A 114,840-nucleotide genomic window follows, 5' to 3' on the forward strand; every position below is an offset into this window, starting at 1 on the left:
TGGGCAGGCAGTGGTTTCCCCTGTGGGATCCGGACGTTCGTCAGGCCTGATCGCCATCGGTTTGTGTGTGCGCTGACGCGGCGGGTAGTTGCACCGTGACGCGGAGCCCGCCGGCGGGGCGGGGGGTGAGGGTGAGGGTTCCGTCGTGTGCTTGGGTGATGCTTTTGACGATTGCCAGGCCGAGGCCGACGCCTGCGTGGCCGGCGTGTAGGCGTTCGGTGCCGCGCTGGAATGGCTCGGTGAGTGTCGAGACCAGTTGTGAGGTGAGCTTTTCGCCGGTGTTCTCGACAGTGAGCACAACAGTGTTGGGGCGGACGCCGGCATTCACCCATACGATGCCCTGTTCAGGCAGGTTGTGGCCGATCGCGTTGTGCAGAAGGTTCGTGGTCATCTGCAGCAGGAGCGCCTCTGAGCCGATGGTGGTGCTCTTGTCGCCGGAGGTTTCGATGGTGACGCCATTCTTTTCTGCCAAGGGGAGGAGCGTTTCAGTGGCTTCCTCCGCCAGGAGGGACAGGTCGACGTGTTCCCTGGTGAATGACCGATGGTTGGCGCGGCTGAGCAGGAGCAATGCTTCAGTGAGGTCGATTGCTCGGGTGTTGACCACGCGGAGGCGCTCGACAAGCTCGCAGGTGTCGCGGTTCGGATCGTCGCGGGCCACGTCGAGAAGCGCCTGCGTGACCGCCAGCGGGGTGCGCAGTTCGTGAGAGGCATTGGCCGCGAATCGCTGCTGTTCGGCGACGTGGGCCTCGAGCTGCGCGAGCATGATGTCGAAGGAGTCGGCGAGTTCGCGGAACTCATCTCGGCGGCCCGGTAGGCGGATCCGGTGGGAGAGCGATCCGTTCGCCACCCTGCGTGTGGCGTCGGTGATGCGAATCAGCGAGGTGAGCATCCGGCCGGCCAGAATCCACCCGCCCACGAGACCGAACACCAGCAGGAACGCCAGCACTAGGATTCCCGCCGGGACGAAGACGACTGGGCCAAAATTGCTTGGGTCGAAGACGCGTAGGAAGTCGGACAGATCGGGGACGTTGAGGCTGCTCGACCTTCCTCGCAGAAGGAACACCCACACGGCGGCGAGCAGCAAGGCGCCCGCGATCACGAGGAACCCGGCGTAGCTGAGGGTGAGCTTGAGGCGGACGCTCAACCCTCGACGCCTATCCACGCTCCGCTCCCCGGTCATCGGGGTCCGGTCCTGTGTCGATGCGATATCCGACCCCGGCCACGGTGGCGATCAGCCAGGGCTCGCCGAGGCGTTTGCGCAGGGCCGAGACCGTGATGCGCACGGCGTTGGTGAACGGGTCTGCGTTCTCATCCCACGCTCGCTCCAGCAACTCTTCTGCGCTGACGACACCGCCTTCGGCAGCGGCGAGGACTTCGAGCACAGCGAACTGCTTCCTGGTGAGCGGGATATAGCGGCCCTCGCGGTAGACCTCGCGGCGGAACGGATCCACACGCAGGCCTGCGATCTCTCGCACAGGTGGCCTGTTGTGGGCGCGCCTGCGGTCGAGTGCTCTGAGCCTGAGCACGAGTTCTCGGAGTTCGAAGGGCTTGGTGAGGTAGTCGTCGGCGCCGAGCTCGAACCCGGTGGCCTTGTCGTCGAGCCGGTCGGCAGCGGTCAGCATGAGGATCGGCATGCCGCCGCCGGAGGCGACGATGTGTTTGGCGATCTCGTCACCGGTAGGTCCGGGGATGTCCCGGTCGAGGACGGCGATGTCGTAAGCGTTGATGCTCAGCAGCTCCAGAGCGGTATCACCGTCACCGGCGATGTCGGCCGCAATCGCTTCCAGGCGCAGCCCATCACGGATGGCCTCTGCCATGTAGGGCTCGTCTTCGACGACTATCACACGCATAGTCTGATGCTACGGGCCGGTGCCATATCGTCGGCATATCGAAAATGGGATCCCGGCTGTTCGCCGTACTTGCGGCGGTGCTCGCCGTCTTCGGCTGCGGGCAGCTGAGCGCGGGGGCGGGCCGGTCGAGGTGCTCGCCGAAGCACTCGACCTGCCTGCGGCGGTGTCGCCGACGAAGCCACAGCCAACCGGATCGGGTTGCTCGTTCAGGCCTGCGACGCGACCAAGGCCCTGGTGGCGAACGCGGTGGCCGGTCGAACCGATCCGCCGGTGCCCCTGACCCGCCGAATAACGCCGGACGGCACGCTCGTTGAGGTCGGCCTCACAGAAGTGCCTTTCGGAATCGGCCCCCACGCATACCCTGGCCGTGAGCACGCGCTCGCGGCCGGCCTGGTCGAAGCGAGGACCCGTTGAACACCGTTTTCCACGCATTGCACCACGCGGACCGGCCGTTGCTGCTGCCCAACGCCTGGGACTTCGCGTCGGCCGCGGCGCTGGCCGCTGCCGGGTTCGCCGCTATCGGCACAACCAGCCTCGGTGTGGCCGCGGCCAACGGCCTGCCCGACGCTGCGGGATTGGCCGCGACGAAACCGTCGCGCTGGCGCGGAGGTTGGTCCGGTTGCCGTGTCCGGTGACCGTCGACATCGAGACGGGCTTCAGCGCCGACCCGCGGGATGTAGCTGACCTGGTATCCGAGTTGGCCGACCTCGGGGTCGCCGGGATCAACCTGCGGACACCTACTGGCTGGGGGTCGACGCCTCGGTGCCCGCGACGCTGGACCGCGCGCGACGGTACGTGGACGCGGGCGCCGACGGGATCTTTGTGCCGGGCCTGGCCAGGGAGGAGGACATCGCCGCCGTGACCGCCGCCGTGCCGGTGCCGGTCAACGTGCTGCACCTGCCCGCCCTCGGCCTCGACCGGTTGGCGGAGTTGGGAGTGCGGCGGGTCAGCACCGGCTCCCTGCTCTTCCGCGCAGCCCTGAACGCCGCGGTCACCACGGCAGTCGCGGTCCGGGAAGGCGAGCCGCTGCCCGCCGGCATCCCCGGCTACGCGGAGGTCGACGCGCTCAGTCGCCAGATCGATTCCAGGTGATCGCCTGCGCACACAGAACGAGGAAGTCCAATCGGCAAGTCAGGACCGGGCCCGGCCGTATCCGCGAGCGGGTCATCGTTCCCGAGCCCGCCCGCCTTCCCGGTGGTCGCGTACCTCGGTCCGTAACGCGTCGATCCACGGCGCCTCCGCGAACTCCAGCACCAGATTCCTCATCCGCTCATACCGGGTGCGCACCCTCTCCACCCGCCCCGGCTCAACGGCGCCCGGTGCGGCGAGCGCCGCCGCACCCGCCAGTGCCGTCTCCAGCTGATCACGCAGATGCGCGTGGAGCGCGGCGAAGGAGTCCGCGAGCCGCGCCAGCTGGTCGAAGTCCTGTACGTCGCCGAGCGCTTCGAGGTCCTGGACCAGGCAACGGTCCATCAGCTCGACCATCCCCCACAGCATCTGCAGCTCCTCCGTAGCGGGGTCGCCGCGCACGATCGCCCGGTAGCCCTCCTGTAGCCGGCCCCGCTGATCGCGAGCCATGCCTTGGTAGACGGCAGCCGTGTAGACCGGCTCGTTCCCCGGCGCGAGGTGTAGGGGCCGGCTACGGAAGCGGGTGAGGTTGGCGGTCCTGGTGTGGGTGCCAGTGCTGGTCTCCTGGCTGAGGATCTGCCAGCCGTCAGGTCCGCGCCACAGCATATTGGCCACCTCGAACAGGCCGGCCTGGTGCTCGCTTTCGTACTCGCCGGGCCCGAACCAGTCGGTGGCTCCCCTGCCGCTCCGGAACATCCGGGCGGGAGCCAGGTTGGACCTGGCCCCGGGGGATTGGTAGTGCCAGGCCGTGAACCGGTTACGGTCCCCTTCGACCGTCACGGCGAGGGCGCAGCCGTTCATCGTCGCGGTGAAGACGAAGTCGGGGCTGAACTCGCCGTCCTGGCGGTCGCGTCGGACGGAAGTGTGTCCTACGGACTGCTCGGGGTTCGCGGTGCCGCCCCGGAGATACGGGATATAGGACGCCTCCAGGTAGGTGCCGTCCTGGCGTGGGCCGGGGAGCGCGGCGGAGCCGTTGAGAGCGGCGAACGGCTCGTCATCACCGTAGTGGTGAACATACTGTTCAACGGCCGGCGTCAGGACGTAGCGGGAGAGGCCGGTGGTGTCCCGGCCGTCCTCGACCAGGACGAACCAGTGCCGCTCCAGTGCGGGGTCGTTCATGGCGCGTAGCACACCGTCACACTCGTGCGGGGAGAGGCCGGGGGCGTAGAGTCGCAGCCCTCGCAGGAAGTCCAGTGACAGCACATGCCGTTGGAGGAACGCACGGGGGTCGTGGGTCAGCGCCGACTCGGGACGTCCGGAGCCGGGCCGGGCGGGAGCGGCCATGGCCTGCCCGGTGAGGAGTGTGCTCACCCCCGCGTTACCGACCGTGGGTTGGAGTGCCTGCACAACCTCGTGGCTCAGCGGACCGGCGGGGGCGGTGCGGGGAAGCCGGGCGGGCGTTGTCCGATGCGGGGAAAGCGCTTCCGACGAAGAATTCCTGCGCCTCGTCCCCGGGTTGTTTTCGGACGCCCGCACAGAATCGTTTTTGGTCATGTGACCTCACTTTCCTCGTTGTCCAGATGTAGGTTTCCCTGGCCGGTTACCGCTGAATCAGTGGAACGTGACCCACCTTACGGAAACGTTTCCTGAATTCGATCTAGAGGTGTCTTTAAACGCTCGACAGAACGTTCCCGGCCACCTCACCGGATTCCCCCGATCGAGTGAATGACAGACGTCAGGGTTGCCGACCGCCGGAGCGATGTCAGTACCGTTGAATACTGCGAACGATCGAGAGTGCGCCGCCTATCTCACGTCATGCACAGTGGATGGGCGCACGACAGGGGAGGGGAGTTCCCGCATGGCGATCAAAGAAAGCAAGTTAGTGGGGAATGTGAAACCACATTCCATCACCCTTGGGCCGGACGGCTACCTATGGGTCACGACTCACGACAAGTCGCTGATCCAGGTCAACCCAGAAGATCCGGATACCACACAGCTCCAGGTGACGAACGACATTCGTCAGCTGTCCGCCGGTATCATCCCGGATCCCAGTAATCGGGTAGACAAAAAGAAAGTGGTGTGGTTCGCCTCTCCCGCCCACGAGCAGGACTACGACCCGATCGTCGAGTATCAAGTCGACATCGGTAAACAGCGCAAGATCAACGAGTACAAGCTTGGAGACCAGGCCAGGGCTCAGACCATCACGTGGGTCATGTTCGAAGTGCCGGGTTCAAACCCCAAGAAATACGAGTACTACATCATGTTCGCCGAACCGGTGGACACCAAGGTGGGTTACGTCAAACCAGACGAGCTGAAGCCGCGCTTCTACACCTTCCCCGACCCGAAGCAGAACCCCGTCTACGACACCTGGCTCTGGTCGGTGGCGGTCACGGTCCCAAAGGACAACCAGAAGCTCGAAAACTGCACCTACTGGGCCACCGGCCAGGTGAGCACGACGGGCAACTACGTGCGGAAGACCAACGGTCTGTACAAGTACACCCCGGGTGTGGACAAGGAACCGCAGCACATCGCGCTCCCGGCGGGCGCGAACCAGAAGCCTGTCCATGTCATCTGCGGCACCGACTCCGACGGTTCCCCGTGCATCTGGGTCAGCACGACGAACCCCAATCAGATCTGCAAGCGGAAGGTCACCGGAGATCCGGCCTGGATCCAGAGCGACACGCTCCCAGGGGAACCCCGCCAGCTGATGTTCGCCACCGACGGCAATATCTGGGTGGCCGCCAGTACCGCCATCTACCGTTTCAAGACGGACAACAACATCAGCCAGGTGCCGAGCGCACCCCTGCCGCAAGGCAGCGAGGCCATGGGGATCTGCCTGGATTCGAAAAGGAACGCGGTCTGGTACACCAACCCCAGTGGCAAGTCCATTGGGAAGTACGACATCCCCAAGGATCCAGGCAAGACCCAGTACGTGGCCCAGCTCGTGCATACCGCGACCCCCGGGCAGACCACCGGACAACCTCTCCTCGTGCAGTACATCAACAACGGGATCCCGATTCCCGGAATTCCGCTCACCTGCCGCCTGGTGGCCGAAGGCACGACATTCACCGATGGAAGCCAGGAGTGTCTGCTGACCACGGATTCCCTCGGCAGGGCCGTCGTCCCTCCCTTGCGGACCGGCACCGCCGCAGAAGAGGTACGGGTCGAGGTCGGTTATGCCGACACCGAACCGCCCACCACGGTGACCTTCCGCGTCGAGCATGACGGGGACGAAGAAACCGAAAAGTCCTGAACACCTCCGCCGGAGAGGAGAAACCAGGAATGTCACCGACAGCGCAAACCGATCACTATCCCCTGGTGGGGTCGGCCAAGCCCGTCATGGTCGTCTACAACCCGCATGACAAGAACATCTGGTTCCTCACCCAGGACGCCAAGTTCGGGAAGTTCGTGCCGAGTTCCCACGAGAGCGTGGTCTTCCCACCGGACGAAGGCGGCAAGACCGCGCAGACCCTGGTCTCCTGGGAACGGGCCACCTGGACCTATGCACAGGATTCAAAGGGTGGTCGGGTGGTCTCCTGCTCGGCGACCGGGCACTACGACAATCGCGGCAAGAGTTCGGCGGCGAACTGCCCGGCCATGGCGATCGGGAAGAACTTCAAGGGCGACGCGGAGATCATCGTCGCGACCCTCTCCGGCAAGAACGCGCTGACCTTAATCGACGCGCAGGGGAACGTATCGACATCCAACGCCTACCCCACGCCCCTGCAGGGAATCGCCATCGGGCGACAGAACCCCCAGGAGTACTGGGTGAGTTCTCCCGGCGCCAGGAGCGTGGTCGAGTTCGACGCCTCGACCGGCGAGTTCTCCAAGAGCCCGGTCAACCTCAACGCGGAACCCGGACATCTCGCCATCACCGAATCCCGGACGGAACGCGCGCTCTGGGTGGCGACCACCGGCAAGAAGGTCATCAAACGCCGCCTCGATGGTGACCCCACCCTCCAGGAGGTGGACACCCCCGCCGTACCCGACCGCCTCTTCGCACTGGCCGACGGCTCCCTGTGGTTCACCATGCCCGACATCGACACCGTGGGCTATGTCCTCCCCGGGCAGACGACCGTCGCAGGATCCATCCCGACCGGCAAGGGCAGCAAGCCATCGGGGATCGCGGTGGACGCGGACTCCCAGCTGTGGGTCGGGCTCAAGGGCACCGGCGAGATGTTCCGCGTCTCGAAGTTCCGGTTGACGCCGTTGTCCGGGCAGGGGCAGGAGACAAAGGTCGGCGCCTGGTTCCCCGACCGGCTGAAGGTCAAGGCGACCAAGCTGGACGGCACTCCGGTCAAGGGCGCGGGCATCACCTTCGCCGTAACCGGCGACCAGGCCCGGTTCGAGGGGAACAAGCCAACAGACCCTCGCACCACCGACGGGGAGGGCATCGCGGAGAGCGCCAGGCTTCAGGCGAAGAAGGTCGGCCCCGTCAGCGTCTCGGCCACCTGGCCGGACAAGGGCGTCTCCACCCCCTTCGAGAACATCACGGTCAAGGATGAGGTGGGGCCCGCGGACCGGGTGGCCTACCAGTCGGGGGCCGGCCAGAAGGCAGAAGCCGGCCAGGAGTTCACCGACCCGCTCGTCGTCGTCGTGCAGGACAAGAACGGCGCACCCGTCCCGGATATCAAGGTCACCTTCCGGATCCTGGACGACATGGCCTCGTTCAAGGACTCCGGCGCCACCGCCGAGGTCCTCAGCGTCAAGGACGGCACCGCCACCTCGCCGGCCCTTATCGCCGGCTCCGACCCCGGCAGGTTCAAGGTCGAAGCCTGGGCCGAAGACACCTTCGCGGGTGTGGTGTTCCGCGAATACGTGACCGGCTGACGACCGTCAACCATCGGCACTCCCCACTGGAGAATCGGCCCATGCGGCAACAAGCCCCCGGGTTACGCACCGAGTTCGAGTTCGAACTGCCCCATGGATACATCGACGACGGTGGCACCGTGCACCGGCACGGCAGCATGCGTCTGGCCACCGCGCGGGACGAGCTGTCGCCGTTGATCGACCAGAGGGTCCGCGAGAACCCGGCATACCTGGGGGTCGTGCTGCTCAGCCTGGTGATCACCAGGCTGGGTGGTCTGACCGACATCCACGCCGAGGTGGTGGAGCGGCTCTTCGCCGCTGATCTCGCCTATCTCCAGGACTTCTACCGCCAGATCAACGGACTGGGCGACGACCGGCAGACGGTCGCCTGCCCGTCCTGCGGCACGCACTTCGCCCTCCCGGGCCCGGTGGCCGGCGGCCGCCTGGGGGAAACCTGACGCACCCCGCGCACCGCCTGCGGGAGGAAGCCGCCTATATCGCCTATCACTTCCACTGGGCGCGGGCGGACACCCTCTCCCTCCCGCACCGTGAGCGGCGCGCGTGGGTGCGGGAAATCGTCCGTATCAACGCCTTACAGGCGGACCCCGGAGGAACCCGATGAGCGATCGCCCATGGTTCCGCCGCCCGTTCCACCGCCGCGCCCGGCCGCCTGCCGATCACCGGCCACCGCCCGAGCGGACGGCGCCCGAGCGGACGGCGCCCGAGCGGACGGCGCCCGAGCCCCGGACGCCCATGCCCGCGCCACTGCGGCCGAGTGCCCCGACAGGCACCCGACTGGCCTGTGTACGCGGCGAGTTGGCGGCCTGGCGACCCGCTCCCGCCATGGCCCTGCCGGGGCGGTTGCTGCCACGGGCCGTACCACTCGGCGGCCGCCGGTCGGCCCTCGGTATGCCCCTCCACGCCAACCCGGGTGGCCGCACCGATCCCCGTTGAACAGGCCCCCCGAGGACAACGGAGGCGTTCATGCCGGACCAGCCGTTCGCCGTCAGCTCCCTGTTCCAGCTGTCCATCGGTGATCACACTCTCGGCTCCTTCACCTCCTGCGACGGGCTCGGCTGCGTCATGGAGGTCGAGGAGAGAGTCGAAGGCGGGACGAACGGCCGGGTCTGGCACCTCCCGACCCGAATGCGCTACTCGAACGTGGTGCTGGGCAGGCCGCTCACCCGGCAGACGGCGCTGGTGTGGCTCTGGCTGCAGAAGCAGATCGACGAACCTGCGCCGCTGCCCGGGCAGTTGCTCGCACTGGGCCCGGACCGCAAGCCACTGGTGCGATGGCTGCTCGACGGGGTGATCCCGGTGCGCTGGAACGGCCCCGGCTTCGACACCGAGCAGTCCCGGCCCGCCCGCGAAACCCTGGAGATAGCCCACAACGGCTTTGTGGCAGTCACCGTCTGAGCCGAAAATCCACCGGCCCGATCACCGTGCACCCGACCGAGAGGAACCCATGCCCGTCCTGCCCGTGGGAGGCGCCCCCGTACGGGCCGCGCTGGTGATCTACGACCCCCCGACGGGCCCCGGGAACACCCCGGGGCCCGAACGCGGGCGGGTGAAACTCCACTTCAACCCCGAGCGGCTCACCGTCACCAAGCAGGCCCACTGGAACCGCAGCAGGGCACCCTCCAATGGAACGGCAGCTCGCCCACAGTTCGTCGGCGCCCTGCCCCGCACCATGAACCTCGAGGTGTTCCTGGACTCCCCGGGGCGTGGCAGCGGGGTCCAGGACCAGGTGGAGCGCCTGCTGAGCTGCTGTGCCCCCACCGCCCAGAGCACGGCGGCGAAACCGGCTTCCGCACCCTGGGTCCGGCTGGACTGGGGCCGGTCCCAGACCACGGCGTTCCTCGCCCTGGTGACCCAGGTCAATGCCACCTATACGCGCTTCGCCGCGAACGGGACGCCGCTGCGCGCCGAATGCACCCTGACCCTGGAGGAGGTCGGCGGCTCCCCGGCCCGGCAGAACCCCAGCTCCGGCTCGGACGCACCGGTCGGCACGCACCGCATGGCCCCCGGCGACACCCTGCCGGGCCTGGCCTGGCGCGCCTACGGGGACGCCACCCGGTGGCGCGCCATCGCCCGCGCCAACTCCATCGACGACCCGGCGCGCGTGCCCCCGGGAACGGTGCTGGTCGTTCCCGTGGTGGAGGAGTACGGGGGCGATGCCCGATGACCGAGCCGGCCTACGCGGCAGAGCCGGTGCTCACCTTCGGTGGCAGCTCCCTCCGGGAGGCATGGGCCGAACAACTGGTGGCCGCCACCGTGGAATCCGCGACCAATCTGCCGTCCACCGCATATCTGCGCTTTCGAGATCAGAAGCATGAGCTGCTGAAGGCCGCGCGCATCACTCCCGGCACCGAGGTGACCGTATCGGTCGCCGCCGCACACCGCCGGACCCAGGTGCGGATCTTCCATGGTGAAGTGACCGCGCTGGAGACGACGTTGGACAGCGAGGGCCGCTTCACAGTCGTGCGGGCCACCGACCGGGGGCACCGGCTGATGCGCGGGAGCCGGGTGGCCGCGTATGTGGGGAAGACCGTGGAGGAGATCACATCCGAGGTCGCCGCCCGGCATCGGCTGAGCACCGGAACCATGGAAGCGGAGAAGACCCCCATCGCGCATCAGTCACAACCAGGCCTTACCGACTGGGAGCTGTTGGCCCACCTCGCCGAGCAGCGCGGCCTGCACCTGGCGGTGGAGGACCGTGAACTGACCATGCGCCGCCTCCCGCCCGCCGCACAGGCGCCATCGCCTTCGGCGGGCGCCGACCGGAGTCCGTTCGTCCTGCAGTACGGCGTGAACCTGCTGGCGCTCCGCGCGTCCGTCTCCTCCACCGGACAGGTCAAGGAGGTGGAGGTGCGAGGCTGGGACCCGAGCACCAAGGCTCCGGTCGTGGCGAAGGCCTCGGCGGCCGACAGCTCCCGGTTCCAACTGGGGACCACACCCGGCCGTCTCGCCTCCGCGTTCGGTGCCTCACCCGAGCTTCTGGTCTCCGGCCGCCCCTGCACCACCTCCCAACAGGTGGACGCCGCGGCGCGGGCGGTCGCCGAGGAAACCGCCTCGTCCATGGCCGAGTTGGAGGCGACCGTCTCCGGAACACCCTTTCTACGGGCCGGACTGCCCGTCACCATCAGCGGTATCGGCGAACCGTTCGCGGGGCGTTACACGATCACGGCCTGTCGTCAGACCTTCGACTTCGACGGCGAGCACGGCTATGTCACACAGCTACGGGTGGGGGCACCGGCCCCTCCGGTCGTGTCCGACCCGCCGCCGCTGCGCGGGCTGGGAGTGGCCGTCGGCATCGTCACCGACACCAGGGAACCCGGGCAGGGCCAGCGAGGCGCGGTGCGCCTGCAACTGCCCTGGCTCTCCCAGCGGTATGTCACCGACTGGGTGCGCACGGTGCAGTGGGGCGGCGCGGGCGGTGGCGGGGTGCTCGCCCCGGAGGTGGGCGATGAGGTGCTGGTGGGCTTCGAGCACGGGCGGCTGGACCGCCCGTACGTCCTGGGCGGTCTCTACAACGGCAAGGACGCGCCCACCGACCACGGCCTGCCGCTGATCGACGCCACCACCGGCCGGGCGAACCGGTGGTCGGTGTCCTCGCGCGACGGCGACCGGCTGGAACTCCTCAGCGCCGCCCAGGGCCCCCAGGGCGTACGGCTGAAATCCGGTGACGGCAGGCTTACCGCGCATCTGAACCGCAAGGACACCCTTCTCTCCCTCGATGCCGGAGATCCCGACAAGGAGGTGAGCGTGGTGCTGGACGGGCGCAAGGGCACCATCACCGTCGACGCCGGACCCAGCGGCACGGTGGTGTTGAAGGCGGGCACCGTGCGGATCGAGGGAACCGGCGAGCACAGCAGCATCACGCTCAAGGCCACCACCGTCACCGTCGAGAGCGACAAGAAGCTCACCCTCAAGGGCGGCTCAACGGAGATCACCGGGAACCCGGTCGATATCAACTGATCCTGACACGCCAGCTGTTCGGAGGGTGATCATGACAGGCAGCAGCAGCGTCCCGTCCGATGTCGTCGGTGTGGGCTGGACGTTCCCCTGCCACCTCACCACCGGTGGAGAGGTGGCCCTGGCATCCGGGGCCGAGGATGTCGAACAGTCCATCGCCATCATCCTCGGCACCGCTCCCGGAGAGCGGCCCATGCGGCCGGAGTTCGGTTGCGACATCCACCGGCTGGTATTCGCCCCGCTCGACGCCACGACCGAGGCCCAGGCCGATCTCGCGGTGCGGCAGGCGCTGGAGCGCTGGGAGCCCCGCATCGAACTCGACCGGCTGCTCTTCAGCACCGACACGGAGCGGAACGGGGTGCTCCAGATCGATATCCGCTACCGCCTGCGCACGACCAATGAGCCGCGCAATCTCGTCTACCCCTTCTACACGCTGCCACCGGCCGATTGAGCAACGCGGCACGCCGAGAGGACCACTATGCAGGAGCTGCCCGTCCCGGACCTGGACGACCTCCGCTTCCAGCCCATGGTGGACACCGCCAAACGGGCCCTGCCGCAACGGGCCCCCCGGTGGACCGACCATAACGTCTCCGACCCCGGCATCACCCTGCTGGAGGCGTGCGCGGAGCGGGTGGACATGCTGCTCTACCGGGTCGCGCGAATGACCGGGGAGCAGCGGAACCGGCTGCTCTGTCTGATGGGGATCCAGCCCATGCCCGCGAGCCCGTGCCGGGTTCTGGTGCGGATCTCGCCGGTGGAAACGCCCTATGACCTGCCTGCGGGAACCGAACTGACCGCTGAACACAACCCACCCATCGTCCTGTTGACGGCCATGGATGTCACCTCGTTGTCGGGCGAACCGATAACGGTCGAGGCCATTGAACGACCCGGGCAGGTCACCGAGGTGTTCACCTCCAACGGCACTCCGGGGCAGCGCTTCCCTCTTCCACGCCGCCCCCTGAGTCCTCCGTCGGTCACCGTCGCGGGCGTTCGCTGGACATCCGTGGCCACCTTCGCCGAAGCGGATCAGGACTCTCACTCCTACTGGTGGGACGAGAGCGGCGGCGACGTCGTGTTCGGCCCGCTCGTCCCCTTCGCCGCGGGGGCGCGACAGCTGGGCGCCGTTCCACCGGACGGACAGCCAATCGAGATCGCATACCCGGCGTACCGGGGCGTATCCCAAGCCCTGCCCGCCGGCACCTACCTGGCGGGGGCGGGCAAAGCGGTACCGACGGTGGATCACACGCTTGCCACCGGATGGGACCAGGAGGACTGGCGGCAGGCACTGGAACGTGCGGCGCTGGACCTGTCCCCGCTGCGGCGGGCCGTGACCGTACCGGACTACGAACGGATCCTCTCCGAGCATGCCACCACCATCGCCAGGTGCCGGGTCACCACCACCGTCCGTCCATCGAGCACCCAGGCCCCGGCGGCGCTTCTGCCGCCGGCCCGTCCCGACCGGGTGGCCGCATGCGCGGTAGCGGTGCGGGAACCCGCTTTCGCGGTGCACTACTTCCCCAATGGCAAGGGGGGCGTGGACCACCAGCGGGTTTCCTTCCCGGACGGCGATCAGGAGGCTCCGACGGACCAGGACAAGCCACCTGCGTTCGCCGCCAAGCGCGTGGACGCCGTACTCCAGCTCGCCACAGAGCCTGATACCAGGCTGTGGTTCTCCGGTGGATCATGCGGCTGGGACGACTCGCGTAAGCAACCCATCGGCGACGCATTCCCGGGCATCCCCCAAGAGTTCGGCAACGGTGTCGACGATGTCGCCGCACAGCCTGTCCCTGAAGTCCCCAACACCTATGAGCTCTTCTTCTTCAAGGGCGACGTCGTCTACCACCGCCGCTACCGCTACGAGAGCAACAAACTGGTGCCAACGGGCAGCAGGGGTGTGCGGTCACGGATCGCCGAGTCCTTCCCCGGGCTGTCACCACTCTGCCAGCGACAGCCGGATGCGGTGGTGACCGTCAAGGACGTCTTCTACTTCCTCAAGGACACCCGTAGTGAACCGGCGCTATGGCGCCCCGAAGGCGCCCCGCTGCGCGTACTCGTCGTTCCGCCGTTGTCCGCCGATCCCGGAACGCCGCTGGAAGAGGAGGACTTGAAGCTTCCGGCGACAGTCGCGGCGGAGGCGGACCGGGTCCTGTCGGAGGTGCGCCTCCTCGGCGAGCGGCTGCGCCTCGGACCGCCCGACTACCAGCCGTTCAAGGCCCTGGCCACCGTGCGCCCATGGACCTCGCAGGGGAAACAGCAGACGACCGAAGCCGCCGAGCGGCGCCTCTACCGTTACTTCCACCCCACCCAGGGCGGACCCGATGGAGAGGGCTGGCCGTGGGGCCGCCGAGTGCACGCCAGCGAGGTCTTCACCGCGTTGGAAGCGGTGCCGGAGGTACGCGCCATCGTCAAAGCCACCGTCACCGACGCCTCCGACCAGGAACAGCCCGTCATCGAGGTCCCGGACAGCGGCTTGGTCCGGTTGCTGAAGGCCGTCGTCACCGTGACCGAGGACTGAGGGGCGAACGGGAGAAGCCATGGCTCCGCACCCATTGAAACTGCCCGCACTGCTCGCCGCCGACCAGGTGCTCGACGCCTTCGCCGCCGGCGTCGGCGAGGCGCTCGCCCCCGCCGAGGACAAGCTGGAGCACCTGGCCGGGGTCCTCGACCCCTGGCTCGCCCCGCCCGCGCTCCTGGACTGGCTGGTCCTCATCACCCGCGCCCGGGTGGAACCCGGTTGGGACGAACGGCAGTTGCGTACCGCCATCGCCCTCGCGCCCTGGCTGGAGGCCCACCGTGGCACCCCGGCCGCACTCCTGCGGGAAGCCAGGGAGATCCACCAGTGGGACCTCGCCATCGATGAGTCCGGCGGCGGCGTCCACCGCGATGGCGATCCGTTCCCACCCATCAGCCCGACGCTGACCGTCACCATGACCGCCCGCGAGGGCGAGGACCTGCGCAGCCTGGAACTCCAGCTCGCCCGGCTGGTGCTGTCCCACTGTCCCGCACATCTGCCGTTCAAGTCCGAGGTCAAGCAGGCCGGTTGAGCCCGGTCGGCCACCACCGCCTGTCCACCACCGAGCAGACGAGAGGCCCGTCCCCATGACGCCGCCGAACCCCGGATACGACGGCCGCAACCGCGACGACATCACGGCCGCCGCCATCGCGGCCGTGCGCCGCGCCCTGCCCGGTTGGGCCGCCGAGGACCGCACCGATCCGGGTCACGCGCTGATCGAAACCTGCGCCGACATGGTGGAGGCCCTACGCGACCGGCTCAACCGGGCGGCGGACCGGCACCGCCTGGAGCTACTGCGCATGTTGGGGATCCGGCCCCATCCCGCGACACCCGCCAGGACCGAGGTGAGCTTCCAACTCGCGGCACCCGCCCCCGAACCGGTCCCCGTCCCGGCGGGGGTGGAGGTCTCCACCTTTCCGGTCCAAGAGGGCGTGCCACCGGTCATTTTCAGTACGACGGCGGACGCCCTGGTGAACCCGTGTGTACTCATCGCCGCCGGGACGTTCGCCCAGACCCGGGCATTGGGCGGGGTGGTGGAGGGCAGGCTGACAACGTTCGAGCGTCCTGGTGAGGATGTTGTCGCGGCAGGGGGCTACTCGTTCTCGGAACCGCCGTACCACCTGAACCTTCCCAGTACCGGGGACTTTCCCCTGGTGACGGGTGAGCCGATGCCTGGGCCAAGGGACTCGGCCTCCGCCGGTACCCACACCCTCGCCGTGCTCTCGGTGCCTGTTCCCGGCACACAGGTCACCTTCGAGGTCGGTTGCCCGGATCTCCCGGTGCCCTTGCCGGAACTGGGACAAGGGTGGGAAGCATGGCAGGGATCACGCTGGGTGCCCTGCCGGACGGCCGCACTGGCCGGCAACGGACACCAGACCGTACGGATCACCCTGGTGATCCCGGCCACGCACTCCCCCACCAGACTGCTGCTCCACCCCTCCGAGGCCGGACAGCGCTCCCCGCGGCAACTGCGCGACGTGGGGCTGATCCGATACCAGCAGCCGGTGAAGTCCCTGCTCCTCCTTCCGGTGCTGACGGTCGCGGTGCCCGCCGTACAGGCCCATCTGATCCAGAACGAGGAGCTGGGCACCGCGTTGGGCACCCCGGGCGAGCGTCTGCGCTTCTCCAGTCCGCCGCTGGTCAACGCGGCGGACACCCTGACCGTGGAGGCCGCCATGGGCGGGACGACCCACCGGTGGGCATATGTCCCATCACTGGCCAACTCGGGCCCGAGGGACCGGCACTTCACCCTCGACCCCCGCACCGGCGAGGCCGTGTTCGGGCCGGTCGCCAGCACCGCCAAGGGACTTCGGCAGTATGGCGCGCCACTGACCGCGGGTGCCCTGATCCGGGCGCCCCGGTATCTGACAGGTGGCGGCGCCCGGGGCAACGTCCCCGCCCGTACGGTCACCGTGCTCCGCGCTCCGCTCCCCTACATCTCGGCCGTCACCAACCCGGAGCCCGCCACCGGGGGCACCGAGGCCGAGAGCCCCGAGGCATACGCGGCACGACTACCGCTCGGATCCGCCGTACCGGAGCGGGCCGTTGTTCCGCGTGACTACGAGGAGCTGGCTCTGGCCGCCTCAGCCGGTATGGCACGCATCCATTACGTCCGCGCCATCAATGACGATGCGTTGGATCCGGCGTGGAACTACCGGCTGTCCAAGCCGGCAACTACCAAGGTCCGATTCACCATCCCATCGAGTATGTCCGTCGTGCCCAAGGACACCCGGATCAGCACTGCCAACGGCGAAGTGGTCTTCACTACCACGGAACAAGCCACACGTGGCGCGGCCCGCAAAGCCGGGTTGGCATCCCTGCGCCTCGATCCCTCGGTGACCGGAGGCTGCGATCCGCTCATGGCCGAGAAACTCACGGAGGATGCGGTGAGCGGCCCATTCCGGGAGGGCGGGGGACTTGTGCTGGCTCTCTTACACATCCCCGAAGGCGTGGGGCTCGCTCCACTCACCTTGTGGGTGAGTCCGGACCGTCACCCCGAAGGCACCGAGCGGATGGCCCTGTCCGTCTTCCTGCCCCGCAGCGGCACACCGTGGTGGGATCTCAATGCCCCGGCAGCATATGAGTGTTCACCCGCCGAGCCCACCGGCGGCCGGTTCCCCCTCCGCCTGGACCGCTCGCCACGGTGGCGGCCGAAGACCGACATACCCGCCGCATCGGCCGCGGACGCGGTTCCGAACTGGGGCAGGAACCCGGTACCGAAGCTGCGCGGCGCCTGGCTCGCACTCCAGATCCGCGACCCGGCGGGGAGCGACACCACGAAGTACACGGTCTATCTGGACGAAGGTTCCACCCAAGAGGTCAAGGCAGAGCAGTTCGTGGCCCGGAAGCCGGAGCCGGTGTTCTCGAAAGGAGTCCCCGGACAGTCGTTCCCACTGATGGAAGGGAAACTGTGCGCCGATCTCCCTGACGTCCAAGTCGCCGGGCAACGGTGGGTCCGCAAGGATTCCTTCACCGAATCCCATAAGAACGACCCACACTACGTGGTCAACGCGATGACCGGGGTGCTGTACTTCGGGCCCGAGGTGAAGGACGGCTCTGGCAATAGCGTGCAGCGCGGGAAGGTACCCCCCGACCATGCGCGGATCGACGTCGGCTCGTACCACAGCACACTTGGCGCCAAAGGCAACGGCGTGCCGGAGGGCGACATCTGCCGGCTGCTCCCGCCGGTCGCCGGCGTGTCCGTGTGGAACACCGAGGCATCCTCGGGCGGCGAGGACGGCTACACCGACACCAGCGGCGGCACCCTTCAGACCGGCGTCCAACTGCTGGTGATCCCCTTTGTCACCGCCGACGAACGTGGTTGGTTCCCCTACCACATGCTCACGCCGAGCCAGGACGCCTACGACACGGTACGACGCGCCCTCCAGGCTCGGCAGCCGGCTGGAGTTCCCGTCTGGCTTCAGCCTCCGGCCTACCTGGGCATCCGCTTCGAGGCGCATGTGCTGCCCCACGACTACCAGACCCAGACGGAACGTTCGGCGTTGGCCGCCGCCGCAGAGCGGGCGCTCTACGCATGGTTCAACCCGGTCAACGGCGGCCCTGAGGGTAACGGCTGGCCGCCGGGGAGGCCGGTGTACGTCGGGGACGCGCACCGCGTTCTGGAGCGGGTACCGGGTGTCGCACGGGTCGGATCCGCGGTGCTGTTTACGACCGACAAGCCTGCCACCGGCGAGGGTTCGGCAGCCGGACCCGTCGCCATCTGCGGGGAGGGCCAGACCGTTTATTCCATGGAGCACCGCGTCACCGTCGCCGAGACACCGTGGTCGGCCTGAGCCGGAGGAGGGCACTTATGGGCAACGCAGGAAACCGCATTCTCGCCATCGATTGGGCGGACGCCCTGGTGACGGCGGATCTGCCCGCCGAGGGCATCCCGCGGAACATCCACTCCGAACCGGTCAAGACCAACCCACGGGCGGTGGCGGTGGGTCATGGCGGCCGGCCGGCCTATGTTCCCACCTTCGGGTCCGGGCGGCTCTACGTCATCAGCGGTGACACCCATGACTTCGAGGCGGGCAACGGCCCTTGCGCGGTGGTGGCCGGACTGGACCAGGACAAGGTCTGTGTGGCGTCCTGGGCCGACAACGAGGTCCGTGTCTATGGTCCAAACGGTGGCACACCCGCCAAAGTCCCGGTAGGAACAGGTCCGTTCGCGCTGGCCGCCGCTCCCCGGGCGGCAAGGGTCTGTGTGGCATGCGAGTCCGATCCCGCGGCGCCCCTGTCGGTCCTCGACCTGCGTGCGCAGCGAACAGCACAGGTCACGCACCCGGCCCGGGTCCGCGCACTGGCCGCCTTCCCCGACCCCGACAAGCCGATCGCCTATGCCGCATGCCGCGGCGAGCGTCCAACGGACGCCGGCGTACTGCTGGTGATCGACATGACCGCGGCGCACATCGTCGATCAGCCCGAGGTGGGCGCCGATCCGCTGGCCGTGCTGGTCGCGCCGAAGGGTGACCGGCTCTGCGTGCTCAACCATGGCGCGGCCACGCTCTCGATCGCGAAACTACTGGCGAACGGACGCCCTGGCCCGTTCTCGACGGTCCCAACCGCCACCCGGCCCTCGGCCGCGGCCTTTTCGCCGGACGGCACCCTTCTCTACGTCCTCAGCAGGACCACCGGCCTGCTCAGTGCTGTATATCTGGACGAGGTCACCGGCGAGCTCATCGGCCGACGAACCGACATCCCCGTGGGTGCCGTACCGGCGGCCGTAGTGTTCGGCCCCGAGGGAACGCACGCGCACATCACCGACCAGGGCACTGGGCAACTCGTCTCCGTACGTGTCTCCCCAACCAGTACCGGAAAGATCAGTACTGGCGCGTCCTCCAAACCGCTCTCGATCGCCGTCACACGGTCAGGAGACGAGAGTTGGGCCTTCACCACCGATCAGGCGGCCAAACGCATCGCCGTGTCCGACCTCAAGCAGGCGACGGACTCCGGTGCCATCCCGGTTGATGACATCCCCTGGGACATCGCCATCGGTACTGGAGGCCCAGGGCCCGCGTTCGCCTGTGTGACCTGCCCGACTTCGGACAAACTCCTCACGCTCCGCCCCCAACAGGATCAACAGCTCTGGACCCCGGGCAAGGTCGATGTCAAACCGATCTCACTGGCCAAGGGCGCCGAACCGCGCGGTCTCGCCATCACCCCGGACGGGCACTATGCACTCACCGCGAATCACGGTACCCGGTCCGTCTCACTCATCGACCTGCAAGGAGGCGGGTCCTACACCATCGAAAAGGGGAAGGTGAACTGCTCCAAGCCGTGCCACGCGGCAGTCGTCGGCGGGGACGACAGTGGCAAGGGCGCCATGTTGTACATCACGGACGACGAGGATGGCGGACTCGACGAGGCAAAAGGGAAGATCTCCATCCTCCGCAACACCAACACCGGCTGGGAGCACCAGGGGGCAATCACCACCGAACAAGGGAAGTTGACCGGTCCGCAAGGAATCGCCCTGCATCCGGATGGAAAACGTCTTTACATCGCCAACTACAACAGCGGCCTGAGGCGGCCGGACAGGATCTCCGTCCTGGAAGGCAAGGAAACCACCTGGCGATACCTGGGCGGCATCTCGGGCAGTGATTACCCGCATGGACTTGCCGTATCGCCAGACGGCAAGACTCTGTACGTAGCCAACACAACGTTGGGAAAGGTCGCCCAGTACTCCCTGGGAGATGGTGCGGCCGCCACCTTCAAGTTCTGGCTCACCATCACCGACTCTAATTACATCCCCGCCTCGCTCGCCCTCGCCAAGGACGGTAAGTACCTCTATGCGACGGACCACGACCGTGGCGACCTCTATGGAATCCAAGTGCCCCAGACCAGCGAAGCTTCCATGCAAAAAGTGACCAATGCCCCAACGCTTACAGAAATTCGCGGCGTCACCTGCCAGGGAAACCAAACTCTCCACATCGTCAACGGCGACAAGGCCGATCACAAGCTGACAACCATCGCCCTCAAAAGCGATGACCGGCTCCGCGCCGAATCAATCTCCCCATCAGTACCCCTATCGGACGCACCATTCTCGATCGCATCACGCCACAGCGGGCCCCTCTACGTGACCAATCGCCAAGCCGGAACCGTCACGGTGCGTGGATCCGACATCAAGACCGCCACCTTTACACACACCACCGACTCCAAACCGTGGGATGTGCACTGCACCCCGGACGGCCGGTACGCATGCGTCACCGACGGTTCGACGAATGCTCCGGCGGTGCACTGTCTGACCGTTCCTGACCTGACCGTCACCACATTGGCCACCGAGGCCGACGCCGACCCGACGGGGGTCGCATGCAGCCCGGACGGCCTTCGGGTCTATGCGGCCCAACGCGGTAAGGGATCCATCTCCCTACTCCGCCGGGTACCCGCGCCCCCAACAGACCTGTTGGCCACATCCGACAACGAAACGCCCAGGGCGATCGCCGTCCACACCTCCGACAGCCACGCATACCGCACGCGAAAGCAGGAGTTGTGCACGACCGACCTGTCGAAGCTCGTGGATGGGCCGTCCCTCTCCCTTACCAGCACGGGCGAGGCGAATGGAGTGGCCGTCCACTCAACCGGCCGGCACGCCTATGTTCTCGTCAAGGAACCGAGTGGCTCGCTCATCCAAGTCGTAAGCCTCGCCATCCCGGGGACACCCACGAAGGAGCCGACAACGGTCGCACTCCCGGGAGGAGTTCCCAGCGGTATCGCTCTGCACCCATACGCCCCTTACGGATATGTGGTGGGTGACAACCGACTGTGGATGCTCTCCACCGTCACACCCGCAACACCCGTGGTGTCATTCAGCGTTCAGACAGGGATCCCCGGCACCCAGGCCCTCGCACTCCGCCCGGGAAATCCGGCCCATCTCTATCTCCTCGCGGCCGACGGCGGGCAAGACGCCGCCCTGCACGTGCTGGAACTACCTGTCGTGTCCGCCGCTCCGTTGGAACGCGTCGAAGCGAAGCTCTCACTCCGCGGAAAGCCCTGGGCGCTCGCCGTACACCCCTTGGGTGGTCACGCCTTCGTCAGTACCCAGGACCAAGGGGTGCACCTCATCGACCTGACCAACCCCGCCCGCCCACAACCGGCGGGCACCGTCACCGCTCCGGCCGGAGCGGTGTGCTTCCGGCCGGGCAACACGGGTGCTCTGCACGCCTCGTTGAACAAGATATACGCACTCGGGCTGGGCTTCCCGGCCTGGATCTCCCAGTCCTGGGCGAGCGGCCTCAACGCTCCGGAGCGGCTCGCCGTGTCGCCTGACGGCGCTCTGCTCCATGTGACAAGCAGCGGTAGTGGAGCGGTCCAGATGCTCGACACCGCCACCGGGCAGCTTCGCCTCACACTCCCGCTGGGCACCGGACTGGGCGGATCGGCCCCGCATCCCGACCCGTCGAATCCGCACCTGTATGTCGCGGACACCAAGGGTTCCGCACTGGTCGTGGCTGATACCTCGGCCCACACGCCGATCGATCGGCAGGGTGCCGGTATCGACGTACGGCAGATCGTCCTCGCACCCTCATCCGGTAGTGCGGATTAAGGGGGAAATCGTGATCCATCTCGTCGATCTCGCGCTAGGGGAATTGATACACCAAGCACTGCCCCAGTATGAAGTCGACTTCGGACCGCCAAAGCGCGACAAACCCCTCGGCCAAACGGCCGGAACGGAGGCCATCGGCATCTACCTGTACGACGTCCGAGAAAGCCTCGATCGCCGACAGGCGGGCACGATCTACCACACGGTGCCCAATGAGCACCCGAAGAAGCAGAAGAAGGTCGAGTATCACGATCCACCACGCTTCGCCCAACTGTCCTATCTCATAACCGCTTGGGCCCCTGACCCCCTGGTCTCGCACAGCATGCTGGGCGAAGTCCTGATCCTCCTGTCCAAGCGCAATGAGCTCTCCCTCCTGCCCATCGGGCCGTCCGTCACCGAGTTGTCCGCTCATCTCGACATCAGCCGACCGCCCATTGATGAAAGGGTCCTCGCGGAGCTGTGGAACGTGACCGGGCTTGGTCTCGTTCCCGCTCTCAATATCACCGTGATCCTTCCGCTTCCCTCATTCGTTGTCGCACCCTACGAACACTGGGTGAAGGAAGAACTGATCGTGGACGACAGCCATGTGGAGTTCCCCAACCAGAACCCACCTCCACACTGGAAGAAGTGGCCTCCCAAGTCCGCCGATCAGCCCGACTGCACCTGGCCCCACAATGTGGATGAGACCGAGGTGACGGCGTGACCACCTCAGCGGTCACCCGGTCCGAGCCCGCGGCAGACGCACTGCTGGCGCGGATCGACCTGCTCCGGGCCCGGGTGCAACGGGCGGTCATCGCCCGCGCCGAAGGCGATCCCCAGCCGCCCGACGACCCCTTCCGCGGTCTGTACATCTCGGACGCTCATGCTCCACATCTGCTGCGCGGCACTCCAGGCCCACTACCGCCCGACGCATCCGAGAAATACGCGGCCTCGGTGCTCGAAATCTCCGAGCGGGAGGCGGAGGCCGCCGGTGCCACCATCCCGCTACGTCAACTGGCAAGCCGGTTCGGCCTCTCACCGCTGGAGGCGGAACTGCTGCTGGTGGCAATCGCCCCGGATCTCGACGCGCGGTTCGAGCGCTGTTATGGCTACCTCAACGACGATGTGACCCGGCGCAGAGCCACCATAGGCTTGGCCTTGCAGTTGTGCGGCATCCCGGCCCACAGTGCGCATGGACGCATGACCCTGGGAGCGACCGGGCGGCTGCGCACCACCGGTCTGCTGGAGGTCAGGGACGAGGAGCGACCCTATGCCGGACGGGAGTTACACGTTCCCGACCGGGTGGTCGACCATCTGCTCGGTGATGACACACTGCCTCCAGACCTGCGCTCCACCCTCGGTGTGCTCCCTTCTCCCGACCCCTCGACGGACAGCCGGGCGGCAGCCGCCGGCTCCCGGCTCGCCGGCCTCCTCGACGGTGGTCCGCCCGTATACCTCTGCGGCTGCACCGGGAGCACCGCCGAAGCCATCACCCGTATCGCGCTGAACGGCGCCGAACGCCCGCTACTGTCCCTGGACTTGCTGACCGCCGACCGGGCCACGCAGCCGGACCGGCTGTTACGCGCGGCCATGCTGGAGACGCGGCTGCGGGCCGGCAACCTGCTCGTCACCTCCGTCGATGCGCTGGCCGACCACTCCCCTGACATGGCGGATCTGCTCACCCCGCTGACCGAACTGCCGCACACCGTCGTACTGGCCGGGGTGCGGCCATGGAACGCGTGTTGGTCGAGGACGATTCGTCCACTCCAGGTGCGCCCTGACGGACGCACAGTGCCCGGCCGGACGGCATCGGCCCACGCCCATCCCGGTTCCGGTGCGCTCGACCGGCTGGCCCGGAGGATTCGCCCGGACGTCGGCTGGACGGACCTGGTGCTTCCGGAGCGCCCCAGCACCCTGCTGCATGACCTGACGCTCCGTGCGCGGCACCGCGAACGCGTGCTCCTGGACTGGAAACTGTGGCCGGGCGGTGGGCGCGGGCTGAGTGTCAGCGCCCTGTTCAGCGGCCCCTCCGGCACCGGAAAGACCCTCGCCGCGGAGGTCGTCGCCGGTGAACTCGGGCTCGAGCTATGTGTCATCGACCTGTCCATGGTCATCGACAAATACATCGGGGAGACGGAGAAACACCTCGAACGCCTCTTCACCGAGGCCGAACACGCCGAAGTCGTCCTGCTCTTCGACGAGGCCGATGCCGTATTCGGCAAACGCGCCCAGACCACCGACTCCCACGACCGCTATGCGAACATCGAGACCGCCTACCTCCTCCAGCGTCTGGAGTCCTTCAACGGAATCGCCCTGCTGACCACCAATCTGCAGAGCAACATCGATACGGCCTTTCTCCGCCGCCTCGATCTGGTGGTGCCCTTTCCCCGCCCCGAGGCCGCACAGCGGCGCATTCTATGGGAGAGCTGCCTTGGACCAGCCCTCCCCCGCGCCGCCGATCTGGACCTGGACCGGCTGGCCGAGGTGTACGACCTGACCGGCGGTGCCATCCGTCGCTGTGCGCTGACCGCCGCCTACCGATCCGCCGAAACCGGTCGCCCGGTCACGACACCCGACCTGCTGGCAGCGGTGCGGGACGAACACCTCAAGCTCGGCCAGTATTTCGACGAGACTCGGTTCGCCGGCGCGCGACGCTGATCGGTCAATGGAGCTGAGTGCATTCCCGTGCCTTATTCCCCCTCGGATACGGCTTGCACCGGGCGCATGCTCACGTAGTTCAGAAGGGCCTGGCCTTTGAACTCGGTTGACGGGTCGAAAGAACCATCCGGATTACTCGCATGTACCGTCGGCGTGAAGATCAGGTCAAGCGGTCCGCCGTCGAGAACGACCAGGGTTCCATGTTTTGTACGCGCGTGCTTCGACCGGTGCCCTGGGGTGAGCCTCAACACGACCGTGCCGGAACCAAAAATCGTGGTTGTTTCGGTGCTGTAAGAGACGGGCGTAATAACCAGCTTCTCGATATCGTCGGGCACGCATGCGGTATGACCCTCCACCTGGAAGAGGGCAGAGCCCTGGAAGACGATGACGATCGGCAGCGGCATGACGAGCAGCCCTCCAGGCCCTGGCACCGGCTTCGTCGCGGTCATCTCCGGCACCAACGTCGCGATGTCCCCGGTCTTGAGGACCTGTCGCAGCATCGCCGCCCCCTTCGCCATGAGAACCGTCAAAGGGTGAGGTCGCCTTCGGCATGCTGGCGCATTTCCACCGGTGTGCCCGACAGGCCGAGTTCTTCGAGGATCGCGTCCTTCAGCGGCCGCGGATCATCCGGCAGGTCATAGCCTCCCTCAAAGGCGGGCAGCTTCAGATATTTCGTCTGCCAGCTTTCGAAGTCCCCTATCAGCTCAACCTTTCCGACCTTACCGTCGAGTCGGCCACGCAGAGCGGACAGAATCCGATGCGAGGCGAGCTGGGCGTCGTCGCCCGTAACCAGGACCATATGTGCGCCCGCTTTACGGCCGTCGTCGAGGTAGCAGGTCACTGTCATGCAACTGGTGACGGCGCCATACCTGATCCCCGCTCCCACAGGGGCGACCTCAACCCGGCCTTCCGGAATGGAGATTGGGGCTCGAGCGCCAGGTTCCCGCTCCCGCCGTTCGGCGATCTGACTCAACTGCCGCTGGTCAAGCGGCCGCGTGCCCGGAGCGGCGGAGCGGCTTCTGGGTTGCTCGGACGATGGCGCTTGCGCGCGAGGCTTGCGGGCGTGTGGCATGGTCGAGTGTCCTGCCTTCCCGGATGTGTATGAGGTGCATGGCCCGACCGTGACCGGTCGCCCTTGGGCACTCCGCCCGGTTCGGACGTTCAGGTCTGTTTGCCGGGGGGGCCGGCGATCTGGGTGATCGTGAAGTACACAAACTCCGCGGGACGCACCGGCGCGACACCGATATCACAGACCACCTTCCCCGCCCTCATCGTGTCCACGGTGTTGTTCGTCTCGTCACACACCACATAGAACGCCTCATCCGGCGTACGACCCACCAACGCACCCTGACGCCACTGATCCACCAAAAACACCCCCACCGCATGCCGCAACGACGCCCACAACCGCCCATCATTCGGCTCAAACACCGCCCACGACGACGACCGCCGAATCGAATCCGCCAAAAACGACACCAACCGCCGCACACTCACATACTTCCAATCCTCACTCCCCGACCGCGTCCGCGCACCCCACACCAACAAACCACGATCCGGAAACACCCGAAGACAATTCACCCCCTTCACATTCAACTCCCCATTCAAACCATCCGTCAGAACCACCGGCACCGACAACACACCCCGCACATCCTGATTCGCCGGAGCCTTAAACACACCCCGCTCCCCATCCGTACGCGCCCACACCCCCGCCACATGCCCACACGGCGGCACCACCCGCTCACCACCACCCACACCCGACACCCGAACCCACGGGTAATACAACACAGCGAAACTCGCGGCCTCCACATCCGGAGAGGGAAGGGTTTCGCCCACGAACTTCCCCGCCTCGTCCGGCTGGAGACCGGGGAGCGGGTCCAGGATGGCCAGCCTGTTCCTCGTGGTGGTGCAGTGCGTCAGGACCTCGCCCATCAGGACCTTGCCGGTGGCCTGGACCGGCACCGGTTCCGATCCGTTCTCGGGGACATCCACGGTCATGTCCCATAGGCTCGGTACCGCGACCATCGAGACGTCGGGAACGCCCAGCAGCCCGGCGATGCCCTGCCTGGTCTCCTCGTTCCCCTTGAGGGCGGGGGCCTCGACCTTCTTGGCCGGATCGGTGAAACCCACGATGTAGCAGGACGCCCCTCCGTTGGCGAAGAAGCCATAGACGGCTTCTGCCAGGGTGAAACACCTGTCCAGGGTGTGCACCGTCTTCTTGTCACCGGCCGCCCTGGCCTCCGTCAGTTCCTTGCTTAACCCCTCGATGGTGTAGCGGGCCGCGAACTCGGGCCAGCTGCGGATGAGTTGCGGAATCCTTCGCTCATCATCGGTGAACGGCTTGAAGCTGCTGTCCGGGGGGACCTTTGTGGATGTCTTGGTGTAGCCGAGGAAGGCCGCGGTGGATGTACTCACCCCGACGATGGTGCGGACGCCACTGTCCTTCGTCGTCACATAGACGCCTGGCGGGTTCGTCGACATGCCTGCTCCTTCACTTCGGGATGAGACCGGAATCCCTATTCGATGGTGATGTCCTCGTAGGTGATGGTCACTTGCTCCGTCGCGGTGGTGGCGTTCGCGGCGCCCAAGGCCGGACCCTCCCAACGCGAGGCCCAGGCGTTGGCGAGGTGGATGCGCCGGACGGTCTGCTTCTTCGCGTCCTTCAGGGCGATGGTGATGTTCTGCCGCGCGCTGTCCAGATCGGCGTTCACCAGCGTCGCCTTGATCCAGTCGGTGAACGCCGTGCTCTTGTCCATGCCCCGGGTGATGGTGATCTCGCCGGCCTTACGGGCTCCTGGCTGCTTGCGCACCAACAGCTCGCCGGTCGCGGTCACTTGCCGGGTCTCGACCACCTCCTGTTCCAGGGAGAGGCCCGATACCTCCTGCACGGTCTCGACCTGGAACTTGCCGAGCTCAATGGCGAAGGCGCTGCTGCTGAAGGTGTCACCGGTCAACATGCCTGCTTCTCCTTCTCATTCGGGATGGGTACTCAGGTCTGTTTGCCGGGGGGTCCGGCGATCTGGGTGATCGTGAAGTACACAAACTCCGCGGGACGCACCGGCGCAACACCGATATCACAGACCACCTTCCCCGCCCTCATCGTCTCCACAGTGTTGTTCGTCCCGTCACACACCACATAGAACGCCTCATCCGGACTACGCCCCACCAACGCACCCTGACGCCACTGATCCACCAAAAACACCCCCACCGCATGCCGCAACGACGCCCACAACCGCCCATCATTCGGCTCAAACACCGCCCACGACGACGACCGCCGAATCGAATCCGCCAAAAACGACACCAACCGCCGCACACTCACATACTTCCAATCCTCACTCCCCGACCGCGTCCGCGCACCCCACACCAACAAACCACGATCCGGAAACACCCGAAGACAATTCACCCCCTTCACATTCAACTCCCCATTCAAACCATCCGTCAGAACCACCGGCACCGACAACACACCCCGCACATCCTGATTCGCCGGAGCCTTAAACACACCCCGCTCCCCATCCGTACGCGCCCACACCCCCGCCACATGCCCACACGGCGGCACCACCCGCTCACCACCACCCACACCCGACACCCGAACCCACGGGTAGTAGATCGCCGTAAAGCCTGCGCCATCCGACTCTGGGGACCCCAACGCCGTCAGGAATTCACCGAGTTCGCTGGGCTTCTTTTCCCCGGGCGGCTCAACGATCGCCAGACGGTTACGCATGTCGGTGCAGTGCTTCACGACATTCTGGATGATCTCCGCGCCGGCCGACACGGCCGGTCCGCCGGTCCACAGGTCGGGCACCGCCACCATGTTCACATCGGGCACGGTCGTCAACCCGGCCAAACCGGTGCGCTTCTTGAGGTCGCCGTTCACCTCACCCTTGAGATCGCTATCCGGGTCGAGCGGAACGATGTAGCACTCGGTCCCGCCGTTCGCGAAGAAACCATAGACGGCCTCGGCGAGTACGTATTTCTTTGCGTCCGCCAGATATTGCTTGAGGTCGCGAAGCTCATAATAACGGTCGGCTACCGGCCACCAGAGATTACCAGCCCCTTCCCAGGCCGCATATTCGGTAGGCGCTGCCTTACTGACCTTCCCTTGGATATCCTTGGCGAACTCCTGCTCTTCCTTGCTCACTTCCCCGCTTGCCGCAATGCGCTTCTTCACGTCATAGAAAGAGTAGTACTCGTCTGCGGTGATGGTCCCACTCGAAGTTACTTTCTCCTTGAAAGGCGTTTCCGCCGCGTCAAAGGCCTCGAAGAACGGCTTGATCCTCGCGAGCTCCGATTCAACCTGCGTCTGCGTGAGCCCCGAACGAAAATGGAATGAATCCACAAACTCATTCCAGCTCCGCACCTTCACAGGTTCCTGTGCACAAGGCTGCCTGACCGAATACCCAAGAAAAGCCGGAGTAGAAGTACCCACACCCGTGATGGCCCTGACCCCACTCGGGAGTTCTTTCACATAGACACCGGGGGCAAGATTCGCTGGGGACATATGAGGCCCTCCCTGCTCCAGCCGCTGGATCCATCACCCGGATGGCGTACCCCCACGCTGCCACTCGTCCCGCCTGAAGGTTAAGACGACTCCATAAACCACCCGTACGCGTGAGAAAAATTCCGCACAGATGAACAAGGTGGGCTCATGCATACGTCACCGAGAACCTCAACCGACATCGCCCGACCCGGCCGTTTACACCCGCTCAGTCTTCCCAGGGCCAGTGGGCGTTCCGGCCGCTCTCCAGCAGCGGCACCATGCGGAACGCCGCGTCGGTGAGCCCGCCGAAGGTGTGCCGGTTGGCGGACCCGGACGGGCCGTGGCCGGGCCGGTAGCCGGCGAGGTTCCAGGTGTAGACCGGGATGTCGGCCGGGACCTGCTCGGTCGGGTCACCCGCGTAGTGGTGGGATGCCTGCTCGTCCGTGACGATCAGGACCCGGTCGTGCCCGCGGTAGTGCCGACGCACCGCCTCGGTCGTGTCGGTACCCCCCAGGCTTCCGAATCGCTCCAGCACCTTCAGCACCGACTCGCCCCTGCGATACGCCACGGGGGCGCTGGTGGTGCCGAACTCGACGAGGTCGGCGTCGGCGGCGCGCATCGCCACGGCGGTGCCGAAAACGGCGGCGGCGTCCGCGCGGTTGAGCTGGGAGCGGTCGGACAGCGGCGACCACATGGAGCCGGAGCGGTCGACCAGGATCAGGGTCCGGCCGGGGAGTGCGGGCACGTTCGCCAGCGAGTGGCCCAGGGCCTGCTCCAGCGGGTAGGCCCAGCGCAGCGACGGGGCGTGCCGGTACGCGGCCAGGTACCGGAAGGGAAACTGCCGGGACCGCGCGACCTCCGCCGGGTCGGCGATCCGGGCGGCAACCTGCAGGGCCACCTCGTCGGAAACGCCGGCCTCGTCGAAGTTCCGCAGGTTACGGACCAGGGCCATGGTGCCCATGGAGGGAATGACGGCCTCCCAGGCCACCGCGTCCATCGGGCCCTGCAGCCACCCCGCCAGCGCCTCCCAGGTCATGCCCGCCGCCGCCAGTCGCTCGGCGCCACCAGGCCCGGTGATCAAGGCGCGCCGTTCCATGACGGGCATGGCCATCAGCGCGTGGTGCGCGGTGAGGATCCGGTCCGTGGTGGGCGGGGTGGCGGTGTCCGGGTTGTGGCGGCGGTCCAGGGCGTACTGGAACAGCTCGCCCTGCCACGGCTTGTCCGGGTCGGGCGTGGGGTGGACGAGGTTGAGTACGTCACCGAAGCGGTAACCCTTGGAAGCGGTGTCGTACTTCAGGAGGTTGCGACCGGTGTACAGGTGCCGCACGGCATCGGCGATGCCACGCTTGACCGGCTTGGGCACGTTCCGCCCGTGGACGGAGGTCCAGTAGGCAAGCATCTCGCCGGGCTCGTCGGCGCGGCGCAGCACCGATGCGACCACCTGACGGTTCGCCGGGCCATCGGTGGCACCGGCCTCCAGCCGGGCCTTGACGTATTCGGCGGCACCGATGAGGGAGGCAGTGCGCATCCCGCCCGCACCCCGCAGCCACCCCAGCAGGCCCGCGGTCCAGGCCGCGTCCTCGACGGCGAGCTTGCGTACGAGCGCGGTGAACCGGTCGTCGCGCGTGGTGCCGTTCTCGTGGAAGGTCTGCTGGGAGACGAAGTTGGCGACCGCGAGCAGGAACAGTTCCGAACGGCCGTCGCGCACATACCCCTTGCCACCGAGGTGGGTGCGGGTGGACCCGTTCGCGGTCACGGGCGAGGTCGGGCGGGCCGACTGGGGTGCGCGGGTGTTGAAGCGTGCCATGTGAATTCCCCCGAATTCATCCGGGGAAGCACGGCGGAGGGCGTCCGAGATCAGGAGTCGGCGACGGTACAAGACAGCTGCTCTTCCTGACCGAGCTACACCAGCCCGAAGCTGGGACGGGATTTGAACCCGCGACCGGCTGTTCCGAGAAGTAACCGTCACCTGCGCACCGGACGCCCCGGTGCCGCGCCTCCCGAGTTCAAAGTGGCCACGGCGTGGGTTTTGAACACAACGAAGTAGCCGTGGCCCACGCACCGGGAGGTGCGTGAAGCTTACCGTCCAGAGGTCGAGGCGGCGGAACCGACAAGGTGCTCTGCCAACTGAGCTACACCGGCCTGTGTGCCGGTGGCGGGACTCGAACCCGCGACCGCCCGATTATGAGTCGAAGTAGGTCCTGCCTTCGCACCTGGACGAGAATCACTGTAGGAGGGTGAAGAGGCAGCGCGCCAAGGGTTTTTCGCACACCGGGTGCTCTGCCCTGCCGGAGCGCCGGCACCAAACGGCTGACCGGCCCCGGCAGCGGAGTTGGCGTGGCGAGCAGCCTCCCTGGCACCGGCGGCCGGTGCCAGGGAGCGGAGGACGCCTCGTCCCTTTGCCGATCACCGCAATGTGCCGGGTGTGTCCGGGCCGTGGACCCCGGGGTACCGGGCTCCGCACCTCGGGCACCGGCACCAGGGGGATTCACGCGGTTTCCCACACCTGGGGCACTCGTCCTTCACACGCATGGCTCGTCCCTTCGGAACCGTCCGGCCGTCCGGCCGTCCCGGCCGTCCGGTTGAACCACCCGCCGGCGTAGTCGACTTGGGCACCCCCGAAGCCGGGGATCCGGCGCGGTCGGCGGGGTCAGGGGGTTGCGGCCACCGTTCGGCAGGAGTCGACGAAACGGATCAGCTCCTCCATCTTGGCCGAGCGGGTGTCCACGGCACGGTTGAGGACCTTCAGCAGGTGCTCGTATGCGTCGGTGTGGTCGTAGCGCGCGGTGTCGGCGATCTTGAGTGCCCAGCGCCAGTAGCCGCGCATGGTCCCGGCCAGCGGCATGCGGAAGGTGGCGATCACCTCGCGTACCGGCTCGACCACGCGGTCGCCGTACCGGCGCAGGTAGCTCTCGACGGTGTCCGCCATGAAGGCGAAGTGCCGTGCTTCGTCGCGGCTGAGCCGGCCGAGGACGTCGACCAGGACCGGGTCGGCCACGGCGTCGCGCAGTTGCTGGTAGTAGATCTGTGTCGCCTTCTCCTGGACCAGCGTGTAGGCGAAGTACTGCACCGCGTGGTCGTAGGGCAGGGTGAAGTCCTTGCGCCCTTCCTCTGCCAGCTCCCCGCGCAGCGCCTCCGGGGCGGCCAGGCCGGAGGCCACCTGGTACGTGGCCAGGGCCCGGGCGTGGGTGTCCTCCTCGGCGGCCCAGCGCACCGTGAAGTGGTAGAGCTCCCGGTTGTGCAGGTAGGTCGGGGCGTCCACGTCGTCGGTGACCGGGAACAGGCGGTGGTACATGGCGAAGTAGCCCGGCAGGTGGTCCTCGACGAGGGTGACGAACCGGACGGCGGAGCGCTGGCCCTCGGTGAGGCGGCCCGCGTCGGCGCGGTCCCAGCCGCCGATGGACTCCACGTCCCAGCGCCTGGTCACGGGGGTGGCACGCATAAAGGTGCCGACGGTCCGTGCCACCTCGTCGGGTTCCAGCATGGGGCCGGTGGCCGTGGTGGCGGTCGGCCGGCTCATGGCGGTCACCTGCCCTTCCGGCATACCAGGGCGTAGTGCTTGGTGGTGTAGCCCCAGCCCGCGTTGGCCACCTCGAGGTAGCGCATCAGCTTCTCGGACATGCCGGGACGGATGGCATCGATCCGCCCGGCGTTGCTCCGCACATTGCCGATCCAGTCCTCGATGGTGCGGTGGTAGTCGGCCGTCAGGTCGGTGACGGAGTCGATGGAGAATCCGGCGTCTTCCGCCCCGCGCACCAGCTCCGACAGGGGGCGCATGTCGCCCCAGCCGAAGATGGACTCGCGGACGAACCGGGTGCCCTCGCGCAGATCGAACTCCCGGCGGGCGGCCTGGTTGCGGAAGCAGCTTTCCGATACGTACAACCTGCCGCCGCGGCGCAGCAGTTGACGGGCCCGGCCCAGCACCCGGTCCAGGTCGGGCATGTGGACGATGGAGCCGAGCATGGTGACCGCGTCGTATCCCCCGTCGTCCAGCACCACGTTCTCGAAGTGGCCCTGGACGGTGGACACCCGGTCGGCGACGCCGAGTTCGGCGGCTCGGGCGGCGATGTAGTCGTGCTGGTTGCCGGCCGGGCTGATGCCCGTGGTCAGGCAGCCATGGGCGTGGGCGAAGCGCAGCACCACCGAGCCCCAGCCACAGCCCACATCGAGCACCCTGCCGCCGCCGGTGACGCCGAGCAGTTCGGCGACGAAGGAGAGCTTGTTGAGCTGTGCGGTCTCCAGGGTGTCGGTGGGCGAGTGGTAGCGGCCGGAACTGTATTTGCGCAGCGGGTCGAGGAAGAGTCCGAATATCTCCGGTTCGAGGTCGTAGTGGTCGTTGGTGTCGGCCGTGCCGGTCGTGTCGGCCGTGCCGGGCGAATCGGTGGTCGGCGCGGTCATCGGCGGCCCTCCGCCCCGAGGGTCTTGTCCACGACGGTGACGACCTCGGCGATGGTGGAGACGGCGAAGACGTCCTCGTCCTCCAGCTCTATGTCGTACCGCTGTTCTATCTTGGCGATGATGCGCAACACCTTGACCGAGTCGGCGCCCTCCAGGGTGCGCAGGTCGGTGTCGGGGCCGAACTCCTCCACCGGTCGGCCCAGTTGTCCGGCCACGATGTCGGTGACGGCGGTCAGGAGCTCTTCGCGGATCTCGGGCATGGCTGGATCATCCTTCGGTGCGGTGGCGGTGGAGTCTGGCGGTGAGGTCGGCGGCCTGCTGCTCATCGAGGCGCAGATGCCGGCGGGCCTGGTCCATGGGGACGCAGCGGTAGCTGGCGGAGGCCGAGGCGTGTGGTTCCCCGTCCGGGCCGAGGACTTCGGAGACGACATGGACGAGGTCGCCGTCGGCCGTGCCGTCCCGCAGCCGGGCGACGCAGTCATAACTGCCGTCCACGGACAGCGGGGTGAGGTAGCGGATGCGCATGGCGACGGTGAACGCCGGGGTGCCCAGGCGCAGGACGACGAGGTTGCCCATGATCTCGTCGCACACGGTGGAGATCAGTCCGCCGTGCACCACGCCGGGGTAGGACTCATGGGCCCGGCCCAGACTGATGCGAGTGCGCAGGCCGCCCTCGTGCTCGGTGAAGCGCAGCCGCAGACCGGTGGGGTTGTGCGGGGAGCAGCCGAAGCACCGGTAGTCGGGCTGCCGGGACCAGGGCACCTCGAGGTAGTCCTGGTCGTCGAGGGGGCCGGGGGTCGGTGACGTCATGCCAGCGCACCGGCCAGGGCCCGCCGGATGCGGGAGCCGCTGCCGAGGTCGAGGCCGGTCATGGTGGCGAAGACGCCGCGCACCTTGGCGTGCAGGGCATCCAACTCCCCCTCGGCCGCCACCTTTTCCAGGAAGAAGTCGAAGCCGGTGTCGATGGTCTCGTGGCCGCCCTCGACCAGGCTGTCCTTGAACAGGCTGACCGGGTGCTTGATCTTCGCCTCCGAGGTGTAGACGTAGAGGGTCTCCAGCACGGAGGGCAGCTCCCCGGGAAGCCGCTCGATGCGGGCCTTGGTGTAGTGGATGAACTCCCGGGCGTGGCCGGCCTCGTCACGACTGGCCCGCCGCAGGATGTCCTGGAGCACCGGCTCCTGGACCCAGTCGGCGACCTTCCGATAGATGTGATTGACCGTCAACTCGGAGATGATGTTGGTGGCGAGGGTGGCCGACGGTGTGCTCCCCGGTGCGTAGGGAGCGCGCATGGCGTCCACCGGCCGCTGGTCGACGTCCTCGCCGATGGCTCGCAGCCAGGACTTGAAGGCATAGTGGTGCTGGAGTTCCTGGTAGCCCCAGATCGCGGCGAAGGCGGAGAAGTCGTAGTCGTCCGCGAACTCGTTGAAGAACCCATGGGTGGCCGCGATGGAGTTGCACTCCCCCATCACGGCGCTCTTGGCCAGGGTGATGTACTCCGGCCGCACCAGGTCGTGGTCGACGGCGTCGAAGTCGATGTCGCCCAGTTTCCAGTGGTTGCGTTCATAGTGGGTGAACACGTCAAAGCTGTGCATGCCGTTCTCCTGTGCTGGATGGGATGCCAGGGCGTTAGGCCAGGGCGTGTCTTAGGCCAGGGCTTGGGCCGTGGCCTGCTTCGCGGCCAGACGCTGGAACTTGCCGCTGGTGGTCCGGGGCAGGGTTCTGGGCGGGACGAGGTGGACGACGACCGCGTCGAGCCCCAGCCCGGCGCTGATCCGTTCCCGGAGCCGGCGTTGGAGACCGAGCCTGGCCGCCTCGTCGGTCAGGTCGCTCTCGGCGGTCAGCGCCATGCATTCGGTGCGGTCGGCGGTGCGGTCGGCATAGGCCACGCAGCGCTGCTTGTAGACGCCCGGCACGGTGCGCGCGAGGTCCTCCACGTCCTGCGGGTAGTAGTTGTCCCCCCGGACGATGATCATCTCCTTGGCCCGTCCGGTGATGTAGAGCTCGCCGTCCAGGAGGAAACCCAGGTCTCCGGTGCGCAGCCAGCCATCGGCCGTGAAGGGCTGTACGACGTCGTCGGTGGCGAGGTAGCCGCGGGTCACCGAGGCGCCCTGGATGAGGATCTCGCCCACCTGGCCGTCCGGCAGTGGTCCGTCGGCGCCGACCCGCACCCGCATGCCCCGGACCGGAGCACCGACGCCGGCCACGGAGCGGGCCCCGGGGGCGTCCCGGGCCACCGGGACGGCGCGGCCTTCGTCGGCCAGGCGGTCGCGGTCGACGGAGTGCCAGCGCGGTGGGCGGCCCAACGGGGGGAAGGTCACGGCCAGGGTCGCCTCGGCCATGCCGTAGACGGTGACCATCGCCTCCGCGCGGAACCCGGCGGGGCCGAAGCGTTCGAGGAAGGCGTCGACGTTGTCGCGCCGGATGGTCTCGGCGCCGTTGAACGCGATGCGCCACCGGCTCAGGTCCAGTCCGGCCGCCTCCCGGTCGGTGAACGCGGCGGTGAGGTAGGTGTAGCCGAAGTCCGGGGCGGCGCTGATGGTGGCGCCCCGCCCGGCGAACTCGCGCAGCCACCGGTCGGGGCGTTTGACGAACGAGGCCGGGGACCACACCGTGGCCGGGATGCCCGCGAACAGGGCGCTGAGCGTGGCGAACAGGCCCATGTCGTGGAAGAGCGGCAGCCACATGCCGAGGCTGTCCTCGGTGCCGAGGCCGATGCCGACGCTGATCGCCTCCAGGCAGGCCAGGATGTTCTCGTGGCTGAGCACCACGCCCTTGGGGGCGGCCGTGCTGCCGGAGGTGAACTGGATGATCACCGGGGTGTCCGGGGTGACCTCGGCCGGATCCCGGTCCACGGCCGCGGGTGGTTCCGCGTCACTGGATAACTGCCGGACCCCGGGCAGCGCATCGGCCAGCACACCGGAGAAGGCCTCGAACCCCGGGGAGAGCACCAGGTGCCGCATCCCGGCGACCGCGCCGACCCGGCGCAGTCTGGCCAGGTAGGCGTCGATGTCCTTGGGGCCGGTCGGTACCGGCAGCGGGCACACGGCGCAGCCGAGCCGGGCGGCGGCGAACAGGGCCACCAGAAAGCCGGGTTCGTTGGGACATAACATGCCGATCCGGTCACCGGCCCGTACCCCCGCGTGGGTCAGGGCGGCACCGGCCCGGACGGAGGCGTCCACGAGCTGGGCGAGGGTGATGGTACGACGCTCGGAGGGGAACTCGACGGGAATTCCGGGGCGTTCGGCGGCTACGGCATCCAGGGTCTGGTGCAGAGTTTTGGCGAACATTGCCTTCCACATCACTGGTCGTGATCACTGGTCGTGCGACGTCATGGGTCGGGTGGGGGATCGGGGTGGCACGGAGCCCTTCGGCGGCCCTCAGCGTGGTCGCAGCACGGCACCCGGATCGCGGTGCGCCGCGGTCCATTCGGTCACCGTCAGGGCGGGCGGCCGGTCGGCCCGTAGGGCGACCGACAGGGTCCGGGCCATGGGGGTACCTCCCATGCCCTTCAGGCCATGGGGGACGACGATGGTGTGCACCAGCAGTCCGGTGGGCCGGCCGCGCCAGGAGGCGTCGGCCCAGCCGGTCCCCGGGCGGGCGCCGAACGTCACCGTCCGCAGGTCCGCGGCGAGCCCCCGCCCCAGGGCCTTGGCCACGCTCTCCTTCGCGGTCCACAGGGAGCGCAGTGGCGCCGGCCCCAGGTCCGGGCGCGCCTCGTACGGGGCACAGAACCGGTGTGCCACCGAACGGAACTCGCTCTCCGGGTGGTCCTCGGTGTCGATCCCGCAGTCGGCGTGGTGGACGACCACGGCGAGGGTGCCACGGTCGTGGCTGACGCCGAACCGCGGCCGGCCGGCCGGGGAGTCGAGCCGGGTACGGCCGGACGGCTCGCGGACCAGCGGAACCCGGCCGGGAGGCAGGCCCAGTGCCCGGCCGAGCACCGCGCGCAGCAGGGTACGGGCCAGCGCGGCGGACAGCCGCCGCCCCGGGCCCGGGTAGGCGTGCAGTTGGTCGTGGTCCGGACCGGTCAGTCCGGGGATCTCCTCGGCGGAGTGCCATGGCAGTTGGGATCTGGGCAGGACATGGATCTGCGGTTCCTCCACGGCGGTCAAGGTCAGGCGCCGTCCGGTGCGGAGGCGAAGCGGACGGGCAGCGAACGCAGCCCGCGGAACTGGATGCTGTCGGCCCGCCAGGTGTGCGGTGCCTCCTCGTCCAGGCGCAGGTCCGGGCAGTGCTTCAGCAGCGCCTCGAGGGCCAGTGCGCCTTCCATGCGGGCCAGGGCGGCGCCGATGCAGTAGTGCACCCCGGCGCCGAAGGCCACATGCCCGGTGTCCTTGCGGCCGATGTCGAAGCGGTCGGGATCCGGGAACTTCTCCGGATCCCGGTTGGCCGCTCCCCGGACGAGATAGACGATGTCGCCCTGCCGGATGGTGACGCCATGCAGCCCGATGTCCTCGGTCGCCCTGCGGTGCGTGAGCTGCACCGGCCCGTCGTAGCGCAGTGTTTCGTCGATGGCGCCGGGGATCAGGGTGGGGTCGGCGAGCAGGCGCTTCCACTGTTCCCGGTGGCCGAGCAGGGCGAGCAGCCCGTTGCCGATCATGTCCATGGTGGTCACATACGAGGCGGCGAGGACCAGCACCAGGTTGGCCACCACCTGTTCCTCGGGGTAGGGGCTGCCGTCGATCTCGGCGTGCACCAGCCGTCCGATGAGGTCGTCCGTCGGTTCGGCGCGGCGCCGGGCAATGGCCTCGGTGAAGTAACCCGCCATCTCATCGATGCCCGCGGCCGCGGCGCCCGCGGTGCCGTCCAGGTCGAGGCTGCCCCCGATGAACACCTTCATCGCGTCGGCCCAGCCCTTGAGCAGATCGGCGTCGCTGCGCGGGATGCCGTAGAGGTCGGCCAGCACATAGGCGGGCAGCGGGTAGGCGAGGTCGGCGATGAGGTCGAGCCGGCCGCTGCCGAGGTGCGGGCGCAGCAGCATGCCGACGATGTCGTCGATGTGCTCGCGCATGGCGGCCACGGCGCGCGGGGTGAAGCCCTTGCTCATCAGGCGGCGTAACTGGGTGTGGAACGGCGGGTCGTTCATCCACATCCAGTTGACGGCGATGCGCAGCAGTGGGTCGGCCTGTCGCCGGGCCTCTTCGGATACCCGGCCGGAGACCATGTCGTCCAGCCGCTCGGAGGAGTAGCGCCGGTGGTCGCGGAGGGCGCCGTAGACATCGTCATGCCGGGTGATCACCCAGCCGTTGAGCTTGTCGTCCCAGTGGACGGGGTGCTGCTCGCGCAGGCGTAAGTAGGTGGGGTAGGGGTCTTGGAGCACCTGTGGGGAAAGCAGGTCCAAGCCGCCGGGCGGGGGTTGGCCGTGTTGGTTCGTGGAGGTTCCTGGCATGCGCTGACCCGTATCTCTGTCGCTGAGGCTGATCCGTGCATCGGGGATCGGCGTGCTGAATTCGGTGCGCCGGCCGGTGAGTCGACCGGCCCGGGCGGGGGGTGACGAGGTCCCGTGGTCCGGTTGCCGCTACGCCGCGGGAAAGCAGCCGGTGACTTCGGTGACCATGACTTCGGTGCCGTCCGCGTTCCGTACCGAGGCGGCGGCACGAACCGTCCGTGCGGCGGTGTCGTCCACCTCCGTCACGCGCAGCGTGGACTCGATGGTGTCTCCGGCGTACACGGGCTGGAGGAAGACCATGGAGACGGACCGGAAGTGGAAGTCCGCGTCCCCGCGCAGCAGCGGGACGGTGGAGGCGGTCAGCAGCCCCTGGGCCATCTGCCGGCCGGCCAGGCCGAGGGTGTGGTGTACGCCTCGGTCACCGGTCAGGGCGGCGCAGCGGGCGATATCGGCAGCGGTCACCGTGGTGGTGGCGGTGAGCGTGCCGTCGGGGGCGATCCGGTCGAGGAGCGCCGCGTCCGCCGCCGGGCGGCCGGGGCCGGCCGGGGTCTCGTCACCGGCCTCGGGGGGCGCCGAAGCGGCCTGGCCGTCTTGGCCCTTGAGGATGATGCCCTTGCTGTGGCCGCTGAGGACCACATCCTGGCGGTCGGTGCGGATCCGGGAGTCGAAGGCGATGCGGTGGAAACCCTCGTCCTCGGTGAGTGCGACGATCTCGAGCTCGGCGGTCAGCCGCTCGGTCGTCTCCACCGGCCGGGTGTGGGACCAGGTCATCTTGCGTGCGATGTAGTCGAGATCGCCGCCGATCTTGGTCAGCGGGGCCACCACCAGCAGGTCGGGGAGGCGGGCCGGCTTCCCCTCGGGGGCGACCCGGCCGCTGAGCGCGCCATAGGAGTCCAGCTCGCTCGCGGTGTAGGCCCGGGACCACCGCAGCACCTTGCCCGTGTGCAGTTCCCCGTACGCCGTGGTCAAGGACATCGTGAAGCCCTCAAATCCGCTGAAGAATTGGGATGGTTAAGAGGTGCTTGTGCCGTTACCAACTACCTACTGAACGGTAAAGCACCGGCCGTTCAGATGCAACCACTCTCCGCCAACCTAGGGCCACGGCTTGGCAGTTGACCAGGCAGCACCGGGACGAACGGCCGTCGGGAAACGCGGCCGGCCGTGCACCCGGCTCCGCCCCGCCACGCCACGCCGGATAGGGGTTCCTCCAGCACCGGTTGCCGTATTAGCGTGGGAAAACGGGCGCGAGACGCGGGCCCGAGGAGACCGTGCCCAACGGAAAGATGTGACCGTGCCCAACGGGAAACTGCTCGCCGTCAGCGACCTGCACGTCGCCTACCAGGAGAACCGTGACCGCACCGAAACGCTGCGCCCGGAGTCGGACGACGACTGGCTGATCGTCGCGGGCGATGTCGCCGAACAGTTCGCGGACATCGAGTGGGCACTGCGGCTGCTCGGCGAGCGGTTCGCCAAGGTGATCTGGGCGCCCGGCAATCACGAGCTGTGGACCCACCCCAAGGACCCCTGCGACCTGCGGGGCGAGAAGCGCTACCGGCAACTGGTGGAGCTCTGCCGCGAACTGGGCATCGCCACCCCCGAGGACCCCTACCCGGTGTGGCGGGGCGAGGGCGGCCCGGTGGCGGTGGCGCCGCTGTTCACGCTCTACGACTACTCGTTCCGGGCGCCCGGCGCGGCCACCAAGGAGGAGTCCCTGCGGCTGGCCCATGAGGCGGGCGTGGTCTGCACGGACGAGCACTTCCTGCACCCCGAGCCCTACCCCGGGCGGGACGACTGGTGCCGGGCCCGGGTGGCGTACACCGAGCGGCGGCTGGCCGCCGTAGACCCGGCGCTCCGCACCGTGCTGATCAACCACTGGCCACTGGTGCGCGAGCCCACCCTGATCCTGCGCTACCCGGAGTTCGCGCAGTGGTGCGGCACCGAGCTGACGGCGGACTGGCATATACGCTTCCGGGCCGCCGCCGCGGTCTACGGTCATCTGCACATCCCCCGGGTGACCTGGCACGACGGAGTGCGGTTCGAGGAGGTCTCGCTCGGTTACCCGCGCGAGTGGAAGCCCCGGCCCCCGCGCAAGCTGCTGCGGCAGATCCTTCCGGAGCCGACCGCCGGGGAGGGCACGGCCCGGTGATCGAGGAGCTGTTGCCCGTCGAGACCGCCGCCGAGGAGGCCTTCGCCGACGCCGCGCAGGATGTGACGAGCGTGCTCTTCCCGGCGGAGGCCGCCGCCGTGGCGCGCGCGGTGCCGCCCCGGCAGCGCGAATTCGCCACCGTACGGGTGTGCGCGCGCAAGGCACTCGGGCGGCTGGGCTTCGGCCCGGTACCGCTGCTGCCCGGCCGGCGCGGCGCCCCGCGGTGGCCGGACGGGGTGGTCGGCAGCATGACCCACTGCACCGGCTACCGGGCGGCCGTGGTGGCCCGGGCGGCGGACGCGGCCTCGCTCGGCATAGACGCCGAGCCCAACGGCCCGCTGCCGGAGGGGGTTCTCGAGGCGATCTCGCTGGCGAGCGAGCGCGCCCGGGTGGCCGAACTCGCCGTGCGGCGGCCCGAGGTGTGCTGGGACCGGCTGCTGTTCAGCGCCAAGGAGAGCGTGTTCAAGACCTGGTATCCGCTGACCGGCCGGGAGCTGGACTTCAGCGAGGCGGAACTGACCGTGGACCCGGTCGCCCGCACCTTCTCGGCCCGGCTGCTGGTGCCCGGCCCGGTCGTCGGCGGCCACCGGCTGGACGGCTTCGCGGGCCGCTGGCTGGTCGGCAACGGCCTGGTCGTCACGGCGATCGCGCTGCCCGCCGCGGCCGCCGCGGCGAGCGCGGAACCGGTCGCGCGCAGCGGATCCCGCAACACGGCGGACGCGAGCGTGGCGCCCGCCGACCGAGTCGGGGGCGCCACGCAAGGGGACGGTTCCGCTTGTGGCGGGCGTCCCGGCTGTGGACGCGAGGTCCGTGCGTCAGCCGTTGACGCAGGTGTTGCCACTCGCCGCGTTCAGCAGGGCGACGATGTCGATGGAGTTGCCACAGAGGTTGATGGGGAGGTGGATCGGGACCTGGATGACATCGCCCGAGAGGATGCCGGGGGACCCTACGGCAGCGCCCTTGGCGCCCGCGTCGGCTACGGCGGTGCCGGTGACGCCGGCAAGAGCGACGCCCATGGTGGCGGTCAGGACAGCCGCCTTGGCGAATCGTGACATGTGGTGACACCTTTGTTCGGTCTGACGGAACGAGCTCACGGCCGGTGACGGCCGGAGCCCGGATAAACGGCCAAAAGCCACAAAGGTTTCGTCTGTGAAGCGTACGGGTGACAGAACACCGTCACAGGCGATCTGTCCTGATTGATCCCGTAATGCAGCATCGGATCGCAGGTCCTGGACCTGGCAGGGCACCCGGGCGCCGTCTGTACAGCGGACGGCCGCGCCGGTTACAACACAGGGGGCACAACCGGTGCGGGAGGCAGCGATGCGCAGGATCGCGATCGTCGGCGCGGGGCAGGCGGGGCTGCAGCTGGCCCTGGGGCTCCAGGCCGCACAACCCGAGGGGTACGAGATCCTGGTGATCTCGGCCCGTACGCCCGAGGAGATCCGCGCCGGGCGGGTGCAGTCCACCCAGCAGATGTTCGGCCCGGCACGCGCCCATGAACGGGCGGCGGGCCTGAACCTGTGGGACGAGACCGCACCTCCGATCACCGGAGCCCGACTGGCCACGGCCGACCCGCCCGGCACCCTCGCCCGCGCCTTCACCGCCACCCTCGACCAGCCCGCGCAGTCGGTGGACCTGCGGGTGAAGACCGCGCGCTGGCTGGAGCTGTTCGAAGAACGCGGCGGCCGGGTCGAATACCGCTCGGTCACCCCCGAGGAACTGCCCGCCCTGGCCTCCGCGCACGAGCTGACCCTGATCGCCTCCGGCCGGGGGCCGCTCGGGGAGATCTTCGGCCGCGATGAACGCCACAGCCCCTACGACCGCCCGCAGCGCGCCATCGCCGTTGTCTACCTGCATGGCGTCGCCCCCCACCCGCAACTGCCGTCCCGGCTGCGGATGACCTCGACCCCCGGCGTGGGCGAGGCCTTCGTGCTGCCCGGGCTGACCCTCTCCGGGCCCTGCGACATGCTGATGATCGAGGGCGTACCGGACGGCCCCTTCGACTGCTGGCGGGACCACACCACCCCGGACGCGGTGCTCGAACGGGCCCTGGAACTGCTGCGCCGCTACGTCCCCTGGGAGTACGAGCTGTGCGCGGACGCCGAACCGACCGACGCCGGGGCCATGCTCAAGGGCGGCCTCACCCCGGTCGTACGCCACCCCACCGCCGAGCTCGCCCCGGACACCCATGTGCTGGGCATGGCCGACGCGCTCGTCCTCAACGACCCGCTCACCGGCCAGGGTTCCAACAGCGCGGCACACTGCGCCGCCCACTACCTCCGCTCGATCCTGGACCGCGACCGGCGGCCCTTCGACCGGGCCTGGATGCAGGAGACCTTCGCCGGCTGGTGGGAGCACGCCCGGCACACCACCACCTTCAGCAACCTGGTGCTGGGCCCGCTGCCCGAACACGCCCGGCGCCTGGTGACCGCCGCGGCCGAACACCCGGCCGTCGCCCACCGCTACATCAACGGATTCGCCGACCCGGCCGACTACCAGGACTGGTTCCTGGACGCCGACCGGGCCGACGCCTATCTGACCGCGGTCACCGGACGGCCGCCCACCGCCTGAGCGGTCTCGGGGAAGTGGGGTGCGTTCCCGCGTCGTCCGGTGCGTTCCCCCAAGCTCTCGACTTCGCTCGAGCAGGAAGGTACCCCCTTCGGCGTGGCGGCCAACGGCCTTCGTAGTGGGCTACTCAGGCCGTTGGCCGGTGCGGCGGGAGGGCGTGCCGGGCGGCGCGGGGGCGTGCCCCACTTCCCCGAGACCGCTCAGGGGCCCGCGGGGCGGCACCCGGGGAAACGCAGTAGCGTGACCCGGTGAGCACGTCATCGCCTGCAACAGCCACCACGGCACCCCGCCACTGGCCGGTGGTCTGCGCCGTGTCGCTCGGCGGCGGCGTGGGCGGCGCCGCCCGCTACGGCGCCGGACTGCTGTGGCCGACCCCCGACGGGGCCTTCCCGTGGACCACCTTCCTCATCAACGCCATCGGCTGCGCCCTGATCGGCGTACTGCTGGCCGGCATCGCCGAGCGCGGCGCCACCCACCGGCTGGTGCGCCCCTTCCTCGGCACCGGGATCCTCGGCGGCTTCACCACCTTCTCCACCTATGCGGTGGACATCCAGCGGCTGCTCGACGAGGACCGCGCCGGCACCGCGCTGGCCTATCTGGCCGGGACCCTGTCCGCCGCGTTCGCGGCGGTCTGGCTGGCGGCGGCCGCGACCCGCCGGCTGCTGCTCCGGGGGGCGGTCCGGTGAGGCTCCATGGCGACGCGCTCCGGCTGACGGTCCTCCTCGGCGAGTCGGACCAGGTCCACGGCAGGCCGCTCTACTCCGAGATCGTCCACCGCGCCCATGCGGCCTCGCTCGCGGGCGCCAGCGTCTTCCGCGGCATCGAGGGCTTCGGCGCGTCCTCCCTGATCCACACCGCGCGGCTGCTGTCGCTGAGCGAGGACCTGCCGGTGGCCGTCGTCATCGTGGACACCGAGGAGCGGGTGCGGGCCTTCCTGCCCGAACTCGGTGAACTGGCGGGCGAGGGCTGCCTGGTGACCCTCGACCGGGTCGAGGTCCTGCACTACCGGGGGTCGGCCGCCGAGTGAACTGGCTCCTCGTCATCGCCGGCGCCATGGCCGGCGCCCCTTTGCGCTACCTCACCGACCGTGCCGTGCAGTCCCGCCATGACTCCGTCTTCCCCTGGGGCACCTTTGTGGTGAACGTGGCCGGATGCTTCGTCCTGGGCGTCCTGACCGGCGCCGCCCCGGAGCGGCTGCGGCTGCTGCTGGGCACGGGGCTGTGCGGGGCGCTGACGACCTATTCGACGTTTTCCTACGAGACGATGCGGCTGGCCCAGGACGGCGCCCGGGGCTACGCGGCGGCCAATGCCGTGGCGAGCGTGGTGTGCGGGCTGGGCGCGGCCTTCGCGGGGGTGGCGGTGGGACGGCTATGACCCGCCCGCTGCCAGATGCTCCAGCAGCACCGCCCACAACTCCCGTGCCGCGCGCGGCGGCGGGGCGTCCTTGCGGTGTGCCACCGCGATCGTACGGCGCATCCGGTCGCCCTCGAACGGAGTGACCCGCAGCCCGGAGCGGGCCGCGACCATGCCGGGGACGACGGCGATGCCCAGCCCGGCCCGGACGAAGCCGAGGACGGCGTCCATCTCGCCGCCCTCCACTGTGTAGGAGGGGTCGAAGCCCGCCGCCCGGCACGCGGCGGTGGTGATCTCGCGCAGGTCATAGCCCCGCCGGAACATCACCATCGGCAGCCCGCGCAGCTCCTCGACCCGCAGCCGGCCCCGGCGGGTGGGCGCGGGCGCGCCGGGCGCGGAGACCGCGACCAGGTCCTCGCGGAGCAGTTCGGTGGCGGTCAGGGCCGGGGCACCGACCCCGAGCGGGGTGATGACCAGGGCGAGGTCCAGCCCGCCGGCGGCCAGGCTGCGGACCAGGTCCTGCGAGCCGCCCTCGTCGATGAGCAGCTCGATGCCCGGATAGCGCGCGTGATAGGTGCGCAGCACATCGGGGACCAGGCTGGCGCACAGGCTCGGCGGCGCCCCCAGCCGCACCCGTCCCCGCCGTAGCTGTACGACCTCCTGCACCTCCCGGCGCGCGGTTTCCGCGTCGGCGAGGATCCGGCGGGCCAGCGGCAGCAGCGCCTCACCCGCATCGGTGAGCGTGATGTTGCCCCGGGCCCGGTGGAAGAGGTCGGCGCCCAGTTCCCGCTCCAGCGCCCGGATCTGCTGGGAAAGCGAGGGCTGGGCGACATGCAGCGCCTCGGCGGCCCGGGTGAAGTGACGGACTTCGGCGAGGGTGGCGAAGTAACTGAGCTGCTGAAATTGCACATGACCATGCTAAATAGGCTTTCCCTATGGAAACCAGCCGGACCATGTCTTGGACGCATGCAAGCGTGCCGACCTAGCGTCGGCGGCATGGCACTGGCGACCCGGACGGACCGGCCTCCGTCCCTCATCGGCTCCGTGTGGCGCTCGACCGTCGGCAAGAAGGCGGTCATGGCGGTCACCGGCTTGATCATGCTGGCGTACCTGGTCGCTCACTTGCTGGGCAATCTGAAGGTCTTCTTCGGGGCCGGGGAGTTCAACCACTACGGGAACTGGATCCGCACCGTCGGCGAGCCCTTCCTGCACCATGAGTGGTTCCTGTGGATCGCCCGGGTCGGGCTCACCGTGTCGGTGGTGCTGCACGGAGTGGCCGCGTACCAGCTGAGCCGCCGCGACCTCGCCGCGCGCCCCGCCAAATACCAGGGCAAGCGACAGCGCACCAGCTATGCCACCCGCACCATGCGCTGGGGTGGGGTGATCATCGTGCTCTTCATCGTCTGGCACATCCTGGACCTCACCACGCTCACCGTGAACCCCAACGCCCAGGAGGGCCACCCGTACGAGAACCTGGTCGCCTCCTTCGACCGCTGGTACGTCAACCTCTTCTACATCCTCGCGATGCTCGCCCTCGGCCTGCACATCCGCCATGGCTTCTGGAGCGCCGCCCAGACCCTGGGCGCCAACTCCCCCCGCCGGGACCGGGTGTTCAAGGCCCTCGCCAATGTCCTGGCGGCCGTGCTGACCCTTGGCTTCATCTCCATCCCCATCGGTGTCATGACGGGAGTCGTGAGCTGAACATGACCGACTACACCCACTACTCGACCGGCGAACCCGTCGCCGACACCAAGGCCCCCGCCGGCCCCATCGCCGAACGCTGGGACCGGCGCCGCTTCGACGCCAAGCTGGTCAACCCCGCCAACCGCCGCAAGCACACCGTGATCGTCGTCGGCACCGGCCTGGCGGGCGGCGCGGCCGGGGCGACCCTCGCCGAACAGGGCTACCACGTCGTCCAGTTCTGCTACCAGGACTCGCCCCGCCGCGCCCACTCCATCGCCGCCCAGGGCGGCATCAACGCGGCCAAGAACTACCGCAACGACGGCGACTCCATCCACCGGCTCTTCTACGACACCGTCAAGGGCGGCGACTTCCGCGCCCGGGAGTCCAATGTCCACCGCCTGGCCCAGGTCTCGGTCGAGATCATCGACCAGTGCGTGGCCCAGGGCGTGCCCTTCGCCCGCGAGTACGGCGGCCTGCTGGACACCCGCTCCTTCGGCGGCGTCCAGGTCTCCCGCACCTTCTACGCCCGCGGCCAGACCGGCCAGCAGCTACTGCTCGGCGCCTACCAGGCGCTCTCCCGCCAAATCGCCGCGGGGAACGTGGAGATGCACCCGCGCACCGAGATGCTGGACCTGATCGTCATCGACGGACGGGCCCGGGGCATCGTCGCCCGCGACCTGATCACCGGCGCCGTCAGCACCCACTTCGCCGATGCGGTGGTACTGGCCTCCGGCGGCTACGGCAATGTCTTCTACCTCTCCACCAACGCCAAGAACTCCAATGCCACCGCCGTCTGGCGGGCCCACCGGCGCGGCGCCTACTTCGCCAACCCCTGCTTCACCCAGATCCACCCCACCTGCATCCCGCGCTCCGGCGACCACCAGTCCAAGCTGACGCTGATGAGCGAGTCGCTGCGCAACGACGGCCGCATCTGGGTCCCCAAGGCCAAGGGCGACACCCGCCCGCCCGCCGAGATCCCCGAGGACGAGCGCGACTACTACCTGGAGCGCATCTACCCCTCCTTCGGCAACCTGGTCCCCCGCGACATCGCCTCCCGCGCCGCGAAGAACGTCTGCGACGAGGGCCGGGGCGTGGGCCCCGGCGGCCAGGGCGTCTACCTGGACTTCGCCGACGCGATCGAACGGATGGGCCGGGCGGCCGTCGAGGAGAAGTACGGCAACCTCTTCGAGATGTACGAGCGGATCACCGCCGAGAACCCGTACCAGGTGCCGATGCGCATCTACCCGGCGATCCACTACACCATGGGCGGGCTCTGGGTCGACTACGACCTCCAGACCACCATCCCCGGCCTGTTCGCCATCGGCGAGGCCAACTTCTCCGACCACGGCGCCAACCGGCTGGGCGCCTCGGCGCTGATGCAGGGCCTGGCCGACGGCTACTTCGTCCTCCCCTCCACCATCAACGACTACCTCGCCCGCCACCCCCACGAAGAGGTCCCGCCCGACCACCCGGCGGTCACCGAGGCGGTCACCGAAGTCACCGGCCGGCTGGCGAGGCTGCTGGCCAACGACGGCGACCGCACCCCCGACTCCTTCCACCGCGAGATCGGTGAACTCCTCTGGGACGAATGCGGAATGGCCCGCACCGACACCGGGCTGCGCAAGGCGCTGGACCGCATCCCCGCCCTCCGGGAGGAGTTCTGGCGCCGGATCAAGGTCCCCGGCACCGGTGAGGAGCTCAACCAGTCCCTGGAGAAGGCCAATCGCATCGTCGACTACCTCGAGCTGGCCGAGCTGATGTGCCTGGACGCCCTGCACCGCACGGAGTCCTGCGGCGGCCACTTCCGCGAGGAGAGCCGGACCGAGGAGGGCGAGGCGGCCCGCAAGGACGAGGAGTTCTCCTACGCGGCCGCCTGGGAGTTCACGGGTACCGGCGCCGCACCCGTCCTCCACAAGGAAGACCTGACCTTCGACTACGTCCACCCCACGCAGAGGAGCTACGCGTGAATCTCACCCTGCGCATCTGGCGCCAGCGCAACTCCGAGGACGCCGGCGCCATGACCACCTACGAGGTCAAGGGCATCAGCGAGGACATGTCCTTCCTCGAGATGCTCGACCACCTCAACGAGGAGCTCATCCTCGCCGGTGACGAGCCGGTCGCCTTTGACCACGACTGCCGCGAGGGCATCTGCGGTGCCTGCGGCATGGTGATCAACGGCCAGGCCCACGGCCCCGAACGCACCACCACCTGCCAGCTCCATATGCGCCACTTCACCGACGGCGACACCATCGACGTCGAGCCCTGGCGCGCCGCGGCCTTCCCCGTCGTCAAGGACCTGGTCGTGGACCGCTCCGCCTTCGACCGCATCATCGGTGCGGGCGGCTATGTCTCCGTCCCCACCGGCGCGGCACCGGAGGCCCATGCCACGCCGATCCCCAAGCCCGCCGCCGACCTCGCCTTCGAGCACGCCGAATGCATCGGCTGCGGAGCCTGCGTCGCCGCCTGCCCCAACGGCTCGGCGATGCTGTTCACCTCGGCCAAGGTGGTGCACCTGAACGTCCTGCCGCAGGGTGCCCCCGAGCGCGAATCCCGGGTGCTGGACATGGTCGGCACCATGGACGAGCAGGGCTTCGGCGGCTGCACCAACACCGGCGAGTGCGCAGTCGCCTGCCCCAAGGGGATCCCGCTGTCGGCGATAGCGACCATGAACCGGGAGTACCTGCGGGCCACGGTCAAGGGCGGGCGCAAGCGCTAGCGCCTCGGGTCTCGGACTCGCGGAGCACGAGCCGTTCGGCCCTTATCGGGGCAGGTGGCCAGGCGAGGGGTCCGAGTCCAGTCATGGCCCTGGGCCGGCGGGCACGCCTCGGAATTCGGTTCACTCATGGGTAAAGCGGCCCACTACACGGCGATGAGCCGGACCCGGTCGGCGCAGAGCTTGGTCATGTCATCCACATCGGAGGTCAATATGACCACGGGGCGCTGCTGCCTGAGAGCGATCGCCGCCACAGCAGCATCGATGGCGTACTTGTGACCGTGCAGCCCAGCCCCCATCAACAGCTCGGAAGCAGCCTTGGCCTCCTCCTCCCCCACTGCGACCACCCGAAGACCGGAAAGCACCCAGCCCAGCCGGGCCTTGTCGGTACGACCGTGCACGGCCTCGATGACCGTGAGTGCGCAGATCACCGCCTCCATCCCTCGTCGCCGCGCCTCCGCGACCAGGGCGACCGTCGGTTCGTCATCGCTCAGCAGCTTGGACAGGCCCTCACTGTCCAGGACCAGCGTCCCTTCATGGCTCAGCTTGCGGCGGGCCACTGCTCCTCCTCGCCGAAGACCTCGTCGAAGAGCCGACGGGCCCGCTCCTGGGCAGGTTCGGACACCGGGCCCTTACGACGCTCGTAGTCGGCCAGATACTCGTCCAGGATCTGCCCCCGCAGTTCACGCTCCACAGCAGCGGTGATGAATGCGGAGAACTCGCGCTTGCCGACCCGTGCACGGATCGCGGCCGCAGTCCCCTCGGGCAAGGAGAGACTGACCCGGGTGGCCGGGCCCTCCCCAATGCTGTACGTCATCTCAGACATGTCCCGAGTTTATCAAACGAGTAGGAATTACTGCAGCGCTTCACAAGCCTCGAGCAGCATGGGGAGCGTTCGTCCTTATGATGAACTCATGACCGCCCATCTGCCGGAACCCACGCCCGACAGCGAGCTTCGCGCCTCCCACGCCGAACGCGAGGCGGTGGTGGAACGCCTCCAGGCAGCCGCGGTCGAAGGCCGCATCGACTTCGCCGAGCTGGACACCCGGGTCGAGCAGGCCCTGAACGCCAAGAGCCGGGCCGAGCTGGCCCTATTGACCGCCGACCTGCCGGTGCCGGTGGCCGCCGTGCCCGACCCGGGCAAGCCGGTGGTCATCAAGGCCGGAGCGGCGGGCGCTGCCCGGCGGGGCCCCTGGCAGGTACCGGCGCACATCATCGCGCACGGCAACATGGGCGGCCTCGTTCTCGACTTCACCCGGACCACCACCCGGCTGCCCGAGATCCAGATCGAGCTGCACGGCAAGATGGGCGGCATCAAGATCGTCGTCCCGGAGGGCTGGGGAGTGGAGATCGGGGACTTCAACTCCGGCTTGGGCGGCCTCAAGGACAGGACTTCCCATGACCGGCTCCCGGACGCCCCGGTGCTGCGCCTCTCCGGCAACGGCGGCATGGGGGGCGTGGTCATCCGCAACCCCGGCGCCCTTGAGCGCCGCAAGCTGAGGCGTGAGCTGGAACGCTGAGCCCCGGGCGGTGACGGTGGGGGCGGTCCTCCGCTGCGGTGGTACGTCCCGCCACAGCGCGCCATAACCCGGGAACCGGCGGATCCCACAACTCCCGCACACCGCCGCGCCATCGGCCTCGCTCCACGAGGCGCGCGGGTGCGTGCAGAGCGGCGGGGTCATCCGTGGGCCACCCGGAGGTGGCGGCCCATCGCCTCGATCCACTCCTGCGCGGTGGCGCGGTCGCCCACGCGGGCGGCGGCGTTGTAGGCGGACCTGATCTGGCGGCAGTCGGGACAGGGGGCGGTGTGGGGGCGTGGGGAGTTGTCGGGCATGCGGCTACCTCTTCGGGTGGTCAACTACTGGGTGTGTGTCCAGCGTTGCGGTCCGCGAGTACGCTCCGACAGGGGGTTGCCGATAACAACGGAGAAGTTATGACCGCCGAGACCGACTCAGCGCCTGATCCCACATCGTCGATGCTGGCCTTCTTCGGGTCCGAGCTGCTTCGGTTACGCAAGGAGGCGGGGCTGTCCCAGGGGGAGACGGCGAAGCTGGCACATACGACGCAGGCGATGATCAGCTATGTGGAGGGCGCGAAGCGGGTGCCGTCGGAGGAGCTGGCGCGGGATCTCGATGAGGCGTTCGGGGCGGGCGGGCATTTTGGGCGACTGCACCCGCTGGTGGTCAAGTTCGCTTATCCGAGCTGGTTTTTGCCGTTTGTGGAGCTGGAACGGGACGCGGCGACCTTTCGATCGTTCGAAGGGCAGGTCATCCCCGGCTTGTTGCAGACCGAGAACTACGCGCGGTCCTTGTTCAGTGCCGTACGCCCGGACAATCTCGATGAGCTGGTCGCAGTCCGCATGACACGACAAGGCATCTTCGAGCGTGAGTCACCACCACGCACTTGGTTCATCATCGACGAGTACGTCTTGTTCCGCCACATCGGCGGGCCTGCAGTAATGCGAGCACAACTCGAACACCTGCTGACAGCAGGCGAAGCGCCACGCAATGTCATCCAGGTCATTCCATCCAGCATCGCTGCGCATCCAGGACTTGAAGGGCCCTTTATGATCCTCGGCTTCGATGAAGGATCGGATGTGCTCTATGCGGACGGCTTCTCTCAAGGCCGGATGACCGCCGACGCCCTCGACGTCAGCTGTGCGGCTCACACCTACGATCTGCTCAGGGCAGCAGCTCTGTCGCCCGAAGCGTCCGCCGAACTGATCAAGGCCCGCCTGAAGGAGTTCCGTAAATGATCAGCGCAAGTCGGTTGCACATCGCTTGGCGCAAGAGCAGCTACAGCAGCACCAACGGTGGGAACTGCATAGAGGTGGGTGAATCACTCAACGGTCCCATACGCCCCGAATGGCGTAAGAGCAGCTACAGCAGCAACAACGGCGGCGCCTGTGTAGAGATAGGCGACACGTTTAACAACCTCATACGCTCCGCCTGGACCGAGTCCATCCCAGTCCGCGACAGCAAGCGCCCCCAAGGCCCCGCCCTGACCGTCCCCACCCCCGCCTGGCAAGCCTTCATCGCCTGGAGCCGCACCAGGTCCAACGTCGGCAGCCTCGCCGCCGCAGCCGAATAGCGAACAGGCCTGAAGGCCGGGGCATCCTCGGAGGGGGCCGGCGAGAGTGAAACCAACCGCCCGGCGGTTGTCGTGTCAGCTTCAGACGCAGCACACTCAACTCACGGAACTGGCACGCCGGTTCCTCTGCCGGGCACCGGCTGGGGGACCGAGGGGGAGGTGACGGGGGATGTCCGGCATAGGCATCCGGCCGCTCGGTGAGGACGACCCGAAGCGGCTCGGGCCCTACCGGCTGCTGTGGCGGCTCACTTCGGGCGGCATGGGGCGGATCTACCTGGCGCGGGCCAGGGCGGGCAGCCCGCTGGTCGCGGTCAAGACACTGCTCACCGAGGGTGTGGTCAGCGAGCCCGACCGGAAGCGGTTCGCCCGCGAGGTGGAGCTGGCCCGGCGGGTCGACAGCGCCTATACGGCCCGGGTGCTCGATGCCGACGCGCGGGCCGGGCAGCCCTGGATGGCCATCGAATACGTTCCGGCGCCCTCCCTCGGCGAACTGGTCGGCGCGGCGGGGCCGTTGCCGCCCTCGGCGCTGTCCTGGGTCGCGGCCGGAGCCATACAGGTGTTACTCGCCCTGCACGACAAGGGTGTCGTACACCGTGACATCAAGCCCCAGAACATCCTGCTGCCCCTTGCCGGGCCTCTGGTCATCGACTTCGGGATCTCGCACGCGATCGACAAGACCACGACCTCGCTGACGCTGGGCACCATCGACTACACCTCCCCGGAGCAGGCGCACGGCAAGAGCTCCACCAACGCGTCCGATGTGTTCTCGCTGGGCGCGACGCTCTTCCACCTCGCCGTAGGCCGCTCGCCCTATCCCCTGGCCGATGAGGGCCCTCTCCAGCGGCTGGCCCGCGTACAGGCCGGCAAGCTCGACCTGGCCGGGCTCCCCGCGGAACTGGCCTCGCTGATCCGCCCGTGCCTGGCCTTCGAGCCCCGCAAACGCCCCGCCCTCGACGACCTGTTGGTGAGTTTCCTGCAGCATGCCGACCGGACGTCCACGCGGCAGCGCGACCACCACTGGCTGCCGGTCCGGTGGACGGCGCTGATCGCCGCGTACGAGGCGCACGGGCGGGCGCTGAGCACGGACCAGGGCGCCGCGGCCGCGATGGCCGACGAGCACACCCGCCCGGCGCCACCGCGGACGCCCACCCGCCTCGACACCCAGGAACAGATCAGGCGCCGGGAGCGGGAACGGCAGGCACGCGAGGCCCGCGAGCGCAGGCACCAGGAGCTGCGCGACCTCGCGGCAGCCGCCGTGCGTGCCAGGGCGCAGGAGGCCGAAAAACAACGGAAGGCGGCACAAAAGCGAGCGGCCAAAGCGAAGCAGCAGGAGGAGGAGCGGCGGAAGGCCGAAGAGCAGCGGAAGTTGGGAGAGAAGGCCGTGGGCTGGCTCGTGGCCGTCGCGCTCGCGATCGGGCTCCTGGTCTGGCACCCCTGGAAGGGCGATGACAAACCGGACGGGAATCGCGACGCGTCGCGCGGTTCCTCGGCCAGCCCGTTCCGGGCCAACCGGAACGGCACCTCCTCCGGCACCTCCGCAGGCACCTCCGGGGGCACATCCTCCGGCACCTCCGCGGGCACCCGGGGAACGGACACCCGCCCTCGCGACACATCCGGCGATTCGGGCAGCCGGCATGACGTGCCCGACCAGCGGACCCGGCCCCCCGCACCGGATTCCACCGAAGAGGCGTTCAAGGCCGTCTCGGCCGGTGACTGTCTGCCCCTCTACGACACCGGCCGCGGCGGCAACACCATCGACTGGAGTGCCAGGGTTCCGCCATCGCCCGTGTCCTGCGGCAGTGACCGGGCGGGCCTGGTCCGTGTCACCAGCACCATGAGCGGGGTCTGCCCCAGCGGCACGGGCAAGTCGTACTGGTCGTATACGGCCGCCTCCGGCAGGACCACAAAGCTGTGCCTCACCCGCATCTACCTCAAGTACTACTGCCTGCTCGGCAGGCAGTCCGGGGACCGGATCTCGATCGGCCCGATGACGGCCGTGGACTGCCGGGCACAGCGGGTTCCCGCCACGTACAACCAGGTCATGCACATCACCGGCGTCTACCGGGCTCCCTTGGGCGCCGGTTCCCGGAACTGCGTCCGGGGGCAATACGACCGGACGCGGTACTGGTCCTGGCTGGTGGACGACGGCGACACCCTGCTGTGCACAAAGATCCACCAGGACGGCTGACCGCCCGGCGCCCTTTCAAGAAGGCTCCCCCTTGACCTCAACCTTGGTTGAGGATGTTGGGTGAGTACTGGCGGCAATCACCGCCGGCCGGACGAAGTCCGGTCGCAAGGACAGTTGAGGACAGTCGAGGAAACAGCCATGACGAACGACACTCTCGCAGTAGGAGCCATTTCGCCGGAGACCCGGGCAGCGGTGACCGGGGTGGTGAAGAGGCTGGAGGAGGCGTTCAACTCCAAGGACGCCATCGCGCTGAGCGAGCAGTTCGCACAGCGGACGTCCTGGTCCAACGCCATGGGCAAGCGGCTGGACGACCGGGAGACGATCGCCGGGTTCAGCGCCCCCGCGATGAAGGGCTTCCTGCGCGACTCCTACGCACGGTACGAGATCGTCAAGCTGTTGGAGATTGCACCCGAAGTGATCGCGGTGAACGTGGCACAGACGCCCACCGACCGTGCGGGCAACCCCGTCGAAGGGGCCCACGGGGCCACGCTCTACGTGATCGCCAAGCAGGCCGGCGACTGGAAGATCGTGGCCGGTCAGAACACGGCAATCGACGCCCCGCCCGCTTGATTCCCCCTGGCAGCCCACTATCGGCCGACAGCGGAACGGGCCGGCGACATCAGGTCATCAGCGGCTCCGGTGCGGCACCGGGTGAGGGTGCCGGCCCGTGAGAACCAGTGTCCCTTCTTGGCTCAGCTTGCGGCAGCCACTGCTCCTCCTCGGCAAAGACCTCGTCGATTCGGTGCCGTCGTCGGGTCGCCGGAGGATGTCAGCGCCTTCACCGCCGGCTGGCACACCCTCGCCTGGGTGACCTTCGGACTGTGGTGCGTGGCACTGCTGCTCACGCTGTTCACCACGGCCGCCTTCGCACCCGGGACCAAAGTCCCTAGGCAGCACAGCCGTTCGCCGATTTCATTGCGTACCAAGTGATTTCGCCCGCCCTGCCCCTGTCCTCACAAGAAGGACAGAACGCAATGAGTCACGTCTCCAGGCGACATCTTCTCGCTCTCACCCCCGCCGTCGGCGTCGCCCGCTCGCTGCAGGAGATAACCGATGAGTGGGGCAAGTGGCTGGCCGGGGAAAGATTCCCCCAGTCAGAAGCGCAGCATTCCCCGGACCATCTCGATCCCGCTCGACCAGCACGGCAAGCCGGTGATGCATTCGGGTCGTTGACGGCGGTACCACTTGGGGCCCGGGCAACGCTCGGGCCCATATACGCCACTCCAGACACGCGTTCGGGAACCTTGTCGTCGCCGACTCACTCCCTATGGGCAGACGTTGCAGCCAAATCCGGAGGAGAAGAATGGCGCCTGTCCCCCTCCGCATGCCACGCCCCGCCGCCGCGGTCGCCGCCGCCCTGGTCCTGGGCCTGGTCACAACGGCCTCCGCCGCCGGGAGCAACCCCGCCCGCCCACTCCCGCAGACCGAGATCGCCACCCTCGCCGGCATCGCAAACGGCTATCTGCAGCAGCGCGCCGACACGGTCACGACTGCCGGGCGCACCCATGCGGTGCGGCACATACCGGCGAACGTCACTCCCGCACTGCGGGGCAAGCTCCACAAGGAGTTCACCCAACTCGCCCGGCAGGGCAGGGAGTACGAGCGGACCGACGGCGGGTACACCCACGCCAAGGTGAATGTCGTTCCCCACACGGCGGTGTGGAAGAGGGACATGGCGACCCTGCTGATCACCGAGAAGACCAGCCTCTACTTCCCCGAACCCAGGCCGGGCGAGCCGGATGCCGAGGGGTATGCGATGGGGCACAAGCTCACCTTCACCCGCAGCCAGGCCGGCGAGCACGGCAAAGGCAAGGGCAAGGGCCACCGCCGGGCCAGGGCGAAGGCAAGGGTCTGGCTGCTCGCCGCCGACAAGCCGGACCTCGGGAGCGACGGACCGTCCACCTACCTTGCGCGCTGACTGGACGGGGCGACCGTCAGGAACTCCCCGACGATCCCGGGCGTCGTCGTGTCCGCGAACGCGGCGGCCTCGCCGGCCGCCATGTCACGGATGCGATACCCGTCCTCGCCCGCCGCGACGGCGGCGGTCACGGTGACCACACCGGCCCGGCGGGCGAAGGGGGTTTCGGTGAAGGTCCAGGCGAGCACGGCGGACCGGTCCAGGGTCACCGTCCGCCGCCACAGGGTGCCGGAGCGGACGATGAGCCAGCGCCCGCGGACGGCATGGCCGAGGGCGCGGTAGGCGTTGCCCGCAAGGGCGTACGCGGTGGGTACGGAGAGCAGCAGCCAGCCGAGCGCGCAGTACAGCAGGACCGGGGTGAGCAGGGCGCCGAGCACGGCCAGGGCGGCCGTCACCGGCAGGACGACCCAGGCCAGCACCCGAACGGCCCACCTGCGCAAGGCGATTCGGGGGTGCGGGAGGAGGTTGTCCGTGTCGATCTGCTCGCCGAGCACCCCGGCCCGTACGCGCAGCGCTTCCGCGTGGGGGGCGGGCGGCAGGATGAAGCTGCGCTTCTTGTTCTCCTCGCGGTTGCCGAGGCCGCCCGCGACGGCGTACACGGTCGCGCCACCACCGGCGCGGAGCAGGATCGGCTCGCAGACCATGACGCCGCGCAGCCGGGCGCGCTCGATCGAGACGGAGCGGGTGGTGAACATGCCGCGGCGGATGCGCAGGGTGGTGGCGTCGCTCCATTCCAGGCGGTAGCGCCACCAGTTCTCGGCGTAGAGGGCGATGGCGCCGACCGAGCCGATCACGGCAACGGCGAGCACGCCCAGCGGAATCGTCAGCCACAGCACCCCGTTGCCGAACTCGTCGAAGGCACGGCGAACGAAGCCGATGCGCCACGGCTTGATGCCCATGCCGTCGATCGCCTTCCACGCCGAGCCGCAGACGGCGAGGACACCGCCGAAGACCCAGAAGGTGAGCGGTGCGTAGCGCAGCCAGCGCGGGTCGGCGGTGGACAGGACGGGGTCGTCGGCGTTCACTCCCCCGGCGCGGGCGAGGAGTTCGCCCTGGAGGCGCTCGGCGTCGGCGCGGGTGAGGGTCTCCAGGGTGAGCCCCTTGCCCTGGCCTCCGGTGCCGGCCCGCAGGACGACCAGGCCCAGCACCCGCTGCACGGGGTTGGCGGTCAGGTCGACGGTGCGGATGCGATGCAGGGGCATCGAGCGGACGTGCCGGGTGAGCAGGCCCGTCCGTACCTCGAGCGCATCGGCGGTGACCCGGAAGCGAGTGCGGCGCCAGGTGGCGAAGCCGATGAGGGTGATGACCGCGAAGGCGGCGGTGATGCAGGCCAGGGTGATCCAGGCCTTCGCCTCCAGGTGCCCGCCGGTGGCCAGCGCGGTGAGGACGAGGGTGCCGAGGGGGGCGCCGAGCCAGGCGCAATGGACCAGCAGCGTACGGGGGTTGAGGCGGCGCCACTGGTCCCGGCGGGCGTGATCGGTCATGCCGCGTCCTCGGGGGTGAGCCGGGCGGCCTCGCTGACCAGCTCGGCCATCCGCCGGGCGTCGGCCTCGGAGAGGCCGGAGATCTTCACGGCGCCCGCGGTGGAGGCGGTGGTGACGGTGACGGTGGCCAGGCCGTAGCGCCGCTGGAGCGGGCCGCGCAGGGTGTCGACGGTCTGGACGCGGGACAGCGGGGCGATGCGCCGCCGTTGCCAGAACCAGCCGCTCGCGGTGTACACCGCTGCCGTCCCCACCTCCCAGGCGTGCACCCGGTAGCGCCAGGCGGGCATGGCCAGCAGATAGCCGAGCGCGGGCAGCACCAGGACGACCAGCAGCAGCGGGACGAGCCAGGGCAGGACGCCGGGGAACAGGAGGACGGACAGGATCAGCAGCGTCACGGCCGTCAGCAGCATCGGGCCGCTCACGGCCAGCAGCGCCTGCATGGTCCACCAGCGGCGCGCCCGGGGATCGACGCGGTTGCGGGGTGGGCGGAGGGTGAGTTGGGTGCCTGCGCCGGTCATGGTGCCCCCAGGGCATTGCAAGTCAGTCGTATTGGCTCCGGTAAGGTATAACAATACGACTGACTTGCCAAAGGGGGGCAGCGGAAGCCGTGCCCAAGCGCGTGGACCATGAGGAGCGGCACCGCCGCATCGCCGAGGCGCTGTGGCGGATAGCCGGGGCGCGCGGCCTGGACGGAGTGGGGCTGCGGGACATCGCGGCCGAGGCGGGCATCTCGCTGGGGCAGCTGCAGCACTACTTCGCCAGCAAGGACGAGATGCTCGTCGTCACCCTCGACCACCTGAGCACCGTCGCCGACCGCAGGATCCGCGAACGCCTGGGGGGACTGCCCACCGCCCCCTCGCCGCGCCGGGTGCTGCACGAGGTCGCCGCCGAGCTGCTGCCGCTGGACGCCAAGCGACGCAGCGGCAATCTGGTACAAGTCGCCTATTTCGCCAGGGCGGTTCACCATGAGCGGCTGCGCCGCCACGCACAGCAGGGCATCCCGGCGCTGTGTGCGCTCTTCGCCGCGCAGTTGCGGGAGGCCGTCGCCCGGGGCGAGGTCGCGGAGGGCATAGATCCGGACGGCGAGGCGATGGTGCTGTACGCCCTGACCGACGGGCTGATGAGCACCACCCTGCTGGGGGTGATCCCGCCCGAGGAGGCGCTCCGGCTGGTGGACGCCCACCTCGACCGGCTGTTCGTCGACCAGGGCGGGTCCTAGGACCGGCGTGCCGCCCGGTTGCGGCCTCCGGTGCCGGGCGACAGTGCCGCCGCCAGCTCCTCAAGGGCGTCGACCAGCAGTTCGGCGCCGCGCACCCCGACCCCCGCGTCGCCCTCCGTCGCACACCAGTCGGCGCTCGCCGCGCGCAGCGCGGTCCAGTCCGGCGCCCGGCGTTCCCGTACCGCCGCCACCGCGTCCGGGAGCGCGATGCGCAGGGCCGTGGCGAACTCCTCGGCACCCTTGGAGGGTTCGGCCCGCTTGTCCGGGAGGTGGGCCTCCATGAGCATGGTCACCCGGCCCATGGTGGTGAGCGCCGCATCCGCCGCGCGCTCCGCGGTGCGGGAGATGCCCCGGTGGCGTACCGGCTCCTTGAGGGCGCGCTCGGTGGCCTCCTCCCACTTGGTGCGCGCCGCCCGGGAGTCCAGCAGGGCCTCGCGCACCCGGCGCGGCCGGAGCGCGGCGGGCTCGGCATAGGCGCCGAGGACCGCGAGCGCGTAGTCGCCGTTGGCGCTCAGCCAGCCGGCCAGGCGGTCCCGCAGCCGGTGCGTCTCCCAGAGGGGGAAGAGCGCATAGGCGGCCATCGCCAGCAGCCCGCCCAGCAGCGTCAGTGCCACCCTGGCCTGCACGGTCTGCGACCAGCCCTCGCCCACTATGCCGAGCAGGAAGACCACATAGCCGCCGATGCACGCCGAGACCACGATGTAGCCCATGCTCATCAGCAGGTACAGCAGCCCGACGCTGGCCACGGCCAGCGCCGCGCACACCTGGATCCCGGGGTGGAACAGCGCCATCAGCGCCCCGCCGATCAGCACGCCCACCACGGTGCCGGCAAAGCGGGCCACCCCCCGCGAATAGGTCTGGGCGAAGTCGGGCCGCATCACCATCACCGAGGCCATCGGCACCCAGTAGCCATGGCCCAGCGGCAGCGCGGTGCCCAGCACATAGCCGACCGAGGCCACCGCCGAGACCCGCACTGCATGTCTGCCGATGGGCGACGACCAGCGTGCCTCGCGCCGCAGCGCACGCAGCGCGACCGGCACCAGCCGGGGCATGGTGGGCCGCCGCAGATGCCGGTGCTCGGGGCGGGCGGACCGTACCGGCTCGTCGCTCTGCTCCACCACATCGCCGAGCAGGGCGATCAGCCGGTACGCGGAGCGGCGGGCCGCGCCGGTGAGCATCGGCCCGGACTCGGGCACCTGCAGCACGGCCATCGCCTCGGGCGGCAGCCGCACCGGCTTGCCCCAGCGGATCGCGCGGGCCACGGCGTCCAGCACGACCGCGGTGGCGCCCAGCAGGTCCCGTACCCGGTCGCGCTGCGGGCCCTCGGCGGGGGCGCCGACCACCGGGTCGGCGAGGGCCGCCAGCACCGGGCGCAGCCGCTCGGCGACGCCCCGCGGACCGGCCAGCTGGAGGGGGCGGCTGCGGGCCTGCCGGGGGGTGAGCTCGGCGGCGGAGCGGGCCTCCATCAGCGGGTGCGGGTCGAAGGGGGCCACCGGGTCGTGGCGCAGCCGGCGGGCGTAGTCCGCCTCGGCGGCCAGCGCGTCGGCGAGCGCATCGCGCTGCAGGCCCCAGGGCCGCATCGGGAAGAGGACGATGAGCAGCGCCTGGGTCACCCCGCCGAAGACGATCAGCGCGGTGTGCACGGCCGCGCCGGCCACCGAGGTCGGCAGGGTGACGGTGACCAGCATGACCGCGATGGTCTGGGTGGCGACCAGGCCGGACACCGGTCCGATCGCCCAGGCCATGCCCGACAGCAGCGTCCAGACGGCCAGCAGCAGGACGAACAGCACATGGTCGGCGGCGGCCAGGTAGCCGAGGAAGGTGCTGATGCCCAGTCCGACCGACACCCCCAGCGCCAGCACCGGGCGCGGCCGCCAGCTGCGCTGGAAGGTGGCGAGCCCGGCGGCGAAGGCGCCGAAGGCGGAGGAGACCGCGAGGGCGGGCGTGCCAAAGGCCATGATCAGGCCGATGACCAGGGCGACGCCCACCGCGGCACGCAGCGCCATCAGGGGCTCGAGGGTGGTGCGCTCGATGGTCAGCCCGGCTCGTGCGGTGTCCTTGAGCGCGCTTGACCAGGTCATGGCCTGAGCTTACGTCCCTGGTCGGAGGGGGTCGGAAAGGTCCGCTCAGCGGTGGCTGGGGAAGCCCAGGTCGACACCGCCGTCTTCAGGGTCGGGCCAGCGGGTGGTGACGACCTTGCCCCGGGTGTAGAAGTGGACGCCGTCGTTCCCGTAGATGTGGTGGTCGCCGAAGATCGAGTCCTTCCAGCCGCCGAAGGAGTGGTAGCCCACCGGCACCGGGATCGGCACATTGACGCCCACCATGCCCGCCTGGACCTCGAGTTGGAAGCGCCGGGCGGCCCCGCCGTCGCGGGTGAAGACGGCGGTGCCGTTGCCCCAGGGCGAGGAGTTGATGAGGGCGACGCCCTCCTCGTAGGTCGCGGCGCGCAGCACACACAGCACCGGGCCGAAGATCTCGTCCCGGTAGGCGTCGGCGGTGGTGGGCACCTTGTCCAGCAGCGAGAGGCCGATCCAGTGGCCGTTCTCGTGCCCCTCGACGGTGCGGCCGGTGCCGTCGAGGACGACCTCGCAGCCCTGGGCCGCGGCGCCCGCGACATAGCCGGCCACCTTGTCGCGGTGCTCCTTGGTGATCAGCGGGCCCATCTCGGAGCTCGGGTCGTCACCGGGGCCGATCTTGATCTTCTCGGCCCGGTCGCGGATCTTCGCCACCAGGGCGTCCCCGGTGTCGCCGACCGCGACCACCGCCGAGATGGCCATGCAGCGTTCGCCCGCCGAGCCATAGGCCGCCGACACGGCGGCGTCCGCCGCGGCGTCCAGGTCGGCGTCGGGCAGCACCAGCATGTGGTTCTTGGCGCCGCCGAGCGCCTGGACGCGCTTGCCGTGCGCGGCGGCGGTGGTGTGGATGTGCCGGGCGATGGGGGTGGAGCCGACAAAGGAGACCGCGGCGATGTCGGGGTGCTCCAGCAGCCGGTCGACGGCCGTCCGGTCGCCGTTGACGACGTTCAGCACCCCGTCCGGCAGCCCGGCCTCGGCGGCCAGTTCGGCGAGGCGGATGGCGGGTGAGGGGTCCTTCTCGCTGGGCTTGAGGACAAAGGTGTTGCCGCAGGCGATGGCCAGCGGGAACATCCACATCGGCACCATGGCCGGGAAGTTGAAGGGCGTGATGCCCGCGACCACCCCCAACGGCTGCCGGATCGCGGCCACATCCACCCGGTTGGACACCTCGGTGGACAGCTCGCCCTTGAGCTGGGTGGTGATGCCACAGGCCAGCTCGACGATCTCCAGGCCTCGGGCCACCTCGCCCAGCGCATCGGAGTGCACCTTGCCGTGTTCGGCGGTGATCAGCCGGGCCAGCTCGTCGCGGTGGGCGTCGAGCAGCGCGCGGTAGGCGAAGAGGACCGCGGTGCGGGTGGCCAGCGAGGAGGTGCCCCAGCTCGCCCGGGCTGCCTTGGCCGCTGCGACGGCGGCGTCCACCTCGTCGGCCGAGGCGAAGGCGACCCGGGTGGTCTGCGCACCGGTCGCCGGATCGGTCACCGGGCCGTACCGGCCCGAGGTGCCCTCGACGGACCTGCCGCCGATCCAGTGGTTGACGGTCTTCATCGCTCGGCCCTCTCTCACTTCCACGGTAACGGCGGGCTCGCCGCTCGCGGCGCTGCTGGGACGGATCCGGTGGTGCGCACGGCGGGCCCCCGCCGCGGTCGGTACGGGTTCCCGCTACAGGTGGCGGCGGCGGGCGCCCGCGGCTCGCTCGTACGCTTCCCGTGCCCGCACCGCCGCGGGGCGGGTGGCGGTCCCGGCGACGGGCACATCCCACCACGCCTGGGCGGGGGGCGCGCCCGGCACAGTGTCGGCCGTTTCGGTCTCCACATGGACACATGTGGGCCGCCGGGCGGCCCGGGCCGCCTCCAGCGCCTCGGAGAGCTCGGCGATCGTCCGGGGGCGCAGCACATCCATGCCCAGCGAGGCGGCGTTGGCGGCCAGGTCGACGGGGAGCGGGTCGCCGGTGTAGCCGCCGTCGGCCGCGCGGTGGCGGTAGGCGGTGCCGAAGCGCTCGGCGCCCACCGCGTCCGAGAGCCCGCCGATGGAGGCATAGCCGTGGTTCTGGATCAGCACCACCTTGATGGGGATGCCCTCCTGGACCGCGGTGACCAGCTCGGTCGGCATCATCAGATAGGTGCCGTCGCCGACCAGCGCCCAGACGGGCCGGCGGGAGGCCAGATACACGCCGATCGCGGCCGGGATCTCATAGCCCATGCAGGAGTAGCCGTACTCGACGTGGTAGTCCCCGCCGCGGGACCGCCAGAGCTTGTGGAGGTCGCCGGGGAGCGAGCCCGCCGCGTTGACGATCACGTCGGAGCCGTCGGTCACCCGGTCGAGCGCGCCCAGCACCTGGGCCTGGGTGGGGCGGGCGTCGGGGTCGTGCCAGGAGTAGGCGCGCCGGACGGTCTGTTCCCAGGCGGCCCGGCCCCGCGCGTACTCCCGCTCATACGCCTCGGACACCCGGTGGCCGGCCAGCTCGGCCCGCAGCGCCTCGAGACCGGCCCGGGCGTCGCCGGTCAGGGCCAGGCCGGAGAGCTTATGGGCGTCACGGGAGCTGTTGTTGAGGTTGATGAAGCGGACCCCGGGGGCCGCGAAGAGGGTTGAGGAAGCGGTGGTGAAGTCGGTGAAGCGGGTGCCGACACCGATCACCAGGTCGGCGGTGCGGGCCAGTTCGTCGGCGACGGCGGTGCCGGTGTGGCCGATGCCCCCGGTGTCCATGGGGTGGTGGTGACTCACCGCGCCCTTACCCGCCTGGGTGAAGGCCATCGGGATGCCGGTGGCGGAGGCGAAGTCGGCGAGCGCCTGCTGGGCGCCGCTGTGCCGGACGCCGCCGCCGGCCACCAGCAGCGGGCGCCGGGCCGCCCGTACCGCCTCGGCCGCCGCGGCCACGGCGGCGGGGTCGGGTGCGGGGCGGCGCACCGGCCAGACGCGCTCGGCGAAGAACTCCTCGGGCCAGTCGAAGGCTTCGGCCTGGACGTCCTGCGGCAGGGCGAGGGTGACGGCCCCGGTCTCCACCGGGTCGGCCAGCACCCGCATGGCCTCCAGGGCGGCGGGGATCAGCGCCTCGGGCCGGGTGACGCGGTCGAAGTACCGGGAGACCGGGCGCAGGCAGTCGTTGACGGAGATGTCGCCCGCGCCGGGGTGTTCCAGCTGCTGGAGCACCGGGTCGGCGGGCCGGGTGGCGAAGGTGTCGCCGGGGAGCAGCAGGACGGGCAGATGGTTGATGGTGGCCAGGGCCGCGCCGGTGACCAGGTTGGTGGCGCCGGGCCCGATGGAGGTGGTGACGGCGTGCGCGGAGAGCCGCTGCCGCTCGCGTGCATAGCCAACGGCGGCGTGCACCATGGCCTGTTCATTGCGGCCTTGGTGGAAGGGCATCCGCTGTTGGCCGGTCTCCAGGAGGGCCTGGCCGATTCCGGCGACATTGCCATGGCCGAAGATGCCCCAGCAGGCGGTGATCAGGCGGTGGCGCTGTCCGTCGAGTTCGGTGTGCTGGTGGGCGAGGAACTCCACCAGGGCCTGGGCGACGGTGAGCCGCCGGGTCGGGGTGTTCGACGTCGGGGTGTTCAACATCGGGGTGTTCAACGGGGACCTCCCGGGGCGGCGAGCGGAAGCCGTGGATCCAGCGGCTGATCCGGCCAGGTGTCGCGGATCCAGGCGTGGTCGGGGTGGTCGCGGATGAGCCACTCGCGCTCACCGGGACCGGCCATCACATTGAGGTAGTACATGTCATGGCCGGGCGCGGCGATGGAGGGGCCGTGCCAGCCGTCCGGGATCAGGACGACGTCGCCGGTACGGACCTCGGCCAGCAGGTCGGTGCCGCCCGGGTGGGACGGCGACACCCGCTGGTAGCCGAGGCCGGCGTCGCCGCCCGAGATCTCGAAGTAGTAGATCTCCTCCAGCTGCGACTCCTCGCCGGGGCGGTACTGGTCGTGCTTGTGCGGAGGGTACGAGGACCAGTTGCCGCCCGGGGTGAGCACCTCGACGGCGATCAGCCGGTCGCACTCGAACACCCCTGCCGCGGCGAAGTTGTTGACCTGGCGCGAACAGCTGCCGCTGCCGCGGAGTTCGACCGGGACGGCGGAGGCCGGGACATGGCGGGCGGGCAGCCGGCGCGCACAGCGGGCGCCGGGGAGGGCGAAGCGGCCGCCGAGTGCGGTCGCCAGGGTGGCGTGGGCGTCGCGCGGGATGTATGCGAAGTCGGTGAGGGAGCTGAATACGCCTTCCCTGCCGTGCAGTTCAAAGGTCCGGCCCTCGGTGAAGACCGTGCAGCCGCCGTCCAGCGGCAGGACGATCCATTCGCTGTCGCCCGCGGCGAAGGTGTGGCTGCCGCCGGGCGGCAGTTCGAGGATACGGAGGGAGGAGTGGGTCCAATGAGCTTGTTCGGGGCCGATGTCGAGGGTGTAGGGGTCGTCGGTCACGGTGTCGTTGTCTCCTTGAAAGCTCCTTGAAAGCTCCTTGAAAGTGGGGACGCCTCCCGGCGTCGGCCGGGGAAGGGACCGGGGGCACCATGCCCAGCCCCCCGTCACAACAAGCCCACCGCCCGGTCGACGGCCCCCGCCACATCGCCGTCCGGCGGATACAGCAGGGCCCGGCCCACCACCAGCCCCCGCACACTCTGCGCCCTCAGCGCCATACGCCACTTCTCGTACATGGTCTCCTCCCCCGGATCCCCGCCCAGCAGCACCACCGGCAGCGTGGTGGCCCGCAACACCCTTTCCATGGCGGCCGGGTCATCGGTGACCGGCACCTTGAGCCAGGTGTAGGCCGAGGTCGCGGCCAGCCCGGAGGCGATGGTGAGGGAGGTGGTCACGGCCTCCGCGCTCAGGTCGTTGCGCAGCCGCCCCCCGGACCTCCGGCAGAGGAACGGCTCGACGAAGACCGGCAGCCGGCGGGCGGCCATGGCGTCGATGGCCTGGGCCGCGGCGGCCATGGTGCGCAGCGAGCCGGGGTCCTCGAGGTCGACGCGCAGCAGCAGCTTGCCCGCGTCGAAGCCGCGCCGGTCCAGGTCCTCGGCGCCGAGGCCGGTGAAGCGGTCGTCCAGCTCGAAGGAGGCGCCCAGCAGGCCGCCGCGGTTCATGGACCCCATGACGACCTTGTTCTCCAGGGCGCCGAGCAGCAGCAGGTCGTCCAGGATGTCCGCGGTGGCCAGTACCCCGTCCACGCCGGGGCGGGAGAGGGCGAGGCAGAGACGTTCCAGCAGATCGTGCCGGTCGGCCATGGCCAGCCGGTGTCCGCCCGCGTCCAGGGCGCCCCGGGCGGTGTGGTCGGCCGCGATGATCATCAGCCGGCCGCGGTCGCCGAGCAGGGGGCGGCGGGCGCGCCGGGCGGCGGCCTCGGCGATGGCCTCGGGGTGACGGCTGCGCACGGTGGTGAGATCGGCGATCCGGAGGGTCATGGGCGCCGCCCCTGCCCGGACCGGGCCAGCAGGTCCTCGACCTCGGCCGGGGTGGGCATCGCGGATGAGCAGGCCAGCCGCGCGGCGACCAGCGCACCGGCGGCATTGGCGAAGCGGATGGCGTCCGCCAGCTCCCAGCCGGCGAGCAGACCGTGACAGAGCGCACCGCCGAACGCATCGCCCGCGCCGAGGCCGTTGAGCACCTCGACCGGCACCGGTGGCAGCTCGGCGGAGGTGCCGTCGCGATGCAGGGCGAGAACGCCCTTGGGGCCCTGTTTGACGATGGCGAGTTCGACTCCGGCGGCCAGCAGGGCCCGGGCGGCGGCCCGGGGTTCCCGCTCTCCGGTGGCGACCTCGCACTCGTCGGCGTTGCCGATGGCCACGGTGGCCAGGCCGAGCGCCGCCGCGTAGTGCGGCCGGGCGGCGGCCAGGGCGGCCGGGCCGGTGCGCCCGCCGGCGCCGGAGGCGCCGCCCTCGCCGCCCCAGAACAACGGCCGCCAGTCCAGGTCGAAGACGGTGCTGCCGCGCCTGCCGCGGGCCTTGAGCGCGGTGAGGGTCGCGGTGCGGCTGGGTTCCTCGCACAGTCCGGTGCCGGTCATCCAGAAGATCCGGGCGGCGCGGATGGCCTCGAGGTCCAACTCGGCCGCGCGGAGCTGCAGATCGGGCGCCTTGGGCCGGCGGTAGAAGTGGATCGGGAAGTCGTCGGGCGGGAAGATCTCGCAGAAGGTGATCGGGGTGGGGTCGCCGGTCACGGCCGTCACCCAGTGGTCGGCCACCCCGAAGTCGCGCAGCGCCTGGTGGAGGAAGTCGCCGAAGGGGTCGGCGCCGGTGCGGCTGACCAGCGCCGTGCGGCGGCCCAACCGGGCGGCGGCGACCGCGACATTGGCCGCCGATCCGCCGAGGAACCGCCCGAAGGTCTCCACCTGGGCGAGCGGCACTCCGGCCCGGAGCGGGTAGAGGTCCACGCCGAGGCGGCCCATGGTGATCAGGTCGTACGGTCCGGCCGACGGCTCGCTCATGGCTCAGGTGTAACCGGGCGTGCTCGGCCCTGTCAAGGAATTGTCCTTACATACAGACGTCTCTCGTCTCCTGGTTGACGTTACGTCCTGATGTCCTGTCGAACTCTTGACACTTCCCGCGCCCGGCCAGGAAGCTGACGACCGGTCGTAACGACCTGGTCGTAAGCTCTGTCCGGCCCCGCCCGACGGCGAGAGGAGAGCCGCCGCATGGACTCCGCCCCCATCGCAGCGCTGGATCGCATCCGCATCGGCTCGGCACCCGACTCCTGGGGCGTCTGGTACGCCGACGACCCCCACCAGGTGCCCTGGCGGCGCTTCCTCGACGAGGTCGCCGAGGCCGGCTACCGGTGGATCGAGCTCGGCCCCCATGGCTATCTCCCCACCGACCCGGGCCTGTTGCGCGAGGAGACCGCCCGGCGCGGCCTGCGGGTCTCGGCCGGCACGGTCTTCACCGCCCTGCACCGGGGCCCGGCGGTCTGGGACGCCACCTGGGAACATGTGGCCCAGGTCGCCGAGTTGACCCGGGCCATGGGCGCGGACCGGCTGGTGGTCATCCCGTCCTTCTGGCGCGACGACAAGACCGCCGAGCCGGTCGAGGACCGCGAGCTGACCGCCGGACAGTGGCGCCACCTCGCCACCGGGATGGAGCGCCTGGCCCGCGAGGTCCGCGAGGCGTACGGGCTGGGCATCGCCGTCCATCCGCACGCCGACACGCACATCGACACCGAGGCACATGTCGAGCGGTTCCTCGACGCCACCGATCCGGAGCTGGTCGGCCTCTGCCTGGACACCGGCCACTACGCCTACTGCGGCGGGGACAGCGTGAAGCTCATCGAGACCTATGGCGAGCGGATCGGCTACCTCCACCTCAAGCAGGTGGACCCGGACATCCTCGCCGATGTCATCGGCCGGGGCACGGCCTTCGGCCCCGCGGTCCGGCAGGGGGTGATGTGCGAACCGCCGCGCGGCGTGCCCGCGTTGGAGCCGGTGCTGGCCGCCGCGCAGCGGCTGGGCGTGGACCTCTTCGCCATCGTCGAGCAGGACATGTACCCCTGCGCCCCGGACACCCCGCTGCCCATCGCCCGCCGCACCCGCGCCTTTCTGCGCTCCTGCGGGGCGTAGCCGCGGACTCCACCCACCGAGGAACGCACCATGACCCAGCCCCCGCCCCACCCCCTCCGCATCGGACTCCTCGGCGCCGGCCGCATCGGCACCTTCCATGCCGGCACCCTGGGCGAAACCGCCGAGCTGGTGATCGCCGACGCCGACCCGAGCCGCGCCAAGGCGCTGGCACAGCGCGTCGGAGCCAGCGCCGCGGGCGATGTGGACGAGGTCTTCGCGAGCGGCGTCGACGCCTTGGTCATCGCCACCGCCACCACCGCCCACGCGGAACTCATCACCCGCGCCGCCCGCGCCGGGCTGCCCGCCTTCTGCGAGAAGCCCATCGCCCTGGACCCGGCGGGCACCGCCCGCGCCCTGCGCGAGGTCGAATCCGCCGGAACGCTGCTCCAGATCGGCTTCCAGCGCCGCTTCGACCCGGGCTACCGCGCGGCGCGCGAGGCGCTGCGGTCCGGGCGGCTGGGCCGGGTGCACACCATCCGGGCCGTCACCTCGGACCCGGCACCGCCGCCCGCGGATTTCCTGCCGCTGTCCGGCGGGCTCTTCCGCGACTGCATGGTGCACGACTTCGACGCCGTACGGTGGCTGACGGGACGTGAGGTGACCGAGGTGTACGCGCGGGGCTCGGCCGACGGCGCGGACTGCTTCCGGGCGGCGGGCGACGTCGACACCGCCGTCGCGCTGCTCACCCTGGACGACGGCACGCTGGTCAGCGCGACCGCCACCCGCTACAACGGCGCGGGGTACGACGTGCGGACGGAGCTGTGCGGCGAGCGGGAGCAGTGGGTGGTGGGCCTGGACGACCGCACCCCGGTGACCTCGGCCGAGCCGCACGGCCCCGCGGCGCCCACCGCGCCCTGGACTGGCTTCCTGCAGCGGTTCGAGGGGGCGTACCGCGCGGAACTGGCCGCCTTCGTACGGGCCGTGCACGGCGCGTCACACAGCCCGTGCCCGGGCCGCGAGGGCCTGGCCGCGCTGCTGATCGCCGAGGCCTGCGAACTGTCACGGCGGGAGAACCGGCCGGTCAGGCCGGTGGAGGTGGCGGCGCGGGCGGGGCTCGACTGACCGTCACCCGGCCCCGCGCCACCGCGCTTTCGGTCATCTCCCGGTTACGGACGTCACATTTGGGCGAGGCTTCTGTCACAGCCGCTCGACAGCCCCTCCCGGGCAGTCACACCGCGTCGTTCACCGGGGACAGGCTGGTGATCAAGAAGGCAGCGCCGCAGTCCCCCCGACGGACCCCTCCGTAGCTGCGGCGCAGCGGAGAGGCGCGAGAGATGACCGACCGTCGACTCTGGTCCTACAAGGAGATCGCAGCACACATCGGGGTGCAGACCGATACCGTGCGCTCCTATCGCAAGCACGGGCTGCTGCCCGCCCCGGATCTCACCGAGGGCGGCAAACCGTACTGGTTCGCGGACACGATCCGCATCTGGGTGGCGAAACGCCCCGGCAACCGTGCCCGGCGCGAACGCCGCGTCTGACTTTGCCGGCCACCTACCTCCCAGGGATACCCCTAGGGGGTATAGTGTTGACGCAGGCAACCGCCAGGCGGCCCACGATCACTGAGGAGCATCGGCATGACTTCCCGGACCGACACCCTGTCCACCGTCGTCTACCAGGTGAGCGGCATGACCTGTGGCCACTGCGAGGGCGCGGTGCGCAGCGAGATCTCCGCGATCGACGGCGTCACCTCCGTGCAGGCCGTCGCCGCCACCGGCCAGGTCACCGTCACCGCCACCGGCCCGCTGGACGACGAGGCCGTGCGCGCCGCCGTGGACGAGGCGGGCTACGAGCTGGCCGGCCGCGTCTGAGCCGCCCGGCCGACCGGCCATTTCAAGCAATTCCAAGAGCCCTGATTTTCAAATCAGGGCTCTTGTCCTTTTAACCCCACTTTGCCAAGAGACCTAGATCACAGCAATTAGGAGGTAACCATTCCGGGGGGTGGTTGGTCTAACCAGGCAGTGCTGGGTCGTCTTGGGGGACGGTACCGGCCACGCGTGGCCGGGGCACGTACCCGGGGAGCTTTGAGCGGCCCTCCCGTACGTACGCTGTCCCGGCAAATGCGTGCGGAATGAGCTGTTGAGCGCAGGGCGCACCAAGGCTCCCGGGCGGATCCCGTGGGGGGAATCCGGTCCGGGGCGAAAAGCGCCCCGCCCCGACCCGTGGGGGGATCGGCGGCGGGGCGCTTTTCATTGCTGCCATATACACCTGCCATCTCTGCCTTGTACACATGCCGTGTACACACTTCGGTCTGAAATGCCTTTGACCGGGCAATGCGGCAGCCGGGTGATACGACGGCGCCCCGCCCCGGGAGCCGGGGCGGGGCGCCGTCCTGGGCGCGATGGGGGTCAGCGCTGCTCGACCGGCACGAAGTCGCGCTCGACCACACCGGTGTAGATCTGGCGCGGACGGCCGATGCGGGAACCCGGCTCCTTGATCATCTCGTGCCACTGGGCGATCCAGCCGGGCAGCCGGCCGAGCGCGAAGAGCACGGTGAACATCTCGGTCGGGAAGCCCATGGCCCGGTAGATGAGGCCGGTGTAGAAGTCCACATTGGGGTAGAGCTTGCGCTCGACGAAGTAGTCGTCGGCCAGCGCGTGCTCCTCCAGCTTGAGGGCGATGTCGAGAAGCTCGTCCTCCTTGCCCAGGGCGGCCAGGACATCGTGCGCCGCCGCCTTGATGATCTTCGCCCGGGGGTCGAAGTTCTTGTAGACGCGGTGCCCGAAGCCCATGAGCTTCACGCCGTCTTCCTTGTTCTTCACCTTGCGGATGAAGGTGTCGACATCGCCGCCGGAGACCTTGATGCCCTCCAGCATCTCCAGCACCGACTGATTGGCACCGCCGTGCAGCGGGCCCCACAGGGCGCTGATGCCCGCAGAGATCGAGGCGAACATATTGGCCTGCGAGGAGCCCACCAGGCGCACCGTCGAGGTCGAACAGTTCTGCTCGTGATCGGCGTGCAGGATGAGCAGCTTGTCGAGGGCGCTGACCACGACCGGGTCCAGCTCATAGTCGGCGGCGGGCACCGAGAAGGTCATGCGCAGGAAGTTCTCGACATAGCCGAGGTCGTTGCGCGGGTAGACCACCGGGTGGCCGACCGACTTCTTGTAGGCGTAGGCCGCGATCGTCGGTAGCTTGGCGAGCAGCCGGATGGTGGACAGGTCGCGCTGCTTGGCGTCGAACGGGTTGTGGCTGTCCTGGTAGAACGTCGACAGCGCGCTGACCACGGACGACAGCATGGCCATCGGGTGGGCGTCCCGCGGGAAGCCGTCGTAGAACCGCTTGACGTCCTCGTGCAGCAGCGTGTGGCGGGTGATCTCACCCTTGAACGTCGCCAGCTCGTCGACCGTCGGCAGCTCTCCGTTGATCAGCAGGAAGGCCGTCTCGAGGAACGTGCTGCGCTCGGCGAGCTGCTCGATGGGATAGCCGCGGTAGCGCAGGATGCCCTGCTCGCCATCGAGGTAGGTGATCGCGGACTTGTAGGCGGCGGTGTTGCCATAGCCGGAGTCCAGGGTCACCAGACCGGTCTCGTTGCGCAGCTTGCCGATATCGAAGCCCTTGTCGCCGACGGTGCTGTCGACCACCGGGTAGGTGTATTCGCCGTCCCCGTAACGCAGTACTACAGAGTTGTCGCTCACGTCATCCCTCACCGACGTTGTGCCTCTTCTTTGAGGTGCCCTGACTACCCCTACCTTCCCCCATTTGGCCGAAGTACGTGCACTCGGGGTCGGCCATAGGGCCCATGGGCGGCACTCAGTGCCGCCAACCTGGCCATACTGCCCCGTTCGCCCCGTTTGGTAAACCGCTCAGAGACGAACACCACCTCCGGAACCGAGCCGGTGATCGAGCGCGGTGCAGCGGCGGCCCGCGCTGACCGTGCGCACCGCCTGCCCCAGGGCACGCCGGGAGCCCACCAGCACCACCAGCTTTTTGGCCCGGGTCACCGCGGTGTAGAGCAGATTGCGCTGCAGCATGGTCCAGGCGCCGGTGGTGACCGGGATCACCACCGCGGGGTATTCGCTGCCCTGTGAGCGATGGATCGTCACCGCGTAGGCATGGGCGAGTTCGTCAAGTTCGTCGAAGTCATAGGCCACCTCTTCGTCTTCGTCGGTGCGCACGGTCAGCCGCTGCTCGACCTCGTCCAGGCCGGTGACCACGCCGACCGTGCCGTTGAAGACGCCGTTCTCGCCCTTCTCGTAGTTGTTGCGGATCTGGGTGACCTTGTCGCCGACGCGGAAGACGCGACCGCCGAAGCGCCGCTCCGGCAGATCGGGACGGGCGGGCGTAATGGCCTGCTGGAGCAGGGCGTTGAGGTTGCCCGCACCGGCCGGGCCGCGGTGCATGGGGGCCAGCACCTGGATGTCCCGGCGCGGGTCGAGCCCAAACTTGGCGGGGACGCGGCGGGCCGCCACATCCACCGCCAGGCGGCCCGCCTCCTCGGTGTCCTCCTCGGCGAAGAGGAAGAAGTCGGCGAGACCGGAAGTCACCGGCGGCACACCGGAGTTGATGCGGTGGGCATTGGTGACCACCCCGGACTGCTGCGCCTGCCGGAAGATCCGGGTGAGGCGGACGGCCGGCACCGGGCCGCCCTCGGCGAGGAGGTCGCGCAGCACCTCCCCGGCGCCCACCGAGGGCAGTTGGTCCACATCGCCCACCAGCAGCAGATGGGCACCGGGCGGCACGGCCTTGGCGAGCTTGTTGGCGAGCAGCAGATCCAGCATGGACGCCTCGTCGACCACCACCAGGTCGGCGTCCAGCGGCCGGTCCTTGTCATACGCCGCGTCACCGCCCGGCTTGAGCTCCAGCAGCCGGTGCACGGTGGACGCCTCGGCCCCGGTGAGCTCTGACAGCCGCTTGGCGGCCCGGCCGGTGGGCGCGGCCAGCACCACCCTGGCCTGCTTGGCCCGCGCCAGCTCGACCACGGACCGCACCGTGAAGGACTTGCCGCACCCCGGGCCGCCGGTGAGGACCGCGACCTTGCTGGAGAGCGCCAGCCGGACCGCCTGCTGCTGCTCGGGCGCCAACTCCGCACCCGTGCGCTCCGCCAGCCAGGCCAGGGCCTTGTCCCAGTCCACCTCCCGGAAGGCGGCGAGCCGGTCCTCCTCGGCCCGCAGCAGCCTCGACAGCTGCCCGGCGAGCGAGAGTTCGGCCCGGTGGAAGGGCACCAGATAGACGGCCGTCACCGGCGCGCCGTCCTCCGGCCCGGGGACCGTCTCCCGGACCACCCCCTCGGGGTCGGCCGCCAGTTCGGCGAGGCAGTCGATGACCAGCCCGGTGTCCACCTGGAGCAGCTTCACCCCGTCCGCGATCAGGCGCTCCTCGGGCAGGAAGCAGTGCCCCTGGTCGGTGGACTGGGACAGGGCGTACTGCAGGCCCGCCTTGACGCGCTCGGGGCTGTCGTGCGGAATGCCCACGGACTGGGCGATGCGGTCGGCGGTGAGGAAGCCGATGCCCCACACATCGGCGGCCAGCCGGTAGGGCTGGTTGCGGACCACGGAGATCGAGGCATCGCCGTACTTCTTGTAGATGCGCACCGCGATGGAGGTGGAGATGCCCACGCCCTGCAGGAAGACCATCACCTCCTTGATGGCCTTCTGTTCCTCCCAGGCGGCGCCGATCGACTTGGTGCGCTTGGGCCCCAGCCCGGGGACCTCGATCAGCCGCCCGGGCTCGCCCTCGATGACATCCAGGGTGTCGGTACCGAAGTGGCTGACGATGCGGTCGGCGATGCGCGGCCCGACCCCCTTGATCAGACCCGAGCCCAGATAGCGGCGGATGCCCTGGATGGTGGCGGGCAGCACGGTGGTGTAGTTCTCCACGGTGAACTGCCGTCCGTACTGCGGGTGGGAGCCCCAGCGGCCCTCCAGGCGGAGCGACTCCCCCGGCTGCGCGCCGAGCAGCGAGCCGACCACCGTGAGGAGATCGCCGCTGCCGCGGCCGGTGTCCACCCGGGCGACGGTGTAGCCGTTCTCCTCGTTGGCGTAGGTGATCCGCTCGAGAACCCCTTCGACGACTGCCAGTTGCACCATGTCCCGACGGTACAGCCAGGGTGTGACAGAGAGTTCCCCGGAGTGACTCGAGGGGCCCGGTCCGACGACCGGGCCCCTCGCATTCCCCCCTCGACCGGCTTCCCCCTATCCCCCCGGATGCCTCCCCCGGGAAGCCGGATGCCACATACGACCCACCGTGGCACCGTAGGGTTGCAGGCATTTCGAAGCGTTATCAATCCGTTACAGAAGGTGGCGGGGGCCGGTGCGGCGCACGGGGAAGCCGCTGACCATGAAGCTGGCCTTCTCCACCCTCGGCGTCCCCGGCCTGCCCCTCCCCGGGGTGCTGCGCCTCGCCACCGCGCACGGCTACCAGGGGGTCGAGCTGCGCGCCCACCCCGAGGAGCCCGTCCACCCCGGTCTGCCCCCCGCCGAACGGGCCGCCGCCGCCCGGCGGTTCGCGGATGCGGACGTGCGGATCCTGGCCGTCGCCGGATACGCCCGGGTCGCCGCCGCCGGACCGGACGAACCGGTGCTCGCCCAGCTCACCGCCCTCGTCCGGCTCGCCGGGGACCTCGGCGCGCCCTATGTGCGGGTGTTCCCCGGCGGCGGCGGCCGGCCCGCGCCGGAGGCCGACACACAGGCCGCCCGCCGGCTGGGCGCCATCGCACCGCTCGCCGCCGACACCGGAGTCCGGGTCCTGCTGGAGACCCATGACTCCCACCGCCGGGCCCAGGACGCGGTGCGGGTGCTGGGCCCGGTGGGACACCACAGCATCGGCGTGCTGTGGGACGTGCTGCACACCTGGCTGGGCGGCGAGGAACCGGCCGTCAGCTTTCCCGCGCTGGCCCCGCACCTGGGCTATGTCCAGTTCAAGGATGTCGCCTCGGCGCAGGACACCACGCCCCTGCCGCTCGGCGCGGGCGCGGTGCCGCTGGCCGACTGTGTCACCGTGCTCGGCCGCGCGCACTGGGACGGCTGGCTGTGCTGGGAGTACGAGAAGCGCTGGCACCCACAAGCGGCGCCGTTTCCCGAACTGGCCGGTCCGGGCCGGAAGTTCCTGCGGCGGCTGGCCGACGAGGCCGGCGGAGCGAGGTGAGCGCGATCCCGCCCACCAGCAGCGCCGCCGCGCACCACCGCAGCGGGCTCACGTCCTCGCCCAGGATCAGCGCGGCCGAGGACATCCCGAACACGGGCACCAGCAGTGCGTAGGGGGACACGACCGAGGCGTCATGGCGGCGCAGCAGGAAGCCCCAGAGCCCGAAGCCCAGCAGCGTACTGATCCAGCCGACATAGAGCACCGCCCCGGCGCCGTCCCATCCGATGGAGGCCAGCGCGCGGGCATCGGCCGACGGGCCCTCGAAGACCAGCGAGAGCAGCAGCAGCGGCAGCACCGGGACCACGCTGACCCAGACGATGAACCGGAAGGCATCCGGCGCCGCGGCCTTGCGGGTCAGCACATTGGAGACCCCCCAGAGGGCCGCGGCCACCACGATCAGCACAAAGCCGAGGATCGAGCCGGACATGCCCTCGTCGACCGCGGCCACCGCGATGCCCGCCAGCGCCACCGCCATCCCCACCATCCGCTTCCCGCCCAGCCGCTCGCCCAGGAAGGCCACCGCCAGCAGCACGGTGAACACCGCCTGGATCTGCAGTACCAGCGAGGACAGCCCGGCGGGCATCCCCGCCCGCATCGCGATGAACACCAGCCCGAACTTCCCCACCCCGAGCACCAGCCCGACCGCGATGATCCACCGCCATTTGACCGGCGGCCGCCCGACGAAGAAGACCGCCGGCAGCACCGCCGCGACAAAGCGGAGAGCACAGAACAACAGGGGCGGCAAGTGGTCGAGGCCGATGTCCATCACAACGAAGTTGACACCCCAGAGGGCGGCGACAAGGACGGCGAGGGCTATGTGAAGCGGACGCATACGAGCAGCATCACGGCTGCCCACCTTGTAGCACCAGTTCACGTTTCTGCAGAGTAGGTTTTATCAACACTGAAAGATGGAGGTCATGGACGCCCTCAGTCCGCGGCCACCCGCACCGCTATGCCCGCCAGCACCGTCCCCATCACATACCGCTGGGCCCGCAGCCAGCGAGGGCGCCGCCCCAGGAAGGCGGAGACGGAACCGGCGGTCATGGCGATCAGGCCGTTGACGGTGACCGCGATCACGATCTGGGTCAGCCCGAGCAGCAGGCTCTGCAGCGGCACCGAACCCCGGTCGGCGTCCACGAACTGCGGCAGCACCGAGACATAGAGGATCGCGATCTTGGGGTTGAGCAGATTGGTGACCAGACCCATGGTGAACAGCTTGCGGGGCGGGTCCGGGGGCAGCGGCTTGGGGTCGAAGGCGGACGTTCCACCGGGCCTGAGAGCCTGCCAGGCCAGCCAGCCCAGATAGGCCGCACCGGCCAGCTTGACGGTCGTGTACACCGCGGGGACCAGGGCGAAGAGGGTGGCGATGCCCGCCGTCGCGGCCAGCAGGTAGACAAGGAAGCCCACGGCGACGCCCAGCAGGGAGATCAGCCCCGCCCGGCGCCCCTGGGTCACCGACCGGGACACCAGGTAGATCATGTTCGGCCCGGGAGTGAGCACCAGCCCCAGCGACACGAGCATCATGCCGACCACCGCATGCAGACTGACCACTGGCACTCCTCTTCCCTCTTCACCGTTGGAGGACGGCTTCACCGTTGGGGGACGGCAACGAAGTGACCAGGATTACCTGCGCCGACCATGTAACAACAGTTCAGGCTGCTTCATGATGGGTTGAAGCAGTACTGAACGATGGAGGCCGATGTCCATGCTCGACCTGCCCCGCCTCAAGGCCCTGCACGCCGTGTCCGTGCACGGCTCCGTCAGCGCCGCCGCGATCGCCCTTGGCTACACCCCCTCCGCCATCTCCCAGGCGATAGCCAAGCTGGAGCGGGAGACCCGCACCACCCTGCTGGAACGCCGGGGCCGGGGCGTGGCACTCACCGACGCGGCCAGCCATCTCGCCGACACCGCACGGCAGTTGCTGGCCCTGGTCGAACAGGCCGAGACGGCCCTGGAGGAACAGCGCGGGCGGCCCACCGGCAGGCTGACCATCGGGGCGTTCCCCACCGCCGCCCGCGGCCTGCTGCCCGGCGTACTCGCCCGGCTGGCCGGGGAACACCCCGCCCTGGACACCCGGCTGACCGAGGCCGACCCCCATCTGTCGGTGGACCTGGTCGCCCGGGGCGCCATCGACGTCGCGGTCGCGCACGACTGGGACATCGCGCCGCTGCCCGCGCCGGAGGGCCTGGAGCGGGCCGTCATCGGCGACGACCGGTGCGAGGTGTTCGTCGCCGCGGACCACCCGCTGGCCGGAAGCGAGACCATCGCCCGCGCGGACCTCACCCACCAGCGGTGGATCTGCCAGCCACCCGGCACCGCCTGCCACGACTGGCTGGTACGCACCCTGCGCGCCTGCGGCGGCGAACCCGAACTCGCCCACCAGGTGGCCGAGTACGACACCCAGATCGCCCTGGTCGCGGCCGGACTGGGCATCGCCCTCATCCCCCGTCTCGGCCTCGGCCCGCTGCCGGACGGCGTGGTCGCACTGCGCCTCGAACCGGTCCCGGTGCGGCGGATCTTCGCCTACTGGCGCACCGGCGCCGCCCGGCGCCCGGCGATCACCGAGACCGTGCGCGTGCTGCGCGAGCACTGGCCGCAGCGCGGCTGACCACGCGCCGTACGCCCGGCGCGAACCGGACGTTTCGCGCCCACCGGGGAACCACACCGGCGCGCCCTTCGTCCTAGAACCGTGCTGTCGGTGAGTCTCCGCAGAGCGGTGTCGGCTTCCGTCGCTGATCGCGTTGCTGACCTCCCTCTCCGCCGCCTGCGGCCGACGGCATGCCGCCGACCGGTGCGCCCCCTCCCAACTGCACCGGCGGCGGCCCCCCTTGGGGCCTTGGGGCGCAGCCAGGACCGTCACCCTCAGCGAAGCCTCCCGCACGCCTGGCGCGCGCCGACCGCATCAGGTAACTCTTGGTCTTTCCCAGGTGGTTGGGGGATCCCATGCGTCATCCCGCGCTGCCGACAGCGCTGTTCGTGCTCGCCGTGCTGTACGCACCGTTCGCCTTCACCGCATGCCAGGCCTCCGGGCGGGCCGAACCGGAGGCCGACCCGGCCCCCCGGGCCGGGCACGACAGCACGACCTATCTGGACCAGGGCGCCTGCGCCGGCCCCGGCCCCGCCTTCCCGGAGCTGGGCTGCACGGACCGGCGCGCCGTCGCCCGGGTGCTGGCCCGCCACAACGGACCCGAGGAGGGCGGCCCGTTGTGCCCCGAGACCACCGACTTCGTCCTGCACCTCGCCGCCGTCAACCGCGGCACCTCGGAGCGGGACAGCGCGCCCGAGGGCTACGCCTGCCTGCGGAACCTGCGGCCGCCGCACCCGGGCGACCCGGGCATGGGCGGCGGACCGCGGACGGTGGTGGGCGACTGCGTCTATGGCACCGAGCGCCCCGGGGTGGTGAAGAAGACCGCGTGCGACGGCTCGCTCCCCCATGCGCCGGAGTACCGGATCACCGACAAGGCCCTTACCCGCGAGGACTGTCCGGCCTCGACCGACCTCTATGTACAGATCGGCGGCGAGGCACCCATCGGGTGCGCCCGCCGCCTGACCTGACCGCCATCCCATCGGACCTGCCCTACGGCCGCAGCGTCGGATGTTCCTCCGCCTGCACCCGGTCGAGCTTGGGGTCGTACGGGGCGAGCGGCCGGGCCCGCTTGTCGTCCTGCTGTACGGCCGCGGGCGCGACGCCCGCCCAACGCAGCACCTCGGCCGTGGCCTTGGCCCGCTCATCGGCCACCAGCTGGGCGATGTTGGAGCCATGGTTGCCGCCCGGCGCGAAGAACCGGTAGTCGTGCCGGGCCCCGGCGCCCTGGCCCAGCCGGAACGGCTTGGCGCCCCAGGGGTCGTTCTGCCCGTAGACGAACAGCATCCGCCTGCTGTCCTGGCGCACCCAGCGGTCGATGTCCGCCATCACTCCCTGGTGCCACTTCATCGGTATGTCACGCGGCACATAGGAGCGCGGCTGGTAGATCCCCGGATAGCGCAACAGCCCCTTCAGATGAGGGGACTTGAAAGTGGGCGATCCCAGCTCGGTGCCCGCCTGGTAGTAGTACGGAATGAACTGCTGCAGCCCCTGGTCGGTGTAGGCGTCAAAGCCCGAAATGGTGTCGATGAACTTGTACAGCTCATCCGTCGACGCCTTGGTCGCGGGTACGGTGGCGCACTCGCTCTGCAGGTGGTACTGCCAGAATGCCCACACCAGGTCGAGGACCACATTCTCATAGGCCTTGTCGGCACTGCCGACTATGGTGAACGTCTTGCCGTTCTCCTCGGCCCACTTCCGGTAACGGCCGACGATCTCGTCCCGCCGGACCAGCGCCTGGCGCTGCACCGAGTTGAGCTGCCTGCGGCAGGCCTGGTCGCCGACGTTGGCGAAGAACCGGTCATAGGCCGAATCCTCGCCGTTCACCACGTCATTGGGCGCGACATAGGCGACGGTGCCGTCCATGTCGTCCGGGTAGAAGCGACGGTAGTAGGTGGCGGTCATGCCGCCCTTGCTGCCGCCGGTGGCCAGCCAGTTCTTGCCGTAGACGGGCTTCAGCGCCTGGTAGAGGCGGTGCTGGTCGCTCGCCGCCTGCCAGATGTCGAGCTTGGACCAGTCCGCGGGCTGCGGCCGGGACGGAGCGAAGAAGCGGTACTCCATCGACACCTGGTTGCCGTCCACGATCCGGGTCGGCTCGCTGCGGCCGGGCCGGGTGACGACGTTGTAGCCGGAGGTGTAGAACACGGTCGGCCGGTCCGTGGACTTGTGCAGTACGGTGAACCGCTGCTCGAAGGTGCCCTTGTCCGGATGCCGGTGGTCGATCGGCTGCCGGTAGGTGAGCACCAGATAGCGGTGCTCGTTGTCGGGCTTCTCCTCCTTGAGGAAGCGCATCCCGGGGACCTTCAGGATGCGTTCCTTGATGTCCGGCTCGGTGGCGGTGGTCGCCGCCCCCGCCGGCCCGGTGCCGGCACCGAGGGCTCCTATGAGCACCACCAGTGCCGGCAACCATCTGAGAGCCTTGCGCATGCGCCCTCCCCTGGGTTCGCAAAGGTCGCCGCGAACCTACCGGGGTGACACCAGCCGCGCCAGACCCACCTTTCCCCTCAGTTAGCGGACAGTACGGTTCACCTCACCCCCGAGGCCTCGAACTCCCCCGTGAACGTCCGCCACAGCCGCGCATACCGGCCGTCCAGCGCGAGCAACCGCTCGTGCGTACCGTCCTCCACCACCCGGCCGTGATCCAGCACCACCACCCGGTCCGCCCGCGCGGCCGTGGTCAGCCGGTGGGCGACCACCAGCGTGGTGCGCCGCCCCGCCAGCCGCTCCGTGGCCTCGTTGACCAGCGCCTCGGTCGCGAGATCCAGCGCGGCGGTGGCCTCGTCCAGCAGCAGGATGTCCGGATCGACCAGCTCCGCCCGGGCCAGGGCGATCAACTGCCGCTGCCCGGCGGAGAGGTTGCGCCCGCGCTCGCTCACCGGATGCAGGTATCCGCCGTCCAGCGTGGCAATCATCTGGTGCGCACCCACCGCCCGCGCCGCCGCCTCGACCTCCGCATCCGTGGCGTCCGGGCGTCCATAGGCGATGGAATCGCGCACGGTGCCGGGGAAGAGGTAGGGCTCCTGCGGGACGACACCGAGCCGGTGCCGGTACCCGGTCGGGTCCAGCTCGCGCAGATCGTGCCCGTCCACCCGGACCGCGCCGGAGGTGGGGTCGTAGAACCGCGCGACCATCTTCACCAGGGTGGACTTGCCCGCCCCGGTCTCGCCGACGAACGCGACGGTCTGCCCGGCCGGAATCGTCAGCCGGATGCCCGCCAGCGCCTGTTCCTTCGCCTCGCCGTAGTGGAAGTGCACATCGTCGAAGACCACCTCGCCCGTCAACTCCCCCACCTCGCGCGGCCTTTCGTGAGCGGGCGTCGACGTCGGCTCGCGCAGCAGCGCCTGGACCCGGCCGAGCGAGACCGTGGCCTGCTGGTAGCCGTCGAAGACCTGCGACAGCTGCTGCACGGGTGCGAAGAACAGGTCGATGTAGAGCAGATACGCCACCAGCGCACCCGCCGTCAGCGTCCCGTCGCTCACCCGGCCCGCGCCCACGATCAGCACCGCGGCCGACGCGACGGAGGACAGCAGCTGGACGAACGGGAAGTAGACCGAGATCAGCCACTGGCCGCGCACCCGCGCCTGCCGGTAGCCGTCACTGCGCTCGGCGAACCGCCCGGCGCCCGCCTCCTCCCGGCGGAACACCTGCACAATGCGCAGCCCCGCCATGCTCTCCTGCAGGTCGGCGTTGACCAACCCGACCCGCTCCCGCGCGAGTTCATAGGCCTTGACGCTCTGCCGCCGGAAGAACACCGTGCCGATGGCCAGCAGCGGCAGCGTCGCGAAGACGACGAGCGCCAGCTGGACATCGAGGACCAGGAGGACGACCAGGATGCCGAAGAAGGTCAGCACGGAGACGAAGAAGGTGACCAGACCGGTCTGCAGGAACGAGGACAGGGCGTCGACGTCGGTCGTCATCCGGGTCATGATCTTGCCGGTGAGTTCGCGCTCGTAGTAGTCGAGCCCGAGCCGCTGCAGCTGCGCGAAGATCTTCACGCGGAGTGCGTACAGCACGCGTTCACCGGTACGTCCGGTCACCCGCGTCTCGCCGACCTGGACGGCCCACTGCCCGAGCACCACCAGCAGGGCCAGTCCGGAGGCCGTCCACACCGCACCCAGCGCCATGCGTTCCACACCCTGGTCGATGCCGTGCCGGATGAGGACGGGCAGCAGCAGCCCGGCCACCGCGTCGACCGCCAGCAGCAGCAGGCCCAGGGCGAGCGGCGCGCCGAAGCCGCGCAGCAGCCTTCTCAGCCCATAGGCGTGTTCGGCCCGCGCGGCGCGTTCCTCGTCGACGTCGGGGGTGTCCGTGGCGGGCGGCAGCGCGGCCACCTGGGCCAGCAGCTCCGGGGATGGGGGTGCCCCCTGCCCGAGCGTAGCCGAGGGCTTGGGGGACGGCATTCCGGCGACGGCGCCGTGCGCCTCGTCGGCGCGGTCCCCGGTCATGGGTCGCACCCAGAGGGACGGGGTGACCCCGTCGATGACGCGTCTCCCGCGCTGCCGGGGCACGGCCTCCGGTTCCACCGGGTCGATCACCAGGCCCGTCGCCGATGCCTCGCCGCCGAAGGGGCCCGCCGGCGCCGCCATGCCCGCCGGGTCCTTGCGCACCTCCGCCAGCTCGTCGGGATCCGTCAGCAGCCGCCGGTACAGCGCGCAACGCCGCTCCAGCTCCTCCGCCGTGCCGACGTCGACGAGGCGTCCGCCGTCCAGCACCGCGATCCGGTCGGCCAGCAACAGCGTGGAGGCGCGGTGGGCGATCAGCAGCGTGGTGCGGCCGGCCATGACGCCGCGCAGCGCCTCGTGGATCTCGTGCTCCACGCGCGCGTCCACCGCCGAGGTCGCGTCGTCGAGCAGCAGCAGGCGGGGGTCGGTGAGGATCGCGCGGGCCAGCGCTATCCGCTGGCGCTGGCCGCCGGAGAGGGTGAGCCCCTGTTCGCCGACCTCGCTGTCATAGCCGTCCGGCAGGGCGGAAATGAAGCCGTCGGCCTGGGCGGCCCGCGCGGCGGTGCGTATCTGCTCGTCGGTCGCCTCCGGCAGACCGTAGGCGATGTTGTTGCGGATGCTGTCGGAGAACAGGAAGCTGTCCTCCGGCACCAGCCCGATCGCGGCCCGCAGCGAGGAGTGGGTGAGCTCGCGGACGTCCTGCCCGCCGATCCGCACGGCACCGCCCGAGACGTCGTAGAAGCGCGGCAGCAGCAGCGACAGCGTCGACTTGCCGCTGCCGGAGGTGCCGACGACGGCCACCGTCTCACCGGGCTCGATGCGCAGCGAGAAGCCGTCGAGGACCGGCCGCCCGGGGTCGTAGCCGAAGCGGACCTCGTCGAACTCGACCGAGGCGTCCGCGTCGGCGGGCAGGTCGCGGGCCTCGGGGTGCTCCTCGATGACCGGCTCGGTGTCAATGAGTTCGAGGACCCGCTCCACACCGGCCCGGGCCTGCTGTCCCACGGTCAGGATCATGGTCAGCATCCGCACGGGGCCCACGAGTTGTGAGAGGTACGTGGAGAAGGCGACGAACGTACCGAGGGTGATCTGTCCCCGGGTGGCCATCCAGCCGCCGAGCGCGAGCATGGCGACCTGGCCGAGCGCGGGGACGGCCTGCAGTGCCGGGGTGTAGCGGGAGTTGAGGCGTACGGTGCGCAGCCGTCCGGCGAAGAGCCTGCGGCTGACCTCGCGCAGCTTGTGGGCCTCCTGCGCCTCCTGCCCGAAGCCCTTGACCACGCGCACGCCCGTGACGGCGCCGTCCACGACCCCGGCGACGGCGGCGGCCTGACCCTGGGCGTACCAGGTGGCGGGGAAGAGCCGGGTGCGGCTGTGCCGGGCGAGGAACCACAGCGCGGGCGCGACGGCGAGGGCGACGACGGTCAGCAGCGGGGAGAGGACCATCATCACGATCAGCGAGATCACAAACAGGATGATGTTGCCCACCATCATGGGCATCATGAACAACAGCCCTTGGATCAGCTGCAGATCGCTGGTGGCCCGGCCGACGACCTGACCGGTGGAGAGCTCGTCCTGCCGGATGCCGTCGAGCCGCGATATCGCCCCGTACATCTCGGTCCGCATGTCGTGCTGGACGTCGAGCGCGAGACGTCCGCCGTAGTAGCGGCGGACGTAGGTGAGCGCATAGACGACGACCGCGGCGGCCACCAGGAGCGTGGCCCAGGGGGCGAGCGGGCGCTGGTGGGAGCCGATGACATCGTCGATGATCAGCTTGGGTATGAGCGGTACCAGGGCCATGACCGCCATGCCCAGCAGCGAGGAGCCCAGTGCGAGCAGCACCGTCCGCCGGTAGCGCCAGCAGTATCCCGCCAGGCGCCTGGCCCAGCCCCGCCCGGCCACGTCCGTCGCCACCACCAGAGACCTCCCGCACTTTCCTCCGCCGTCGGAAGGCCCCAACGCTCCACGCTGCGGATTTCATCCCGCCGCAACAATCCGGGGCGGCGCGGCCGGTCAGATGCCCGGTACGTACTGGACCAGCAGGTCGATGAGCTTGATCCCGAGGAACGGCGCGATCAGGCCACCCACCCCATAAAGCCCCAGGTTGCGGCGGAGCAGATCATGGGCCGAGGAGGGCGCGTAGCGCACGCCGCGCAGGGCAAGCGGAATCAGGACGACGATGATCAGCGCATTGAAGACGATCGCCGAGGCGATGGCCGAGGTCGGACTGTGCAGGCCCATGACATTGAGCTTCTCCAGCCCCCGGTAGCCGGCCACGCCGCCGAACATCGCGGGCACGATCGCAAAGTACTTGGCGACGTCATTGCAGATGGAGAAGGTGGTGAGCGCGCCCCGGGTGATCAGCAGCTGCTTGCCGATCTCCACGATCTCGATCAGCTTGGTGGGGTTGGAGTCCAGGTCCACCATGTTCCCGGCCTCCTTGGCGGCCGAGGTGCCGGTGTTCATGGCCACCCCCACATCCGCCTGGGCCAGCGCCGGGGCGTCATTGGTGCCGTCACCGGTCATCGCCACGAGATTGCCGCCCGCCTGCTCCTCCCGGATGCGGGCGAGCTTGTGCTCGGGGGGGCCTCGGCGAGGAAGTCGTCCACCCCTGCCTCGGCCGCGATCGCCTTGGCGGTGAGCGGGTTGTCACCGGTGATCATGACGGTCTTGATGCCCATGGTCCGCAGCTCGGCGAAGCGTTCCGCGATGCCGGGCTTGACCATGTCCTTGAGGTGCACGGCACCCAGCACCCGGGCGCCGTCGCGGTCCTCGATCGCGACCAGCAGCGGGGTGCCGCCGTCCGAGGCGATGGAGTCGGCGATCCACCCGGCCTCGGCGGGCACGACACCGCCGCGCCGGGCGACCCACTCGGTCACCGCGCCGCTCGCGCCCTTGCGAACCCGCAGCAGCTCGTGCTCCCCCTCGTTCTCCTCGTTCTCCCAGGCGAAGTCGGCGCCGCTCATCCGGGTCCGGGCGCTGAAGGGCACGAAGTGCCCGTGCGAGAGCTCCCCTTCGGGGCGTTGCCGCAGCCCGTACTTCTCCTTGGCGAGGACGACGATCGACCGGCCCTCCGGCGTCTCGTCGGCCAGCGAGGCGAGTTGGGCGGCATCGGCCAGCAGCTCGTGGGCAACTCCCCTGACCGGCACGAAGGATGCCGCCTGCCGGTTGCCGAGGGTGATGGTGCCGGTCTTGTCGAGCAACAGCGTATTGACATCGCCGGCGGCCTCGACGGCCCGCCCGGACAGCGCGATGACATTGCGCTGGACCAGCCGGTCCATGCCCGCGATGCCGATCGCGGAGAGCAGCGCCCCGATGGTGGTGGGGATCAGCGTGACCAGCAGCGCCACCAGCACGGTGATGGTCTGCTGAGCACCCGCCCAGGAGGCCATCGGCTGCAGACTGACCACGGCCAGGATGAAGATGACGGTCAGCGAGGCCAGCAGGATGTTGAGCGCCAGCTCATTGGGGGTCTTCTGCCGCGAGGTGCCCTCGACCAGGGCGATCATGCGGTCCAGGAAGGTGTGCCCGGAGCGGGAGGTGATCCGTACCACGATCCGGTCCGAGAGCACCTTGGTGCCCCCGGTGACACCGGAGCGGTCACCGCCGGACTCGCGGATCACCGGCGCGGACTCCCCGGTGATCGCCGACTCGTCCACGGCCGCGACGCCGTCCACGACCTCGCCGTCACCCGGGATGATCTCGCCCGCCTCGACGACGACAAAGTCCTGCGGCCTCAACTCGGCCGCCGGAACCCGATGCTCCTCCCAGTCGGACGGCCGGATTCCGACCCGCCAGCTCTGCAGCCGCCGGGCGATGGTGGTGCTGCGCGTCCGCCGCAACGTCTCCGCCTGCGCCTTGCCCCGCCCCTCGGCGACGGCCTCGGCGAGATTGGCGAAGACCACGGTGAGCCAGAGCCAGCAGCTGATCAGCCAGGTGAAGACCGACGGGTCGAGAACGGCGGACAGCGTGGTGAGCACGGAGCCCACCTCGACGACGAACATCACCGGGTTCTTGACCATCACCCGGGGATGGAGCTTGCGGATCGCCTCCGGGAGCGAGGCGATCAACTGCCGGGGCTCAATGGCACCACCGGCCACCCTGCGGTGGCGGCGCCTGCCGGGCGGAGCCGGGGACGGGACCGGGGCCTGTGGGGTGACATCCCGCTCGGGGACCAGGTGCAGCATCGCGAGGTGGCCTTCGACGGTTCGGGGGGTGGATGATCACCCCACCCAACCGCGCGCGGATTGCCCCGGATGTGATTCCTGACGGGCTTCTGTCGCCCGGATCCTGCTGATTGATGCCGTCTTGATGTGCACGGCGGTTCCCCGCGGGCAACGGCCGGGCAACCTCGGCGGAGTCGCATCTGTACAGTTCGAGACCATGGGGATATCCGACGAGATGGCACCTGCCCCCGCCGCAGGCCAACAAAGCGCGCCAACTGGCCCGGAGTCAAACGGCAATGCGCCCGCCGCGCCTCCGTGGCAGGCGCCCACCGATATCGAGCAGCAGCTGTACGACGCCAAGATGCGCGGAGACTGGGCCGCATACCTCGATGTCCTCGCCGGTACGGACCTCTTCCATGCAATGTCCCGCGACTTCGCCGACGGGAACCCGGGAAAGGTCCTGGCCACCGTCTACTGGGAGCCCCGTACCGGCACCGAGTGCTACGCCTACCTGACGCAGGGCGTGCTCCCCGCCCCCGTGGCGGATCCGGTCTACTATCACGACACCCTCGAAGGACTCGTCGATTACTGGCCCCGGCCCAACGCCTGGCTGGCCATCAACCCGGGCACGCCGTGCGAGGCATTCCTTCCCGCCACACCCGCCCATCGGGCCGTGTGGGCGGAACACGCCCGACGCGCACCGGCGGAACCGCCGAGGTCATTGCGTACGCTCCGGGTCGGCGGGCCGCTGCTCGGGCCCGTCGCCCATGGACTGGCCTGTGGCGCGCTGCTGTTTGTGAACAACAATCTCCTCTGGAACGCCATGGCATATCACGGCCAGGGATACACCGGAGAGCGCCGAGCCCTGGAACGCTGGTGGGGCGTGACCAGCCGCGAGAAGTGGCAGGACTACCAAGCCGCCCTGCTCCAGGGAAACATGGTCAGCTCCCTGTGGGAGTTCGTACTGGAGGTGCGGCGCGCGATCGCCCGTGAATACGGTGGCTCGGTCGAGCTCCTGCACTGGCGGGAGGTCACCGCACGGGCCATCCGGCGCAACATCGTGGCGGCGAATCCCGAAGCCGAAATCGACGAGCCCGCAGTGGCCGCGGAGATCAAGAGAGTTCAGCAGCTGATCGGCCGCATCACCCGGTACGAGGCCAGGTTCCGGGCGGATGGATTGCTCGCCGAGGGGAAGTTCGTGCGGTCAGTCCTCGCCTGGGATTACGGGCGGGCATCGGGCATGGCACGGTGGGGCCTGGGGGCCCGGTTCTGCGATCTGCCCGAGGCAGAGGCGGCCGTCATCCGGGCCGGCCGGAACAGCCAGGCGGAATACCATTCTTGGGCGGACTTCTCTGCCGGATACATCCTCGGCCGGTGCCTCCATTTCGACGAGGAGGAATTCGGCGACTGGTACCAGGACGTGCTCGAAGCCCACCGGCTGCTCACCACCGACCCGGGCAGCCCCTGGCTCAACATCCCCTGGAAATAGCCCGCCGGAGGCTGGGCCAGGCGTCCAGGACGCACACTTCACGCACCCGCACCGCCATCAGTCCCCGTAGGAGCGATCACGCCCATCCACATGCGGCGCCCCAGCTCGTCCAGCTCATCCGACCGGGGAGATCCTGCGAACCACCGGGCCGGTACCTTCCCCATCGTTGCCCCAGATCGCATACGTCCACCTCTGGCTCGGCGACTGCCATCCGAGCTGCCCATGGCTGTATACGGTGCCGAACCCACCCCAGACCAGTACGCCGGTACCACTCGCGCGGAAGAACCCTACGGGCATCCCGCCCGCTGCCGGAAATCCCCTGAACAGCGCCGGACGTCCATCAGTACGAGGCGATACCGAGCCCCTGCTCGACGAACTCGTAAACGTCGGTGTACGGGTCGCGCTTGTGCAGCGGCAGATAGTCCGGATGCTGGGCGTTCATCTGCAGCGCCCGGTTTCTGGCGTCCTTGTACCCGCCCTTGATCTGCTTCGGCAGGATGGCCTTGATACCGCCCGGCACCTTGTGCCAGTCGGTGGGCAGCCGCTGCTCCGCCAAACCACAGTTCCCACTGAAGGTGCCGGTCGCGGGCTTGAGGTGCAGCACGCGCCAGACCTCGAAGCAGGGATGCGAGAAGGCGACCGGAAGCTTGTGCCTTCTCGCGAGGGAGAGAGCGGCCTCGACGTCCGGATGGTTGTCGTGGTCGAAGAGGCACCAGACCTGTGTCCGGAACTTCGACGGGATCTTGGCCTTCTTGTCGTCCCGCTGCTTCTCCGCCTGAAGGTCGATGGCGCGTTCCACCAGATCGAGCGGCTTTCTGCGCGAACCGTCGTCCTTGGCATTGGCGATATGGACGTCGACCGTCAGTGACGGATCAACCGGTTTGCCCTGCTTCCTTACGATCTCGATGTAGTCCCGCTCGGTCACCTTGCCTTCGGCGAAGACGTACACCACACGAGTGCGCCTGCTCCCGGGCCTTTTCGCCGCCGCGAAGTCGGACTTCCCTCTGGTCTTCGCCATCAGGCCCGGTCCCCCTCCTTCGCTGCCACGGCTGCGCCCCACGTATCGGGCATCAGACGTCGGGCGATCTGTCCCTCCAGCAGCGAGGGCACGCCCCCGAAGGCACCCGCCAGGTAGGACTTGGTGAGGTCCTCCTCCTCGCCCGGGGACGCGGCGGTGAGCGGGTACAGCTCGGTGGCACCGTCCTCGTCCTTCTCCGTCAGCCACACCTGTCCCGGTTCCAGCAGCCGCTCGCCACTCGGGCTGCTCAGCACGGTGGCATCGTGAGAGGTGAACACCAGTTGCGCACCACGTGGGTTGGAGTCCGGGTCATGGAAGATCCGGATGACCTCGGCGGCAAAGCGGGGATGAAGGCTGGCGTCCAGCTCGTCGATGAGGAGGACGGCTCCGCTGTCCAGGGCCAGCAGCATGGGTCCGAGCAGCGCGAACCAGGAACGGGTTCCGAAGGACTCCCGGCTCCAGTCGAACGCCACCTCCCCCGTGGCCGACCGGTGCAGCAGCCGGACGGCTCCCGGCCCGGCGCCCTCCTGCTCGATCTCAGCGCCGGTGATGCCGAGATCGGCGACCCGCAGCAGTTCTCTGATGCGGTCGCCTTGCTCCCCGGAAAGCCCCTGTGCGGTGAACGCCTCGCGCTGCGCCCGTTCGGTCTCCGGGCCGATCTCCCACAGGTTGCGCCGGAACCAGTGGAAGAGCGGAGAGAGCTGAGGGTGGTTGTCCGTGCCGGCTGTGGACAGCAACAGGGCGTTGGCGCGGGTCCGCCTGGCCAATTGGGCCCTGTCCTTGACCCGATTGCCCGGCCAGCGGAAGGGATCCGGTCGGGAGGCGTCCCGGTCCAGCCACTCCTGACGACGGCCGTGCGGGTAGCTGTGCACCCACTCGGCCTCCACCCGGTCGGGACCGAGTTCGAAACCATAAGTCCAGCGGACACCGTCGATGGCGATGTCCGCCTCGAAGAACGACGGCTCTCCCGTGCTCTTGGGATCGAGCGCGAACACCTCCCGAGGGGTGCCCTCGTGGGACGCCCACTTGGCGTAGGAGTCGAGCACGGCTTGGCGCATGCGGGCCATCGCCCGCAGGACGTTGGACTTGCCGGAGGCGTTCGCACCGAAGATGCCCAGAAGTGGGAACACCACCAGAACGCCTTCGGCCAGCTCCACCTCGCGACCGCCGTACGCCTCCTCGTCCGGTGGCACGACGAACGACAACTCCTGCTCATCACGCAGGGAACGCACGTTCGCGACCCGGAACCTCAGCAGCATGCTGTCCACCTCACGCGGCTCAGGGTAGCCGCAGGCACTGTCACCCGCTCCCCTCGGTCAATTATCCGAGCAGGTCAGGCCCCTACGAACGGGACGCAGCGACCTGCCGCGACATGATCGTCGTCAGCTCGTAGGCCGTGTGCGAGGCCGCGACCGAGGTGATCTCGGCGTGGTCGTAGGCCGGGGCGACCTCGACCAGGTCGGCAGAGACCAGGTGGCAGTCGGACAGGCCGCGGATGATCTCCAGCAGCTCGCGGGAGGTCAGGCCGCCCGCCTCCGGGGTACCGGTGCCGGGGGCGTGGGCCGGGTCCAGGACGTCGATGTCGATGGAGATGTAGAGCGGGCGGGCGCCGATGCGCTGACGCAGCTGGTCGGCGATCTCGTCCACGCCGCGGCGCATCACATCGGCGGAGGTGACGATGCCGAAGCCCATCTTGGCGTCGTCGTCCAGGTCCTGCTTGCCGTACAGCGGCCCCCGCGTGCCCACGTGGGAGAGCGCGGAGGTGTCGAGGATGCCCTCCTCCACGGCGCGCCGGAACGGGGTGCCATGGGTGTATTCGGCGCCGAAGTAGGTGTCCCAGGTGTCCAGGTGGGCGTCGAAGTGCAGCAGGGCCACCGGGCCGTGCTTCTTGGCGGCCGAGCGCAGCAGGGGCAGGGCGATGGTGTGGTCGCCGCCGAGGGTCATCAGCCGGGCGCCGGTGCCGAGGAGGCCATCGGCCGCGGCCTCGATGGTCTCCACGGCCTCGTTGATGTTGAAGGGGTTCGCGGCGATGTCGCCCGCGTCCGCGACCTGGGCGAGGGCGAAGGGGGAGGCGTCCTGGGCCGGGTTGTAGGGGCGCAGCAGGCGGGACGCCTCGCGGATGGCGTTGCCGCCGAAGCGGGCGCCCGGCCGGTAGGAGACTCCGGTGTCGAAGGGCACGCCGACGACGGCGACATCGGCCGTGCCGACCTCGTCCAGCCGCGGCAGGCGGGCGAAGGTGGCCGGACCGGCGTAGCGCGGGATGCGGGACGAGTCGACGGGGCCGCGCGGGGCGTCGGTGGTCATGCGGGGAGCCTCTCGGTCGCTGCGATGGACGTACCCGAGGGTAGGCACGACGGAGGGCGCCGCACATATACGGAACTGTGGATCCGGCTTCCCCTTATGGACATCACGTCCATCGCGCATGCGTACGGGGAAGAATGGCCTCATGCCGATGCCGATGCCAGTGCCCGTGCCCGTGCCCAGCCGTGCCGAACTGATCGATCACCTCGTCCGGACCCGCATCGCGGGTGTGGTCGCGACGCCCCGGGCGAACAGCCTGGACCACTATCGCAAGCTCGCCCACGGCGACCGGCTGCACTGGCTGGGCGTGGAGCTGGGCGACCGGTGGGCGGATGAGCAGGATGTGCTGGCGGTGATGGCGGAGCGGTGCGGCGTCAGTGACGATCCCGAGCTCCGCCTGGGCCAGGACACCATCGACCCGGAGCTGACGGTCACCGCCCTGGAGCGGATGGCCGCCTTCCTGCGCAAGGCCGCGGAGACCCGGCAGCGGGTGCTGTTCGCGACCGGGCACCCCGGCGGGCTGCTGGATGTGCACCGGGTGACGGCCGCTGCACTGCGGGCGACGGGGGGCGAGATCGTCTCCACCCCGGGCGGGCTGCGGGCCGACGACGGCAATGTGTACCAGGTCGCGGACGTGGCGGTGTACGAGCGCGGTGCGACGCTGTGGCACACCCATTCCCCCGCGCCGATGGCGGCGATCCTGGACGGCCTGCGGCGGGACGGCCGCCCGCTGCCGGACCTGGTCGTCGCCGACCACGGCTGGGCGGGCTGCGCGGCCCAGCGCGGCATCGACACGGTCGGCTATGCGGACTGCAACGACCCCGCGCTCTTCCTCGCGGAGGCCGAGGGCACCCTGCAGGTGGCCGTGCCGCTGGACGACCATGTCACGGATCCGCGCTTCTATGAGCCGATGACGGCGTATCTGCTGGCGGCGGCGGGACTGCGGCAGGACTGACTCGTCAGAAGCGCCCTAATCCACCTTCCGCGCGCGCCCGTTCCAGCCCCGGACCGCCAGCCAGCTGCCCCCGTACAGCACGGCGGCCTCCGCCACCCGCCACGCCAGCCCCGATATCAGCCGGTCGGCGCCGGTGAGTTCGACGATCCGCTGATGCCAGACGATCAACAGGAGGATGCCGAACACTATGATCACCGCTCCTCCGGCGATCAACAACACCTGAGCCGCGCGTGACACTTCATCCCCTCCCTGTCCCCACAATCAATGTTTGGCAAAGAGAGTACAAGCGCCCTCCGACATCGCAGTGACCGCGGCTCAGTGCCGCGGCACCCGCACCACGCCCTCCTGTATCACGGAGACCGCCAGCTGCCCGTCCGCGGTGAAGATCCGCCCCCGGGCCAGCCCGCGGCCGCCCTGCGAGGTGGGGCTCTCCTGGTCGTACAGCAGCCACTCGTCGGCGCGGAACGGCCGGTGGAACCACATCGCGTGGTCGAGGCTGGCGCCGACGACATCGCCGACCACCCAGCCGCCGCGGCCGTGGGCCAGCAGCACCGAGTCCAGCAGCGTCATGTCGGAGACATAGGTCGCCAGGCAGACATGCAGCAGGGGGTCGTCCGCCAGCTTGCCGTTGGTCCGGAACCACACCTGCGATCTGGGCTCGCGCGGCTCGCCCGCGCTGGCGAACGGCGGCTCGTCCACATACCGCAGGTCGACCGCCGCGCGCGCCGCCAACAGCCGGTCCACCACGGCCGGTCCGCCGATCAGCCCGGCGTGCCGGGACAGCGTCTCGGCGGCGGTGGGGAGGGTGAGCGGGTCCGGCGCGTGCGGCATCGGTTCCTGGTGCTCCAGCCCCTCCTCGTACGTCTGGAACGACGCGGAGAGGTGGAAGATCGGCTGCCCGTGCTGGACGGCCACCACCCGGCGGGTGGTGAAGGACCGGCCGTCGCGGATGCGGTCGACGGTGTAGACGATGGGCACCCCGGGGTCGCCGGGGCGCAGGAAGTAGGCGTGCAGGGAGTGCGCGAGCCGGTCTCCGGGCGCCGTGCGCCCGGCGGCGACCAGGGCCTGCGCGGCCACCTGACCGCCGAAGACGCGCGGGATGAGCGCATGACGACTGACGCCTCGGAAGATGTTCTCCTCGATCGGTTCGAGGTCGAGGAGATCGAGGAGATCGTGCAGGGGGGTGCTGGGCTCGTTCATGAGCGGGACGTTCCTTACCGCCTCACGGCGTTTCTTACGGTTCTCACAGCCCCATCGACTTGGCGATGATGGAGCGCATGACCTCGCTGGTGCCGCCGTAGATGCGGCTGACCCGGGTGTCGGCGTACAGCCGGGCGATGGGGTACTCCATCATGTAGCCGTATCCGCCGTGCAGTTGGAGGCACCTGTCGATGACGACGGCGGCCCGCTCGGTGGTGAAGAGCTTGGCCGAGGCGGCGTCGGCGGCGGTGAGCTCACCGGCGTCGTGCGCGTCCAGGGCCCGGTCGACGACCGCCTGCATCGCGTCGACCTCGGACTTGCAGTCGGCGAGCACAAACTTGGTGTTCTGGAACGAGGCGACCGCCTTGCCGAAGACGGTGCGCTCCCGGACGTACGCCTTGGCGAACTCGAGGGCGGCGGCCGACTGGGCATAGGCGCTGAAGGCGATGCCCAGCCGCTCCTGCGGAAGGTTCTGGCCGAGGTAGCCGAAGGCCTTGCCCTCCTCGCCGAGCAGGTCCGCCACGGGCACCTTGACGTCGGTGAAGGAGAGTTCGGCGGTGTCGGAGGTCTTCAGCCCGAGCTTCTCCAGCTTGCGGCCGACCGCATAGCCCTCGGATGCGGTGTCGACGACGAGGATGGAGATGCCGCCGCGCCGGTCCTCGGGGGTGGCGGGGGCGGTACGGGCGCAGACGAGCACCCGGTCGGCCAGGACGCCGCCGGTGATAAAGGTCTTGGCGCCGTTGAGGACATAGTGCGTACCGTCCGCGGAGAGCCTGGCAGTGGTCCGCATGCCCGCCAGATCGGAGCCGGTGCCGGGCTCGGTCATGGCGATGGCGGTCATCATGTCGCCCGAGACAAAGGGCGGCAGCCAGCGCCGCTTCTGTTCCGCACTGGCGTACTTGAGCAGGTAGGGCAGGCAGAGCGCGGTGTGCACCCCGCTGCCGCCGAAGCTGACGCCCGCGCGGGCGCACTCCTCGGTGATGACGGCCTGGTACTTGAAGCTGCTCTCGCCGGCCCCGCCGTACTCCTCGGGGACCTCGATGCCGAAGACGCCCAGTTCACCGAGCTTCTTGTAGAACTCGCGCGGCGCCGCGCCCGCCTCGCGCCACTCGTCGTAGTACGGCACGACTTCGGCGGCGATGAAGTCGCGGATGGTTTCCCGGAATGCCTCGTGATCCTCGTTGAACACCGTACGACGCACAGCTACCCCCTCGCGTGGGCCCGTTGGCCCGGTCCCGAGCCCGGCTAAGCGCTTGCTCAGCGAAAGCTACCCGCCGGTCGCCTCAACTGTCCAGAACCGAGCGGTCAAGAGGGTCAGGTGCGCCACCCCGCCGCTCACCCGGACAGCGCGGCCAATGCGCCGTGCGCCAGCCTGCGCAGCAGGGCCGCGGTGGCCTCGCGGCCGGGCAGGGCGCCCGGACGGCCCAGGTGCGGAGTGGAGTTGAGCAGGCCGAACACGGCGTGCACGGCGGCCCGGGCGTCGGCCTCGGCCACCTCCGGATGCAGCCGCCGGACCACCTCGACCCACAGCTCCACATACTGCCGCTGGAGTGAGCGCACCAACTTGCGGTCGCTGTCACGGAGGTGGCCCAGCTCGCGGTCGTGGAGGACGATCAACGCGCGGTCGTCCAGCGCGAAGTCGATGTGCCCGTCGATGAGCGAGCCGAGCACGGCGGCCGGGCCGCCGTCCGACCCGGCGGCCGCGGCGACCCGCTCCCGGCCGCCCGCGAGCAGCCGCCCGCTGATGCCCACCAGCAGCTCGGCGAGCATCGCATCCTTGCCCGCGAAGTGGCGGTAGAGGCCGGGACCGCTGATCCCGACGGCCGCCCCTATCTCATCCACCCCCACTCCGTGGAAACCGCGCTCGGCGAAGAGCCGGGCGGCCTCCTGGAGGATCCGCTCCCGGCGGCTCGGGGCGGGGATGACCGCCTGGGCTCGGCTTGCTGCATCGTTCACGGAAGAAATTGTAGACAGGTCGGTTAGCGGGCGTTAACCTGAAGGGGATGTGTTAACGCTCATTAACCGAGCAAGGGGGCTCGTGTCATGCAGCAGGCACCCGCGCTGACCAGCGCCGCGGACCCGGCGTCCGACACCTGGCGCGCTCATGAGGCCGCGCATCGCGAGCTGGCCGCCGGGCTGCGGGAGAAGCTCGCCACCGCCCGGCTGGGCGGTGGCGAGCGGGCCCGGGCGCGGCACACCGAGCGGGGCAAGCTGCTGCCCCGTGACCGGGTGGACACCCTGCTGGATCCGGGCTCCCCGTTCCTGGAGCTCGCCCCCCTGGCGGCCGACGGGATGTACGGCGGCGCGGCACCCGCCGCGGGCGTGATCGCCGGTATCGGCCGGGTGTCCGGCCGCGAGGTGGTGATCGTCGCCAATGACGCCACGGTCAAGGGCGGCACCTACTACCCGATCACCGTCAAGAAGCATCTGCGCGCCCAGGAGATCGCGCTGGAGAACCGGCTCCCCTGTCTGTATCTGGTCGACTCCGGCGGTGCCTTCCTGCCGATGCAGGACGAAGTGTTCCCCGACCGCGAGCACTTCGGCCGGATCTTCTACAACCAGGCCCGGATGTCGGGCGCGGGCATCCCGCAGATCGCGGCGGTCCTCGGGTCCTGCACGGCCGGTGGCGCCTATGTCCCGGCGATGAGCGACGAGGCGGTCATCGTGCGCGGCCAGGGCACCATCTTCCTGGGCGGGCCGCCCCTGGTGAAGGCCGCGACGGGCGAGGTCGTCACAGCCGAGGAACTGGGCGGCGGCGAGGTCCACGCCAAGGTCTCGGGCGTCACCGACCACCTCGCCGAGGATGACGCACACGCCCTGCGGATCATGCGCACCATCGTCTCCACGCTCGGCGAGCGCGGCCCGCTGCCCTGGTCGGTGGAGCCCGTGGAGGATCCCAAGGCCGATCCGGCCGGGCTCTATGGCGCGGTCCCCGTCGACCCCCGTACGCCCTACGATGTGCGCGAGGTCATCGCCCGCGTGGTGGACGGCTCCCGATTCGCCGAATTCAAGGCCGAGTTCGGGCAGACGCTGGTGACGGGCTTTGCCCGCATCCACGGCCACCCGGTGGGCATCGTCGCCAACAACGGCATCCTGTTCTCCGAATCCGCCCAGAAGGGCGCGCACTTCATCGAGCTGTGCGATCAACGGGGCATCCCCCTGGTCTTCCTGCAGAACATCTCGGGCTTTATGGTCGGCCGGCAATATGAGGCGGGCGGCATCGCCAAGCACGGCGCCAAGATGGTGACGGCGGTGGCCTGCACCCGGGTGCCCAAGCTGACGGTCGTCATCGGCGGCTCCTATGGCGCGGGCAACTACTCCATGTGCGGCCGGGCCTATTCGCCGCGCTTCCTGTGGATGTGGCCCAACGCCAAGATCTCTGTGATGGGCGGCGAACAGGCGGCCTCGGTGCTCGCGACCGTCAAGCGCGATCAGTTGGAAGCGCGCGGCGAGGAGTGGAGTGCGGCCGAGGAGGATGCCTTCCGCGCCCCGATCCGCGAGCAGTACGAGACCCAGGGCAACGCCTACTACGCCACCGCGCGGCTGTGGGATGACGGCATCATCGACCCGCTGGAGACCCGGCAGGTGCTGGGCCTGGCACTCACCGCCTGCGCCAATGCGCCACTGCCCCAGCGAGACCCGGCCGCACCCGGCTATGGCGTCTTCCGGATGTGAGAGGACACTCCACCATGTTCGAGACGGTCCTGGTCGCCAACCGAGGCGAGATCGCCGTACGCGTGATCCGCACGCTGCGCGCGCTCGGCATCCGCTCGGTCGCCGTCTTCAGCGACGCGGACGCCGACGCCCGGCATGTGCGCGAGGCCGACACGGCCGTCCGCATCGGCCCGGCGGCCGCCGTGGAGAGCTACCTCTCCATCGAGCGGCTGCTGGCGGCGGCCGCCCGCTCGGGCGCGCAGGCCGTCCACCCCGGCTATGGCTTCCTCGCCGAGAACGCCGCCTTCGCCCGCGCCTGCGAGACCGCGGGCCTGGTCTTCATCGGCCCGCCCGCCGGGGCGATGGAGCTGATGGGCGACAAGATCCGCGCCAAGGAGACGGTGCGGGCGGCGGGCGTCCCGGTGGTGCCGGGTTCCTCCGGCAGCGGCCTGTCCGATGCCGAACTCGCCGCTGCCGCACGGGAGATCGGCATGCCCGTGCTGCTGAAGCCCTCGGCGGGCGGCGGCGGCAAGGGCATGCGGCTGGTCCGCGAGGGGGCCCTGCTCGGCGAGGAGATCGCCGCCGCCCGGCGCGAGGCGCGCGGCTCCTTCGGCGACGACACACTGCTGGTCGAGCGCTGGATCGACCGTCCCCGCCATATCGAGATCCAGGTGCTCGCCGACTCCCACGGCAATGTCATCCACCTCGGCGAGCGCGAGTGCTCCCTCCAGCGCCGCCATCAGAAGATCATCGAGGAGGCGCCCAGCGTCCTGCTGGATGCGGACACCCGGGCGGCGATGGGCGCCGCCGCCGTCCAGGCCGCCCGCTCCTGCGGCTACACCGGCGCGGGCACGGTGGAGTTCATCGTGCCGGGCAACGACCCGGCCTCGTACTTCTTCATGGAGATGAACACCCGCCTCCAGGTCGAGCACCCGGTCACCGAGCTGATCACCGGCCTTGACCTGGTGGAGTGGCAGCTCAGGGTCGCCGCCGGCGAGGAGCTGGCCCTGACCCAGGAGGAGGTGACCTTCACGGGCCATGCCGTGGAGGCCCGCATCTGCGCGGAGGTTCCCGCCCGGGGCTTCCTGCCCTCGGCGGGCACGGTGCTGGATCTGCGCGAGCCGCGGGGCGAGGGCGTCCGGGTGGACTCCGGCCTGGCGGTGGGCACGGAGGTGGGCACCTCGTACGACCCCATGCTCGCCAAGGTCATCGCCCATGGTCCGGACCGGGCGACGGCACTGCGGCGCCTGCGGGCGGCCCTGGCCGAGACGGTCGTGCTGGGGGTCGACACCAACACCGGCTTCCTGCGCCGGCTGTTGGCCCACCCGGATGTGGTCTCCGGCGATCTGGACACCGGCCTGGTGGACCGTGATGCGGCATCGCTCACCCCGGACGAGGTGCCGGAGGAGGTGTTTGCGGCGGCCGCACTGCTGCGGCAGGCGGAGTTGGAGGCCGCCCAGCCCACCCCCTCCGGCTGGGCCGACCCGTTCTCGGCCCCCAGCGGCTGGCGGCTGGGCGGCGAAGCCGCCCGGACACCTCACCACCTGCGGATCCCGGGCCACGACCCGGTGACGGTCCAGGTGCGAGGCCACACGGCGAGCGCGGAAGTCGCGCTGGAGCCTCCCGTGCTCGAAGCTCGGGAACCCGGGGGCAGGGCCCCCGGCGAACCGACCACCGCCGCGCTCAGCAGCGAGGGGCTGGCCCGGCTCTCCTCCTCCGGGCACCTCACCCTCGAACTCCACGGCGTCACCCACCACTTCACCCACGCCCCCGGCCCGGACGGGCACTGGCTGGCTGCCAATGGCGACACCTGGCACGTCATGGCCCATGACCCCGTGGAAGCCCAAGCCACCGGCGGTCCCGCACACGCAGGAGCGCTCACCGCCCCCATGCCCGGCACCGTCACCGTCGTCAAGGCGAGCGTCGGCGACACGGTGATCGCGGGCCAGAGCCTGCTGGTCGTGGAGGCCATGAAGATGGAACACATCATCGCCGCCCCCCACGCCGGGACGGTCACCGAGCTGGATGTCACCCCGGGCAGCACGGTCGCCATGGATCAAGTACTCGCCGTTGTCGCCCCCGAGGAGACCCGACACCTTACGGAGACCTCATGACCGAGGGACTGCCGATGGCCGTTCGGGAGCCCGGCCTCCCGGCCCGGGTCCGCATCCATGAGGTCGGCCCGCGGGACGGCCTGCAGAACGAGAAGACCACCGTCCCGACCGAGGTCAAGGCGGAGTTCATCCACCGCCTCGCCGCCGCCGGGCTCACCACCATCGAGGCAACCAGCTTTGTGCACCCCAAGTGGGTGCCCCAACTCGCCGACGCCGAGCGGCTGCTGCCCCTGCTCGCGGACGTCGGGGCCCGCCTCCCCGTCCTGGTGCCCAACGCACGGGGCCTCGACCGTGCCCTGGCCCTCGGGGCACGGGAGATCGCCGTCTTCGGCAGCGCCACCGAGTCGTTCGCCAAGGCCAACCTCAACCGCACCGTCGATGAATCCCTGAAGATGTTTGCCCCGGTCGTGGCCACGGCCCGGGAGGCCGGTCTGAAGGTCCGCGGCTACCTCTCCATGTGCTTCGGCGACCCCTGGGAGGGCGCCGTGCCGATCGCCCAGGTGGCCGGGGTCAGCCGGCGGCTCATGGAACTCGGCTGTGATGAACTGAGCCTCGGCGACACCATCGGCGTCGCCACCCCCGGTCAGGTCACCGCCCTGCTGAAGGCGCTCAACGAGGCCGGGGTGCCCACCGAGCGGCTCGCCGTCCACTTCCACGACACCTATGGCCAGGCCCTGGCCAACACCCTCGCGGCGCTGCGGCACGGTGTGACCACCGTGGACAGCTCCGCCGGCGGCCTCGGCGGCTGCCCCTACGCCAAGAGTGCCACCGGCAATCTCGCCACCGAAGACCTCCTATGGATGCTCAACGGCCTCGGCATCACCACCGGGGTCGACCTCGGCCGTCTCACCGCCACCAGCGTGTGGATGGCCGACCAGCTGGGCCGACCCAGCCCGTCCCGCACCGTTCGTGCCCTCTCTCACCAGGAGCGCTGAGCCATGCCCCTCGATCACCGTCTCACCTCCGAGCACGAGGAACTCCGCCGCACTGTCGAGGAGTTCGCCCACGATGTGATCGCCCCAAAAATCGGCGACTTCTACGAGCGTCACGAGTTCCCCTATGACATCGTGCGCGACATGGGCCGCATGGGCCTGTTCGGACTGCCCTTCCCCGAGGAGTACGGCGGGATGGGCGGCGACTATCTCGCCCTCGGTCTTGTCCTGGAGGAGCTCGCCCGGGTGGATTCCTCCGTGGCGATCACCCTGGAGGCAAGCGTCTCCCTGGGCGCGATGCCGATCTACCGCTTTGGCACCGAGGAGCAGAAGCGCGAGTGGCTGCCCAGGCTCTGCTCCGGCGAAATGCTGGGCGCGTTCGGCCTGACCGAGCCCGAGTTCGGCTCGGATGCCGGCGGCACCCGCACCACCGCCCGCCTGGACGAGGCCACCCAGGAGTGGGTGATCAACGGCACCAAGGCATTCATCACCAACTCGGGCACCAATATCACCGGCCTGGTCACCGTCACCGCCGTCACCGGCCGCACGGCGGAGGGCAAGCCGCTGATCTCCTCGATCATCGTGCCGTCCGGCACCCCCGGCTTCACCGCCGCGGCGCCCTACTCCAAGGTCGGCTGGAACGCCTCGGACACCCGCGAGCTGTCCTTCTCCGATGTGCGGGTGCCCGCCGCCAATCTGCTGGGCCAACAGGGCCGGGGATACGCCCAGTTCCTGCGCATCCTCGACGAGGGCCGGATCGCGATCTCCGCCCTGGCCACGGGCCTCGCCCAGGGCTGCGTCGACGAGTCCCTGGCCTATGCGAAGACCCGCCATGCCTTCGGCAGGCCCATCGGGGCCAACCAGGCCATCCAGTTCAAGCTCGCCGACATGGAGATGCGGGCCCACACCGCCCGCCTCGCCTGGCGCGACGCCGCCTCCCGGCTGGTGCACGGCGAACCGTTCAAGAAGGAGGCGGCGCTCTCCAAGCTCTACTCCTCGGAGATCGCGGTCACCAACGCCCGCGAGGCCACCCAGATCCACGGTGGCTATGGCTTTATGAACGAATACCCGGTCGCCCGCATGTGGCGGGACTCCAAGATCCTGGAGATCGGCGAGGGCACCAGCGAGGTCCAGCGGATCCTGATCGCCCGCGAGTTGGGAGTTACCGACTGACCGTGACATCCCCGTCCGGCCTGGGAGAATTCCACCCATGGCTGAGATTCTCCAGAAGGACGGCACGTGGACCTTCGACGGCAGCACGATACGGATCGTGCCGGGCCGGGAGCGCGGAGGGCACCCGGTCCGCCAGACCCTGGGCGAACTGGCCGTCCCCCTGGCCGCGGTGGCGGGCATCGCCTGTGAGCCGGGCCGCAAGGGCGGCCGGCTCAGGCTGCGGCTGCGCGATGGAGCCGACCCGCTCACCCAGGTCGCCCGCGGGCGACTGCCGGAGGCCGGAGACCCTTACCAGCTGAGGATCGAAAGCGACCGGATGGGCGTCGCGGAGTACTTCACGGACGAGGTGCGCAACGCCCTGCTGCTGGAGCAGGTGCCCGACGGACCCACGGACCGCTTTCTGCTCCCCGGCCCCGCCGTACCGCTGTCGGTGGGGGCCGGAGACGGAACGGCCTCCTTCGACGGCGAGCGAGTCCGGCTGGAGTGGAACTGGATCACCGAGGAGGGCAAGGCGTCCGGCGGCCCCCGCACGCTCCCGCTCTCCGAGATCCGCTCGGTCGAGTGGCGGCCCGGCGCCGGCCTGGAGAACGGCTACCTCCGCTTCATCACCCCACAGGCCTCGGCCACGACCCCGGCCAAGCACGACCCCAACGCCATCGAGCTCTTCGGCTTCAAGAAGGACGGCCTGATGGCCCTGGTGGCGGCCGCCGTGGTGGCCCGGCTGCCACACCCCTCCGGCCGTCCGCAGGACGCGGCACCGGCCGCCGCCCTGCCCACCGGCGAGACCTCCGATGCGGGCACCTCCGACCATGACGCCCTGCTGCGCCGGCTGCGCGAGCTGGGTGAGCTGCACCACACCGGAATCCTCACCGACGAGGAGTTCGCCGCCGCCAAACAGGCCGTCCTCAGGCGCTTCTAGCACCTCACTCACCCATTGACCCCATCCTGCCCGAATTCGGGCAGGATTCTTGCAAAAGTCTCCCGCACCCCTCAGTATCAACGGGTGCTCGAACGCCGCATGTCCCACGACGACCTGGTCGACCACCTGATGCGCAGCACGCCGCTCCAGCACGGCGAGGCCGCCCGGGTGGTGCTGGATGTGCTGGCGTACTTCGACGAGACGGCCGAGGAGTTCGTCCGCCGCCGCCACCGCGAACTGCAGTCCGGCGGCATGGTCAACGCGGAGATCTTTGAACGGATCGCGGCCGAGCTGCCGCACCGCGCGGTGGCCCCGCCCGAGCTCTCACTGCGGCAGCTGCGCCGCATCGTCTACGGCTGAGGGCGGCGGCTTCTGCCGCCTTGCCGAGCATCCATTGAACCGTCTGTCCCAGGGAGGTCCCGCCATGTGCGGAATCGTCGGTTACATCGGCAAGCGTGATGTCGCTCCGCTGCTGCTCGAAGGTCTGCAGCGACTGGAGTACCGCGGCTACGACTCCGCCGGGATCGCCCTCCACTCCAGCGGCAAGGGCGGCGGTCTGAAGGCCGCCAAGGCCAAGGGCCGCGTACGGGAGCTGGAGTCGCGGCTGCCCAAGCGCTTCGCGGGCACCACCGGCATCGCGCACACCCGCTGGGCCACCCATGGCGCCCCCAACGACATCAACGCTCACCCCCACCTGGACGCCGAGGAGAAGGTCGCGGTCGTCCACAACGGCATCATCGACAACGCCGCCGACCTCCGCGCCCGGCTGACGGCCGAGGGCATCACCTTTGTCTCCGACACCGACACCGAGGTGCTCGCCCACCTCATCGGCCGCTCCCAGGCCCCCACCCTGGAGGAGAAGGTCCGCGAGGCGCTGCGGCACATCGAGGGCACCTACGGCATCGCCGTGCTGCACGCCGACTTCCCGGACCGCATCGTCGTCGCCCGCAACGGCTCCCCCGTGGTGCTGGGCATAGGCGAGAAGGAAATGTTCGTCTCCTCGGACGTCGCCGCCCTGGTCAGCCACACCCGGCAGGTCGTCACCCTGGACGACGGCGAAATGGCCACCCTCAAGGCCGACGACTACCGCACCTACACCACCGAGGGGTCCACCACCTCCGCCCAGCCGACCACCGTGGAGTGGGAGGCCGAGTCGTACGACATGGGCGGCCACGACACCTATATGCACAAGGAGATCCACGAGCAGGCCGACGCCGTGGACCGTGCGCTGCGCGGCCGGATCGACGACCGCTTCTCCACCGTGCACCTGGGCGGCCTCAACCTCGACGCCCGGGACGCCCGCGCGGTGCGCCGGGTGAAGATCCTGGGCTGCGGCACCTCCTACCACGCCGGCCAGATCGGCGCCCAGATGATCGAGGAGCTGGCCCGGATCCCCGCCGACGCCGAGCCCGCCTCCGAGTTCCGCTACCGCAACCCGGTGGTGGACCCCGACACCCTCTACATCGCAGTCTCCCAGTCCGGTGAGACCTATGACGTGCTGGCCGCCGTCCAGGAGCTCAAGCGCAAGGGCGCCCGGGTGCTGGGCCTGGTCAACGTGGTCGGCTCGGCGATCGCCCGGGAGACCGACGGCGGCATCTATGTGCACGCCGGCCCCGAGGTCTGTGTCGTCTCCACCAAGTGCTTCACCAACATGGTGGTCTCCTTCGGGCTGCTCGCACTGCACCTGGGCCGCACCCGTGACCTGTCCGTCGCCGACGGCAAGCGGATCATCGAAGGCCTGCGCAAGCTGCCCGCCCAGATCGCCGAGATCCTGGCGAACGAGGCCGAGATCGAGAAGCTGGCCGCGGAGTACGCCGACGCCAAGTCGATGATGTTCATCGGCCGGGTCCGTGGCTACCCGGTGGCGCGGGAGGCCTCGCTGAAGCTCAAGGAGGTCTCGTACATCCACGCCGAGGCCTACCCGGCCTCCGAGCTCAAGCACGGCCCGCTGGCCCTGATCGAGCCCGCGATGCCGACCGTCGCGATCGTGCCGGACGACGAGCTGCTGGAGAAGAACCGGGCCGCGCTGGAGGAGATCAAGGCCCGCAGCGGCCGCATCCTCGCCATCGCGCACCAGGAGCAGGAGAAGGCCGACCACACCGTCGTGGTGCCGAAGAACGAGGACGAGCTGGACCCGATCCTGATGGGCATCCCACTCCAGCTCTTCGCCTACTACACGGCGAAGGCCATGGGCCGGGACATCGACAAGCCCCGCAACCTGGCGAAGTCCGTCACGGTGGAATAGGGGTGACCGACGGCGCTCCCCGCGCGTGCCACCAAACGCGCGGGGAGTCCGCCTCCCCGTGCCGGCGTCGCCCTCGCGCCGGCGGTGATGCCGCCGGTCCCGGGAACCGTCACCTCCCGTCCGGCAGCACGCACATGCCGGTGTTCTACCCGCGACCGAGGCATCATCCACCCCTACGCATGGGTAAATTGCGTCCGCCGTCAACGACGGCACAACACATTCCCCTTGCCCCAGCAGTGAGTTGACACACCGGCAGGGAGTGTCGGTCAGGGGATGACGACAACCGGCCGCTGTGCGCGCCGGGCCAGCCGCCCCGCCACCGAGCCGAAGATCCGGCCGACGATGCCATGCGTCGAGCCGACCACAATGGCGTCGGCCGCGTACTCCCGGCCGACTTCCTCCAGTTCATGGCAGATGTCCCCACCACGCTCGACGAGGATCCAGGGCACCTCGGAAAGATAGTCGGCGCAGGCCAGCTCGAGCCCGAGGACCTCGGTGCGATGGTCCGGCACATCGACAAAGACCGGTGGCTCACAGCCCGCCCACACGGTCGTCGGCAACCGGTTGGCGACATGGACGATGATCAGCCCCGAGCCCGAGCGCCGGGCCATGCCGATTGCATACGCAAGCGCTCGTTCACTCGACATGGAACCGTCGAAGCCCACCACGACACCGTGCTGGAACGCCGGGTCGCAGGAATGACGTGTTTCTTCCGCCGCTTCGGGGTGCGCCGTTTGATCGGCGACCCGCTTGCGGTCCGCGGGTTCGGAGAATTCGTGACCGGCCATGGATGTCTCGGCGAAGGAAGTCCTCTTGCGGAGGGATCGGCGGTGGACTGAGTGCAGTTGTCGCGGGACGGGTGCGGTGCGGGACGGACGGAGGTGGAAAAATCCGTCCGGGATTCATCTTTTCAAGGGCTTACCCCCCAGGGTACGGCGCCACTCACGACGTGCCCAGAGGGTCCTTGTGCGGCACGCCCCCACACCACCGGACACCCGCGGCACACGGTGCCGGGACGGCCGACCCGGACGCCGCGGCGGGTCGCACCGCCCCGACGGGGCCGGTGAGTGCCGGACGCCCGGCCAGAAGGTGCGGCACGCGGTGCCCCCTCAACGGGTGTGACGGTGAACGGGAGAGCGTTCACCGGAGCATGCACGAGGGCAGCGCGGAGCGCAATGCCCCGGTCCCACCACCCCTGCCCGCTCCCCGAGTGACCCACACGCCGAACCGCCGTTGTACTACCGCCAGCAGCCGCCACCAGGGAGCCGCTCCGTGCCCGGAACCCGTGATGACGCCCAGAACGACGACACCGAGCGGGAATCCCCCGATCCGGTGAGCGACGTGGTCCGCTGGGCGGTGTTCAGCTGTGTGCTGGTCCCGGTCGTCCTGCTGATGTGCGGTCAGTCCTTCGGGGGCGCCGCGGGATGCGCCGCCGGCCTGGTGGCCGTCACCTGCGCGTGCCGCGCCCTGCTGCGCCGGTCCGAGCGCACCGCGGCCCGGATCGTCACCGAGCAGGCCGTACCGCACCGCGGGCGACATGGCCGTACCGGCGCCGGTACGCATCGCGGAGCCCGCCATCCGGGCGCAGGTACGGCCGTCGACTGAGCTTTCTTACGCATGCACCATAGGTTTTCGGCCAACTTCGGGCCGAAGTCCATTCCTTGGCCCCAGCCGCTCCCAACAGCCGGGCGACCAGCAAGGAAAGGACCGCCGGTCACGGTTGCACCCTACGGGGATTGGGCAGGGGCGAGAGGCGTACTTTTCAGCAGGCCCTGCAAGTGCAACGCTTCGTGATCGAACGCTTCGCGCCAAGTTGTCATGTCGACATAGAGCCGGGTGGTGAACTGGTCACCGCGACTACATCCGACCCAGTAGATTCGATCTTGGCCATGACCGGCGGGGGAACCGTTCAGGACCGAGGGGAAACGTGCAGGACCGAGAGGACTCGACCGCCGAGGGGGGCTTAGCGCCATGAGCCAGGACTCCACGGCCGTACCGGAGACCGTGCGCAAGCTCTCCGGACGCCGCCGCCGGGAGATCGTCGCCGTATTGCTCTTCAGCGGCGGCCCCATCTTCGAAAGCTCCATTCCGCTCTCCGTGTTCGGAATCGACCGACAGGACGCCGGAGTTCCCCGCTACCGCTTGCTGGTGTGCGCGGGCGAAGATGTGCCATTGCGAACAACCGGCGGCCTGGAATTGACCGCACCATACGGATTGGAGGCGCTCTCCAGGGCCGGCACCGTCGTCGTACCGGCCTGGCGGTCGATCACCCAGCCGCCACCGCCCGGCGCACTCGACGCGCTGCGCCGGGCCCATGAAGAGGGCGCCCGCATCGTGGGGCTGTGCACCGGGGCCTTTGTGCTGGCCGCCGCGGGCCTGCTCGACGGCAGACCCGCCACCACCCACTGGATGTACGCGCCGACGCTCGCCAAGCGCTATCCGTCGGTCCATGTGGACCCCCGGGAGCTCTTCGTCGACGACGGTGACGTACTGACCTCCGCGGGCACCGCGGCAGGCATCGATCTATGCCTGCACATAGTCCGCACCGATCACGGCGCCGACGCCGCGGGGGCCCTGGCCCGCCGGCTCGTCGTACCACCGCGCCGCAGCGGCGGGCAGGAGCGCTACCTCGACCGGTCTTTACCAGAGGAGATCGGCGCCGACCCGCTCGCCGAGGTCGTCGCCTGGGCGCTGGAGCACCTCCACGAGCAGTTCGACGTGGAGACCCTGGCCGCCCGTGCCTATATGAGCCGCCGCACCTTCGACCGGCGGTTCCGTTCGCTCACCGGCAGCGCGCCGCTCCAGTGGCTGATCACCCAGCGGGTGCTGCAGGCACAGCGGCTCCTGGAGACCTCCGACTACTCCGTGGACGAGGTCGCCGGGCGCTGTGGGTTCCGTTCGCCGGTGGCCCTGCGCGGCCACTTCCGCCGGCAGCTGGGTTCCTCCCCGGCCGCCTACCGGGCCGCCTACCGGGCACGCCGGCCCCAGGGAGGCCCGACCGACCGGCCGGAACGGGGCGAGCGGCCGGACCGGGCGGAGCGGAGCGACCGATTCGACCGGGCGGAGATCGGCGAGCCCAGATCCGGGGAACCGTCATCGGTGATGGCCATGCGGCGCACGGCCCTGGCCGCCGCCCATGCCGTCACCGGAGCGCCCCTGGGCGGTCCGCCGCACCATGGCGGACCAGGCGGGCACGGCATGCATCCCGGGCATATCACCCATGGGGTGGGTCACGGTCCAAATGTCACGGATCCCGGTAAACCGGATTCCGATCTCTATAGCCCTCACCTGCCCGGCCAGCGGGAACGCCCCGTAGGGTGAGTCTCATGAACGATCGCATGGTGTGGATCGACTGCGAGATGACCGGGCTCTCGCTGTCGGACGACGCGCTCATCGAGGTGGCCGCCCTGGTCACCGACTCTGAGCTGAACATCCTCGGCGACGGTGTGGACATCGTGATCCGCCCGCCCGCCGAGGCCCTGACCACCATGCCCGAGGTGGTGCGCCAGATGCACACGGCCTCCGGGCTGCTCGCGGAGCTGGACGGCGGGACGACGCTCGAGGAAGCAGAGCGGCGGGTCCTGGCGTACGTCCGCGAGTTTGCCCCGGAGCCGGGCAAGGCCCCGCTGTGCGGAAACTCGGTCAGCACCGACCGCGGTTTCCTGCTGCGGGACATGCCCGCCCTGGAGAGCCACCTGCACTACCGGATCGTCGATGTCTCCTCGGTGAAGGAGCTGGCCCGGCGCTGGTACCCGCGCGCCTACTTCAACAGTCCCAAGAAGAACGGCAGCCACAGAGCGCTGTCCGACATCCGCGAGTCGATCGCCGAGCTCCGCTACTACCGCGAGGCGGTCTTCGTGCCCCAGCCCGGCCCGGACTCCGACACGGCAAAGGCGATCGCGGCCAGGCACGTCCTGCCCGTTCAGGGGTGACGACACTGCCAGGAGCAGTGACGCAGCTCGCTCCCGACTCGGCGAAAGGCGGGAGCGAGCACCCCTGAGGACCCTGTACACTTTTTCTCGGCCGGTGGGAAACACACCGGGCGCGGTGGGTATAGCTCAGCTGGTAGAGCACCTGGTTGTGGTCCAGGATGTCGCGGGTTCGAGTCCCGTTACTCACCCTGAAGAGCCGAGGGCCCGGTCTGCGGAAGCAGACCGGGCCCTCGGCGCTGCGCCCACCGGCGCATGAGGGACCGTCAGCCCTTGGCTGCCTTGCCCCACTTCTGGGAGACGACCCGGTGCCCGAAGTTATGGGGCAGGTTCCGCTCCCCGTGCTCCGGCGCCAGGGTGACCGCATGCCCCTTGAAGTCCTTCTGGTCCCAGACGGTCACCTCGGACCTGCCATGGTTGTAGAGCGACTCCACATGGTCGAGGGAGCGGGTGTGCTGCAGGTCCCTGATGTCACCCCGGAGCCTGGTGACCTGGCCCGTGTAGTTGGCGCCGCCGTAGGCGCAGAGGTCACCGACCGGACAGCCGGCCGGGGCCCGCTCCGGGCGGTGGGGTGAGGGCCCGGTCACCGCACCGGCGGCGGACCCGGCGGCGGGGACGAGGAGTACGGACAGACAGAGCGTGGCGGCGATTCGCCACTTACGGTGAGCAGTCATGTGGCAAGAGTTAGCAGAACACTTTGGGGCGGGGCGGGACCGTGGGCCGCCGGGGGCGGGGGTGTCGGACGGACCGATGTTGACCACGTCATACCGGGTGTGCCCGCGTCCTTGACTCTCCGCCAGGATGCGGCAACCTTTCAACGGCACCGCAGTTGGTCCCCGCGACCAGCCACCGACGGCCCGCAGTCGCATGACCTCACTTCCAGCGGAGCGCCTGGGCACCAGGAAGGACGCCATGCGCAGCAGCATCCGGACCCATCTGGCGTCGCTGGTGCTCATCGCCGGCGCGCTCGGCGGCTGCGCCGGGCCCGGCCAGGGCGGGGGGACCACGATCTCGGTGGGCACCTTCGGGGTCTTCGGCTACCAGCAGGCCGGGCTCTATGCGGAGTACGAGCGACTGCACCCCGGCGTCACGATCAAGGAAAGCGTGATCGAGCGCAATGACATCTACTACCCGCAGCTGCTGACCCACCTGGCGGCGGGCAGCGGCCTGGCCGACATCCAGGCCGTCGAGGTCGGCGACATCCACGATGTGGCGGCCGCCCAGGGCGACTTGTTCGAGGACCTGTCCAAGGCACCCGGCGTGCACCGGAGCACCTGGCTGGACTGGAAGTGGGCACAGGCCACCACCGGAGACGGCAGGACCATCGGGCTCGGCACGGACATCGGGCCGATCGCCATGTGCTACCGCAAGGACCTCTTCCACCGGGCCGGGCTGCCCACGGACCGGGACGCGGTGGGCAGGCTGTGGGCCGGCGACTGGCAGAAGTACCTCGACACCGGCAGGGCCTACCGGAAGCACGCACCCAAGGGGACGGTCTTCACCGACTCGGCGGCCGGGATCTTCAACGCCGCCGTGCACGCCCACCCCGAGCGCTACTACGACCGCCGGGGTCACCCGATCTACGCCAACAGCCCGGCCGTCAAGGCCTCTTGGGACCTGGCCATGCAGGCCGTGCGGGAGGGGCTGACCGCGCGGCTCAAGCAGTTCGAGAAGCCCTGGGACCAGGCCTATGCCAACGGCCGCTTCGCCACCGTCGCCTGCCCGCCCTGGATGCTCGGCTACATCAAGGAGAAGGCGGGTGACGCCGGGCGGAACCAGTGGGATGTGGCGGCCGCCCCCCGGCCCGCCAACTGGGGCGGCTCCTTCCTGGCCGTGCCCAGGGCGGCCCGGCACCGGGCGGCGGCGATCGAGCTCGCGGCCTGGCTGACCGCTCCCGCACAGCAGGCCACGCTCTTCGCCCGGCAGGCGAGCATCCCCTCCACCCCGGCCTCCTACGCCATGCCGCAGGTCAGGGAGGCACGGAACCCCTACTTCGGCGGCGCCCCCACCGGGAAGATCTTCGCCGTGGCGGCCCGGGGGGTGCCCACCCTGGTGATCGGCCCCCATGAGCAGCAGATCGGATCGGCGTTCACCGACGTCGGCATCCCGCAGGTCGAACAGCAGGGCAAGTCCCCGCGGGCGGGCTGGGCGGCGGCACAGAAGGAGATCCGGAACGCGGTGGACGAATGACCGCCACGACCGCGGCGGTGGAGGACCCCGGCGCCACTCCCGGCGAGCGCCCGCACAACCACCGGCCGGACCGGGGCAGGCGCGCCGCCTGGCGCAGCCGCCGCCACCGCTGGGACGTCCGCTACGGCCCCTACGCCCTGGTGGCGCCCTTCTTCCTGTTCTTCGCCGCATTCGGGCTCTTCCCCCTCCTCTACACGGGCTGGGTCTCACTGCACCGGGTGGAGCTGACGACGCCGGACCACCTGGAGTGGGCCGGGGCGCACAACTACCTCCGGCTGCTGGACGACGACTTCTTCTGGAACGCACTGCGCAACACCTTCACCATCGGCGTGCTGTCGACCGTGCCGCAGCTGCTGATGGCCATGGGGCTCGCGCACCTGCTGCACAGCAGGCTGCGGGCCGCGGCCTTCTGGCGGGTCGCACTGCTGACCCCGTACGCCACCTCGGTCGCCGCGGCCTCCCTCGTCTTTGTGATGCTCTTCGGACGCGACTACGGGATGGTCAACTGGGCGCTGGGCACCGTGGGGATCGACCCCCTGGACTGGCAGAACGGCACCTGGAGCGCGCAGTTCGCGGTCTCCTCGATCGTGATCTGGCGGTGGACGGGCTACAACACGCTGATCTACCTGGCGGCCATGCAGGCGATCCCGGACGAGCTCTATGAGTCGGCGGCCCTGGACGGAGCCTCGCGCGCCCGGCAGTTCCGGCACATCACCGTGCCCGCGCTGCGGCCGACGATCGCCTTCACCGTTGTCGTCTCCACCATCGGCGCGACCCAACTCTTCGGTGAACCACTGCTGTTCGGCGGAGCGGGCGGGCAGAAGGGCGGGGCGTCGCGGCAGTTCCAGACGCTCGGGCTCTACCTCTATGAACAGGGCTGGTTCAACTTCCACCTCGGGCGCGCCTCGGCCGTCGCCTGGGCCATGTTCCTGATCCTGCTGCTGATCGCCGCGGTCTACGGGCTCTTCGCCCGCCGACTGCGCCGGGACCGGTGAGTGGCCACCATGACGATCACCCCGATCACCCCGGACAGGCCCTCCGCCCGGCACCGGTTGCGGGCCGGGCCGGTGGCCTATGCCGTGCTGCTGCTGTTCACCGCCGGCTCGCTGTTCCCCCTGGTGTGGACGGCGATCGCCGCCTCCCAGGACAACACCCGGCTGGCCCGCACCCCGCCGCCCCTCTGGTTCGGCGGGAATCTGCCCAAGAACCTCGGCAGGGCCTGGAGCGACGCCCATATGGGGCTCGCCCTGCTGAACACGGTGCTGGTGGCCGGGACCATCGCGCTGGGCACGGTGCTGTTCTGCACGATCGCCGGCTTCGCCTTCGCCAAGCTGCGGTTCCGGTTCAAGAACGTCCTGCTGGCGCTGACGATCGGCACGATGATGGTGCCGCCGCAGCTGTCCGTCGTCCCTCTCTTCATGGTCATCGCGCATCTGGGGTGGACCGACCGGCTGCCGTCGGTGGTGCTGCCCACCCTGGTCAGCGCCTTCGGGGTGTTCTTCATGCGGCAGTACCTGGTGGAGGCGCTGCCGGCCGAACTGATCGAGGCGGCCCGGGTGGACGGCGCCGGCAGCCTGCGCCTGATATGGCATGTGGTCTTCCCCGTCGCCCGGCCCGCGATGGCCGTGCTGGGGATGCTCTCCTTCGTCCAGGCGTGGAACGACTTCTTCTGGCCGGTCATCGCGCTGACCCAGGAGAACCCGACCGTCCAGGTGGCGCTCACCGGGCTCGGCCGCGGCTATGTGCCGGACCAGGCCGTCGTCATGGCCGGTGCGCTGCTGGGCACGCTGCCGCTGCTGCTCGCCTTCACGCTCTTCGGCCGCCAGATCGTCGGCGGCATCATGCACGGCGCGCTCAAGGGCTGACATCCTTCCCCCCACGTCTCGGAGATCCGCATGGTCATGCAATTCCCACCCGGCTTCGTCTGGGGCGCGGCGACCGCCGCGTACCAGATCGAGGGCGGGGTCCACGAGGACGGCCGTACGCCCTCCATCTGGGACACCTTCTCCCACACCCCCGGCAAGGTCCTCGGCGGCGACACCGGGGACATCGCGGACGACCACCGCCACCGGCATCGCGAGGACGTCCGCCTGATGTCCCAACTGGGCCTGGGCGCCTACCGCTTCTCCGTCTCCTGGCCGCGCGTCCAGCCCACCGGCCGGGGCCCCGCTTCCGCACGCGGCCTCGACTTCTACCGCGAACTGGTGGACGACCTCCTCGCGCATGGCATCCAGCCGGTGCTGACCCTCTACCACTGGGATCTGCCACAGGAGTTGGAGGACACGGGCGGCTGGCCCGAGCGGGACACCGCGCACCGCTTCGCGGACTACGCCCAGTTGGTCGCCCGCGCGCTGGGCGACCGCGTGGGGCTGTGGACCACCCTCAACGAGCCCTGGTGCAGCGCCTTTCTGGGCTATGCGGCGGGCGTCCACGCCCCCGGCCGCACGGACGCCGCCGCCGCGCTGCGCGCCGCCCACCACCTCAATCTGGCGCATGGGCTGGGTGCGCAGGCGCTGCGCGCCACGCTCCCCCGGGATGCCCGGATCTCCGTGGTCCTCAACCCGAGCGCGGTCAGGGCCCGCACCTCCGCCCCCGCGGACCTGGACGCTCAACGGCGCATCGACGCCCTGGCCACCCGTATCTTCACCGGCCCCATGCTCCGGGGCGCATACCCCTCCGACCTGCTCGCCGACACTGCGAAGATCACGGACTGGTCGTTCGTCCGCGATGGCGACACCGATGTCATCAAGCACCCCCTCGACTGGCTGGGCATCAACTACTACACGCCTTCAGTGGTATCAGCCGCCACTGACAACGGCCCCTCGCCCGCCCCTTCCGCCTACCCCGGCACCCAGGACATCGCCTTCCACCACTCCCCCGGCAAGCGGACCGCGATGGGCTGGACCGTCGATCCCACCGGCCTCCACGAGCTGTTGATGCGCTTCACCCGGGAGGCCCCAGGGCTGCCCCTCGCCATCGCCGAGAACGGCGCCGCCTATGCGGACACCCCGGATGCGCGGGGCACGGTGCACGACCCGGAGCGGGTCGCCTATCTGCGGGCCCACCTGGACTCGCTGTCGCGCGCGCTCGCCGACGGCGCGGATGTGTGGGGCTACTTCATCTGGTCGTTGCTGGACAACTTCGAGTGGGCGTACGGCTATGGCAAGCGCTTCGGCGTGGTGCACGTCGACTACACCACCCTGGCCCGTACGCCCAAGACCAGCGCCCGCTGGTACGCGGAGCTGATCCGCACCGGCCGGCTGCCGGGCACGCCCTAGTCGAAGACGGAGGGCGGCGGTTCGGGTGACGGGCGGGCGGTGGCGTCCGTCACCGCGATCGCCCCGCCCGTGAAGTCCTCGAGCGCGCGCCCATGTTCGACCCTGCCCTGGTGCGGGTCGGTGGCACAGCGCCGGGTGAGCTCGGCGACCGGCAGCGCGCGGTCGGAGGCGAGCAGCACGGCATTGCCGAACCGCCGCCCGCGCAGCACGGCCGGGTCGGCGGTCAGGCACAGCTCGGGGAAGACGGTCCGTACCGTGGCGAGCTGTGCCCTGAGGTGGGCGAGGGGCGGCCCGTCCGCGAGGTTCGCCGCGTAGCAGCCGCCGGTCCGCAGCGTCCGGCGCACCTCGGCGGTGAACTCGGTGCTGGTGAGGTGGGCGGGGGTGCGGGCACCGCTGAAGACATCGGCGATGATCAGGTCGGCCCAGCCGTCGGGCACCTTGGCGAGCCCCTCCCGGGCGTCGCCGCCGCGGATCCGGATCCGCCGGCCGGGCTCCAGGGGCAGCTCGCGCCGTACGAACTCGGTCAGCGGTGCGTCGATCTCGAAGACCTGCTGGGTGGAACGG

The 114,840-nt window shown here is 69.6% G+C and carries 99 protein-coding genes, 2 tRNA genes and 6 pseudogenes (1 of these 107 cut by a window edge); 56 read left to right on the forward strand and 51 right to left on the reverse strand.

Annotated elements, in window-relative coordinates; all coding sequences use genetic code 11:
- Window positions 1-40: 40 nt before the first annotated feature.
- Together ABCR83_RS04305 and ABCR83_RS04310 are read right to left on the reverse strand one after the other, a co-directional pair.
- Complete coding sequence (locus ABCR83_RS04305; RefSeq protein ID WP_462693518.1) at window positions 41-1,162, reverse strand: sensor histidine kinase; 1,122 nt, start codon at window positions 1,160-1,162, stop codon at window positions 41-43.
- Complete coding sequence (locus tag ABCR83_RS04310) at window positions 1,155-1,850, reverse strand: response regulator transcription factor (protein WP_462693415.1); 696 nt, start codon at window positions 1,848-1,850, stop codon at window positions 1,155-1,157. Before ABCR83_RS04310 ends, ABCR83_RS04305 begins: the two co-directional genes overlap by 8 nt.
- Window positions 1,851-2,302: 452 nt before the next feature.
- Here ABCR83_RS04310 and ABCR83_RS04315 point away from each other — a divergent pair.
- A pseudogene (locus ABCR83_RS04315) lies at window positions 2,303-2,942 on the forward strand (isocitrate lyase/PEP mutase family protein).
- Between the two features lie 72 nt (window positions 2,943-3,014).
- Here the strand turns inward: ABCR83_RS04315 and ABCR83_RS04320 are convergent.
- Window positions 3,015-4,289, reverse strand: a complete 1,275-nt coding sequence (locus tag ABCR83_RS04320) for a hypothetical protein (RefSeq protein ID WP_462693416.1) — start codon at window positions 4,287-4,289, stop codon at window positions 3,015-3,017.
- 487 nt (window positions 4,290-4,776) lie between these two features.
- Between ABCR83_RS04320 and ABCR83_RS04325 the strand changes: the two genes are divergently transcribed.
- The 15 genes from ABCR83_RS04325 to ABCR83_RS04395 all read left to right on the forward strand — a co-directional run bounded on the left by ABCR83_RS04325 (window position 4,777) and on the right by ABCR83_RS04395 (window position 24,391).
- Window positions 4,777-6,171, forward strand: coding sequence for an NHL repeat-containing protein (locus ABCR83_RS04325; RefSeq protein WP_462693417.1), 1,395 nt, complete (start codon window positions 4,777-4,779; stop codon window positions 6,169-6,171).
- Window positions 6,172-6,200: 29 nt separating this feature from the next.
- Complete coding sequence (locus ABCR83_RS04330; RefSeq protein WP_462693418.1) at window positions 6,201-7,748, forward strand: hypothetical protein; 1,548 nt, start codon at window positions 6,201-6,203, stop codon at window positions 7,746-7,748.
- A gap of 41 nt (window positions 7,749-7,789) precedes the next feature.
- Window positions 7,790-8,185, forward strand: a complete 396-nt coding sequence (locus ABCR83_RS04335) for a hypothetical protein (RefSeq protein WP_462693419.1) — start codon at window positions 7,790-7,792, stop codon at window positions 8,183-8,185.
- 17 nt (window positions 8,186-8,202) lie between these two features.
- Window positions 8,203-8,349: a DUF6760 family protein gene (locus ABCR83_RS04340; RefSeq protein ID WP_462693519.1), complete on the forward strand. Its 147-nt coding sequence runs from the start codon at window positions 8,203-8,205 to the stop codon at window positions 8,347-8,349.
- Window positions 8,346-8,681: a hypothetical protein gene (locus tag ABCR83_RS04345; protein WP_462693420.1), complete on the forward strand. Its 336-nt coding sequence runs from the start codon at window positions 8,346-8,348 to the stop codon at window positions 8,679-8,681. Before ABCR83_RS04340 ends, ABCR83_RS04345 begins: the two co-directional genes overlap by 4 nt.
- A gap of 30 nt (window positions 8,682-8,711) precedes the next feature.
- Complete coding sequence (locus tag ABCR83_RS04350; RefSeq protein ID WP_462693421.1) at window positions 8,712-9,143, forward strand: phage tail protein; 432 nt, start codon at window positions 8,712-8,714, stop codon at window positions 9,141-9,143.
- Window positions 9,144-9,192: 49 nt separating this feature from the next.
- A complete protein-coding gene (locus ABCR83_RS04355; protein ID WP_462693422.1) occupies window positions 9,193-9,912 on the forward strand; it encodes a CIS tube protein in 720 nt (239 codons plus the stop codon).
- On the forward strand, window positions 9,909-11,705 hold the full coding sequence (locus ABCR83_RS04360; protein ID WP_462693423.1) for a VgrG-related protein: 1,797 nt from the start codon (window positions 9,909-9,911) through the stop codon (window positions 11,703-11,705). The genes ABCR83_RS04355 and ABCR83_RS04360 overlap by 4 nt, the downstream gene beginning before the upstream one ends.
- 31 nt (window positions 11,706-11,736) lie before the next feature.
- Entirely contained in the window at window positions 11,737-12,153 is a 417-nt protein-coding gene (locus ABCR83_RS04365; protein WP_462693424.1) for a GPW/gp25 family protein, read from the forward strand.
- A 27-nt stretch (window positions 12,154-12,180) separates the two neighbouring features.
- On the forward strand, window positions 12,181-14,217 hold the full coding sequence (locus tag ABCR83_RS04370; RefSeq protein ID WP_462693425.1) for a baseplate J/gp47 family protein: 2,037 nt from the start codon (window positions 12,181-12,183) through the stop codon (window positions 14,215-14,217).
- A gap of 19 nt (window positions 14,218-14,236) precedes the next feature.
- Entirely contained in the window at window positions 14,237-14,746 is a 510-nt protein-coding gene (locus ABCR83_RS04375; RefSeq protein WP_462693426.1) for a phage tail protein, read from the forward strand.
- A 55-nt stretch (window positions 14,747-14,801) separates the two neighbouring features.
- Window positions 14,802-18,008 carry a putative baseplate assembly protein gene (locus tag ABCR83_RS04380; protein WP_462693427.1) on the forward strand — a complete coding sequence of 1,069 codons (3,207 nt, stop codon included), beginning with the start codon at window positions 14,802-14,804 and terminating at the stop codon, window positions 18,006-18,008.
- 257 nt (window positions 18,009-18,265) lie between these two features.
- Window positions 18,266-21,757, forward strand: a complete 3,492-nt coding sequence (locus ABCR83_RS04385; RefSeq protein ID WP_462693428.1) for a beta-propeller fold lactonase family protein — start codon at window positions 18,266-18,268, stop codon at window positions 21,755-21,757.
- A gap of 10 nt (window positions 21,758-21,767) precedes the next feature.
- Window positions 21,768-22,457 carry a Pvc16 family protein gene (locus ABCR83_RS04390; RefSeq protein WP_462693429.1) on the forward strand — a complete coding sequence of 230 codons (690 nt, stop codon included), beginning with the start codon at window positions 21,768-21,770 and terminating at the stop codon, window positions 22,455-22,457.
- Entirely contained in the window at window positions 22,454-24,391 is a 1,938-nt protein-coding gene (locus ABCR83_RS04395; protein ID WP_462693430.1) for an ATP-binding protein, read from the forward strand. The genes ABCR83_RS04390 and ABCR83_RS04395 overlap by 4 nt, the downstream gene beginning before the upstream one ends.
- A 32-nt stretch (window positions 24,392-24,423) precedes the next feature.
- Here ABCR83_RS04395 and ABCR83_RS04400 read toward each other — a convergent pair whose 3' ends face one another.
- The 16 genes from ABCR83_RS04400 to ABCR83_RS04475 form a co-directional block, all read right to left on the reverse strand.
- The gene (locus ABCR83_RS04400; protein ID WP_462693431.1) at window positions 24,424-24,891 is read right to left on the reverse strand and encodes a hypothetical protein; all 468 of its coding nucleotides are present in this window, start codon (window positions 24,889-24,891) and stop codon (window positions 24,424-24,426) included.
- 26 nt (window positions 24,892-24,917) lie between these two features.
- Entirely contained in the window at window positions 24,918-25,232 is a 315-nt protein-coding gene (locus tag ABCR83_RS04405; RefSeq protein WP_462693432.1) for a hypothetical protein, read from the reverse strand.
- Window positions 25,233-25,552: 320 nt separating this feature from the next.
- Complete coding sequence (locus ABCR83_RS04410) at window positions 25,553-26,866, reverse strand: phage tail sheath family protein (protein WP_462693433.1); 1,314 nt, start codon at window positions 26,864-26,866, stop codon at window positions 25,553-25,555.
- A gap of 35 nt (window positions 26,867-26,901) precedes the next feature.
- Complete coding sequence (locus tag ABCR83_RS04415; RefSeq protein ID WP_462693434.1) at window positions 26,902-27,342, reverse strand: phage tail protein; 441 nt, start codon at window positions 27,340-27,342, stop codon at window positions 26,902-26,904.
- A 32-nt stretch (window positions 27,343-27,374) separates the two neighbouring features.
- On the reverse strand, window positions 27,375-28,742 hold the full coding sequence (locus ABCR83_RS04420; protein ID WP_462693435.1) for a phage tail sheath family protein: 1,368 nt from the start codon (window positions 28,740-28,742) through the stop codon (window positions 27,375-27,377).
- A gap of 346 nt (window positions 28,743-29,088) precedes the next feature.
- Complete coding sequence (locus tag ABCR83_RS04425) at window positions 29,089-30,669, reverse strand: TROVE domain-containing protein (protein ID WP_462693436.1); 1,581 nt, start codon at window positions 30,667-30,669, stop codon at window positions 29,089-29,091.
- A 343-nt stretch (window positions 30,670-31,012) separates the two neighbouring features.
- Window positions 31,013-31,082 (reverse strand) — tRNA-Ile (locus ABCR83_RS04430).
- 430 nt (window positions 31,083-31,512) lie between these two features.
- Window positions 31,513-32,382, reverse strand: a complete 870-nt coding sequence (locus ABCR83_RS04435) for an acyl-ACP desaturase (RefSeq protein ID WP_462693437.1) — start codon at window positions 32,380-32,382, stop codon at window positions 31,513-31,515.
- Between the two features lie 5 nt (window positions 32,383-32,387).
- On the reverse strand, window positions 32,388-33,260 hold the full coding sequence (locus ABCR83_RS04440; protein WP_462693438.1) for an SAM-dependent methyltransferase: 873 nt from the start codon (window positions 33,258-33,260) through the stop codon (window positions 32,388-32,390).
- Window positions 33,257-33,520 carry an acyl carrier protein gene (locus ABCR83_RS04445; RefSeq protein ID WP_462693439.1) on the reverse strand — a complete coding sequence of 88 codons (264 nt, stop codon included), beginning with the start codon at window positions 33,518-33,520 and terminating at the stop codon, window positions 33,257-33,259. Before ABCR83_RS04445 ends, ABCR83_RS04440 begins: the two co-directional genes overlap by 4 nt.
- Window positions 33,521-33,527: 7 nt before the next feature.
- On the reverse strand, window positions 33,528-34,070 hold the full coding sequence (locus tag ABCR83_RS04450; protein WP_462693440.1) for a PaaI family thioesterase: 543 nt from the start codon (window positions 34,068-34,070) through the stop codon (window positions 33,528-33,530).
- Complete coding sequence (locus ABCR83_RS04455) at window positions 34,067-34,852, reverse strand: ferritin-like domain-containing protein (protein WP_462693441.1); 786 nt, start codon at window positions 34,850-34,852, stop codon at window positions 34,067-34,069. The genes ABCR83_RS04450 and ABCR83_RS04455 overlap by 4 nt, the downstream gene beginning before the upstream one ends.
- Before the next feature lie 51 nt (window positions 34,853-34,903).
- Window positions 34,904-36,547 (reverse strand): AMP-binding protein, encoded by a 1,644-nt coding sequence (locus ABCR83_RS04460; protein ID WP_462693442.1) that lies wholly within the window; start codon window positions 36,545-36,547, stop codon window positions 34,904-34,906.
- A 90-nt stretch (window positions 36,548-36,637) separates the two neighbouring features.
- Window positions 36,638-37,363 carry a 4'-phosphopantetheinyl transferase family protein gene (locus ABCR83_RS04465; protein ID WP_462693443.1) on the reverse strand — a complete coding sequence of 242 codons (726 nt, stop codon included), beginning with the start codon at window positions 37,361-37,363 and terminating at the stop codon, window positions 36,638-36,640.
- A gap of 11 nt (window positions 37,364-37,374) precedes the next feature.
- Entirely contained in the window at window positions 37,375-38,649 is a 1,275-nt protein-coding gene (locus ABCR83_RS04470) for a cytochrome P450 (RefSeq protein ID WP_462693444.1), read from the reverse strand.
- A 129-nt stretch (window positions 38,650-38,778) separates the two neighbouring features.
- Window positions 38,779-39,624 carry a hypothetical protein gene (locus ABCR83_RS04475; protein WP_462693445.1) on the reverse strand — a complete coding sequence of 282 codons (846 nt, stop codon included), beginning with the start codon at window positions 39,622-39,624 and terminating at the stop codon, window positions 38,779-38,781.
- Window positions 39,625-39,940: 316 nt separating this feature from the next.
- On the opposite strand from ABCR83_RS04475, the gene ABCR83_RS04480 reads away from it, so the two are divergent.
- Together ABCR83_RS04480 and ABCR83_RS04485 are read left to right on the forward strand one after the other, a co-directional pair.
- Window positions 39,941-40,795, forward strand: a complete 855-nt coding sequence (locus ABCR83_RS04480) for a metallophosphoesterase family protein (protein WP_462693446.1) — start codon at window positions 39,941-39,943, stop codon at window positions 40,793-40,795.
- A gap of 146 nt (window positions 40,796-40,941) precedes the next feature.
- Window positions 40,942-41,271: pseudogene (locus ABCR83_RS04485) on the forward strand (4'-phosphopantetheinyl transferase family protein); the annotation flags it as partial.
- 339 nt (window positions 41,272-41,610) lie between these two features.
- Here the strand turns inward: ABCR83_RS04485 and ABCR83_RS04490 are convergent.
- Entirely contained in the window at window positions 41,611-41,850 is a 240-nt protein-coding gene (locus ABCR83_RS04490) for a chaplin (RefSeq protein ID WP_462693520.1), read from the reverse strand.
- 265 nt (window positions 41,851-42,115) lie between these two features.
- Between ABCR83_RS04490 and ABCR83_RS04495 the strand changes: the two genes are divergently transcribed.
- The 4 genes from ABCR83_RS04495 (at window position 42,116) to crcB (ABCR83_RS04510) (ending at window position 44,737) form a co-directional block, all read left to right on the forward strand.
- Complete coding sequence (locus ABCR83_RS04495; RefSeq protein ID WP_462693447.1) at window positions 42,116-43,366, forward strand: styrene monooxygenase/indole monooxygenase family protein; 1,251 nt, start codon at window positions 42,116-42,118, stop codon at window positions 43,364-43,366.
- Window positions 43,367-43,611: 245 nt separating this feature from the next.
- Window positions 43,612-44,049, forward strand: coding sequence for a fluoride efflux transporter CrcB (gene crcB / locus ABCR83_RS04500; protein WP_462693448.1), 438 nt, complete (start codon window positions 43,612-43,614; stop codon window positions 44,047-44,049).
- Entirely contained in the window at window positions 44,046-44,390 is a 345-nt protein-coding gene (locus tag ABCR83_RS04505; protein WP_462693449.1) for a DUF190 domain-containing protein, read from the forward strand. The genes crcB (ABCR83_RS04500) and ABCR83_RS04505 overlap by 4 nt, the downstream gene beginning before the upstream one ends.
- Window positions 44,387-44,737: a fluoride efflux transporter CrcB gene (gene crcB / locus ABCR83_RS04510; protein WP_462693450.1), complete on the forward strand. Its 351-nt coding sequence runs from the start codon at window positions 44,387-44,389 to the stop codon at window positions 44,735-44,737. The genes ABCR83_RS04505 and crcB (ABCR83_RS04510) overlap by 4 nt, the downstream gene beginning before the upstream one ends.
- Here crcB (ABCR83_RS04510) and ABCR83_RS04515 read toward each other — a convergent pair.
- A complete protein-coding gene (locus ABCR83_RS04515; RefSeq protein ID WP_462693451.1) occupies window positions 44,732-45,625 on the reverse strand; it encodes a LysR family transcriptional regulator in 894 nt (297 codons plus the stop codon). The genes crcB (ABCR83_RS04510) and ABCR83_RS04515 overlap by 6 nt on opposite strands.
- Window positions 45,626-45,712: 87 nt before the next feature.
- Between ABCR83_RS04515 and ABCR83_RS04520 the strand changes: the two genes are divergently transcribed.
- The 3 genes from ABCR83_RS04520 to ABCR83_RS04530 are packed head-to-tail and all read left to right on the forward strand — an operon-like array spanning window position 45,713 to window position 49,115.
- Window positions 45,713-46,417, forward strand: coding sequence for a succinate dehydrogenase cytochrome b subunit (locus ABCR83_RS04520; protein WP_462693452.1), 705 nt, complete (start codon window positions 45,713-45,715; stop codon window positions 46,415-46,417).
- Window positions 46,418-46,419: 2 nt separating this feature from the next.
- Window positions 46,420-48,366 carry a fumarate reductase/succinate dehydrogenase flavoprotein subunit gene (locus ABCR83_RS04525; RefSeq protein ID WP_462693453.1) on the forward strand — a complete coding sequence of 649 codons (1,947 nt, stop codon included), beginning with the start codon at window positions 46,420-46,422 and terminating at the stop codon, window positions 48,364-48,366.
- A complete protein-coding gene (locus tag ABCR83_RS04530) occupies window positions 48,363-49,115 on the forward strand; it encodes a succinate dehydrogenase/fumarate reductase iron-sulfur subunit (protein ID WP_462693454.1) in 753 nt (250 codons plus the stop codon). The genes ABCR83_RS04525 and ABCR83_RS04530 overlap by 4 nt, the downstream gene beginning before the upstream one ends.
- Here ABCR83_RS04530 and ABCR83_RS04535 read toward each other — a convergent pair.
- The 3 genes and pseudogenes from ABCR83_RS04535 to ABCR83_RS04545 form a co-directional block, all read right to left on the reverse strand.
- Window positions 49,108-49,200, reverse strand: a pseudogene (locus ABCR83_RS04535) (GNAT family N-acetyltransferase); the annotation flags it as partial. The gene ABCR83_RS04530 and the pseudogene ABCR83_RS04535 sit on opposite strands and share 8 nt — an antisense overlap.
- 58 nt (window positions 49,201-49,258) lie before the next feature.
- Window positions 49,259-49,672: a PIN domain-containing protein gene (locus ABCR83_RS04540; RefSeq protein ID WP_462693455.1), complete on the reverse strand. Its 414-nt coding sequence runs from the start codon at window positions 49,670-49,672 to the stop codon at window positions 49,259-49,261.
- Window positions 49,654-49,938 (reverse strand): hypothetical protein, encoded by a 285-nt coding sequence (locus ABCR83_RS04545; protein WP_462693456.1) that lies wholly within the window; start codon window positions 49,936-49,938, stop codon window positions 49,654-49,656. The genes ABCR83_RS04540 and ABCR83_RS04545 overlap by 19 nt, the downstream gene beginning before the upstream one ends.
- Before the next feature lie 88 nt (window positions 49,939-50,026).
- On the opposite strand from ABCR83_RS04545, the gene ABCR83_RS04550 reads away from it, so the two are divergent.
- On the forward strand, window positions 50,027-50,632 hold the full coding sequence (locus ABCR83_RS04550) for a DUF1707 SHOCT-like domain-containing protein (protein ID WP_462693457.1): 606 nt from the start codon (window positions 50,027-50,029) through the stop codon (window positions 50,630-50,632).
- A gap of 15 nt (window positions 50,633-50,647) precedes the next feature.
- On the opposite strand, the pseudogene ABCR83_RS04555 reads toward ABCR83_RS04550, so the two are convergent.
- Together ABCR83_RS04555 and ABCR83_RS04560 are read right to left on the reverse strand one after the other, a co-directional pair.
- Window positions 50,648-50,794 (reverse strand): annotated as a pseudogene (locus ABCR83_RS04555) (DUF6255 family natural product biosynthesis protein); the annotation flags it as partial.
- Window positions 50,791-50,946, reverse strand: coding sequence for a hypothetical protein (locus ABCR83_RS04560; protein WP_462693458.1), 156 nt, complete (start codon window positions 50,944-50,946; stop codon window positions 50,791-50,793). The gene ABCR83_RS04560 and the pseudogene ABCR83_RS04555, both read right to left, overlap by 4 nt.
- A 99-nt stretch (window positions 50,947-51,045) precedes the next feature.
- Between ABCR83_RS04560 and ABCR83_RS04565 the strand changes: the two genes are divergently transcribed.
- From ABCR83_RS04565 to ABCR83_RS04585, 5 genes are all read left to right on the forward strand, one after another.
- Window positions 51,046-51,867 carry a helix-turn-helix domain-containing protein gene (locus ABCR83_RS04565; RefSeq protein ID WP_462693459.1) on the forward strand — a complete coding sequence of 274 codons (822 nt, stop codon included), beginning with the start codon at window positions 51,046-51,048 and terminating at the stop codon, window positions 51,865-51,867.
- Window positions 51,864-52,202: a DUF397 domain-containing protein gene (locus tag ABCR83_RS04570; protein WP_462693460.1), complete on the forward strand. Its 339-nt coding sequence runs from the start codon at window positions 51,864-51,866 to the stop codon at window positions 52,200-52,202. The genes ABCR83_RS04565 and ABCR83_RS04570 overlap by 4 nt, the downstream gene beginning before the upstream one ends.
- A gap of 169 nt (window positions 52,203-52,371) precedes the next feature.
- Window positions 52,372-54,390, forward strand: a complete 2,019-nt coding sequence (locus ABCR83_RS04575) for a serine/threonine-protein kinase (protein ID WP_462693461.1) — start codon at window positions 52,372-52,374, stop codon at window positions 54,388-54,390.
- 138 nt (window positions 54,391-54,528) lie between these two features.
- A complete protein-coding gene (locus tag ABCR83_RS04580; protein ID WP_462693462.1) occupies window positions 54,529-54,960 on the forward strand; it encodes a nuclear transport factor 2 family protein in 432 nt (143 codons plus the stop codon).
- 733 nt (window positions 54,961-55,693) lie between these two features.
- Window positions 55,694-56,308 carry a hypothetical protein gene (locus tag ABCR83_RS04585; RefSeq protein WP_462693463.1) on the forward strand — a complete coding sequence of 205 codons (615 nt, stop codon included), beginning with the start codon at window positions 55,694-55,696 and terminating at the stop codon, window positions 56,306-56,308.
- Here ABCR83_RS04585 and ABCR83_RS04590 read toward each other — a convergent pair.
- Window positions 56,293-57,792 carry a PH domain-containing protein gene (locus ABCR83_RS04590; RefSeq protein ID WP_462693464.1) on the reverse strand — a complete coding sequence of 500 codons (1,500 nt, stop codon included), beginning with the start codon at window positions 57,790-57,792 and terminating at the stop codon, window positions 56,293-56,295. The genes ABCR83_RS04585 and ABCR83_RS04590 overlap by 16 nt on opposite strands.
- Complete coding sequence (locus ABCR83_RS04595) at window positions 57,789-58,310, reverse strand: PH domain-containing protein (RefSeq protein WP_462693465.1); 522 nt, start codon at window positions 58,308-58,310, stop codon at window positions 57,789-57,791. Before ABCR83_RS04595 ends, ABCR83_RS04590 begins: the two co-directional genes overlap by 4 nt.
- 89 nt (window positions 58,311-58,399) lie before the next feature.
- On the opposite strand from ABCR83_RS04595, the gene ABCR83_RS04600 reads away from it, so the two are divergent.
- Window positions 58,400-59,011 carry a TetR/AcrR family transcriptional regulator gene (locus ABCR83_RS04600; protein WP_462693466.1) on the forward strand — a complete coding sequence of 204 codons (612 nt, stop codon included), beginning with the start codon at window positions 58,400-58,402 and terminating at the stop codon, window positions 59,009-59,011.
- Here ABCR83_RS04600 and ABCR83_RS04605 read toward each other — a convergent pair.
- The 6 genes from ABCR83_RS04605 to iolC form a co-directional block, all read right to left on the reverse strand.
- Window positions 59,008-61,092, reverse strand: coding sequence for an FUSC family protein (locus ABCR83_RS04605; protein WP_462693467.1), 2,085 nt, complete (start codon window positions 61,090-61,092; stop codon window positions 59,008-59,010). The genes ABCR83_RS04600 and ABCR83_RS04605 overlap by 4 nt on opposite strands.
- Before the next feature lie 45 nt (window positions 61,093-61,137).
- Entirely contained in the window at window positions 61,138-62,631 is a 1,494-nt protein-coding gene (locus ABCR83_RS04610) for a CoA-acylating methylmalonate-semialdehyde dehydrogenase (RefSeq protein ID WP_462693468.1), read from the reverse strand.
- 114 nt (window positions 62,632-62,745) lie between these two features.
- Window positions 62,746-64,641, reverse strand: a complete 1,896-nt coding sequence (gene iolD, locus ABCR83_RS04615; protein WP_462693521.1) for a 3D-(3,5/4)-trihydroxycyclohexane-1,2-dione acylhydrolase (decyclizing) — start codon at window positions 64,639-64,641, stop codon at window positions 62,746-62,748.
- 8 nt (window positions 64,642-64,649) lie between these two features.
- Complete coding sequence (iolB, locus tag ABCR83_RS04620) at window positions 64,650-65,489, reverse strand: 5-deoxy-glucuronate isomerase (protein ID WP_462693469.1); 840 nt, start codon at window positions 65,487-65,489, stop codon at window positions 64,650-64,652.
- A gap of 104 nt (window positions 65,490-65,593) precedes the next feature.
- Window positions 65,594-66,466, reverse strand: a complete 873-nt coding sequence (locus ABCR83_RS04625; protein WP_462693470.1) for a Cgl0159 family (beta/alpha)8-fold protein — start codon at window positions 66,464-66,466, stop codon at window positions 65,594-65,596.
- Entirely contained in the window at window positions 66,463-67,485 is a 1,023-nt protein-coding gene (gene iolC, locus ABCR83_RS04630) for a 5-dehydro-2-deoxygluconokinase (protein WP_462693471.1), read from the reverse strand. The genes ABCR83_RS04625 and iolC overlap by 4 nt, the downstream gene beginning before the upstream one ends.
- 207 nt (window positions 67,486-67,692) lie before the next feature.
- Here iolC and ABCR83_RS04635 point away from each other — a divergent pair, with 207 nt between their 5' ends.
- From ABCR83_RS04635 to ABCR83_RS04650, 4 genes are all read left to right on the forward strand, one after another.
- The gene (locus ABCR83_RS04635) at window positions 67,693-68,607 is read left to right on the forward strand and encodes a sugar phosphate isomerase/epimerase family protein (RefSeq protein WP_462693472.1); all 915 of its coding nucleotides are present in this window, start codon (window positions 67,693-67,695) and stop codon (window positions 68,605-68,607) included.
- 30 nt (window positions 68,608-68,637) lie between these two features.
- Window positions 68,638-69,669 (forward strand): Gfo/Idh/MocA family protein, encoded by a 1,032-nt coding sequence (locus ABCR83_RS04640; RefSeq protein ID WP_462693473.1) that lies wholly within the window; start codon window positions 68,638-68,640, stop codon window positions 69,667-69,669.
- A gap of 212 nt (window positions 69,670-69,881) precedes the next feature.
- Window positions 69,882-70,088 (forward strand): helix-turn-helix transcriptional regulator, encoded by a 207-nt coding sequence (locus ABCR83_RS04645; RefSeq protein WP_462693474.1) that lies wholly within the window; start codon window positions 69,882-69,884, stop codon window positions 70,086-70,088.
- 96 nt (window positions 70,089-70,184) lie between these two features.
- Complete coding sequence (locus ABCR83_RS04650) at window positions 70,185-70,418, forward strand: heavy-metal-associated domain-containing protein (RefSeq protein WP_462693475.1); 234 nt, start codon at window positions 70,185-70,187, stop codon at window positions 70,416-70,418.
- 537 nt (window positions 70,419-70,955) lie between these two features.
- On the opposite strand, the gene ABCR83_RS04655 is transcribed toward ABCR83_RS04650, so the two are convergent.
- Window positions 70,956-72,245, reverse strand: a complete 1,290-nt coding sequence (locus ABCR83_RS04655; RefSeq protein ID WP_462693476.1) for a citrate synthase — start codon at window positions 72,243-72,245, stop codon at window positions 70,956-70,958.
- Window positions 72,246-72,413: 168 nt separating this feature from the next.
- Window positions 72,414-74,636 (reverse strand): SF1B family DNA helicase RecD2, encoded by a 2,223-nt coding sequence (gene recD2 / locus ABCR83_RS04660; protein WP_462693477.1) that lies wholly within the window; start codon window positions 74,634-74,636, stop codon window positions 72,414-72,416.
- Window positions 74,637-74,886: 250 nt separating this feature from the next.
- Between recD2 and ABCR83_RS04665 the strand changes: the two are divergent.
- A pseudogene (locus tag ABCR83_RS04665) lies at window positions 74,887-75,603 on the forward strand (sugar phosphate isomerase/epimerase family protein); the annotation flags it as partial.
- Here the strand turns inward: ABCR83_RS04665 and ABCR83_RS04670 are convergent.
- Window positions 75,542-76,525, reverse strand: coding sequence for an EamA family transporter (locus ABCR83_RS04670; protein ID WP_462693478.1), 984 nt, complete (start codon window positions 76,523-76,525; stop codon window positions 75,542-75,544). The pseudogene ABCR83_RS04665 and the gene ABCR83_RS04670 overlap by 62 nt on opposite strands.
- Window positions 76,526-76,620: 95 nt before the next feature.
- Complete coding sequence (locus tag ABCR83_RS04675; RefSeq protein ID WP_462693479.1) at window positions 76,621-77,244, reverse strand: LysE family translocator; 624 nt, start codon at window positions 77,242-77,244, stop codon at window positions 76,621-76,623.
- 154 nt (window positions 77,245-77,398) lie between these two features.
- Between ABCR83_RS04675 and ABCR83_RS04680 the strand changes: the two genes are divergently transcribed.
- Together ABCR83_RS04680 and ABCR83_RS04685 are read left to right on the forward strand one after the other, a co-directional pair.
- Window positions 77,399-78,301 (forward strand): LysR family transcriptional regulator, encoded by a 903-nt coding sequence (locus tag ABCR83_RS04680; protein ID WP_462693522.1) that lies wholly within the window; start codon window positions 77,399-77,401, stop codon window positions 78,299-78,301.
- Window positions 78,302-78,636: 335 nt separating this feature from the next.
- On the forward strand, window positions 78,637-79,248 hold the full coding sequence (locus ABCR83_RS04685; RefSeq protein WP_462693480.1) for a hypothetical protein: 612 nt from the start codon (window positions 78,637-78,639) through the stop codon (window positions 79,246-79,248).
- Between the two features lie 22 nt (window positions 79,249-79,270).
- Here the strand turns inward: ABCR83_RS04685 and ABCR83_RS04690 are convergent, their stop codons facing one another.
- The 3 genes and pseudogenes from ABCR83_RS04690 to kdpB all read right to left on the reverse strand — a co-directional run bounded on the left by ABCR83_RS04690 (window position 79,271) and on the right by kdpB (window position 86,900).
- Window positions 79,271-80,704 (reverse strand): S28 family serine protease, encoded by a 1,434-nt coding sequence (locus ABCR83_RS04690; protein WP_462693481.1) that lies wholly within the window; start codon window positions 80,702-80,704, stop codon window positions 79,271-79,273.
- 98 nt (window positions 80,705-80,802) lie between these two features.
- Window positions 80,803-84,630 (reverse strand): ABC transporter ATP-binding protein, encoded by a 3,828-nt coding sequence (locus ABCR83_RS04695; RefSeq protein WP_462693482.1) that lies wholly within the window; start codon window positions 84,628-84,630, stop codon window positions 80,803-80,805.
- Between the two features lie 96 nt (window positions 84,631-84,726).
- Window positions 84,727-86,900, reverse strand: a pseudogene (gene kdpB, locus ABCR83_RS04700) (potassium-transporting ATPase subunit KdpB).
- 196 nt (window positions 86,901-87,096) lie between these two features.
- On the opposite strand from kdpB, the gene ABCR83_RS04705 reads away from it, so the two are divergent.
- Window positions 87,097-88,368, forward strand: a complete 1,272-nt coding sequence (locus tag ABCR83_RS04705) for a DUF1266 domain-containing protein (RefSeq protein WP_462693483.1) — start codon at window positions 87,097-87,099, stop codon at window positions 88,366-88,368.
- 340 nt (window positions 88,369-88,708) lie between these two features.
- Here ABCR83_RS04705 and ABCR83_RS04710 read toward each other — a convergent pair whose 3' ends face one another.
- The 3 genes from ABCR83_RS04710 to speB all read right to left on the reverse strand — a co-directional run bounded on the left by ABCR83_RS04710 (window position 88,709) and on the right by speB (window position 91,690).
- On the reverse strand, window positions 88,709-89,386 hold the full coding sequence (locus ABCR83_RS04710; RefSeq protein WP_462693484.1) for an RloB family protein: 678 nt from the start codon (window positions 89,384-89,386) through the stop codon (window positions 88,709-88,711).
- Window positions 89,386-90,645, reverse strand: coding sequence for an AAA family ATPase (locus tag ABCR83_RS04715; RefSeq protein ID WP_462693485.1), 1,260 nt, complete (start codon window positions 90,643-90,645; stop codon window positions 89,386-89,388). The genes ABCR83_RS04710 and ABCR83_RS04715 overlap by 1 nt, the downstream gene beginning before the upstream one ends.
- 82 nt (window positions 90,646-90,727) lie before the next feature.
- Complete coding sequence (gene speB / locus ABCR83_RS04720; protein WP_462693486.1) at window positions 90,728-91,690, reverse strand: agmatinase; 963 nt, start codon at window positions 91,688-91,690, stop codon at window positions 90,728-90,730.
- A gap of 154 nt (window positions 91,691-91,844) precedes the next feature.
- Between speB and ABCR83_RS04725 the strand changes: the two genes are divergently transcribed.
- A complete protein-coding gene (locus ABCR83_RS04725) occupies window positions 91,845-92,642 on the forward strand; it encodes a phosphatase (protein ID WP_462693523.1) in 798 nt (265 codons plus the stop codon).
- Window positions 92,643-92,657: 15 nt separating this feature from the next.
- Here the strand turns inward: ABCR83_RS04725 and ABCR83_RS04730 are convergent, their stop codons facing one another.
- From ABCR83_RS04730 to ABCR83_RS04745, 4 genes are all read right to left on the reverse strand, one after another.
- A complete protein-coding gene (locus ABCR83_RS04730; protein ID WP_462693487.1) occupies window positions 92,658-92,837 on the reverse strand; it encodes a hypothetical protein in 180 nt (59 codons plus the stop codon).
- A 120-nt stretch (window positions 92,838-92,957) separates the two neighbouring features.
- The gene (locus tag ABCR83_RS04735; protein WP_462693488.1) at window positions 92,958-93,842 is read right to left on the reverse strand and encodes an acyl-CoA thioesterase; all 885 of its coding nucleotides are present in this window, start codon (window positions 93,840-93,842) and stop codon (window positions 92,958-92,960) included.
- 43 nt (window positions 93,843-93,885) lie between these two features.
- A complete protein-coding gene (locus ABCR83_RS04740; RefSeq protein WP_462693489.1) occupies window positions 93,886-95,043 on the reverse strand; it encodes an acyl-CoA dehydrogenase family protein in 1,158 nt (385 codons plus the stop codon).
- A 134-nt stretch (window positions 95,044-95,177) separates the two neighbouring features.
- On the reverse strand, window positions 95,178-95,798 hold the full coding sequence (locus ABCR83_RS04745) for an SACE_7040 family transcriptional regulator (protein ID WP_462693490.1): 621 nt from the start codon (window positions 95,796-95,798) through the stop codon (window positions 95,178-95,180).
- Window positions 95,799-95,885: 87 nt separating this feature from the next.
- On the opposite strand from ABCR83_RS04745, the gene ABCR83_RS04750 reads away from it, so the two are divergent.
- From ABCR83_RS04750 to glmS, 7 genes are all read left to right on the forward strand, one after another.
- Window positions 95,886-97,517 carry a carboxyl transferase domain-containing protein gene (locus ABCR83_RS04750; RefSeq protein WP_462693491.1) on the forward strand — a complete coding sequence of 544 codons (1,632 nt, stop codon included), beginning with the start codon at window positions 95,886-95,888 and terminating at the stop codon, window positions 97,515-97,517.
- A gap of 14 nt (window positions 97,518-97,531) precedes the next feature.
- Window positions 97,532-99,610: an acetyl-CoA carboxylase biotin carboxylase subunit gene (locus tag ABCR83_RS04755; RefSeq protein WP_462693492.1), complete on the forward strand. Its 2,079-nt coding sequence runs from the start codon at window positions 97,532-97,534 to the stop codon at window positions 99,608-99,610.
- Window positions 99,607-100,545 carry a hydroxymethylglutaryl-CoA lyase gene (locus ABCR83_RS04760; protein WP_462693493.1) on the forward strand — a complete coding sequence of 313 codons (939 nt, stop codon included), beginning with the start codon at window positions 99,607-99,609 and terminating at the stop codon, window positions 100,543-100,545. Before ABCR83_RS04755 ends, ABCR83_RS04760 begins: the two co-directional genes overlap by 4 nt.
- Window positions 100,546-100,548: 3 nt before the next feature.
- Window positions 100,549-101,715, forward strand: coding sequence for an acyl-CoA dehydrogenase family protein (locus ABCR83_RS04765; RefSeq protein ID WP_462693494.1), 1,167 nt, complete (start codon window positions 100,549-100,551; stop codon window positions 101,713-101,715).
- Between the two features lie 37 nt (window positions 101,716-101,752).
- Entirely contained in the window at window positions 101,753-102,634 is an 882-nt protein-coding gene (locus tag ABCR83_RS04770; protein WP_462693495.1) for a DUF4429 domain-containing protein, read from the forward strand.
- Window positions 102,635-102,718: 84 nt separating this feature from the next.
- Complete coding sequence (locus tag ABCR83_RS04775; protein WP_462693496.1) at window positions 102,719-102,994, forward strand: hypothetical protein; 276 nt, start codon at window positions 102,719-102,721, stop codon at window positions 102,992-102,994.
- 64 nt (window positions 102,995-103,058) lie between these two features.
- The gene (gene glmS / locus ABCR83_RS04780; RefSeq protein WP_462693497.1) at window positions 103,059-104,879 is read left to right on the forward strand and encodes a glutamine--fructose-6-phosphate transaminase (isomerizing); all 1,821 of its coding nucleotides are present in this window, start codon (window positions 103,059-103,061) and stop codon (window positions 104,877-104,879) included.
- Between the two features lie 266 nt (window positions 104,880-105,145).
- Here the strand turns inward: glmS and ABCR83_RS04785 are convergent, their stop codons facing one another.
- Window positions 105,146-105,667, reverse strand: coding sequence for a universal stress protein (locus ABCR83_RS04785; RefSeq protein ID WP_462693498.1), 522 nt, complete (start codon window positions 105,665-105,667; stop codon window positions 105,146-105,148).
- Window positions 105,668-106,151: 484 nt separating this feature from the next.
- Between ABCR83_RS04785 and ABCR83_RS04790 the strand changes: the two genes are divergently transcribed.
- From ABCR83_RS04790 to ABCR83_RS04805, 4 genes are all read left to right on the forward strand, one after another.
- Complete coding sequence (locus ABCR83_RS04790; protein ID WP_462693499.1) at window positions 106,152-106,484, forward strand: hypothetical protein; 333 nt, start codon at window positions 106,152-106,154, stop codon at window positions 106,482-106,484.
- A gap of 366 nt (window positions 106,485-106,850) precedes the next feature.
- The gene (locus ABCR83_RS04795; RefSeq protein WP_462693500.1) at window positions 106,851-108,200 is read left to right on the forward strand and encodes a helix-turn-helix domain-containing protein; all 1,350 of its coding nucleotides are present in this window, start codon (window positions 106,851-106,853) and stop codon (window positions 108,198-108,200) included.
- A gap of 5 nt (window positions 108,201-108,205) precedes the next feature.
- Window positions 108,206-108,811: an oligoribonuclease gene (orn, locus tag ABCR83_RS04800; RefSeq protein ID WP_462693501.1), complete on the forward strand. Its 606-nt coding sequence runs from the start codon at window positions 108,206-108,208 to the stop codon at window positions 108,809-108,811.
- A gap of 115 nt (window positions 108,812-108,926) precedes the next feature.
- Window positions 108,927-108,999, forward strand: a tRNA-His gene (locus tag ABCR83_RS04805).
- A 75-nt stretch (window positions 109,000-109,074) separates the two neighbouring features.
- Here the strand turns inward: ABCR83_RS04805 and ABCR83_RS04810 are convergent.
- A complete protein-coding gene (locus tag ABCR83_RS04810; RefSeq protein ID WP_462693502.1) occupies window positions 109,075-109,482 on the reverse strand; it encodes a peptidase inhibitor family I36 protein in 408 nt (135 codons plus the stop codon).
- A 238-nt stretch (window positions 109,483-109,720) separates the two neighbouring features.
- Here ABCR83_RS04810 and ABCR83_RS04815 point away from each other — a divergent pair, with 238 nt between their 5' ends.
- Genes ABCR83_RS04815 through ABCR83_RS04830 form a run of 4 tightly spaced genes read left to right on the forward strand, consistent with a single transcriptional unit; the run spans window position 109,721 to window position 114,276 of the window.
- The gene (locus tag ABCR83_RS04815; RefSeq protein ID WP_462693503.1) at window positions 109,721-110,998 is read left to right on the forward strand and encodes an ABC transporter substrate-binding protein; all 1,278 of its coding nucleotides are present in this window, start codon (window positions 109,721-109,723) and stop codon (window positions 110,996-110,998) included.
- On the forward strand, window positions 110,995-111,993 hold the full coding sequence (locus tag ABCR83_RS04820) for a carbohydrate ABC transporter permease (RefSeq protein ID WP_462693504.1): 999 nt from the start codon (window positions 110,995-110,997) through the stop codon (window positions 111,991-111,993). The genes ABCR83_RS04815 and ABCR83_RS04820 overlap by 4 nt, the downstream gene beginning before the upstream one ends.
- 9 nt (window positions 111,994-112,002) lie before the next feature.
- On the forward strand, window positions 112,003-112,863 hold the full coding sequence (locus tag ABCR83_RS04825) for a carbohydrate ABC transporter permease (protein ID WP_462693505.1): 861 nt from the start codon (window positions 112,003-112,005) through the stop codon (window positions 112,861-112,863).
- 30 nt (window positions 112,864-112,893) lie between these two features.
- Window positions 112,894-114,276 (forward strand): GH1 family beta-glucosidase, encoded by a 1,383-nt coding sequence (locus ABCR83_RS04830; RefSeq protein WP_462693506.1) that lies wholly within the window; start codon window positions 112,894-112,896, stop codon window positions 114,274-114,276.
- Here the strand turns inward: ABCR83_RS04830 and ABCR83_RS04835 are convergent.
- Window positions 114,273-114,840, reverse strand: the 3' portion of a protein-coding gene (locus tag ABCR83_RS04835) for a spermidine synthase (protein ID WP_462693507.1). 305 nt of this gene lie beyond the right edge of the window; only the last 568 of its 873 coding nucleotides appear in the window; the start codon falls outside the window, past its right edge; its stop codon occupies window positions 114,273-114,275. The two genes, ABCR83_RS04830 and ABCR83_RS04835, sit on opposite strands and share 4 nt — an antisense overlap.

Source organism: Streptomyces xingningensis (assembly GCF_054957865.1).

Coding starts and splice junctions, on each gene's coding strand:
- ABCR83_RS04650 (WP_462693475.1), top strand. CDS start 70,185: ATGACTTCCCGGACCGACACCCTGTCCACCGTCGTCTACCAGGTGAGC.
- ABCR83_RS04325 (WP_462693417.1), top strand. CDS start 4,777: ATGGCGATCAAAGAAAGCAAGTTAGTGGGGAATGTGAAACCACATTCC.
- ABCR83_RS04490 (WP_462693520.1), bottom strand. CDS start 41,850: ATGTCACGATTCGCCAAGGCGGCTGTCCTGACCGCCACCATGGGCGTC.
- ABCR83_RS04815 (WP_462693503.1), top strand. CDS start 109,721: ATGCGCAGCAGCATCCGGACCCATCTGGCGTCGCTGGTGCTCATCGCC.
- ABCR83_RS04440 (WP_462693438.1), bottom strand. CDS start 33,260: ATGACCGCGCCGACCACCGATTCGCCCGGCACGGCCGACACGACCGGC.
- ABCR83_RS04575 (WP_462693461.1), top strand. CDS start 52,372: ATGTCCGGCATAGGCATCCGGCCGCTCGGTGAGGACGACCCGAAGCGG.
- ABCR83_RS04760 (WP_462693493.1), top strand. CDS start 99,607: ATGACCGAGGGACTGCCGATGGCCGTTCGGGAGCCCGGCCTCCCGGCC.
- ABCR83_RS04605 (WP_462693467.1), bottom strand. CDS start 61,092: ATGACCTGGTCAAGCGCGCTCAAGGACACCGCACGAGCCGGGCTGACC.
- ABCR83_RS04355 (WP_462693422.1), top strand. CDS start 9,193: ATGCCCGTCCTGCCCGTGGGAGGCGCCCCCGTACGGGCCGCGCTGGTG.
- ABCR83_RS04820 (WP_462693504.1), top strand. CDS start 110,995: ATGACCGCCACGACCGCGGCGGTGGAGGACCCCGGCGCCACTCCCGGC.
- ABCR83_RS04685 (WP_462693480.1), top strand. CDS start 78,637: ATGCGTCATCCCGCGCTGCCGACAGCGCTGTTCGTGCTCGCCGTGCTG.
- ABCR83_RS04590 (WP_462693464.1), bottom strand. CDS start 57,792: ATGACCGATCACGCCCGCCGGGACCAGTGGCGCCGCCTCAACCCCCGT.
- recD2 (WP_462693477.1), bottom strand. CDS start 74,636: ATGGTGCAACTGGCAGTCGTCGAAGGGGTTCTCGAGCGGATCACCTAC.
- ABCR83_RS04425 (WP_462693436.1), bottom strand. CDS start 30,669: ATGGCACGCTTCAACACCCGCGCACCCCAGTCGGCCCGCCCGACCTCG.
- ABCR83_RS04750 (WP_462693491.1), top strand. CDS start 95,886: ATGCAGCAGGCACCCGCGCTGACCAGCGCCGCGGACCCGGCGTCCGAC.
- speB (WP_462693486.1), bottom strand. CDS start 91,690: ATGACCACCGACGCCCCGCGCGGCCCCGTCGACTCGTCCCGCATCCCG.
- iolD (WP_462693521.1), bottom strand. CDS start 64,641: ATGTTGAACACCCCGACGTCGAACACCCCGACCCGGCGGCTCACCGTC.
- ABCR83_RS04670 (WP_462693478.1), bottom strand. CDS start 76,525: ATGCGTCCGCTTCACATAGCCCTCGCCGTCCTTGTCGCCGCCCTCTGG.
- ABCR83_RS04400 (WP_462693431.1), bottom strand. CDS start 24,891: ATGCTGCGACAGGTCCTCAAGACCGGGGACATCGCGACGTTGGTGCCG.
- ABCR83_RS04345 (WP_462693420.1), top strand. CDS start 8,346: ATGAGCGATCGCCCATGGTTCCGCCGCCCGTTCCACCGCCGCGCCCGG.
- ABCR83_RS04495 (WP_462693447.1), top strand. CDS start 42,116: ATGCGCAGGATCGCGATCGTCGGCGCGGGGCAGGCGGGGCTGCAGCTG.
- ABCR83_RS04580 (WP_462693462.1), top strand. CDS start 54,529: ATGACGAACGACACTCTCGCAGTAGGAGCCATTTCGCCGGAGACCCGG.
- ABCR83_RS04455 (WP_462693441.1), bottom strand. CDS start 34,852: ATGCACAGCTTTGACGTGTTCACCCACTATGAACGCAACCACTGGAAA.
- ABCR83_RS04335 (WP_462693419.1), top strand. CDS start 7,790: ATGCGGCAACAAGCCCCCGGGTTACGCACCGAGTTCGAGTTCGAACTG.
- ABCR83_RS04755 (WP_462693492.1), top strand. CDS start 97,532: ATGTTCGAGACGGTCCTGGTCGCCAACCGAGGCGAGATCGCCGTACGC.
- ABCR83_RS04460 (WP_462693442.1), bottom strand. CDS start 36,547: ATGTTCGCCAAAACTCTGCACCAGACCCTGGATGCCGTAGCCGCCGAA.
- ABCR83_RS04640 (WP_462693473.1), top strand. CDS start 68,638: ATGACCCAGCCCCCGCCCCACCCCCTCCGCATCGGACTCCTCGGCGCC.
- ABCR83_RS04365 (WP_462693424.1), top strand. CDS start 11,737: ATGACAGGCAGCAGCAGCGTCCCGTCCGATGTCGTCGGTGTGGGCTGG.
- ABCR83_RS04570 (WP_462693460.1), top strand. CDS start 51,864: ATGATCAGCGCAAGTCGGTTGCACATCGCTTGGCGCAAGAGCAGCTAC.
- ABCR83_RS04690 (WP_462693481.1), bottom strand. CDS start 80,704: ATGCGCAAGGCTCTCAGATGGTTGCCGGCACTGGTGGTGCTCATAGGA.
- ABCR83_RS04560 (WP_462693458.1), bottom strand. CDS start 50,946: ATGCCCGACAACTCCCCACGCCCCCACACCGCCCCCTGTCCCGACTGC.
- ABCR83_RS04825 (WP_462693505.1), top strand. CDS start 112,003: ATGACGATCACCCCGATCACCCCGGACAGGCCCTCCGCCCGGCACCGG.
- ABCR83_RS04725 (WP_462693523.1), top strand. CDS start 91,845: ATGCCAGTGCCCGTGCCCGTGCCCAGCCGTGCCGAACTGATCGATCAC.
- ABCR83_RS04830 (WP_462693506.1), top strand. CDS start 112,894: ATGGTCATGCAATTCCCACCCGGCTTCGTCTGGGGCGCGGCGACCGCC.
- ABCR83_RS04470 (WP_462693444.1), bottom strand. CDS start 38,649: ATGCCAGGAACCTCCACGAACCAACACGGCCAACCCCCGCCCGGCGGC.
- ABCR83_RS04380 (WP_462693427.1), top strand. CDS start 14,802: ATGACGCCGCCGAACCCCGGATACGACGGCCGCAACCGCGACGACATC.
- iolC (WP_462693471.1), bottom strand. CDS start 67,485: ATGAGCGAGCCGTCGGCCGGACCGTACGACCTGATCACCATGGGCCGC.
- ABCR83_RS04625 (WP_462693470.1), bottom strand. CDS start 66,466: ATGACCCTCCGGATCGCCGATCTCACCACCGTGCGCAGCCGTCACCCC.
- ABCR83_RS04765 (WP_462693494.1), top strand. CDS start 100,549: ATGCCCCTCGATCACCGTCTCACCTCCGAGCACGAGGAACTCCGCCGC.
- ABCR83_RS04680 (WP_462693522.1), top strand. CDS start 77,399: ATGCTCGACCTGCCCCGCCTCAAGGCCCTGCACGCCGTGTCCGTGCAC.
- ABCR83_RS04370 (WP_462693425.1), top strand. CDS start 12,181: ATGCAGGAGCTGCCCGTCCCGGACCTGGACGACCTCCGCTTCCAGCCC.
- ABCR83_RS04585 (WP_462693463.1), top strand. CDS start 55,694: ATGGCGCCTGTCCCCCTCCGCATGCCACGCCCCGCCGCCGCGGTCGCC.
- ABCR83_RS04445 (WP_462693439.1), bottom strand. CDS start 33,520: ATGCCCGAGATCCGCGAAGAGCTCCTGACCGCCGTCACCGACATCGTG.
- ABCR83_RS04435 (WP_462693437.1), bottom strand. CDS start 32,382: ATGAGCCGGCCGACCGCCACCACGGCCACCGGCCCCATGCTGGAACCC.
- ABCR83_RS04415 (WP_462693434.1), bottom strand. CDS start 27,342: ATGTTGACCGGTGACACCTTCAGCAGCAGCGCCTTCGCCATTGAGCTC.
- ABCR83_RS04330 (WP_462693418.1), top strand. CDS start 6,201: ATGTCACCGACAGCGCAAACCGATCACTATCCCCTGGTGGGGTCGGCC.
- ABCR83_RS04475 (WP_462693445.1), bottom strand. CDS start 39,624: ATGTCCTTGACCACGGCGTACGGGGAACTGCACACGGGCAAGGTGCTG.
- ABCR83_RS04520 (WP_462693452.1), top strand. CDS start 45,713: ATGGCACTGGCGACCCGGACGGACCGGCCTCCGTCCCTCATCGGCTCC.
- ABCR83_RS04410 (WP_462693433.1), bottom strand. CDS start 26,866: ATGTCGACGAACCCGCCAGGCGTCTATGTGACGACGAAGGACAGTGGC.
- ABCR83_RS04645 (WP_462693474.1), top strand. CDS start 69,882: ATGACCGACCGTCGACTCTGGTCCTACAAGGAGATCGCAGCACACATC.
- ABCR83_RS04350 (WP_462693421.1), top strand. CDS start 8,712: ATGCCGGACCAGCCGTTCGCCGTCAGCTCCCTGTTCCAGCTGTCCATC.
- ABCR83_RS04310 (WP_462693415.1), bottom strand. CDS start 1,850: ATGCGTGTGATAGTCGTCGAAGACGAGCCCTACATGGCAGAGGCCATC.
- glmS (WP_462693497.1), top strand. CDS start 103,059: ATGTGCGGAATCGTCGGTTACATCGGCAAGCGTGATGTCGCTCCGCTG.
- ABCR83_RS04785 (WP_462693498.1), bottom strand. CDS start 105,667: ATGGCCGGTCACGAATTCTCCGAACCCGCGGACCGCAAGCGGGTCGCC.
- ABCR83_RS04360 (WP_462693423.1), top strand. CDS start 9,909: ATGACCGAGCCGGCCTACGCGGCAGAGCCGGTGCTCACCTTCGGTGGC.
- ABCR83_RS04610 (WP_462693468.1), bottom strand. CDS start 62,631: ATGAAGACCGTCAACCACTGGATCGGCGGCAGGTCCGTCGAGGGCACC.
- ABCR83_RS04710 (WP_462693484.1), bottom strand. CDS start 89,386: ATGGCGAAGACCAGAGGGAAGTCCGACTTCGCGGCGGCGAAAAGGCCC.
- ABCR83_RS04450 (WP_462693440.1), bottom strand. CDS start 34,070: ATGACGTCACCGACCCCCGGCCCCCTCGACGACCAGGACTACCTCGAG.
- orn (WP_462693501.1), top strand. CDS start 108,206: ATGAACGATCGCATGGTGTGGATCGACTGCGAGATGACCGGGCTCTCG.
- ABCR83_RS04635 (WP_462693472.1), top strand. CDS start 67,693: ATGGACTCCGCCCCCATCGCAGCGCTGGATCGCATCCGCATCGGCTCG.
- ABCR83_RS04810 (WP_462693502.1), bottom strand. CDS start 109,482: ATGACTGCTCACCGTAAGTGGCGAATCGCCGCCACGCTCTGTCTGTCC.
- ABCR83_RS04735 (WP_462693488.1), bottom strand. CDS start 93,842: ATGAACGAGCCCAGCACCCCCCTGCACGATCTCCTCGATCTCCTCGAC.
- ABCR83_RS04565 (WP_462693459.1), top strand. CDS start 51,046: ATGACCGCCGAGACCGACTCAGCGCCTGATCCCACATCGTCGATGCTG.
- ABCR83_RS04705 (WP_462693483.1), top strand. CDS start 87,097: ATGGGGATATCCGACGAGATGGCACCTGCCCCCGCCGCAGGCCAACAA.
- ABCR83_RS04795 (WP_462693500.1), top strand. CDS start 106,851: ATGAGCCAGGACTCCACGGCCGTACCGGAGACCGTGCGCAAGCTCTCC.
- ABCR83_RS04525 (WP_462693453.1), top strand. CDS start 46,420: ATGACCGACTACACCCACTACTCGACCGGCGAACCCGTCGCCGACACC.
- ABCR83_RS04595 (WP_462693465.1), bottom strand. CDS start 58,310: ATGACCGGCGCAGGCACCCAACTCACCCTCCGCCCACCCCGCAACCGC.
- ABCR83_RS04770 (WP_462693495.1), top strand. CDS start 101,753: ATGGCTGAGATTCTCCAGAAGGACGGCACGTGGACCTTCGACGGCAGC.
- ABCR83_RS04715 (WP_462693485.1), bottom strand. CDS start 90,645: ATGCTGCTGAGGTTCCGGGTCGCGAACGTGCGTTCCCTGCGTGATGAG.
- ABCR83_RS04550 (WP_462693457.1), top strand. CDS start 50,027: ATGACCGCCCATCTGCCGGAACCCACGCCCGACAGCGAGCTTCGCGCC.
- ABCR83_RS04375 (WP_462693426.1), top strand. CDS start 14,237: ATGGCTCCGCACCCATTGAAACTGCCCGCACTGCTCGCCGCCGACCAG.
- ABCR83_RS04545 (WP_462693456.1), bottom strand. CDS start 49,938: ATGTCTGAGATGACGTACAGCATTGGGGAGGGCCCGGCCACCCGGGTC.